This is a genomic window from Streptococcus sp. ALY_211, from assembly GCF_058314555.1.
On the sequence record NZ_JBZFUN010000004.1, the window covers coordinates 56,492 to 171,834 of the forward strand.

Sequence of the window (115,343 nt, forward strand, 5' to 3'; positions counted from 1 at the left end):
TCTTATTCCTGGATATATCTTAGGTAAATTAGGTGGATTTGGATCAGGAATCCTTGTTTTAGGAATTTTATCTTTTGTTGTTATTACAGTACTGATCGGTACTTTAATAAAACCTAAGTCTGAGTAAATAGTTATTGTATCTACTATTAGACTGTTATTCGTGAATTACGGGCTATTGATTATGCTAAGTAAGAAAAAGGTTCCTAATCCAGTGAGGATAGGGGCTTTTTTGTGATTGTCAGTGAAATATTGCAGTGAAAATCATTATAATTTATGCTACAATAGGGACAGTAATGTATGGTTGTTGAGGCTAGTCCTCATGAAGTAGAAAGGTCGTTTTCTTTATGACATTTGATAAGATTGATCAGCTTGCTGTCAATACCGTTCGTGCTCTCTCAGTAGAAGCGATTCAAGCGGCTAATTCTGGTCACCCTGGTTTGCCAATGGGGGCTGCTCCAATGGCTTATGTGCTGTGGAACCATATTATGAATGTGAATCCTAAGACCAGTCGCAACTGGACAAATAGAGACCGCTTCGTCTTGTCTGCAGGTCATGGGAGTGCTTTACTCTATAGCTTACTCCATTTATCAGGTTATGATGTGAGCATGGATGATTTAAAGCAGTTTCGTCAGTGGCAATCTAAGACGCCAGGACATCCAGAGGTTAATCATACTGATGGTGTTGAAGCGACTACAGGGCCGCTGGGGCAAGGGATTGCCAATGCTGTTGGTATGGCAATGGCGGAAGCTCACCTGGCTGCTAAGTATAATAAACCGGGATATGAGATCGTTGATCATTATACTTTTGCTTTGAATGGTGATGGTTGTTTGATGGAAGGTGTCAGTCAAGAGGCTGCTAGTCTAGCAGGGCATTTGAGACTTGGTAAATTGATACTTCTTTATGATTCAAATGATATTTCTCTTGATGGCCCTACTTCTATGGCCTTTACTGAAGATATTAAAGGAAAATTTGAAGCCTATGGTTGGCAGCATATCCTTGTTGAAGATGGTAATGATCTAGAAGCTATTGAAGCAGCTATCAAGGCTGCTAAGGCTGAAAAAGAGAAACCGTCTATCATCGAAGTCAAGACAGTTATTGGTTACGGAGCTGAGAAGCAAGGAACCTCAGCTGTTCATGGTGCTCCGCTAGGTTCTGAGGGTATTGATTATGCTAAGAAAGCTTGGGGTTATGACTATCCTGCTTTTACAGTTCCGGAGGCAGTGGCTAAACGTTTTGAAGTCGGTATTAAGTTTCGTGGTGAGGCGGCGGAAAATGCTTGGAATACGCTCTTTGCAGAATACGAAAAGGAATATCCAGAATTAGCCAATGATTATAAGGAAGCCTTTAGCGTCAAGCCAGATGTCGTTGAGTTGCAAGCCCATGAAGTTGGGACTTCTGTAGCTAGCAGAGTTTCAAGTCAAGCGGCTATCCAACAAATTTCTAAGCAGCTAGGTTATTTCTGGGGAGGTTCAGCGGATCTGTCTGCTTCCAATAATACCATGGTCAAGGATGAAACAAACTTCCAAGCGGATAATTATGCGGGGCGTAATATCTGGTTTGGTGTACGCGAATTTGCTATGGCAGCTGCTATGAATGGGATTGCTCTTCATGGCGGATCACGTGTATATGGCGGTACTTTCTTTGTTTTCTCTAACTATTTATTACCAGCTGTTCGTATGGCAGCCCTTCAAAGTCTTCCAACGATTTATGTCATGACCCATGACTCTGTTGCTGTTGGTGAGGATGGTCCAACGCATGAGCCAGTAGAGCAGTTGGCTAGCGTGCGCTCGATGCCTAATCTAAATGTTATTCGTCCAGCAGATGGAAATGAAACGAATGCTGCATGGCAGCGTGCTTTGGCGGAGACGAATCGTCCAACCATGTTGGTTTTGACCCGGCAAAATTTGCCTGTCCTGTCAGAAACCAAGGAGCTAGCTAAAGATGGCGTCAATAAGGGAGCTTACATCATTTCTGAAGCCAAAGGAGATCTTGATGGTATTCTTATTGCGACAGGATCTGAGGTTAAATTGGCTCTGGACACGCAAGAAATTCTTGAAAAGGAAGGTAAGCATGTGCGTGTCGTTTCGATGCCATCGCAAAATCTTTTTGATGAGCAAGGTGCTAGTTATAAGGAAAGTGTCTTGCCAAGGACAGTTACTAAGCGTTTAGCTATTGAAGCAGCCTCTAGCTTTGGCTGGGGTAAGTATGTTGGTCTTAATGGTAAAGTTCTTTCTATTGATACCTGGGGGGCATCTGCTCCGGGTGCTAAGATCTTTGAGGAGTACGGATTTACAGCTGAGCATGCTGCCGATCTTTATAGATCACTATAAAGAGACGTTAAAGAGGCTGAGACAAAAGTTCTCAGCCTTATTTATTTGGTCCATTTTAGAGTGGTTGGATATCTTTATCTTGGAGTGTGCTCTTATTTTACTTGGTCAGGTAGAATAATGGGACATAAGTCTCTAATTTATGGTAGAATAAAAGTTATGGCAAATGAATTTCATCATGTGACAGTTCTTCTTCATGAGACCGTTGAAATGCTGGCTATTAAGCCAGATGGTGTCTATGTTGATGCTACTTTAGGAGGAGCAGGTCATAGTCGCTATCTGCTGTCTCAGTTGAATGAGCAGGGGCATCTTTATTGTTTCGATCAGGATCAGGCAGCTCTTGATTATGCTCAAATAGCCTTGAGGGATTATGTGGATCGAGGGATGGTGACCTTTATCAAGGATAATTTTCGCCATTTGTCCTATCGACTGGCTCAAGAAGGAGTTCAAGTCATTGATGGCATTGTGTACGACTTAGGTGTATCTAGCCCTCAGTTGGATGAGCGTGAGCGTGGCTTTTCTTATAAAAAGGATGCCCCTCTCGATATGAGGATGAACCGTGACGCTAGTCTGACGGCATATGATGTTGTTAACACTTATGATTATCATGATCTTGTGAAAATCTTCTTTAGATATGGGGAGGATAAGTTTTCCAAGCAAGTGGCTCGAAGGATTGAGCAGGCTAGACTTGCTAAGCCGATTGAGACAACGACAGAGTTGGCAGACATTATTAAATCTGCTAAGCCGGCTAAGGAACTAAAAAAGAAGGGGCATCCGGCCAAGCAGATTTTTCAAGCTATTCGTATTGAGGTCAATGATGAGCTAGGAGCAGCAGCGGAGTCTATCCAGCAGGCCTTGGAACTTCTGGCGGTGGATGGTCGTATCTCTGTTATTACTTTTCATTCGTTAGAGGATCGTTTGGTTAAGCAATTGTTTAAGGAAGCTTCAACAGTAGAGGTTCCCAAGGGCTTGCCCTTTATTCCAGATGAGCTGCAACCAAAGGTAAAAATTGTTAATCGTAAACCAATTTTGCCATCAGATATAGAGTTAGGTGAAAACAATAGAGCCCATTCTGCTAAATTGCGGGTGGCTGAAAAAATTCGAAGGTAGGGGAGTGTATGGCTAGAGATAAGCGAGAAGAGCGTGCGATACGAGAAGCGTTTCAGCGGCGTTTTCGCCAGTTTTCTAGATTAGAGATTGCTTTTTATGGCTCCATTATTTTGGCTGCTATTTTGATGGCTGTGAGTACTATTTATTTGCAGAGTCGCAATCTGCAAGTCAAGCAGGAAATTACAGAAATCAATAGCCAAATCAATGAAGAAGAAACGTCTCTCAATAATGCTAATCAGGAAGTCAATGAATTGAGTCGTTCGGACCGGATTACTAAGATAGCTGAAAAAGCAGGCTTGACGATTGATAATGAACATATTGAAAATATTGGGAGTGAAGACTAGGGCATGAGACGATTACTCAATAGATTTTTAAGCTTTGCAACGACAGATCGTCGAACGCCTCAGGTCAATCGTGAGCGTGTTGGACAGAATCTGATGATTACAGCTGTTTTTATCTTTTTTGTCTTTATTATTAACTTTGCCATTATCATTGGGACAGATAGTAAATTTGGGGTGGATCTCTCCAAAAATGCTAAAGATGTCTATCAAATGACCTTGACTAAGGCTGCTAGACGTGGTTCTATCTATGACCGAAATGGCCGGGCTATTGCTGAAAATTCAACGACCTATACGGTGTATGCCATCGTTGATAAAAATTATGTTTCTGCCTCTCAAGAAAAGCTTTATGTTCAACCTAGTCAGTATCAGGCTCTGGCGGGTATTCTAAAAGATGAGTTGGGAGTCAAAACAGATTATAGTATCAAGCAGTTGGGTCAGGACAAGTTGACTCAAGTCTACTTTGGCTCTAAGGGAGCTAAATTGTCTTACAGTAAGATGCGCTCTATTCAAAAAAAGGCTAAGAAGGCTGGAATCAAAGGGATAAGCTTTGATGAGACTGCTAGCCGTATCTATCCTAATGGGGCTTTCGCATCTGAATTTATCGGGATTGCACAGGCTCAAAACGACAATAAGGGCGACGTCACACTTGTTGGATCGACTGGTCTTGAATATTCTATGAATGATACATTGTCTGGAACAGACGGTCAGATTACTTATGAAAAAGATGAGAATGGTAATCTCCTCTTTGGAACTGGGAAAACTGTCAAGGATACTATTGATGGTCGGGATGTTTATACGACTCTGGATTTGACCTTGCAAAACTTCCTTGAGAAGAAGATGGATAAGTTCATGGAAGACGCCGGTGGTGCTACAGAAGCTAGTGCGACTCTGGTCAATTCTAAGACTGGTGAAATTTTAGCAACAACTCAGCGCCCAACCTACAATGCCGATACTCTTGAGGGTATGAGCGAGGATGGCTACAACTGGCTCAATATGCTCTATGAGAATAATTTTGAGCCTGGTTCAACTATGAAGGTGATGCTTTTGGCATCAGCCATCAATGAGGGTGCTTTTAATCCTAATAAGACCTATTTTAACGGAAATGGTATCAAGATAGCTGATGCTGAGATCAATGACTGGGCTATCAATAGCGGTAGTTCTGCTGGTCAGACAATGACCTTGGCTCAGGGCTTTGCTTATTCTTCAAATGTGGGTATGACTATGATTGAGCAAGATCTCGGTGATGAGACTTGGGGAAATTATCTGTCTAAATTCCGCTTTGGCCTTCCGACGCGTTTTGGTATGTTGGGCGAGGCCTCTGGTCTAGTATCGCTTGATAATAAAGTGACAGCAGCCATGTCTTCCTTTGGTCAAGGGGTGTCTGTTACAGAAGCACAGATGCTAAGAGCTTTCTCAGCTATTTCCAATGACGGTAAGATGTTAGAACCACGTTTTATTAGCCAGGTTTATGATCCTTCTGATAATACGAGCCGTATTAGCAAGACAGAGGTGGTAGGAAATCCTGTCTCAGCCTCTGCTGCTAAAGAAACACGTGATTATATGGTTACAGTTGGTACGGATCCTGAGTATGGAACGCTCTATGCTAAAGGTGAAGGGCCGATTATCAAGGTTGGTGATCAGTCTGTTGCGGTAAAATCTGGTACTGCCCAGTATGCGACTAAGGATGGCGGTTATGCTCAAGGTGAGCATGACTATATCTATTCAGTGGTTGCTATGGTACCTTCTGAGGACCCTCAGTTTACTATGTATGTGACGCTGAAAAAGCCTAAGAAATGGAGCGGTATGTACTGGCAAGACGTGGTCAATCCGGTTATGGAACAGGCTATGTTGATGCAAGATGAGCTGGTCTCTACTTCAGCGGTTAACTCAGCTTCTGCTGAGACTAAGTATAAGATGCCAGACTTTAAAGGGGGAAATGCTGGTGATGCAGCAGTGACCCTGCGTCAAAATCTTGTGCATGTTGTACCGGTTGGTACTGGCAGTAAGGTCAAGGAAAGCTCAGTTAGTCCGGGTACTAATTTGAAGTCTGGTGATCAAGTGCTCTTGTTGACTGATAAGCTGGATAAGTTACCTGATATGTATGGCTGGACTAAGGCTAATGTTGATGCTTTTGCCAAGTGGCAGGGTATAGAGATTAGTTACAAGGGATCTTCATCGGGTAGTGTTGTCAAGCAAAATATCGACTCAGAAACAAAGATTAATAAAGTTAAAAAATTAACGATTACACTAGGAGATTAATATGTTAGTCACATTGATTGGAGCGGGCTTGCTGGCCTTTATACTGACGGTTGTAGGCATGCCTTTCTTCATTAAATTTTATCAGGCCAAAAAGATTGCTGGTCAGCAGATGCATGAAGATGTTAAGCAGCACATGGCTAAAGCCGGTACACCAACCATGGGGGGGACTGTTTTTCTTCTAGTCGCTACCTTGGTGAGTCTGTTGTTGATGGGCTATCAGTCCTTACTAGGCCATCAGACTGGTCCCTTGGGGGCGACGGCTGGTATTTTGTCTGTTATTGTGATTTATGGGATCATTGGCTTTTTGGACGATTTTTTGAAGATTTTTAAAAAAATCAATGAAGGATTGACTCCTTGGCAAAAGATGATTTTACAGATTGCAGCCGGCTTGATTTTTTACTTTTCACACTTACGGCCGAGTGGCACTGACAGTGTCAATGTCTTCGGTTATCATCTTCATTTAGGGCTTTTCTATCTCTTCTTTGTGCTTTTTTGGGTTGTTGGATTTTCCAATGCGGTCAACTTAACAGATGGGATCGATGGCTTGGCTTCTATATCGGTCGTGATTAGCTTGATGGCTTATGGTATCATTGCCTTCGTTCAAAAGCAATTTGATATTTTGGCCTTGATTGTTATCATGATTTTTTCCCTGCTAGGTTTCTTTGTCTTTAACCATAAGCCTGCTAAGGTTTTTATGGGAGATGTTGGTAGTTTGGCTCTGGGGGCTATGCTGGCTTCTTTGTCTATTGTTCTTCGGCAAGAATGGACCTTGTTGGTTATTGGTTTTGTATATGTTTTAGAAACTGCTTCGGTCATGATTCAAGTGACCTATTTCAAATATACTAAGCGTAAATATGGAGAAGGTCGTCGAATTTTTCGTATGACACCATTTCATCATCACCTAGAATTGGGTGGTTTGAGCGGAAAAGGTGGGACTTGGAGTGAGTGGAAGGTTGATGCCTTCCTCTGGTCTTTAGGTGGTCTAACTAGTCTGATTGCCCTAGGTATCTGGTGGCTGGTTAAATAAAGAGTGAAAAGTGTCCAGGAAGGATGCTTTTTCTTCTGTTCTTCCCTATTAGCCTGATATTTTTGATATAATGAGAAGGCTTTTGTACAGTAATGAAAGGGGATTCCCCCTAGTAAATGAGGTTATCATGAGTTTTAAAGACTATAATTTTAAATCATATATCAATGCTGCCCTTCAAAAGATGGGCTTTCAAGAGCCAACCGAGGTTCAGGCGCAGTTAATTCCTGTGATTCGATCAGGGCGAAACCTAGTTGGTGAGTCAAAGACTGGTTCTGGGAAAACGCATACTTTCTTGTTGCCGATTTTTGAAAAGTTGGATGAGGCTAGAGGTGAGGTTCAAGCTGTTATTACCGCACCTAGTCGTGAGTTAGCTAGGCAAATTTATGAAGCTGCTAAAGTGATAGCTGCTGAGTCTAGTCAGGAGATCCGTCTGGTAAATTATGTGGGTGGAACGGATAAACTTCGCCAAATTGATAAATTGCAGGTTAGTCAGCCTCAGATCGTGATTGGGACACCTGGACGAATCTATGACTTGATTAAATCAGGCTATCTAGATGTGCATAAGGCTGAGACCTTTGTCGTAGATGAAGCTGATATGACATTGGATATGGGCTTTTTGGATCATGTTGATAGGATTGCAGCTAGTTTACCCAGTCAGATCCAATTTTTAGTTTTTTCAGCAACCATTCCGCAAAAGTTGCAACCTTTTTTGAAAAAATATCTGACCAATCCTGTTATGGAGAAGATCAAGACACAGACAGTTATTGCAGATACTATAGACAACTGGTTGCTTTCGACCAAGGGGCGTGATAGAAATAGCCAAATTTTGGAAATTTTAAAACAGTTAAATCCTTACATGGCGATGATCTTTGTTAACACTAAGGAACGTGCGGATGATTTGCACCATTATTTGGTCTCTAATGGGCTTAAGGTTGCTAAAATTCATGGGGATATTCCTCCAAGAGAGCGTAAGCGGACGATGAATCAGATCAAGCGACTAGAGTTTGAATATATTGTTGCAACAGACCTAGCTGCGCGTGGTATTAATATTGAAGGGATTAGTCATGTCATTAATGACGCTATTCCCCAAGACCTATCCTTCTTTATTCATCGTGTCGGTCGTACAGGGCGTAATGGTTTGCCTGGTACTGCTATTACGCTCTATCAGCCGAGTGATGATAGTTATATCCGTGATCTTGAAAAGATGGGGATTCGCTTTGTTCCTAAAGTGTTAAAGAATGGTGAATTTCAGGATACTTATGATCGTGATCGCCGAGTTAATCGTGAAAAAGCTTATCAAAAATTAGATACTGAGATGATTGGTCTGGTTAAGAAGAAAAAGAAAAAAATCAAACCGGGCTATAAGAAAAAAATACAATGGAAGGTAGATGAAAAGCGTAAGCGCAACCGTAGAGCTGAGGCTAGGGCTAAGGGACGTGCCCAGCGTAAGGCGAAAAAACAGACCTTTTAAGTCAGTGGCAAAGTTGGACTGAGCAATCTCATCCCTCGTTTGAGGTATGTCTTGGTCAATGAAGCCTATGGTGTGTCGGTGATTGTTTCTAAAAGGGTGGAACATTTGTTCCACCCTTTTATTGGGGAATAGTTCTTAACTATCAGCTGATAAAAAAATGTTACTATTCAAATAGTGTCTGGCGTGTTAGACTTAAAATTAGAAGAATGAAGGAGACAGCATATGCGATTAAAAAAATTACTAGTGTTTACAGTCTTAGTGGGGATAGCTGCAGTGACGCTGGTAGCTTGCTCTTCAAAGGGGTCTAATGCCAGTAAGAAGGAAACTGTGGTCATTGCGACAGATTCGGATACAGCGCCATTTACCTTTCGAGATAAAAATAACAATCCTACAGGATTTGACATAGAGGTTATGAAGGCTGTTTTTAAGGATTCAGATAAGTATGAAGTCAGTTTTGAAACGACTAAATTTGACTCTATTTTATCTGGTATTGATACAGGGCGGTATCAAATTGCAGCTAATGACTTTAATTACAATGAGGAACGTGCTAAAAAATATCTCTTTTCCGACGCTGTTTCTCTCTCTAACTATGCGATTGTAACCAAGTCTGGAACCAAGTATGACAGCTTTGAAGATCTCTCTGGTAAGTCCACAGAAGCTCTGTCTGGTTCTAATTATGCTCAGGCTCTGGAAAAATGGAATGAAGATCATCCTGACAAGGATCTTATTACAGTTAATTATGTGGATGGGAGTACTGGTTTGACATCACGCCTGCAAGATCTGTCTAGTGGTAAAATTGATTTTATTTTTTACGATCAAATCTCATCTACCTATGCTTCAGAAAGCCAAAACTTTAACTTTCAGGTTACCCCGCTTAAGGACAAAATCGGTAGCGATAAGGATGGTAAGGAATACTTCTTATTTGCTAAAACAGAAAAAGGTAAAGAAATACAAAGTTTTGTCAATAAACGTCTGAAGGAATTACGCAAAGATGGAACTCTTAAGAAGCTAAGTGAAAAGTACTTTAAGGGAGATTATGTGTCTTCTTTAAAATGAGATAGAAAGAAGCTATCAGGTCATAGCTTCTTTTTATCTCTTATTTAGGATTAACTATTTTACAGGTCTTATTAGGGGTGGTAAAATGAGAGAATAGCTAAACAGGTAATAGGAGAAAGTATGGCAAACAAGCAGAAAACGTCAGAAAAAGTAACTCGTGTTGATTCTGGTGAGCAAATATTTTGGAAATCAGAACTTGGTAAAACACTGATCTTTTTATTTTTATTTGTGATTAGTATCTTTGTAGGGACTCTGCTATGGAGATTTTTAATTGATTCAGGTATCTACGATGGCTTTGTTAATCTCTTTCCAGAGACTAGGAGTGATAATTTTACAGCTTACTTTAGTATTCGTGAAGTTTTTGCTGCTATTCCTAGTATCATACATTACCTACCGACAACTTTGTGGTTAACTGTGGTTGGGGCTTTGATCGCCTTGGTGCTAGGATTAGTCTTTGCCTTGGTAAAGATTAACCGTGTTCCAGTTCTTTATCAGATTCAAGCGGTCTTTGTTAGCTTTTTGAGGGGGACACCGGTTTTAGTTCAACTGATGATTTCCTTCTTTGGTATTCCCTTGTTTTTACGTTACATGCATGATATGCATGGATGGACAGTTAATGTCAATAAGATTCCTAATTTTATCTATGTTGTCATTGCCTTTGGGTTTAATGAGGCAGCTTATGTGAGTGAAACTCTCCGAGCGGCTATTCAAGCTGTTAGCTCAGGTGAAATCGAAGCGGCTAAGAGTCTGGGGATGACTAATATTCAAATTTATCGTCGAGTGATTATTCCTAATGCAGCTGTTATTGCAACGCCAACGCTTATCAATACGCTGATTGGGATGACTAAGGGAACTTCATTGGCTTTTAGTGCTAGTATTGTAGAAATGTATGCCCAAGCGCAAGTCATTGCCGGTCGTGATTTTCGTTATTTTGAGCGCTATATTGCTGTAGGACTTATTTACTGGTTCTTAAGCATTATTACTGAGAATGTTGGTCGGTATATTGAGAAACGCTTGTCTATTCCAGATCCTGAAGATAAGCTTGTTGAGGAAGGAGATTTGCGCTAATGATTAAGATTACCAACTTAACAAAAGCTTTTTCTGGTCAAAAGGTTTTAGATGGTCTTGATTTAGAAATTAAAAAAGGAGAAGTTATTGCCCTTGTCGGTGCATCTGGTGCAGGTAAGTCTACTTTCTTACGAAGTTTGAATTATTTGGAAGAGCCAGATTCTGGAAAGATTGAAATCGATGATTTCAAAGTTAATTTTGAAACGATTACTAAGGATGAGATTCTGACCTTGCGTCGGAAATTGGCAATGGTTTTTCAGCAATTCAATCTTTTTGAGCGTCGCACAGCCCTAGATAATGTTAAGGAAGGTTTAAAAGTTGTTAAGAAGCTTTCTAATGCTGAAGCGACAGATATTGCCAAGGAGGAATTGCGTAAGGTTGGTCTATCAGATCGGGAAAATCACTATCCCCGTCATTTATCTGGTGGACAAAAGCAGCGGGTGTCTTTGGCACGTGCTCTGGCGATGAAGCCAGATGTTCTTCTTTTAGATGAGCCAACATCAGCGCTTGATCCAGAGTTGGTTGGAGAGGTTGAAAAATCAATTCTCGATGCTGCTAAATCAGGACAAACTATGGTATTGGTTAGTCACGATATGAATTTTGTGGCACAGGTTGCGGACAAGGTTCTGTTTCTTGATAAGGGGCATGTACTTGAGCAAGGAAGTCCCGAAGAACTCTTTAATCATCCTAAGGAAGAGCGGACTAAGGAATTTTTTGCTAGTTACAAAAAATCTTACGTTTGATATAATAAGGAGACTTATTATTTGACTAACCATCAAAAGAGAGGCTAGGCGGTTCTCTCTTATTTTGGTGGTATAAAGGACTGTGGGATGTTAAAAGATATTTTTAGTTTCTATATTCAGGGGTTGATTTCAGCAGTGATTTTTACGGTTTTAGCCCTGATTTTTTGGTTGGTTTATCGCGCACTCAAGCAAAAAGATAAGACAGTGAAGGCCCGTCAAAATGCTCTATATGATGGCATTATGATGGTGATGGTTTCGATTCCGATCTTGTCTTTTGCTTTTTTGGCAATTATCATTATGGTTAAATCGAGTTAGTGACTATTGTTGAATATTTGACAGATGCGATGTAGTGGTTGATGTTAGCCTAACATTGTATAAAAGGAGTATGATTTATGTTGTATGATACATTAATTATTGGATCGGGACCTGCCGGTATGACAGCGGCTCTTTATGCTGGTCGTAGCAATCTTAAAGTTGGGATTGTTGAGCAAGGGGCACCGGGAGGACAGATGAATAATACATCTGATATTGAAAATTACCCTGGTTATGAGGCTATCTCAGGGCCTGAGCTATCCATGAAAATGTATGAGCCCTTAGAAAAATTTGGGGTAGAAAATATTTATGGCATCGTTGAAAGAATTGAAGATCATGGGGACTTTAAGCGCGTGGTAACGGCTGAGGAGCACTATGATGCTAAGACAATTATTCTGGCAACGGGTGCTAAGCACCGTCTCCTTGAGGTACCTGGTGAAGATACTTATAATAGTCGTGGTGTATCCTATTGTGCGGTTTGTGATGGTGCTTTTTTCCGTGACCAAGAGCTTTTGGTCGTTGGTGGCGGCGACTCAGCTGTTGAGGAGGGACTTTATCTGACTCAATTTGCTAAAAAAGTAACGATCGTTCATCGCCGTGATGAACTCCGTGCTCAAAAGATTCTTCAGGACCGTGCCTTTGCTAATGAAAAGGTCGATTTTATCTGGGATTCAGTAGTTGAAGCAATCAAGGGTGATGATGTCAAGGTTCGCTCGGTAGCTATCAAAAATGTTAAGACTGGACAAGTGACTAATCATGATTTTGGTGGTGTTTTCATCTATGTTGGTTTAGATCCTGTTTCAGGTATGGTAGCTGACTTAGGTATTACTGATCAAGCAGGGTGGGTCATTACTGATGAGAAAATGAGGACCAGTCGCCCAGGTATTTATGCGATCGGAGACCTTCGTCAAAAAGATTTGCGGCAAATTACAACAGCTGTTGGTGATGGTGCCATCGCTGGCCAAGAGGTTTATAATTATATTGCCGAATTGGGCTAAGTTTGCAGGATTGTCTGGCAAAGCCTTTGTTTAACGGGTATCTTTGAGCATCCCATCTGGGGGTGCTTTTTTCTTATTGTTGGAATTGTGCTATAATATGACCTATACTTTAGAAGGAGAAAAGGATTTGAACCTTTAGCCTGTCTGGGCTAGTAGGGACAGATTGAGAGTTGAAATGTCAGAACAACATACAAACGAGGCAGATGCTGAGACAGAGAAAAATGGTATGGATCGGGGATTGACCAACCGTCATGTCCAGATTATTGCCATTGCTGGAACTATTGGGACAGGACTCTTTCTGGGAGCTGGGAAGTCCATTCACCTGACGGGGCCTTCCATTGTCTTGGTTTATATCATCACAGGAATTTTTATGTACCTGATGATGCGAGGAATTGGGGAGATGCTTTTTCAAGATCCCGACCAACATACCTTTATTAACTTTATTACCAAGTACTTGGGACAGGGCTGGGGCTATTTCGCTGGCTGGTCCTACTGGATATCCTTGGTACTCTTAGGGATGGCAGAGTTGACTGCCATTGCTAAATATGTTCAATACTTCATTCCCAGCGCTCCCAGTTGGCTGATTCAGTTGGTCTTTCTCTTGATCCTCTGCGGAGTCAATGTTGTCGCCGTAGCTGTCTTTGGTGAAGTAGAGTTCTGGTTTGGGATGATTAAGATCATTGCTATTCTAGCCTTGATTGCAACAGCTATTTTTATGGTGCTGACTGGCTTTCAGACTCCGGTTGGCCACGCTAGTCTCACCAATATTTTCCATGGTTTTAAGTTTTTCCCTTTAGGAATTGATCATTTTTTTATGGTCTTCCAAATGGTCTTCTTCGCCTATCAGGCTATTGAGTTTGTCGGGATTACAACATCTGAAACTAAGAACCCTAGAGAGGTTCTGCCTAAGGCCATTCATGCTATTCCAAGTCGAATTATGTTCTTCTATGTAGGAGCCTTGATTGCTATTATGTCAATCTTCCCTTGGAGGCAGCTGCCTGATGACCAGTCTCCTTTTGTTATGGTATTTAAGTTAGCCGGTGTCAACTGGGCAGCTGCTCTTATAAACTTTGTAGTTTTGACAGCAGCAGCTTCCTCCCTCAATTCTATGCTCTATTCCAGCGGCCGCCACCTCTACCAATTGGCTAGAGAAACGCCTGCCTTAGATCGCTACCAACTTAATCGTTTGTCTCGAACTAATGTCCCGCAAAATGCTATCTTTACCTCAGCTGGATTTATGGTTATTGCGGCCATTCTCAGCGTAGTTCCCTGGATTTCTGATAGTTTTACTGTTATCACCTCATCTTCTTCAGGGGTTTATATTGCTATCTATGCCCTTACTATGCTGGCCCATCTACGTTATCGCAAATCGCAAGACTTTATGGCGAATGGCTTTCTCATGCCAGCCTATAAGGTGCTTAACCCCTTGACTATTGCCTTCTTTGGCTTTATCTATTTGTCACTCTTTCTGCAACAGTCAACCTTTATTGGAGCAGTCGGCTCGACCCTTTGGATTTTGGTCATGGGAACCATTTGTCAAGTGGTTATGCGTAAAAGCAGCACAGTCTCGGATATAAGATGAACAACGTTTATAAGATTAGATCATCTTTAGTCGTTTGAGAAATGTCTATCACTTGCCTAGTGGCTAAACAGTCCAGTATAAAGATAGGAATATGTCCTAAGTTAAGGACACCCGCTACTAGGTAAATCTGTTAAATATAGATGTGCGAATGAGTCTTGGCTTTCATCCAAGGCTTTTTTATTTAGTATAAAAGTTTAAGAAGAGTGCAGTGATATTACTTTGTAGACTAGTCTTTTTTGAATGTTTAAATAGGCAGATATGGACAAATCCTGTGGGCAGAATATTTAGTGAATTTGCTTATAGGTTGGTGGAGAAAGATAACTTGAGGTTTGAAAATCTTTGCCTTAGCGCTAGTTTTCCTATTTATGTTATAATAGTCACAAATTTTAAAGGAGTTTTCCGATGTATAAGGACGACAGTTTGACCTTGCATACAGACCTTTATCAGATCAATATGATGCAGGTCTATTTCAACCAAGGGATTCATAATAAAAAGGCTGTGTTTGAGGTTTATTTTCGAAAAGAGCCTTTTGCTAATGGCTATGCGATTTTTGCTGGTTTGGAGCGAATTATTGATTATCTCAATCATTTGACCTTTTCAGAAACCGATTTAGCTTATTTGAAAGATTTGGGCTATCCTAAGGATTTCTTAGACTATTTGGAAAATCTTGAGATAACCTTGTCCGTCAGAGCGGCTAAGGAAGGGGACTTGGTCTTTGCCAATGAGCCTATTGTTCAGGTAGAGGGACCGTTAGCCCAGTGCCAGCTGGTCGAAACAGCCATTTTAAATATTGTTAACTATCAGACCTTGATTGCAACCAAGGCTGCACGGATTCGATCAGTTATTGATGATGAACCGCTCCTAGAGTTTGGAACACGTCGTGCCCAAGAAATGGATGCAGCTATTTGGGGCACACGGGCAGCGATTATTGGTGGGGCAGATGCGACTTCCAATGTTCGGGCGGGTAAACTTTTTGATATTCCTGTGTCAGGGACTCATGCCCATGCCTTGGTTCAGACCTTTGGCAATGATTATGATGCTTTTAAGGCTTATGCTGAGACTCATAAGGATTGTGTCTTCTTAGTTGATACTTATGATACACTTCGTTTGGGTGTTCCTGCTGCTATTCGTGTCGCTAAAGAGTTTGGAGATCGTATTAATTTTAAGGGTGTTCGCTTGGACTCGGGCGACCTGGCTTATCTCTCCAAAAAAGTACGCAAGCAGCTAGATGAAGCAGGCTTCCCAGACGCTCAGATCTATGCTTCTAATGATCTGGATGAAAATACTATTCTCAATCTCAAGATGCAAAAAGCCAAGATTAATGTTTGGGGAGTTGGAACTAAGCTAATCACAGCTTATGATCAGCCAGCGCTAGGAGCGGTTTATAAGATCGTTGCTTTGGAGGATGATCAGGGAGTGATGCAAAATACGATCAAACTGTCTAATAATGCTGAGAAGGTCTCGACTCCGGGTAAGAAGCAGGTTTGGCGGATCACTAGTCGTGAAAAGGGGAAATCAGAAGGGGATTATATCACTTACCATGATGTTGATCTTAACCAAGTTGAGGAACTCAAGATGTTCCATCCAACTTATACTTATATCAGTAAGATGGTGACAAACTTTGATGCTGAGCCCCTCCTGGTAGATATCTTTGATCGGGGACGTCTAGTTTATGAGTTGCCAAGCTTGGCAGCTATTAAAGCTTATTCTAAGGAGAAACTAGATGATCTTTGGGATGAGTATAAGCGGGTGCTCAATCCTCAGGATTATCCTGTCGATCTGGCTCCAGATATTTGGCAGGATAAGATGGACTTGATTGATACCCTGCGTAATAAAGCGAATCAGATGCACTTGGATTAAGAATGGGAAAATCTAGAAGGAGTTGTCATGACTTTACAAGAAACTATTATTAAAAGGTTAGGGGTCAAGCCAGAGATTGATCCCAAGGAAGAAATTCGTCGATCTGTAGATTTTCTTAAGGATTACATGAAAAAGCATCCTTTTTTGAAAACTTATGTACTAGGTATTTCTGGTGGGCAGGATTCTAGCCTGGCCGGTCGCTTGGCTCAGCTAGCTATGCAGGAGTTGCGCCAAGAGACGGGTGATGATAGTTACCAATTTATTGCTATTCGCTTGCCTTATGGCGTCCAGTCAGATGAAGCGGATGCTCAGCGTGCACTAGACTTTATCCAGCCGGATCTGTCTCTTGTTATTAATATCAAGGAAGCTGTCGATGGGCAAGTGAGTGAATTAGCCAAGGCTGGTATAACGGTTTCTGATTTTAATAAGGGTAATATCAAAGCGCGTCAGCGGATGATTACTCAGTATTCTGTAGCGGGAGAAAAGCAAGGGGCAGTCATTGGGACAGACCATGCGGCTGAAAATATTACGGGCTTTTTCACTAAATTTGGTGATGGTGGTGCGGATATTTTACCTCTTTATCGTCTCAATAAGCGCCAGGGAAAGGCGCTTTTGGCAGAGTTGGGTGCTGACAAGGCTCTGTATGAAAAGATTCCAACGGCTGACCTTGAAGAAGATAAACCGGGTATTGCAGATGAAGTTGCCCTTGGGGTGACTTATCAAGCTATTGATGATTATTTGGAAGGAAAATCGGTTAGTCAAGAGGCTAGGGAAAGGATTGAAAGCTGGTGGTATAAGGGGGAGCATAAGCGTCATCTTCCTATTACTATCTTTGATAATTTTTGGAAGTCCTAATATTGGAAATACCAAAAATGGTTTATAAGAGAGTAGGAGAACAAAACCATGATTTTGTTATCCTACTCTCTTTTTTCTTCTTGCTCATGAAAGAGTTGCATGTTATACTAACAGTAAGTTACTAGACTAATCATTTATTGGGGAGGGTACATGTTTTCAGCAGAAAAATTGAAGCGCCGTCGTCAGGAGCTGGGGTTATCCCAGGCTGATGTGGCTAGAGAGCTAGGAATTTCCAGACCGTCTTACTTTAACTGGGAAAATGGTAATACTAAGCCTAATCAGAAAAATTGGCAAAAGCTGAGTCAAATTTTAAAGGTCAGTCCGTCTTTCTTTTTATCTGAACATGAGATTGTGGAAACGTATGTTCAGCTCAGCAAGAGCAATCAAAAGAAAACACTCGACTATGCTAATGCGCTCTTGGCCAATCAAAATCAGATGATTGGGACATCCTCCAAGCAGCTCTATGCGTATAAGGTCTATGAGCGTCTATCAGCTGGTACAGGATTTAGTTATTTTAATGATGGAAACTATGATGAGGTCTTCTATGATGAGGAGTTGGATCATGACTTTGCCTCATGGGTCTTTGGCGATTCTATGGAGCCTACTTATCTCAATGGCGAAGTGGTCTTGATTAAGCAATCAGGCTTTGACTATGACGGGGCTGTCTATGCTGTTGAGTGGGACGGGCAAACCTATATCAAGCGTGTCTATCGTGAAGAGTCTGGTCTCCGCCTGGTTTCTATCAATAAAAAATATGCGGATAAGCTAGCTCCCTATGATGAAAATCCCCGTATTGTCGGCAAAATCGTGGGAAATTTTCTACCGATTCAGCAATCATGAGAAAAGAGTTTGGGACAAAAGTTCAAATATGTTGGTATTATTCTAAATTTACTAGATTAACTCAGTGGTTGGGAGACTTGCTAATTTAGTCAGTTTATTAGGTTCTTTAGCACGAATAACTACTGTTGGTTGGTCTATCTTATTTTGGGGTATCTTACTATTTTTAGAATGCGTCAACAATCCACTGTGCATAGGAGAGATGACAAAATCACCTGCACAATTAATTGTGCAGGTGATTTATTTTTACATGCTGATTTACAAGGATTAGCATGTAGAGACCACAATTCAGATGTATCATAATAATAATTTAGACTATGCTAATAAATAATGTACGATGACTTGTTTTATTTATTATCGGAATCGTGCAAAATCATGATTCCGCTCTCACATTACAGTGGACAAGGAGTCTAAGAATTAAATGCTGATGACTAGTTGATACTTTTATCTGGAAACAAAGTATGAATTTTCTGAAGGTACTTTTTACTTATATCAAAGCTAATTGCTATAAAAAAGATTTAATAATAACCATATCTTATATAAGATAACTTTCTTATAGAGTCTAATTGCTCTTCCACCTTATCGGTTAAAATAATGTTATTATCCCTAATTACTCCAGATAACTCTATGTTAAAATGGCTAAGAATTGTTGGGATTGGTGATTTCTGTTTCTCAAGTTCTTGTTTATAACTTAATAACAATTTTTGTAAAGGCTCACTACCGTCTATTTCTGTTATTTCTATCATTATAGATTCAAGTAAGTCTAATGCATTGTCCCGTTTCTCTTTGCTACCAGAAAACCATTTTAACTTCAGCATAAAATGTCCTCCTATTCAAAAATACTCTTTCATTTTATCAAAAATATATTGGGATTAGACAACAAAATATAAAGGGCTGAGCATAAAGAAACGCTCGGCCCGATTTTCTGAGGAACTTACTCCTGCATTGTTTTTCTTGCTTGAATTTCAATATTTGATTAGCAGCTAAACCATAAAGAACTAGATGAACTATTGATAAAATACAATACATATCTCCACTCTCTAGCTATTAACGTTTCCTCAAAGAATAGTAAATTTCTAAAATCATAAATATTAGAAAAATAACTTCAGGGTTGACTAAATTGGTATGAAATTTGGTATAGGAATAATAATTAAATAAAACAGTGACTATAAAACCAATAATAACTGTTATCAACTCCAGTTGCAAATAAAACTTACTATTCTTATTTTCTAATACCATTTTCCAATTAATAATAGCATCAACTAATAGTATTAATATTGCAATCATAGAAACGTCCACTAATCTATTTGTTTCATTATAATTTAGTAATAGACGAATAAGCAGTAGGCCTATTAAAGCAAATATTAATAAAAGATGGCTTCTTCTTTTTTTCAATACTTTCTCCTTTTGTATAATACATTTTCTCAGATAAAAATAACCCCTATTCGCCTTTTTTATTTTTTCTCCTTGATCAGACAACAGCACACCTAAATTTTTAAAACAAACGCACACGTCTATTCCCTGAACGGTCGAAATAAGAATTATGATAACAACAGAATATTTAGGACAAGCATTAAGCTTTGGCTTTACTTATTCTTGTTTCTTCTCTTCAGCTCTTTATAAAGTTCGACAGCATTCCAAAAAAAGATGAGTAAGGTGGCAACAAAAAGTAGCCAATAGACCTCATTACCATCATCAATTTTAGTATCTAATGCTTTATATGCTAGTGCAAGAAGTCCTACAGTTAAGGCAATTAATGCACCAATAATTTGCTGAAGTGTACTAAAAATTAATAAGGGCTCAAGTCTTGCTTCCAATTTTGCCCTAAATGGTCAATTTTAGCAACTTTTTTCAAATTCAACTAGCCATGGCATAAAATTGTGGGTGACCCAACTCAAAAATAAAGCAGCAGCTTTTAAACAGCTACTGCCTTACTACAAAGGTTAATGATTCGATGAAGGATGTTGGAAATACCTCAATTCACTGATATTCCTTATATTCTACAAGATAAAGGAAAGGACTAGACAAGCCAAAACTAAGCTTACAGAAATATCATCACTACGAAATATGCCAATTACCCCAATATCATTAAAAAGGATAAATCTATTTTTCTTCTCACTTACCTTTAACCAACTGAAATAATAAAATCAATAGACCTAGTAGACCTAATAAGTTAAGAACATAAGGCACTGGGGGGAGCTCCCTAAAAAGGTTTCTTAATGCTATAACCAGCAAAAATAATAAAACCAACTTTCCAGTGAATAAAGTCATTTTATGATTTTTCATATCAACAAAAGGTAGCATAACCTACAGCTGCTCCAGACCAGCCTCCTAGGGCTGATCCAGTTACTGTGCCAACAATAGGTAATGTAACTGTACCAACTCCCATGCCACTTACATATCCTAAGCCTGCTGATCCTGCTGTCCCAACTACACACTTAACAATACCTTTTTTCTTTCCACCTTCAACGGCAGCAAGCTCTTGGTTATCCATCATGTCAAATTTATCAATAGTCATTGTAGTCATAATAATCTCCTTTTTAAATTTAAAGATTTTGTCTGCTTGGCCAAGCGGCACCTATAGTATAACCCAAATATCATTCCGTGCACGCCTATGTCCTAAATAGCTTTAATTTCACCCTAAATGGTTAAAGTCGCAATTTATTTTGACCATTCAGGGTGAAAAATCGACCGTTCAGGGAGTCGCGTTATATAATTAACATATGATAGGGCTATAAAAGCGAAAGAAGATAAATTTTAATTAAAAATGATGTCACGAAAAACTCAACTGGCAACACCCAGTTGAGTTTTTCGATCTAGAATGATCTCTCACTCTCTTTAGTTGTTTTAGTCTATGGGTAATTGAAGTTGGGAATGAGCAAGGTCTATAGTTATCTGATAATTACTATTATCTCTTATGGTATGCTCAAAGTCTGTTGTATAAAGGACTAGGCGCAGCTGGTCTCCTTCTTCTAACTGATAGATACTAGGTTGGAGCTCAAAAGTGAGATCTAGACATTGATCTGCTGGGACCTCTTGGATATTAAGAAGGGAGGTGCGGTTTTGCAAGTTGAGGGAGGCTTTTGAAATCACTCGCCAGTCGTCTTGTTTAAAGGGGAGCTCCATACAATGTTCGATCATATAGTACTGCCCATTATCGATCCCTTTTGCTTCTTTGATTTGGGGAGTGTCTTGGTAGCGTTTCTTAGCCCCAAAATCTAGAAGTTGAGCTGAAATCAGTCCTTTTGGGCTTGATGACTTGAGTCTGAGATTTAGGATAGGACGACCATTGAGACGTATCGCTTCTTTAACATTAATATCAATGGTTAGCTGGTTGCACTTGCCTTTAAACAGGGCCGATTTGAAGGTGTGGTAGTCTTTGGAGAAAGTCTCGAATAGATCTTGTGCGTAGTGGTTGCCAATGCTATCCTCCCGATCGCCTAGAGGATAGTTGATGGCAGTGTTACTGCCGAATCCTTCTAAGACCTTCCAGGTTTGTTCCTTTTGATTGTCCTGCCAAATCACTTCTGGGAGCTGATAATGATTATCTAGGTCAAGGAGTTTTTTGGATAGGAGAGCATTCATGCTTTCACGAAAGTCTATGGACTGCCAATTATTCATGTAGACATGCATGCCATTATGGAGAAAGAGATGTTTTGGGAGGTTGCTTGGTAAAGCACGGAAGAATTGATAAGCGTGCAGAGGTTTCACATTCCAGTCCTGACTACCATGAACCATGACTACCTCGGCTTGGACTTTATCAGCGTGAGCGACATAGTTACGTTCCTGCCAAAATTGACTGTAGTCTCCGGTTTGTCGATTTAGTTCTTGGGTCATCTTGCTCAGGTAGCCTTGGTAGTGGTCATTGTGACGTAAGTAATCGCCTGCCAGGAGATTACGAGAATAGGTGTATTCAGTCAGGACATCTAAGTCCTCACCAGGGTAGCCTCCTGGGCTGGAGACCAGTCCATTTTCTCTATAGTAGTCGTACCAAGATGAGATACCTGCTTCTGCAATGATAACTTCTAATCCCTCGACAGCTGTAGTGGCTAGGGCAATAGACATGGTACCTAGATAGGAGATACCAGTAGTGGCCACTTTAGCATTGGTCCAGTCGGCGATGACCTGATAATTTTTCTTTAGACTGGTATAGGCATTGGCTTTACCATTGAGCCAGTCGATAACAGCTCGATAGGCTGTGACTTGTTGGTAGTCACCGCTGGTCATCAGGCCTTGAGAGGCCTTGGTACCAATGCCAGAGACGTAGATATTAGCAAAACCACGTGCTAGTAGGTAGTCATTGAGTGTATAGTTAGCGATATGAGTAAAGGTCTCTAGGTGATCGTCGATGGGAACGTGACTCTTGGTATAGGTCGGTTCTGGGATAGAAATCGGTTCGATCGGGATAGTACCACTTGGTTTGATAGTAAGCTCACCAGTCATTTGGTGCATTTTTTTGTCGTTAGCAACGGGATTGGTCCCTTGATGATAAGGGCTTGCAGTCAGGATGACGGGAACCTTGTGGCTAGTCTTGGGGCGGATGATATGGACACGTATTAGGTCTGGTTGGCCGTCCTGATCACTGTCGATACCAGTCTCGACGTAGACGACTTCACGGATGACTTGACTGATATCAAAGCTGGCTAAGCTCTTACCATTAAAGTAATGGTAGTGGTTATCAAGAGGTATTAACCCTTGACTGACTAATCGATCCAGCAGGGTCATACCTGTTTTTTGCCTGGTTGCTAAGAGTTGATGGAGATTTAGAAGCAGGCTATCTTTGTGATAATGGATGGGGAAGTTAATTTCTTGAATGAACTCCATGCTGTCTTCAAAGTCAACATGAGGGACAAATTCCAGAAGTTGCAGTGCCACGGTGTAGAAAATCTCTGGGCTTAGTTCTAAGTCTGATCGCAGAAAACTCAACAGATCCATAGTGGGGTGGGCAATTAACTGGCTAATAGGGATTTCTGGATCGGGATAATTAAAGAAAAAACGATTGAGGAAGGCTTCGAGGTTGCTTTTGGGATCTTGATCTAATTGATAAGGAAAGCCAAGCTCCTCTAGCTCTTTGAGAGCTGTGTCGGCTTGGGTTGGTAGATAGGAAAATTGATTATAACGCATAATGTCCTCCCTGTGTATCAGGTTTTTCTTACTGTAATAGCTTTACTTTATCAATTATACTTGATAAAATGGTAACTGTCTAAAACTTGAAAAGAAGAAGGGAATGACTAGACATATGAATGAATTTTTTAAAGAGGCCTTGACACATCAAGCGCTGTTGAATTATGTAACGGAAGTTATCGCTACGGCCTTGATGGTGATGCTAGGAAATGGAGCCGTTGCGAATGCAGAACTGAAAGGAACTAAGGGTAGTGGAGCCGGTTGGTTAATGATTGGCTTTGGTTATGGTTTTGCTGTTATGATGCCAGCGCTTATGTTTGGTACAGTATCAGGTAACCACATTAATCCAGCCTTTACGATCGGATTGGCAACAGCTGGTTTGTTTGATTGGACCTTTGTTCCTGGCTATCTCCTTGCTCAGTTTATCGGAGCCATCCTTGGTCAAACTATTTTGGTTTATGCTCTGTCAGCTTATTTCCAAAAAACAGAAAATCCAAATAGTATTCTAGGCTCATTCTCAACAATCTCTGCATTAGATGATGGCAGTGTTGAAAGTCGTCGTCAGTCCAAGATCAATGGCTTTATTAATGAATTTGTTGGTTCATTTGTCTTGTTCTTTGGGGCTTTGGCATTGACTAAGAATTATCATGGAACCGAAATGATTCGTGATCTAGCTATTAAGCAAGGAACTACTTATACGGAAGCTATGAATAGTGTTAATGCTCAGGCTGGTCCTATCTTCTCAGGGTCTATTGAAGGTGCTCATATTGGTCTTGGATTCTTGGTCGCAGCTCTTGTTATTTCACTTGGTGGTGCGACAGGTCCTGCCCTTAATCCGGCGCGTGACCTTGGTCCACGTTTGGTTCACCATTTTATGCCGGTGACAGTCCTTGGTAAGCACAAGGGTGACTCTAAATGGTGGTATGCTTGGGTGCCTGTTGTAGCGCCTATCCTTGCCGGTATTATTGCGGCAGCAGCCTTTAAGGCACTTTACCTATCTTAATGATATAAATAAAAAGAGTGGGATAAAAATCATCTCTGAATGATTGATTTCTATCCCACTCTTTTTGTGCTGTATAAAAGGTCTGGTTTAATATTGGAGATAAGATTTTATAAGGTTGGATAAGATACGTTTCGGTGGGTATTTAGGCTTGCTAAAGCTATTACTTGTTTGACTAAACTGTGCTTTTCCTATACATTAATTAAATAGATAGGGCTGAGAACTTTTGTCTCAGCCTTATCTATTTATTAGTTGCTTTTTACTAGTGTTTTGATAGAGGTTGGCGCTTGATGAGGGAAGAGCGGATCAGCATAACTCCTGTGAAGATAACGATACCAATAATAAGAGTTTTTAGGGCATTGATGTCAATACTGGTCAGGAATTTAACCGCTAAGAGAACTCCGGCCACTCCTCCGATGACGATGCCAGCAAAACCAGTCCAATTAACCCGATCTTCCTTGATAAATTGGCTACTAGAAGCAACCATGATCATAGCAGCGTCCAGCATCATTACTGGCATGGCGATGACTGGGCTGAGTCCCATGAGAGAAAAGAAGATTAATTCTGGTGCGTAGTTTCCTAGCCCCATGGTCATGAGAATACCGATAATAAAGTTGTATACAACCCCTATGATCAACCAGACGCCATGGAGACCATGAACAGCATCTGATAAGTTTCCTCCTGGATTTGATACCATACGATAGATCATGATGATGGCTGCTATGATTAGTAGGCTTCCTAGAATAGCTTGGACTAGGCGCTCGTTCCAGTTCTTGGTTAAGCGGGTTCCAAAAAGGGCACCAATAAAAGAAGCAGCAGCCATTGAAATCAAGGTCAGGGGCTCAACTCTGACAGCAGTGATAAAGCAGAGGGCTTGTACAATAACAGGGATGACATGGACAGTATTCATGGTACCTGGGAGCTTGCTATCATCGTCATTGATTTTGGTGATTTTTAGCAAGGTCGTCGTGGTTGCAAAAGAGCCAATACCTAGTGTATCTAGCATATCGGTTAAAAAACCTATCCATAGACCTGTAAAGAATCGGCTAAAGACATTGATTTTTTTGTGCTTAATATGGAAGTAAAAGCGCAGGATGATAGCCAGCATGGAGATAACCAAAAGGGCTTGGATGAGGTGTAAAATGATATCTTTATTCATAGTATAAGTTTACAGAAAAAACAGCTAATAGTAAACTCTTTTTTTAGCTGCACAATATTTCTTGTCAAATAAGATCATTTTGACTACAATGGAACTAATAGTTGGGGGGCATAGGCTAGTGCTCTTTATGCCTGCTAGAAATTTAATAAAGGATAGAATAATTATGACACTATTTGATGGTATCCGTTTATCAGCTCCTTTCTTGCGTGTGAACAATCGTGAGATCAATACTCGCTTTTACCGTGACCAACTTGGCTTTAAAGTCATCAAGGAAGAAAGTGCTATGGTCTTTTTTGGTGGTCATGTTGAGAAGGAAGTACGACTGGTTACAGAAGAGTCTCCATCGTTTACTGTTCGAGAGGTAGAGGGAACAAAAAAGTTACAGACGATTTTTGTTAGAGTGTCCGATCCCAAGGAGATTGAGGCTCTCTTAGCGAGAGGAATTGCTTATACTCAACTCTATAAAGGTGAGCATGGCTACGCTTTTGAAATCTTTTCTCCAGAAAACGATCGTTTTGTTCTTCATGCTGAGGATGATGTAACTAATTTGAAAACTGTAGATGGTGAGGAGCTTAGTTTTGCTGCTGGAGATGATACTTTTGAAGGCTTGTCGGCCTTTAGTATAGACCGTCTGGTTCTCAATGTTGCTCAATTAGACAAAGAAACTGCTTTCTACGATTTATTTGATGGTGTAGATGTTTTACCAGAATTGGTGGAAGCTCAGGGTGAGGATCTTGCCGCTGCTCCCAGTGAGGTTTGGGATCTCGAATTGATCGAATATCAAGTGGAAAAGGATTATGATTTATCGGCCCTGAGAGATTATCTGCTTGATCATGGTCAAGAAGTTTACTTAGATCGTGCCCAACGTGTCCTTGTTGTAAGCGCTCCTAATCAGATAGAGGTATGGTTTAATAAATGAAAGCTATTTTAGATAAAATTGAATCACAAATTCAGGCTGGTATCTATCGAGGTGCCAGCCTGGCGCTTTATGATGGTGAGTGGCAGGAATACTATTTAGGAACTCAAGATGGCCATCGAGCGGTAATACCTGACTTAAATTATGATTTGGCTAGTGTTTCCAAAGTGGTTGGTGTTGGGACGGTTGTGATTGAGATGATTGATAAAGGGATGCTGGCATTAGATCAACCCTTGCATTTCTATTATCCCGATTTTAAGCAGGAAACAGTAACGATTCGCCAGCTGCTAACCCATACCTCAGGTATTGATCCTTTTATTCCCAATCGTGATCAGCTAGATTCTGACGAGTTAAAAGCTGCTATAGGTGAGATTAGGGTGACTGATGATTATAGCTTTCGCTATACGGATATTAATTTTATACTGCTGGGCTTTATGCTAGAACATATGACAGGCATGGATCTGGATCAGCTCTTTTATGAACGTGTTTTTGCACCCTTTCACATGACCCGTACCCAATTTGGTCCGGTTGATCAGGCCGTTCCCACTCTCAAAGGGGGTCCTGAGGGTTTTGTGCATGATCCTAAGGCAAAGATTTTGGGAAACCATATTGGCTCTGCTGGTCTCTTTTCTACGATCAAGGATCTGGAATACTTTTTAGACCATTATCTCTCTGGAGATTTTGCCCGTTTTCTCAATCATAACTTTGCGCCATCTGGGGATAAGGAGCGTAGTTTGGCTTGGGATAAGCAAGGGGATTGGTTATTACATACTGGTTATACGGGAACCTTTATCATGTACCACCGTCAGGCACAAAGGGCTGTTATTTTTCTTTCCAATCGTACCTATGATAAGGATGAACGTGCCCAGTGGATTATGGATCGCGATGAGTTGATTGCTGTTATTAAAGAAGAACTTAGTAGACAGTAAGGGATATTTAATTTTTGTAGTCAATAAAATGATTAAAGAGATTATGAAATTTTTTATTTTCTTTCATAATCTCTATTTTAATAATTATTATTCTTTGAATTTTCTAAATAGTTTTCTTTTCTGGGAAAAAGAAAGGCTAGTACTAGTAAGAACAGCAATGGCAATAACCACAGTTTATATATTGAAATATATGCATTTGACATATTTGGTAAGTTGTAAACCGAAAGATTATTTAATCGGGAAGTTACCATAGACATAAATACAGAAACTCCAAAAACAGAACCAATTTGTCTAACAACACTAATAACGCTTTGAGAAGCAGTTAATATTTCTCCTGAAAAATCTGAAGCCGCCAAAACATTTATTGGTCCAGCAATAATACCGAAGCCAATCCCTAAGATAAATGTTGCCAGGGTAATGGATGAAATTTTAGTAGCATCACAATGTGTTAGTAAATAATAGGATAACAAAATCGAGAACAAACCAACAAAAACTAACAATCTTGGACCAAGTTTATTAATCAGTAAACTTCCCACACCCCCGAATAAAAAGACTGTAATTGACATTGGTAGTAAAATCAAAGCAGCATCCAGCTCAGTTTTATTTAAAACAAGAGTAAGATAGGTTGGTAAAACGACAATAACTCCAATATAAAAAAATTGAGCAACGAAAGCGATTGACGAAGATACTGTGAAGACTTTCTTTTTAAAAAGTCCTAAATCAATCATAGGATAATCCACATGATTTTCCACACCAATAAATAGTACAATGGAAACAAGGGCAATAACTAAACAAGTTAAAGTTTTCGAATCACTGATCCCCCACTCTCTATATTTAATCAAGCCTAAAGTTGTTGCGAAAAGTCCCAACATAGAAATAAAACTGCCAAACCAATCTGTTTTTATATCTAAAACTTTCTCTACAGCTTTATATGAAATAGCCAATAGAATAATAGCAACGATAGCAATTGGGATGTTAATAAAGAAAATCCAATTCCAAGATAAGTTATCAGTAATAACTCCCCCCAGAGTAGGACCAATCGCAGCAGCACCCCCTTGAGTCAGCCCTAATGCCGCCACCACCTTAAACCTATCTTCAACACTCCAGGTTGAAATTCCTAAAGAATTACCAACTGGTAATAAAATAGAGGCTCCAAAACTAGCAATTATTCTGCCACTAATCAACTGATAAAAACCATTAGATAACCCTGAAAGCAAGCTACCTATTCCAAATAATAGAAATGCAATAATTAATAATTTCTTTTTACCATAAATATCTGCCAATCTGCTTAAGGGAATTGTAAAAGTTGCAAATACAATCGTATAAGCATTCAAAGCCCAAGATAACTTATCTGTACTGACATTTATCCCTACTTTAATTGCAGGTAAAGCAATATTCATAATCGTTGTATCCAACATGACCAAAAAGATACCGAGACACATTGCAGTTGTCAACATTACTTTTTTTAACATAGAACCCTCCTTAAAAATGAGTTATCACTCATGTTTTTAATGATATATCTTCTAGGGGTGATTGTCAATAAAAACATGAAAAAACACTCATATTTTTGAGTGGGTGATAACTTGGTTTTTTTTGAAAATATGATAGTATAACAGTTAATATAGTTAAATAATATTATTGATAAAGTGGGTGTAGAAATGGTAAACGAAGTGAGAATTCCCTCTCAGAAAAGGAGTATTGATAAGTTAAATAGAATATTAGAGACATCGAAACAACTCTTCTCTGAAAAAAATTACTTTAATGTCACAACAAATGAAATTGCAAAAGAGGCGGGTGTATCTATAGGTACTTTATATTCTTATTTTTCTGATAAAGAAGCAATTTTAATATCATTGCTAGATGATTATAATAGTACATTTATCCGTTTATTTGATGATATTAATAATCAAGACTTTCTAAATTTATTTAAAAAAGATCCTAGACAATGTTTAGAGATCTTGGTCGATAAATTGGTAGAAAATGAAAATGAAGATTTTCATACTCAAATTGAAATGCTAGCATTGACGATACCTAAAGTTAAACTAATATTAAAAGAGCACAATTCCAAAGTGAAAGATTTAACATATCAATGCTTTTTATATTATACTGGTTGTAGAGAAAGTCAAAGGTTAAAGGTTCTTTCTGGGGTAATTTTTGATTTTATTTCATCTATTGTAGATGAATTGTTGTATTTTGAGCGCTCAAAAGAGGAGCAAGAACTATTGAGATCAACTGGTATAGATTGTATAATGCTTATTATTAATAATACGATTGAACTAGGTATAAGAAAATAATTTATAGAGATTTGTAATTCTCAGTATGATATTATCTCAATTTTATAAATTGCTAACAGACGGTTTGTTTTAACTTTTAATTTTATAAATAAGAGTTATGATCTAGAGAGTTTGCTACATTCATGATCCTCATAAGTTGGTTTGTGGATATTTATCACTCATTCGACTATATAGTACGATTTATAAACATAGCAAAAAGACTTTGCCATTAAGTTAGGCAAAGTCTTTTTGCTGATAGCTTCTATTTTGCTTGTCCTGAGAGAGCTTCAGCAGCGTCATCCATTGAGAGGACTTCATGGAAGACACGTTGTGTCAATTCAGTCTTTTGTTCCTTAGTCAGGTACTTAGTGTTGACACAGTATCCAGAGATACGAACGATGACATCTTCCCCGCTCATGATCTTGTCGTAGACATCTTTGAGGTCCATGACATTGAGGTTGACGTGTTGGCCACCGTTTTCAAAGTAACCATCAAGGATAGTGACCAGGTTATCAACTTGTTCTTCACGAGTCTTACCAAGAGCACGTGGTGAAACTTGGGTCGTCAATGAGATACCATCGGCTGCGTAAGCAAAGTCGAGGCTGGCAAGAGAGTTGAGATTTTGCAACCAGCCACCTTTAGCCTTGTTAGATGGGTTGGCACCTGGTGAGAAGAATTCCAACTTAGATAGGTTGACAGTGCCATCTTCATTGAGGTAGACACCTTTGTGGACTGGTGAGTTACCAGTTTGTTTAGAGTAAGCCACGTTAGATGTGATAGTCAAAAGTGATACGGTTGCTTCTGCATTCTTGTAAAGCTTGTGACTGCGAAGACGAGTTGTGTAGGCTTCAATCAACCATTCTGCTAGTTCATTAGAACGAGGGTCATCTTCACCCCAACGTGGATAGTCACCGGTTGTTTCGTAATCGTAGATGTAGCCGTCTTCATCACGGATTGGTTTAACAGTAGCGTATTTAATGGCTGAAAGGGTATCAACGGTATTGGCAAAACCACAGATACCAAATCCCATGTTGGCTCGTTGATGAGTTGGCAGGAAGGCCATCTGAACAGCTTCGTAGTTATACTTATCAGTCATGTAGTGAATGATATTGAGGGCATCTACGTAGGTATCTGTTAACCAATCGAGAGATTTTTCAAAATTAGCTTTAACGGTGTCGAAGTCCAGTACTTCGTCACGAATAGGCTCGATATCGAAGACTTTGTAGTCTTTATGAACGTCATCGTAACCACCATTGAGGCCAGTGAGAAGAGCTTTCAGGACATTTACACGAGCACCGAAGTATTGAATGTTGTGACGTTGCTCTTCATTTTCTGGGTCGAGCGGTGAGACACAGCAGGAGATACATGACATTTCACCATAACCGTCTTTAGCCATTGTGGTTACACCTTCATATTGGATAGAAGAGTGCTTGTGGCTCATGTGCATGCAGTAGTGACGGAAAGCGTATGGCAATTTGTCAGTCCAAAGAACAGTCAAGTTTGGCTCTGGTGAATTACCGATGTTGTCCAATGTATTTAGGAAACGGTAGTCCATCTTGGTGACACGGTGACGGCCATCGGCTCCCATACCAGCCATTGAAGTGGTGATAAAGGTAGGATCACCAGAATACAATTCATCGTAGGCTTTGGTACGGGCAAATTTGACCGTACGTAGTTTCATGACGAAATCGTCGATAAATTCTTGAATTTCGCTTTCAGTATAGGTACCACGTGCTAGGTCACGCTCAGCGTAGACATCGAGGACGATTGGGACACGACCAAGTGATGTAGCAGCCCCGTTGATCACGCGAGCAACAGCCATGAAGGCAATGTTTGTCCATTGAACAGCTTCCTTAGTATCGTAGGCTGGACGACGAACATCTACACCGTAGAGATCTCCTAATTTAACAACATCTTGCAGGGCTTGATATTGTAAGTTGACTTCTTCACGCAGACGAATAGTTTCTTCGTCAATTTCAGTCAAAGCATTCCAGTCGTTGACTTTTTCTTGCATGAGGTAGTCAGCGCCGTAGAGAGCTAGTCGTGCATAAACTCCGATGATACGACCGCGTGAGTAAGCGTCTGGTAGGCCTGTGACAGTGTGGGCATGGCGGGCACGACGAATGTTTGAAGTATAGGCACGGAAAATACCGTCGTTAACAGTTGTGACATGTTTTGTGAAAATTTCATGGACAGCTGGATCAGGTTCATAACCATGTTCGGTCAAGGCAGTTTCTGCCATACGGATACCGCCCTTAGGCATGAAGTTGAGCTTGAAAAGTTCATCATTTTGGATACCGTAGATCACTTCTTGATCTTTATCTATATATCCAGCTCCAATTCCTGCGATTGAAGTGGGTTGAGTATCCATAGGAAAGCGGCCTTGAGCTTCGTAGCTAGCCTTGGTATCATCGACGATTTTCTTGATGTGGAGGGTGCGCTCCGTAGGACCAGCTAGGAAGCTTTCATCACCGTCATAAGGGGTGTAGTTTGCCTGAACGAAGCGTGCTACACTAGCCTTTTCTTTCCAATCTGTACCTTTGAAGCCTTCCCAGGCTTTTTCAAAGACATCTGTGTTTGTTTTTACAGTAGCCATAATCCATCTCCTAAAATTTCTAGTAGCTATTTGCTACGTCATTATATCTTCAGTATACCATATGGTAACCGCTTTCACAACGAAAAAGTGGAAATTACCTGCATTTGTCACTATAAATTTTTGGATTTAAAGCTGGTCAATCAGTCAGCGATGTTGTATAATAAACTAACGAAGTAAGAAAGGTTAATTATGCTTATTTTTCCCCTGCTCAATGATACTAACCGTAAAATTATTCATATTGATATGGATGCCTTTTTTGCTGCTGTGGAAGAGAGGGATAATCCAGACCTTAGAGGGAAACCATTGATCATTGGTGCCGACCCTCGTCAGACGGGTGGGCGGGGTGTCGTATCCACCTGTAATTATGAAGCTAGAAAATATGGCATTCACTCCGCTATGAATTCTAAAGAGGCCTTGGAACGATGTCCTCAGGCCGTCTTTGTTTCTGGTAATTACAAAAAGTATCGTCAGATCGGTCAGCAGATTCGGGAAATTTTTAGCCGTTATACTGATCTTGTTGAGCCCATGTCGATTGATGAGGCTTATTTGGATGTGACTGATAATAAATTGGGCATTAAATCCGCAGTCAAGCTGGCAAAGATGATTCAGTATGATATCTGGCGGGAGCTTCATCTGACTTGCTCTGCTGGTGTCTCTTATAATAAATTTTTAGCTAAGTTAGCGAGTGACTTTAAAAAGCCTAGAGGTTTGACACTGATATTACCAGAGGAGGCTGAGCACTTTTTGAGTCAGTTGCCTATTGAAAAATTTCATGGTGTTGGTAAGCAATCCGTCAAGCGTTTGAATGAGCTGGGTGTCTTTACAGGTGAAGATCTTTTGAATTTATCAGAGATGACCTTGATTGATCATTTTGGACGGTTTGGGTATGATCTCTATCGTAAGGCGAGAGGTATTTCTAATAGTCCAGTACGTCCTAATCGAGAGCGCAAGTCCGTTGGGAGTGAACGTACTTACGCCAAACTTTTACTGTCTGATGAGGATGTTAAGGCAGAGATTTCCAAAAATGTTAGGCGGGTGGCGGCTACTTTGGAAAACTATCATAAAAGAGGGCGGGTGATTGTGCTAAAGGTGCGTTATGCCGATTTTTCTACAGTGACCAAGCGACATAGTTTGGAGCAGGCTACTCAGGATGCTGATGTGATTGAGCAGGAGGCTCATGCTATTTATGATGAGATTGAAGGCAAAGAGGCTACGGGGATTCGTTTGTTGGGGGTAACAGTGACGGCTTTGGAAGGGCGTCAAGAACCTATTAAACTGGATATTTAATAGGTTGTTGCTAAATTTTACTAAAAACGAGACTGAATCATGTTTCAGTCTCGTTTTTAGTAAGTAATGTGAAGCACATAACTTCTAAACATAGAAAGATTAGCTAGATTAGGAAGGAGTATTATTGTCTTAGTTTTTTGTCAGGGTTTTTAGTAAGGTATTGAGGAGTTTTCCAGAGCTGTGAGCTGATATGTAATAGGCTAGATAGATCAACTGGGTCATAATAAAGAGCAGACCGCTGTCTGAGATAAGAGCGAAGATGATATTGATGGCGCAGAGGGTATAGCCTAAGAGATAGGGCCAATCTGATACTAGCTTGTGGTTTTTAATTTTGGCTTGGTTGATAAAGGCTAGAATCATGATGATGGTATTGATGACAATATTGACCATTAAGTTAAAGATATAGTTACCAGGAAGTTGTCCTAATACGTCATAGATAGATTTTTCTAGTTCTTTATCAAGTGTTATATCTTGGGAAATGAGAAATAGGCTAAGTGCTAAGGTGAAGAAGAGGATCAGATTGAGGATCAGGTTGATTAGATGGGCGATAGCGATCGTCCGATTTGATTTTTTGAAGATAGTGATCAAGTCACTGATGGGGATCATCATGGCTGATGCTCCTTTCTAGATCGTTTACGGGTTTATCTTAAAAAAGAGAGCGATATCCTCAGGGCTCAGTCCGATCATGGGATCAATACTGTTGAGATTTTCTGCTGTGAGGATATGAGCCTGCTTGCTATCAGCCTCGTTTGGTAAGTCTGTCTGAGGAGAGCTAGCTTCATGATTGGAGCCAGCCAGTTCTAGGCTATCAGACTGAGAAGAGGTCGGGTGGCTAGCTTGAGGGGTGCCAAAGCGTTCAACCAGATAAGTCTTGCGCTTGGTACTTTGGTGTTCAATCGCATAAGTGAAGGCACTGAGTTCTCCTAGCAAGATTAACTTACTCTTTGAGCGGGTGATGGCTGTATAGATGAGATTGCGCTGGAGCATGCGGCCGCTCTGGCGTGTTAATGGGAGGATGACAACTTGAAATTCACTACCTTGCGACTTGTGGATAGACATGGCATAGGCTAGAGTAATTTTGTGCCATTCATTGCGGGGGTAAACGACTTGGCTACCATCAAAATCTAAGTAAATCTCATCCTGCTTGCTTTCGGTGTACTTGCCGGGGATTAGGTCTGTAATGGTCCCAATATCACCGTTAAAGACATTGAGTTCAGCATCATTGATCAAATGAAGAACCTTATCACCGGTACGAAAGACAAGATCGTTAAAAGAGAATTCCTCTTTATTGACCTTAGGATTGAGGAGATTTTGCATCAAGGTATTGAGTGAGTTGATACCTGCCTGTCCCCGGTACATAGGCGCTAGGATTTGAATTTCTTGGGCTTCGATGCCACTCTTGAGAGCAGATGTCACGATCTTTTCTATCATGGCTGGAATCTGCTGGGCTTGTGCTTCAAAGTAAGAACGATCAGCTTTTTTCTGGGTGAAATCAGGGGGGAGCTGGCCTTGGCGAATCTGACTGGCTAAGGTCACAATGGTGGAATCTTCAGATTGTCGGAAGATCTTAGTCAAGGCGATTTGTGGTAGATTTGGGACCTTGAGGAGATCTGCTAGCACTTGGCCGGGACCTACTGATGGGAGTTGGTCACTATCTCCAACGATAATAACTTGCGTATTGGATGAGATACTAGATAGGAGCTGGTTGGCTAACCAAGTATCAACCATAGAAAATTCATCGATAATAATCAAGTCACAGTCAAGGAAGTCTTCAAGCGTTTGAAAGTCGCTACCATCGCTTGTCAGCCCTAGGTGGCGGTGAATTGTGGCAGCTGGAAGTCCTGTCAATTCATTCATCCGGCGACTAGCACGGCCTGTTGGGGCCGTTAAGATAATGGGAAGTTCCTTAGCCTCAAGGTCAATCTTGTGTAACTGAGCATAGGCATGGATGATTCCGTTGATGACGGTTGTTTTTCCAGTACCAGGTCCTCCTGTCAGGAGAAATACCTTGCTGGTCAGAGCTTTTGTGATGGCCTCTTTTTGGATTTTATCGTAGCTGAGATCAAAGTCCTCTTCTATGTCAGTGATCGCTTGGTGTATTTGTTGGATAGATAAATCCTTGAGCACGGGCATGTCTAGGATACGCTGAAGATTGGTTTTGATCCCTTCTTCAGCGTGGTAGAGACTGTTTTCAAAGATACGAGTGTCTATATGTTGAACCTTGTCTTCGGCGATAAGCTGGGTCAGCTCTTGGGCTAGGAGGGTGGGGTTGAGTTCGATTTGTCTAGCATCTTCCAATAGATCGACGGCGTACTCCAGTAGATCCCGAGCTTCAACATAAGTGTCTCCTCGTTCAATAGAGAGCTCGCTTAGGCTGTGGATGAGACCTGCTCGAAAGCGCTTGGGAGAGTCGCTTTCGATCCCTAGCTGTCCAGCTAGATTATCTGCAATTTTAAATCCAATGCCTTTGATATCTTCGACTAATTGGTAAGGGTTTTCCTGAAGAATATCCAAGGTCCTGTCTTTATAGTGTTCAAAAATATCGATGGCCTGACGATTAGAGAGACCATACTCTGCCAACTTAGACAGGACTTGTTCTGTACCATAGTTGCTCTTCAGTTTAGCGATAAAATTAGCTCGGCTAGCTTTAGATAGACCGGAAATGCTAGTGAGTTTTTCTGGCTGGGACAGGATTTTGTCGATAGTGTTGTCATCCCCATAGGCGTCAAGGATACGTTGGGCTGTTTTTTTGCCGATCCCTTTAAAGTTATCGCTTGAAAAATAGTTGATCAAACCTGCTGATGTCAGCTGGGCACGCTCATAGCGTTGGGCTTGGAGCTGGATGCCATATTTGGGATGTTGGACGACTTGGCCCCAAAAGGTGTAGTCCTCGCCTTCCATAATATCAGCCATGGTACCTGTGATGATAATTTCTAGCTCATCATAGTCCTCATGGTTGGTTTCTTCAATTTCTAAAAGGAGGATCTTGAAAAAATTACTGGTATTTTCAAAGATCACTCGCTCAACGGTTCCTGAAAAATAGACTTGATTCATAGATTCCTCACTTAAAAGGGGTTACGTTAGAATATGAAAAAAAGAGGAGAGAAGATGGATCATTCCTCTTTTTATGTAGTCTTTTTCTGATGGCAGTCTACTCGACTGTTCCAATAGCAGTGAATGGCCAGAGGCGGAATTTAACCTCACCTATAATGCTGTCTTTTTTAAAACTACCGACGGCACGGCTATCCTTAGAAGCGATCCGATCATCTCCAACGAGGAAGTACTCGCCTTTTTTGACTTTAACTGTAAAGTTAGAGTTACCGTTGGTATCAGTTGTGAAAGCCTTGGCACTTCGAGCTTGCTGTTGGAAATAGCTATTATAGGAATAGGTCGATTGCAGGCGATCTTTTTTTAATTCTTTTTGATAATCACTTAGGTAGTCTTCATCAGTTTTTTTGCCATTAACATAGAGAGTATCATTTTTGTAGGTGATGGTATCACCGGGCATACCGATGACACGCTTGACAATTTTTTTGTTTTCTCCTTTTTCTTTCTCAGAGGCGACAACAATGTCAAAGCGGTCTATCTTGGCTGTTTTGATGATGAGGAGACGGTCTTTTTCCGCTAGGGTTGGATCCATGGAGTGGCCACTGACCGTTACGATATTCCAAATATAGAACCAACTGAGGAAAAGTACTAAGGCAAGAGCAATCGTACTTCCCCATTCTTTGAGAAAAAGGAGGTAGGGGGATGGTAGTTTAATAGATTTTTCTTGGGTCATGAATTTTTATCCTTCTTAGTGTCGTAGTGTTTGTGCTTTTTTTGTGTTAGCAAAATGGAGCTTGGCCACTTGGGCGAGTCCTTGCATGCCATAAGCGGTCAATATCTGACTGGCTACTCGATCTGACTGGCTACCTGCTCCGCTGGGGAGATGATAACCAAGACTATCTCCTAAGGATTTGAGATTGTCAAGGAAGAGATCACGTGCGATAATTGAGCTGACGGCTACTGCTAGATATTTGCTTTCAGCTTTTTCCTCTAAGGTGATGGGCTCAGAAAAGTGGTTATGCTCATTTTTGAGATACTTCTGGTAATTTTTGGTGCTAGTAAAGGCATCGATGATGATACCGTCAGGTTCTTGCACATCCTTTAGAAGTAAATAGATTGCTTGATTATGAAGGGCTACCTTAACAGATACGGCATTGTGCCTTTTGCCAGGGCCGACCACCTCGTTATATTTAGGAGGCGCCAATAAGAGTGCCTTGTGGGGAATTTTCTCCTTTAATAGAGGGGCTAGTTGCTGGATTTTGGAATCGTTTAGGATCTTGGAATCAGCCACTCCGAGTTGTTTGAGAAAATCATGGTCAGCAGGTGTGACTAGGCTAGCGACAACAGCTAGCCCACCAAAATAAGAGCCGTTGCCTACCTCGTCAGAGCCAATGAGGGTTTCCTTGGTTTGATCTCGCTTGACTGTGATAGCGGGATCGTCTTCCTGGTAGCCGAAGGTCTGAGCTAGCTGCTTGGCCCCAGGTCCTTGAAAGACGATTTTCCCGCTGGAGTAGACCAGGACAGTTGTCCCTTCCAGCTTGGCTGCAAAGCTGACGTAAGGATTTTTATTGCTTACCTGATAAGGGGCGAGCCTTTTAGGGAGCTCCTTGGTTGAGCCTTCTCCAATCTTCATAACCAGCGTATTCATGTTTTCTATTTTATCATAAATAAGGCGCCAGTGGCCTCGATAATCTCTCATTTTCTGGTAAAATTTTCAAGGGATTTAGCCTGTTTTTAGGCTTAGAAGATGGCGGCGGTTTTGGTCGAGCTATGGTTTGATGAGCAGAGCTGGGATTTTATGAGGTGTTAAATTGTAGAAAGATCAAAATTAAGATATAATAGCTAGTACGAGGTATGTTATGACAAAATCAAAGAATCGTTATAAATTTACATTTGGGCAGAAGCCTTTGACTTTGACAACAGATAAAGATAATCTCTTTATGGAAGAGGTGGAGCGGGTTGCTCGTGAAAAATACGATGCCATCCGTGAAGCGCTGCCTGGTGCTGATGATGAAACCGTGGCGATCCTGATGGCTATCAACGCCTTGTCGACACAGCTCAGTCGAGAGATTGAGTTTGATAAAAAAGAGATGGAACTGGAGGAGTTGCGCAAGAAGGAGCTGACTTCTCTGACCAAGAATCGTAAGTTATCTGAGTTGATCGGTGAGGGAGATCTATGATTTCACTTTTCTTCTTGCTAGTATTAGCTTGGAATTTTTATGTGGGCTATCAGCGCAGTTTGAACCTGCAGATTTTTTATAGTTTGGGAGCTGTGGTAGCGACAATTTTAGCCTATATCTGGAAGGATGGCTTGGCACGGGCTATTACACTTTGGATACCTTATACGAATGCTACTGAGGATGTTCGTATGCGTTTTTTTACAGATCAAAATGTTTTTGACCTCAGTAGGATTTATTATACAGGTGTTGCCTTTTTGAGTATTTACGTAGCAGTTTATCTGATTGTACGTTTGCTCGGCATCTTTGTTCATGGCCTTAGGCGTATGATGCTCAATAAAGATTCCAGTTATAAATTGATCTCAGGGGCTTTGGCTGTTATGGTAACTTTTTACAGTTTAGGTGCTTTTTTCACCATCTTAGCTACCGTTCCAGATACTGGTGTTCAGGATTTTTTGGCTGATCATTGGTTGCTGCGCTTGATGATTTCAGTCTTTCCTAATGCTCTATTTCAGTGAGATCGGCTAGGAAATCTGATTCTTTATTCCCTAGGTATTAGATACCTAGGGAATTTTTTGTAGCGCTTGGGTGCAAAAGCTAGCCTTAGATGTGATTGACTAGTGATGTGAAAGGGTGCTTTTGTATAGCAGGTCTGACTCACAATCTCTTCAATTCTGATATAATAAACCATATGAATGAAAAAATTTTAGAAGCTTTAGAATTTACAAAAGTCAAAGATCAGTTTAAGCCTTATTTGCAGACAGAGGTTGGTCAGGAGGAGTTGGCTGAGCTCTTGCCAGAAACGAAGGCTGAGAAAATCCAGCTAGCCTTTAGAGAAATTGCTGATATGGCACAATTATTTACTGAGCACCATGGTTTTGCTATTGGCTCTCTTGCTTCTATCGTTGAGCCTATCAAGCGTCTGGAATTAGAGGCTGATCTCAATGTTGATGAATTATTGGCGATCAAGCGTATCTTAGAGGTGTCTGCGGAGATTGGACGCTTTTATGAAGGACTTGAAAATGTTGAATTGACAGCTTTAGATCGGCTCTTTGACCATATAGAGGCTCTTCCCAAATTGCAGGGCAGTTTGCAATCTGTCAATGATGGTGGGTTTATTGAGAGTTTTGCAAGTCCTCATCTTGAGAAGATCCGCCGCCGAATTCATGAGGGTGAGACTCAGGTTCGACAGGTTCTTCAGGAAATGCTCAAGACGAAGTCTGACAGCTTGGCTGAAAACCTGATTGCCAGTCGTAATGGTCGCAGTGTTTTGCCTGTACGTCACTCTCATCGCAATAAGATAGCAGGTGTTGTTCATGATATTTCTGCATCTGGAAATACGGTTTATATAGAGCCACGGGCAGTTGTCCAGCTCAATGAGGACATTACTCAGGCGAGGGCTGATGAGCGCCATGAGCTCCGTCGCATTTTGAGAGAGTTATCGGATTTGATTCGACCTCAAACTCAAGTCATCCGAAACAATGCTTGGTTGATTGGACACCTTGACTTTGTCCGTGCCAAGTATCTCTATATGCAGGATAGGAATGCTAGTCTCCCTGAGCTGAGTGATGATGGCACTCTCAATCTTATCAATGTTCGTCATCCTCTTTTGACTCATCCAGTGGCTAATGATTTGCATTTTTCAAGAAATGTGACTGTGATTGTTATCACAGGTCCTAATACTGGTGGGAAGACCATTATGCTTAAGACCTTGGGGTTGACACAGGTCATGGCTCAATCTGGTCTGCCTATCTTGGCTGATAAGGGAAGTCGAGTTAGCCTTTTTAAGGAAATTTTTGCGGATATTGGTGATGAACAGTCCATTGAGCAGAGCTTGTCTACTTTTTCTAGCCATATGAGCCATATCGTTGAGATTTTGTCAGAAGCTGACCAGGATAGTCTGATTCTCTTAGATGAGCTGGGGGCTGGAACGGATCCTCAAGAGGGTGCTGGCCTTGCTATGGCTATCCTTGAGCATTTGCGTTTGAGTGATATCAAGACTATGGCAACGACTCACTATCCTGAGCTCAAGGCTTATGGCTTAGAGACTGCTCATGTGCAAAATGCCAGTATGGCTTTTGATGTGGATAGCTTGAGTCCTACTTATCATTTTATGCAGGGAGTTCCAGGCCGTTCTAATGCCTTTGAGATCGCACGTCGACTAGGTTTAGAAACTGCCATTGTCAATGATGCAGAAGCTATGGTTGATCGAGATCATGATGCTAATGCTATTATTGAGCAGCTGGAGGTTCAAACTGCTGAAAGTCGCAAGCGATTGGATCATATTCGAGAGGTTGAACAGGAAAATCTCAAGTTCAATCGTGCTGTTAAAAAACTGTACAATGAGTTTTCTCATGCTTATGATAGGGAGCTGGCCAAGGCTAATGCTCGGATCCAAGATAGGGTGGATCAGGCTCTTGCTGAAAGTGATCAGATTCTTAAAAATCTCAATGAACATGCTCAGCTAAAGCCGCATGAAGTGATTGAGGCAAAGGGAAAGCTAAATAAATTGGCTCCAGGTGAAGATCTTTCTAAGAATAAGGTCTTGCGTAAGGCTAAAAAGCAAAAGGCTAAGCGTGCTCCTAAGGTGGGGGATGATATCATCGTTATTACTTATGGGCAACGTGGGACTCTTATCCATCAGCTAAAAGATGGTCGCTGGGAAGCTCAGGTGGGCTTGATTAAGATGACGCTGAAGGAATCTGAGTTTAATCTGGTAAAAAATCAAGAACAGGCAAGGACTGGTAAGAAAAAACAAGTTCATGTTGTTAAAAAATCTGCTGGTTCAGGTCCACGTGCCCGCTTAGATCTCAGGGGTAAGCGCTATGAGGAGGCCATGCAGGAACTGGATGAGTTTATCGATCAAGCCTTGCTTAATAATATGGCTCAAGTCGATATTATTCATGGTATCGGTACCGGTGTCATTCGTGAGGGAGTTACCAAATATTTACGAAGTCACCGTCACGTCAAGAGTTTTGGCTATGCACCGCAAAATGCAGGTGGATCAGGTTGTACGATTGCTAATTTGAGCTAATGAAGTGTGCACTTGAGTGTCGGGCTAGCAGTGGTTTGCTTTATGAGGGAGGCAGTGTATGAAAGGATTCACCCACAAGGTTCAATATTATGAAACCGACCGGATGGGAATTACTCATCATTCTAATTACGTGCGTTGGATGGAGGAAGCTAGGGTTTATTTTCTAGAGGCTGTGGGTCTGCCTTACGAGCAGCTGGAGGCAGATGGTATTATTTCCCCAGTGACCCATATTAACTGTGATTATAAGGCAACCTCAACTTTTGCTGATGAGATTGCTATTGACATTAGCGTCAGCACGCTTAAGGGAGCTAAACTGGGGTTTGACTATATTATGACTAATCAGAATGGACAGCTTGTTTGCCAGGCTCATTCTGAGCATTCATTCTTAGATGGTGATGGTCGTTTTGTGGCCATAAAGCGCATCTATCCAGAGTTCTATAAAAAGGTTCAGAGGCATGCTGGCATCAGTTAGACTATAAGATAAAATAAAAAAACAGGGATAGGTCACAAAAGACCTATCCTTGTTTTTTAGATAAAAGATTATGATTAATTATATCCTAAGCTTTCATTGACCCAATTGATAAAGTTTTCAGTAGAATCTCCCGAAGTTTCTGCGTTGGTGTGACCTTGGCCCCATACAGTTGCAAAGTCTACATTTTTAACTCCTGCGTTCTCAAGAGCTAGAGCCAGGTTAACTTCGGTTGATAAGGCGGTATCTCCTTGATTAATACCTGAACGAATGCGCCAATATTTTGCAAGATTTGAGCTATTGGTACCATCATAGTAGTCTGAGAGATAATAAAGTGGTGTGTACATATTGATACGGGTAGTCAAGTCGGTTCCTAGGCTATCAGTTGTATCCATATCTTCACTGTATGAAGTTTCATATTTAGTGCCTTTCAGTAGTTTTGTCATGGTGCTATCCCAGTGAGTAGCTGATCCATCAGTACCAAATAGGGTGTTTTCAGCTTGCGATTCATCTAGGGCATCAAATGCTCCGACGGATTTAGATGGATTTTTTAGGTATTTGACGAAATCCTCAACGCTAGTGATGCTCGCCGTCTTTGTTTTTTCATCATAAGTAACCCACTTAGACTCAGCATTTAAGGCCGCAATGTAGTCCTTTGCTGAATCATAGGTTCCTGATAAATTTAATCCACTGTTGGACGTATTTCTAGAAACTCCGTCTGTAGCTTGGAGTTGCTCCTCGGTATTATCACTAGAATCTGTTGGTGCTTGGTTATTAGCTGAGTTAGAAGAATCAGGAGCAGAGGTTGATGAGTTATCAGGTGCTTGACCAGATGGTGCCTCACCTGACGGTGGTGTTCCGCCTCCCATATTTGAAGATGAACTTGAAGCATCATAAGGGAATTTAGTGTTTTTCAAAAAAGTATTGAGTGACTTCTCAATAGTTGATTTGATATAATCATAGTAGCTACCTGCTTGATAAATCCCGTTATTGGATTTTTTTAGTGTTAGCGTATTGCCGTCAGCATCTTTTAGGCCTAATTTATTAATATATTGAGCATATTTTTCTGCTAGACCGTCAGACAGTGCCTGTTCAGTATCGGAGAGTCCTGATCGTGCAGATCCGAGATTCCATTCGTAGGCTTCGTTAGCGGTATCTAAGTTGGTGATAGGAACCCAGGCCATAACTCCAGCGACGCTATCTGACACGCCTGTGACAGCACCAATTTTCTTGAGATAATCGTCGTAGAGGCTGCTATCACCAGACGATCCTAAAATAGAAGCCTGTGCACCGCCACCAGATGTACCAAAGGCAAAGATATTTTCAGTGTTTCCGGCAATTTCACTTGCACTATAGCGTAGATAGCGAATGGCTGCTTTGGCATCGGTTACACCAGCTGGTGCACCGCTATCGCGACCTCTCAGTCCAGCAGAAACATAAATCATTCCTTGGTCAGTGTAATCTTTTGCTTGGCTAGTGTAGTCAGTTAGAGCACTCATTGCTGAGTAACCAGGGGTATTGATCGGTATGAGAATGGGTGCTGTTTTAGCCGTATAGTTGCCGACTTTCTTTTTGGTATTCAGCTTGGCGGTATAGGTATCATCTCCATTGTCTTTAGCTGTCATGTAATCACCGGGGACAAAGATGGAGAGCGTTTGCTCCTTGCTATCTGTTGGATTGGCAGCGTAGGAAATACCAGTTTGATAATAAACATTGTCGTCAGAATTGTAGTGCCATTTACTATTATCTATTTTTGAAAGTGTGGTACTAACTTTTCCAGTTGATAGACTGGATGTAGCAGATTTTGTTGCCTTGGTCGCTGGTTTTTGGTTGAGATAAGCGACTAGAAGTAGGATAGGTAACAGCAAAACTGTCCCAGCAATGATGACTTTTCGTGATAATTTCATAGGCATAGTATCCTTTCATTTATTGATGACTATTATCATAGCAATCTTTGAAAAATCAGACCATAACATAGGCTAAGATAGGGGTGAACATGTTGGAAAAGAGTGAAGTAAGCTATTTTTATCAATTAGGTCAAAAAAGGGTTATAAAAAAGCAAATGACTATTGACTCTTTAAGATCTGAAAATGGCATGAAAACAATCTATCTACTGGACGATGGTGTTGCAGGGCTCACCTCAAGCAGTGCAGAAGGAAAGCGGTTAACCTACAAATATTTTACAGCTGGAGATTTTATTAATATTGTTCCTTTTTTAAATCATCATTACCTTGCCTATTCACCAAGACATACAGTTGACATTTTGGCCTTGACAGACTGTGTTGTATATGAAGTTTCTACTGATGAAATTCTTGAGAGACTGACTCAGACAGACTTTTTGGAAACCATGCTAAAGGTTGTACTACGTGATTATATTTTAGCTATGGATAAATCACGTCATATGAGTGAAAATGAAGCTTTGGTACGGTTATCCTATTTTTTGGTAGAGTATAGTAGAGAAGGTACAGATGGTCAAAGACGATTGGATTCTTTTTTTACTTATTCCGAAATCAGTACCTATTTAGATATTCACGAAGCCAGTGTAGCACGTTTGTTTCAAGAGCTGAAATCAAGCAACATTATAGATAGGCAAGGAAAAAGTCTAGTGATCAAAGACTTTCAAACTCTTCGATCAATGATAGGTGAAGAGGATTAAATACTTTTGCCAGACTAAGGATGGTTCAAACATATGGTGTAGCTGCTGTAACATCGATAGCGACACCGTATGTTAAAATGATGCTGTCGTTTGATTCAAAATTCTAGAGTGTCATCTATTTTATCTTTAAAAAGTGACCAGAGTGTGTGGGAAACTTGGAATTCTTGGCAGTATTCGCTATAATGTGGGAAACTGCTTACGTATAGGTGAGAATTAGACTGCTAGAATGCACTTTGTTAAGTGTCATAGTAAGTTGATGTATAGGATTAGAAATGGAAAGAATACATGATTAAATTAATCGCAATAGACCTTGATGGGACTTTGCTTGATAGTCAAAAAGAAATCCCTCAAGCCAATATTGAGGCTATTCGTAAGGCCACACAAGCAGGGGTTAAAATCGTCCTTTGCACAGGCCGGCCCCGCTCTGGTGTTTTGCCCTATCTTAAGGAATTAGATTTGGCTGATGATGAATATGTCATCTTAAATAATGGCACTGCCATTTACAATACAAAAAATTGGGATCTGGTGGATTATGCTAGCTTGGATTTTGAGGAGATGGCCTATCTGCAAGAACTTTGCCAAGATGAACCGGGTATTGATTTAACCTTGACGGCAGAGAAGACCTTCTATGTGGTGGGAAGTCATGTCCCTGATATTGTAGTCTATGATGCTGGTTTGGTCTTTGATCAGGCGAAGGCAGCTAGTCTTGATGCTATTGCTACAGGTGATCAAATGATTTTTCAGGCAATGTACATGGGCGATGAACAAGCTATAGATGCCTTTCAGGCAAAATATGAAGAGAAGCTCAGTCAGCAATTCTCAACGGTGCGTAGTCAATCTTATATTTTTGAAGCTATGCCAAAGGGAAGAACAAAGGCTACCGGTCTTCAATCTCTAGCCAAGAAACTTGGACTTAGCGCAGATCATATTATGGCTATCGGTGATGCCGCTAATGATCTTGAAATGCTGGCCTTTGTAAGGCATAGTGTGGCCATGGGCAATGCCAGTGATGAGGTCAAGAAGCTCTGTCGCTATGTGACCACGACCAATGATGATGCCGGAGTCGCGCGTGCGATTGAAACGTATGTGTTAGGATAAAGTTAACTATAAAATATTAGGGAGAAAGGGTTGTGTTATGATATTATTAATCCTGTTTTTGCTATTGGCTATGGTTGCTATTGTTATTGTCGCTGTAGTCTTAGCGCTAACTTTGGGAAATTCCCGCAGAAATCAGGTAAGTGCTCCTTCCCAGGCAAGAGTCGGTCAGGCGGTTCCTGTACCACCTGTAAACCCTGAGCAAATCCTACTGACAGAAGAGCAAAAGACAGAAATTACTGAATTGGTCAGATCTGGCAAACAGATTGAAGCGATTAAGCGAACCAGAGAAATGACTGGGGCAGGCTTGAGCGCAGCGAAAAGTTTTGTTGATAGCTTGCAGTAAAATGAGTTGATGGATCAGCGTTTGGGCTGTATGATCAGCTCTTTTTTGATGCAAAAGTTTTTGCTGTGAATTAAGTAAAAAGCTCTTCAATCCCACTAAATTTCGTTTGTAATCTATTGACAACATTCGTTAACTTTTATATAATATTTCTGTTAATTTTAATATAACTACCTAGTGCTCGTTTTAAATTTGTAAATGCTTAGAGAAGGAATCAATTATGAGATCAGGAGTTCGAAGATTGCGTGAACAACAACATTTCACCATCAAGAAATACAGTCTTGGTGCGGTGTCAGTCCTCATCGGAGTTAGTCTGTTGATGGGAGGGCAAGCCCAAGCTGAGGAACAAACTGTAGCTCAGAGCCAAGATGTCAGTATTGTTGCTCCATCAAATGAAGCGACAGTTCCGACTATACCTTCTGCGTCAGGGAATACGACTCAATCCAGTACTTCAGAAATAACTTCAGAAACACCTGCATCTACAGAAGCTCCTCGATCCAGCTCAGAAAGGCATGTGGTGGCTCTTTTAACTGCAGCTGAGAGTCCAACTGCTCAATCAGAAGCAGCACAACAAGTAGTAGTCAGCACTCCTGACGATACCCGTGAAAAAGCTAGAACATCATTGACTGTCAAAGTCAATAGTGTCAATGCTATCAAAGAGGGTATAAATAAGAATCAAAAAACAACTAAGAAAAATCAAATAATAGTTAAGATGACTTCAAAAGGCTTGGCTGTTTCCCTCAAATCAGAGTCTGTTTCAGACTACCGTAAGGTACGTTTTGCTGTTTGGTCGACTACTAAGGGTAAAGATGATCTTAAGTGGTATAATGCGAATGCATTAGGTAAGATTGTGGCTCCGTTCAAGAAACACAAGGGCTATGGTAAGTATAACATCCATGCCTATCTTAAAAAAGGCAAGGGGTTGGTTGGACTCAAGGCTATTTCTTATAATGTGGCGTCACCAAGTGCTAAGGTCAACGTTACTAAGGTTGATGATCTACATTACAAGACAACAGTGACAGGAATACCTGCTTATATCACTTCAGTATCTATATCGGTCTGGTCTCAAGTAAAGGGACGAGATGACATCGAATGGATTAAGGCGAGTAAGAAATCAAACGGTAGTTATGTAGCACGGATTAATCTTGAAAAGCACAAAAAGAATACTGGTAAGTACAATGTCACTGTTTATGGTAATAGTCTGATTGGTAATAACAAGCGGGTCAGTCTATCGTCTACAAATTTTGTTGTCCCAAAGAAATCCTATAGTTACATGGCAGGTACATGGACAAATGATTTGGGTAAGTCATTTACAGTTGCTGCAGATGGAACTTTGACTCATCAAAATGGTTACCTAGATCAAGTGTCTGAAACCAAGCGTGAACGCAATGGTATTATTATGGGGAACTTTGGTAGAGGTGCAGGATACTATTACATACCTGCAGGAGTTAAAAATCCAGTATCTGGACAGATATACACTGAGGCTTCTATTTCAGTTGGTCAGGGTATAGGTGGTGAAGATGATAAATATCCATATTTTAAGGATTACACTCCACGTCAATTGCATTTGACTATGGAACAAGCATCAGATTGGGCGCGAAGCTATACGGCAGATTTTTATAATAGAGAGTATGGAAAAAACTTCAGTAAAGTTGATTTTTTAGCTAGCCTAAGTCGCTCTAATGGCTTAATATATATTGAGGTTCGTGAAAATCACCAGTCATCTGCTATGATAGCAGCTGGAGTTGATCCAAGTTATGATCCTATTGCAGGTCGCTATCGCATCAATACAAAGAACGAATTAGAAAAAGATGACATAGTTTCAGGTGTTTACACAGTATGCGATAGGAAGTACACTGGGTAAATAAGTTTTAGTCTAAAAGGTATTTAGTAGACTCTAGACCAATAGGTTTAGGGCTTTTCTAGCTTTTCCATCTCAAAAATCCTATAATAGGACTAAGTATAACAAGAAAGAAGACCACTATGACAACTTACATCAAAGCTGATAAGTTCTACTACGCCTATGAGACTAAGCGGGCGGGGTATCTAGAGATTCATGAAGGGAAGTTTGGTGACTGGGTAGCGTCGGTAGGTGAAGGAGCGGATGTTCTTGATTATACGGGGTATCAGATTGCGCCTGGTTTGGTTGATACGCATATTCATGGCTATGCGGGTTATGATGTGATGGATAATTCTGAAGCAGGGCTTCTGGAGATCAGTCGAGCTTTACCTGAGGCAGGGGTAACCTCCTTTCTTCCTACGACCTTGACAGCTAGCCATCAGCAGTTGGAAGCTATCTGTAGGACGATTGCAGCCCTTGCTGGTAGGGAAAGAGGAGCTAGGATTCAGGGAATTTATTTTGAAGGGCCTTACTTTACGGAGAAGCATAAGGGAGCTCAGAATCCAGCCTATATGAGAAATCCGAGCTTTGAGGAGCTTCAGGCTTGGCAGACAGCCAGCAAGGGGCTTTTATGCAAGATCGGCTTGGCTCCAGAGCGTGAAGGAGTAGAATCTTTTATCAAACAGGCTAGGCAGGCAGGTGTCACGGTGGCACTGGGACATTCTGATGCTAGCTATGAGGAGACTAAGAAGGCTGTGGCAGCTGGTGCCAGTGTCTTTGTCCATGTTTATAATGGCATGAGTGGTCTCAATCATCGCCAACCTGGTATGGTCGGTGCCGCTTTTAATTTGGAGTCGACCTATGCAGAGCTTATCTGTGATGGCCACCATGTGTCACCAGTGGCTTGTCAGATTCTCCTTAAGCAAAAGGGTTTTGAGCGAGTTGCTCTGATTACTGATTGTATGCGAGCTGGTGGCTGTCCTGATGGGGAGTACCAACTAGGTGAGCTTCCTGTCCTTGTCAAGGATCATACTGCCCGTCTAAAGGACGGTGGCAATTTAGCAGGGTCTATACTCAAGCTTAAGGATGGTCTTAAAAATGTGGTAGACTGGGGAATCGCCCCTGCTGAGCAGGCCATTCATATGGCGACCTATGTTCCAGCTAAATCTGTTGGTCTAGAGGAGAAGTGTGGTCAGATTAAAAAGGGATTACCAGCTGACTTTGTCATTTTAAAGGGGGATATGAGTTTAGTGGCGACCTATATCAATGGAGAAAAAAGCTGGCAGGAATGAGAAAAGATCATTTTTCCTTCAAGCTGGTAGCAGATAGTTGCGCCAGCATTTTTCTTTTGCTAAAATGTGTAGCGATTTAGGACAAATTGGCTAACATGGCTTGTGAGAGGTTAATCGTTTTGAACCAGAAGCAAGGGTGTTGGCTTTATTAGTCTCTAAATTCTTCTTAATTGATGATTAAAGTTTTGGGAGGATATATATCTATGGAATTTATGAAAACACGCGCAGCTGTGGCTTGGGCGCCTAATGAGCCTTTGAAGATCGAAGAGGTTGATCTGATGATGCCAAAGGCGCATGAGGTCTTGGTTCGCATGACAGCGACTGGTGTCTGTCATACAGATGCCTACACCCTTTCAGGTAAAGATAGTGAAGGTGTTTTTCCTTGTATCCTAGGCCACGAAGGAGCTGGTATTGTCGAGGCAGTTGGTGAAGGCGTAACAGAGTTTCAGGTCGGTGACCATGTCATTCCGCTCTACACAGCTGAGTGCGGTAAGTGTGAATTTTGCTTATCTGGCAAGACTAATCTTTGTTCATCTGTCCGTGAGACCCAAGGCCGTGGTCTCATGCCAGATGAGACTGTTCGTTTCTACAAAGACGGTCAGCCTATCTACCACTATATGGGAACGTCTACTTTTGCAGAGCACACGGTGGTTGCGGATGTGTCCTTGGTTAAGGTCCGTGACGATGCTCCTCTTGAGGAAGTCTGCCTGCTTGGTTGTGGGGTGACGACTGGTATGGGAGCTGTGCTTAATACAGCCAAGGTCGAAGAGGGCTCAACGGTTGCTATCTTTGGTCTGGGCGGTATTGGCTTAGCAGCAATCATTGGAGCTCGTATGGCTAGGGCCAATCGTATCATTGCTATCGATACTAACCCTGGTAAGTTTGAAAAAGCTAAGGAGCTTGGAGCGACTGATTTTGTTAATCCTAATGACTATGACCGTCCAATCCAAGAGGTTATTATCGAGATGACTAATGGTGGGGTGGATTATTCCTTTGAATGTATTGGAAATGTCGAAGTCATGCGTTCTGCTCTGGAAGCTTGTCATAAAGGTTGGGGAGAAAGCATCATCATCGGAGTTGCTCCAGCAGGTGCTGAAATTCATACCCGTCCTTTCCAACTGGTTACAGGCCGTGTTTGGCGTGGTTCAGCCTTTGGTGGTGTCAAGGGGAAAACAGACCTACCAGGTATCGTTGATCAATACATGGATGGAGAGTTTGCGCTGGATGACTTCATCACTCATACCATGCCACTTGAAGACATCAACAAAGCCTTCGACCTCATGCATGAAGGTAAATCTATTCGTACAGTTGTTCATTATTAAGATATCACTGACTAATCCTAAACGTTCAGTTGAATCCAAGATATGACAGAGTTTTGTTATCTGAGCGTTTTGCTACTGATAATAACATTTAATTATTATAGAGGATTGTCCTCTATCCAAGATAAGGAAACAGTTATCATTAAATTATGAAACAGTTAGAATTAATCTCAAGCAACCGTTCATTTGGCGGTCAACATCAACGCTATAGGCATTTGTCAACCAGTACCAAGACGCAGATGACCTTTGCCATCTACCTGCCACCTCAAGTAGAAGAAGGAAAAAAGGTCCCTGTTCTTTATTTCTTATCAGGTTTGACTTGTACAGATGAAAATTTCTCGACCAAGGCAGGCGCTCAGCGATGGGCCGCTAAGTATGGCCTAGTACTCGTTATGCCAGATACTTCACCGCGCGGTGAAGGTGTAGCAGATGCAGAGAGTTATGATCTGGGGCAAGGAGCAGGCTTTTATGCCAATGCCACTCAGGAACCTTGGGCTAAGCATTATCGCATGTATGATTATGTGGTAGAGGAGTTGCCTGATTTGATCGAGGCCAATTTCCCAGTGACTGATCAGCGTTCGATTTTTGGACACAGTATGGGTGGTCATGGGGCTCTTCAGATTGGTCTCAAAAATCCTGAGCGTTATGCGGCTATATCAGCCTTTGCTCCTATCGTTAATCCTATGGAGGTCCCTTGGGGGCAGAAGGCTTTCACCGCCTATCTCGGTGAGGATGAGAAAGCTTGGGAAGTCTATGACAGCACCCGGCTGCTGGCTCAGGTGGATCCTGATAAGTGCTTGCCGATCTTGATCGATCAGGGACTGGCAGATGGCTTTTATCCTGAGCAGCTCCAGCCTGAGCGTTTTGAAACAGTGGCTAAGGAGCGTCAGCTTCCTGTCACTCTGAATCTGCATGCCGGTTACGACCATAGCTATTACTTTATTGCCAGCTTTGTGGAGCAGCATATCGCTTTTCATGCCCAGCATTTGGGGTTGCCCACAGTCTGAAAAGAGAAATAGACAGGTGTATCAAATTCTGTTAAACTTGGTTTAATTTGAATTTGATGCATCTTTTTTTAATGCTAGCAGGTTCAATATTTGGAATAGAGAATAGTTAAAGGAGATATTATTTTGAAATCAAAGATCCATCTGCCCTTGGCAGGGCTTATGCTGTTTTACTTATTGACTTCTATTTTGTTGAGAATCATCTCTCATCAGTTGCCTATACAACTTTTTGATCCTTTGTTTCCCCCATTAGTAGTAGTGGATTGGTTGGTAAGTCTAGTTGTTATTGCTTTTGTTTTCTTAGGAAAAGGAAAGTTTGCAGTTCTTGCTCAGTTGATTTGGGGTCTGCTTCATCTATTGCTTAGCTCGGTGATCTTTGGTCTCCCTATGGCTTTATCACTGATCTTTTCTATTGCTTGGTTGATCGCCTTAGGTCTCCTTTTGACCAAGCAAAAGTGGGCTTTTATTCTAGCCTTGACTATCAGTTTTCTGAATTTTATAGTAACAATTGGACTTAATCTATTTTCTTTAGTAGCTCCCCTCCTAGTAGGTAATGAGGTGGCAATCCTTTTTGCTTATTTACAGATGGTGATAGCTATTATGACCGTGTTAATGATGCCTTTGCTGGTCATTGCTTTTCATGAAACGGAAAATTCATCCTTCTCTATGGTCGACTACCTCTATCATGATACTTGGGGCATGAATCTGCTGTATACAGTTTTGAGTTTGGGGATGTTTGGCTTTGTTTGGGTAGGGCATCTTCTCCATAATGTCCGTCAGCTAACTGGGCAAAGGACTGCTGTGATTGGCCATATGCTAGGTTATATCTTTGTTCCCTTTTATTCGATTTATGTCATTTATTTGATCCAAAGTCGTTTAAGCCAGTATCATCAGTATTTGATGAGGAGCCATCACCTACCGATTTCTAAATTGCCGATAGAGATGTTTGTGCTTATTCTTTCACAGATATTTATCGGGTCTTATCTTTCCCTTCCCTTGCTTCAAGTTAACAGCCAACAGCTAACAGGTTTTTATCAGCAAATGTTTACCAATCAATGGAACCGGCGATAGAAGGCAGAGAAGGGGAGTAATCCCTAGGAAAATTAGACAAGCTCTTTATTTTCTGTTATACTGTTGACCAAGGAAGAGGGTTATCCTTTAGAGCTATCGTTAGCGAGTCTGGGGTGGTGGAAGCCGGATGATAGGAAGGACTGACTGGCACTTTCATTACAATCAAACACAAATGAAGTAATAAATTAGGGTGGAACCGCGTTTTGACGCCCCTATGTCAGCTGGCATGGGAGTGGAGAGCGTGGTTCTTTTTGTAGCCTAGCTTTGCTATTTATAGAGGAAAAAGGAGGACAATAATGTCAAAAAAACTAACCTTCCGCCTCGTCAAAGGTGCTAGTGCTCCTAAAGGAGCAAGCACCTAACGGCAATCCCTATGAGGATTGCCTAGACGCTGCACTAGATTTTTCAAGTAAAAATATGGTTTACTTGAAAAGTCGTCGCAAAACATACTTTATTTAAGAAAGAGAGAAACAATGAGTAAAAAATTAACCTTCCAAGAGATTATTTTGACCCTACAACAATACTGGAATGATCAGGGTTGTATGCTGATGCAGGCTTATGATAATGAGAAGGGGGCGGGTACCATGAGTCCTTACACCTTCCTGCGTGCTATTGGTCCTGAGCCATGGAATGCGGCTTATGTGGAGCCAAGTCGTCGTCCGGCTGACGGCCGTTACGGTGAAAATCCCAACCGTCTCTACCAGCACCATCAATTCCAAGTGGTCATGAAACCTTCACCAAGCAATATCCAAGAGCTTTACCTTGAATCTTTGGAAAAGTTAGGTATCGATCCCTTAGAACACGATATTCGTTTTGTCGAAGATAACTGGGAAAATCCGTCCACGGGTTCTGCTGGACTTGGCTGGGAAGTTTGGCTGGACGGTATGGAAATCACTCAGTTTACGTATTTCCAACAAGTTGGTGGCTTGGCGACAAGCCCAGTAACGGCTGAAGTCACCTACGGTTTGGAACGCTTGGCTTCTTATATTCAAGAGGTTGATTCTGTTTACGATATTGAGTGGGCACCGGGTGTTAAGTACGGTGAAATCTTCAAACAGCCTGAGTACGAGCATTCTAAATATAGCTTTGAAATCTCAGATCAAGATATGCTCCTTGAAAACTTTGACAAGTTTGAAAAGGAAGCCGGTCGAGCTTTGGAAGAAGGTTTGGTTCACCCAGCCTACGATTACGTTCTCAAATGCTCTCATACCTTCAACTTGCTGGATGCGCGTGGTGCTGTCTCTGTTACCGAGCGTGCTGGCTATATCGCCCGTATCCGTAATCTTGCCCGCCTTGTCGCTAAGACTTTTGTCGCTGAGCGTAAAAAATTGGGTTACCCACTTTTGGACCAAGAAACACGAGTTAAGTTATTAGCAGAAGACGCAGAGTAGTTCAAGTTAGGCATTTAAAAAGCGAACGTAGTGACCTCCAAAGGATATCTTTCTCCGTGGTGGCAGTGCGATTTATCGTACAAGGGAATCGGCGAGACCTTAGGCTCTACGATTAGCAATGCTCAAGTAGTCTATTAGACTATTTGAGGTTGGAAATAGAACAAGCGATAGCTTGTATCTATCGTTCGAAGGTGGTCGCTTGCGACCTCACCACTAAGAAAGATGTCAAAGAAAGGAACATTCGGAGAAAAAATATGACAAAAAATTTATTAGTAGAACTCGGTCTGGAAGAACTTCCAGCCTATGTGGTAACCCCAAGTGAAAAACAATTAGGTGAAAAAATGGCGGCTTTTTTGGCAGAAAATCGTCTGTCATACGAAGCTATCCAGACTTTTTCAACCCCTCGTCGTTTGGCTGTGCGTGTCATGGGACTAGCTGATGCTCAAACGGATCTTTCAGAAGATTTCAAAGGTCCTGCTAAAAAAATTGCCCTAGATAGCGATGGCAACTTTACCAAGGCGGCTCAGGGATTTGTGCGTGGTAAAGGCTTGACCACTGATGATATCCGCTTTGAGGAAGTTAAAGGTGTTGAGTATGTCTATGTGACTAAAAACGAAGCTGGCAAACCTGCTGAAGACGTTTTAGCAGGTATCCCGGAAGTGCTTAACAGTCTTGCCTTTCCAGTTAGTATGCACTGGGCTAAGAATACCTTTGAGTACATTCGTCCTGTGCACACCTTGACCGTACTTTTAGATGACAAGGCTCTTGATATGAATTTCCTCGATATTACATCAGGTCGTATCAGTCGTGGGCATCGTTTCTTGGGTCAAGAAACTGAGATTACAACAGCGGATTCTTATGAGGAAGATCTCCGCAAACAGTTTGTCATTGCAGACAGCCTTGAGCGTGAGCGCATGATTGTGGAACAGATCAAGGCTATTGAAGCTAAGGAAAATGTCCAAGTTGATATCGATCCAGACCTTCTCAATGAAGTCCTTAACTTGGTTGAATATCCGACTGCCTTCATGGGGAGTTTTGATGAGAAATATTTGGAGATTCCAGAAGAAGTCCTTGTAACTTCCATGAAGAGTCATCAACGCTACTTCGTTGTCCGTGATCAAGAAGGCAAGCTCAGACCTAACTTTATCTCGGTGCGTAATGGTAATGATGTCGCTCTAGAAAACGTCATCAAAGGGAATGAAAAAGTGTTGGTGGCACGCCTTGAAGATGGGGAATTCTTCTGGCATGAGGATCAAAAACTTCGGATTGAAGATCTTGTGGCTAAGCTATCTCAGGTGACCTTCCACGAAAAGATCGGTTCTCTGGCTGAACACATGGCCCGTGCAGGTGTTATTGCGGACTACCTCAGCGTGATGGCAGATTTATCATCGGATGAGGCGGCAGCGGTTTCGCGTGCAGCTGCTATCTATAAGTTTGATCTCTTGACTGGTATGGTCGGTGAGTTCGATGAGCTGCAAGGCATTATGGGTGAAAAGTACGCTCTTCTTGCAGGCGAAGAAGCGGCTGTTGCGACAGCTATCCGTGAGCATTATCTGCCTGATTCGGCTGATGGTGAGCTTCCAGAGACCAAGGTCGGTGCTGTTTTGGCTCTGGCTGATAAATTGGATACCCTGCTTAGCTTCTTCTCGGTCGGTCTTATCCCAAGCGGTTCTAATGACCCTTACGCTCTGCGTCGTGCGACACAAGGGATTGTTCGCATCTTAGATGCTTTTGGTTGGACCATTGCGATGGATGAGTTGGTGGACAACCTCTATGGCCTTACCTTTGATAGCTTGACTTACGATAATAAAGCTGAAGTCCTTGATTTCATCCGTGCCCGTGTAGATAAGATGATGGGCAAGATACCAAAAGACATCAAGGAAGCGGTCCTCGCTGGCTCTACTTTTGTTGTATCAGACATGTTAGCTGCAGCGGATGCCCTTGTAGAAGCATCACAAAAAGACAGCTACAAACCAGCGGTTGAAAGTTTGTCTCGTGTCTTTAACTTGGCTGAAAAAGCTGATAGGAGTGTTGCTATAGATGCTAAGCTCTTTGAAAATGACCAGGAAAAAGCCTTGGCTCAAGCTGTTGCTGAGCTTGAGTTGGGTAAGGATGCAAGTGCAAATATTGAACAACTCTTTGCCCTCAGTCCAGTCATCGATGCCTTTTTTGACAATACCATGGTCATGGCAGACGACCAAGCAGTAAAAAATAATCGTTTGGCTATTCTCTCAGCCTTGGCTGATAAAGCCAGTCAAGTCGCAGCTTTTAACCGGTTGATAACGAAATAGGTGTTAGCAAAATTCTCCTAATACGAAATAAAATAAGGAGGTGATGATATTGGATCCTAAGAAAATTGCTCGAATCAATGAGCTTGCCTTGAAGAAAAAAACGCAAGGCCTAACTGGCCAAGAAAAGGTGGAGCAGGCTGAATTGCGTAAGGAATACATCGAAGGTTATCGTCGCAATCTGCGTCACCATATTGAAGGGATTAAATTGGTGGATGAAGAAGGCAATGACGTGACTCCGGAAAAACTTCGCCAAATTCAACGCCAAAAAGGCCTGCATGGCCGCAGTTTGGATGATCCCAATAGCTGATTAATGCAAGATGTTCTAATACTCAAAGGGTTTAGAATTTTTGTATTGATTCTAAAAAGTTGGATAAGAAATTGTTGAAAGGATTTAGTTCTGTATTGGACAGGACTAAGTCCTTTTCGTTTGGCTTTGATTCTGTTTGTTGTTATACAAGTGACAAGGCTCCTCTTTTAATGAGTACGAAGTATGATGAATAGCGTTTATTCTATTTCTAATATAGTTTTGTGCTTTGTGAAGTTTAAGCATAACAGTTTTAAATCAATTTTTTCTTGATCATTGAAGCTTTTTAGGTTTGTTTAGCTTTTTTTAGGCAACGGTTTTAATGATTTTTGTTAGAATGATAATGATTTTTCTTGAGCATCTGATGTTCATTATGAGAGGGGGGCAGAATGAGCTTTATGAAGTGGCGACGATCTGGTGTACTAGCTGTTGGTCTTATCTTGCTGCTTGTATTAGGAGCCTTATTGTTATCTTTTTCGTCTGTGACTAAGAGCAGTGAGCAACCTATCTACGGTGTTACGATTGATGATACTTGGGAAGGTGAGGTCACTACTGATGCTATTGTTCAGGCGTTGAAAGATATGCCGGTGAGGCCGACTGTGCGTATTGTGATGTCTAAGGAAAAAAGTCCAAGGTCCTATGTCTCTTTTTTTAAAAAGATCGCACCGGTAGCGGATATTATGGCACAGCCTGTGGATTCTTATGATATGAATGCTTATCCTGATCCTGCTTCCTACCGCCAGCGCTTTCGGGAGTCCTTAAAATATCTGAAAGACTATACAAAGATTTGGGAAGTTGGTAATGAGATTAATGGAACTGATTGGATCAAGCAAGATCCAGAGTTGATTGTTGATAAAGTCCAAGCCGCTTATGATCTTGTTGAAGAGGCTGATCAAGAGACTGCAGTGACCTTTTATTATGAGAATCCTAAGGATCATGATATGTTGGTCTGGATAGATCGCTATGTCCCACAGAAAATGAGACAAGGGCTAGATTTTAGCTTCATCTCTTACTATGAGGATGATAATGGTGGTTACCAGCCAGATTGGGCGCATGTTTTCAAACGATTTCAAGCACAGTTTGCCCAGTCCAAGGTCGGCATGGGGGAATGTGGCAATACTGCTCCATCAGCAACTAGAGCTAGTAAGATAGCTATGATGCGTCACTATTATCAGCAGCCAGTTTATACAGAGCATTATGTCGGGGGTTATTTTTGGTGGAATTGGGTTCAAGACTGTGTTCCCCATCAGCATAATAACGTCTATCAGGCACTCAATCGTATCTTGAATGATCAGAAGTAGCGGTGGGATCAGGTAATTTTCTTGCATAAGTAAGGTGATAATGGGTGTTTGTACCCAGTCTTTTTTGATATTAGGTGTCAGTTTATACTCATAGTTATCTGAGGTAGGCTAGGAGATTTTTTAAGTGCTAGTTGATTTGACAAATCGAGAAGAAAGCGTAAAATACTGATGTAAGCCGAATTAGCTCAGTTGGTAGAGCAACGCACTCGTAACGCGTAGGTCACAGGTTCGAGCCCTGCATTCGGCATGAAAATACAAGATAAAAAAGAGTCTGGGACAAACCGCGATGATGGCTTCGCTCTCACCCACAAAACATTGTAATCTTTGAAGGTTATGTATAAAAAGTCCAGACTTGTTAGCATTATTGGATTTATTAGATTTGCGCAGTGGTTGATTGGCGGTCCTTATTCCTTGCTGTGCAAGTGATAGTCTCTAAACATCCACTGGATGTTTAGAGCTTAATCAACTGTGCGGAGGTGGGATTGAAATGCTCCAGTGGAGGATTTCTATCTGAGCATTAAAATGGGAGAGCGAAGAAAATCAAAACCGTGTTTTTCTCAGGGTTAACTGATGTCAGTCTTGAAAGCGTTGGTCATCAGCGCTTTTTTGGTAGTCAAATAGCTAGCGAAAGGCCAGAATCTGCTATAATAGAGGTGTTGTAGACCTTCTAAGGTTTAGACGGATGAACACAGGGGGCATCACAATGTAGAGATTAGCCAGAAGTGTAAGAGCTTTAGCACTTAAATTGAGTAAGTTAGCAGTAAAATTACTGCGATACTAATCATTAGTTGTTACTGGTTTGTACAGCTCTCCAGTTACGATGTTTCGAAAAGCCAGTCGATAATACTGGCGAATCGAAACTAGTAAGTGGCATAGCAAGTCTCCATAGAGACTTGTGTAGGAAATCAAGTACTTTAGTACTTAGATTGAGTTTGCCAGTTAGAAAGGAAATGAACCCGCCTACGACTCTGTGGAATTAGATAAAATCTCCTAGGTGTCTTTTCACCTGAGTTTCTATCACAGTAGTTGATTGGTAACTCTTGTCGCAATAGCGACAGCGACCCACCTAATCAACCTTGTGGCGGTGCTACGACGCTATCATAGATAGCTGTAGCACTCGCTAAATTCCTTTGAGTCGTTTAACGGCTTGGTATCTTAGTTATGCAAGATAAGTTAGTGATTCATGGGGCACGTGCCCATAATTTGAAAGATGTAGATGTAGAAATTCCACGGGATAAGCTGGTGGTAGTGACTGGTTTGTCTGGATCTGGTAAATCCAGTCTGGCTTTTGATACTATTTACGCAGAAGGTCAGCGGCGCTATGTGGAGAGTTTGTCTGCTTATGCCCGTCAGTTTTTGGGTAATATGGAAAAGCCTGATGTAGATAGCATAGACGGTCTCAGTCCAGCTATTTCCATCGACCAAAAGACGACCAGCAAAAATCCTCGCTCGACAGTTGGTACGGCAACGGAAATCAATGATTACCTGCGTCTGCTCTATGCGCGTGTAGGAGTACCTTACTGTCCAAATGGTCATGGAGAAATTTCTGCCAGCTCGGTTGAGCAGATCGTTGATCAGGTACTGGATCTGCCGGAGCGCACCCGTATGCAGATCCTAGCACCGGTTATCCGTCGTAAGAAAGGCCAGCACAAGACCCTTTTTGAAAAAATCCAAAAAGAAGGTTATGTGCGTGTGCGTGTGGATGGTGAGGTCTATGATGTGACTGAGGTGCCTGAGCTGTCCAAGTCCAAGATGCATAATATCGAGGTAGTTATTGACCGTCTGGTCAATAAGGAGGGCATTCGCAGCCGTCTCTTTGATTCTGTCGAAGCAGCCCTTCGGATTGCGGATGGCTATGTCATCATCGACACCATGGACGGCAATGATTTGCTCTTTTCGGAGCATTATTCCTGTCCAGTTTGTGGCTTTACAGTCCCTGAGCTGGAGCCTCGTCTCTTTTCATTCAATGCCCCCTTTGGCTCCTGCCCGACTTGTGATGGTTTGGGGATGAAGCTGGTGGTGGATATGGATCTCCTCATTCCAGATCCTAGTTTGACTCTGCGGGAAGGTGCCTTAGCTCCTTGGAATCCCATTTCTTCTAACTATTACCCAGCCATGCTGGAGCAGGCCATGGAAGCTTTCGGGGTTGATATGGATACGCCCTTTGAAGAGCTCTCGAAAGAGGATCAGGATCTGATTCTCTATGGTTCTGATGATAAAGAATTCCACTTCCACTATGTCAATGATTTCGGTGGGGTGCGTGATATTGATATTCCTTTTGAAGGCGTGGTTAATAATGTCAACCGTCGTTATCATGAAACTAACAGTGACTTTACCCGCAATGTCATGCGGGGCTATATGAACGAGCTGACCTGTACGACCTGTCAGGGCTACCGTCTCAACGATGCTGCACTATCGGTCAAGCTAGGTGGTGAGGCTGGTCTTCATATTGGTCAGATTTCTGATCTCTCTATCCAGGATCATCTAGCTCACTTAGAAGACTTGGTTCTGACGGATAATCAAAAGACGATTGCGGCTCCTATCTTGAAGGAAATCAAGGATCGCTTGAGCTTTTTAAATAATGTGGGACTAAATTATCTGAATCTGTCCCGGGCAGCTGGGACCTTGTCTGGTGGTGAAAGTCAACGCATTCGCTTAGCCACTCAAATTGGTTCTAATCTGAGCGGTGTCCTCTACGTCTTGGATGAGCCCTCTATTGGCCTTCACCAGCGTGATAATGACCGCTTGATTGCCAGTCTCAAGAAGATGCGTGATTTAGGCAATACCCTAATTGTCGTCGAACATGATGAGGACACTATGCGTGAGGCGGATTGGCTGATCGATGTCGGACCAGGTGCCGGTCAATTCGGTGGAGAAATCGTTGCTTCTGGTCGCCCAGACCAAGTTGCCAAAAATAAAAAGTCCATTACTGGACAGTACCTATCTGGGAAGAAAGATATTCCTGTTCCCGTTGAAAGGCGAAAGGGGAACGGTCGTTTTATTGAGGTTAAGGGGGCAGCTGAGAATAATCTTCAAAATATCGATGTTAAGTTTCCACTTGGGAAATTTATTGCGGTGACAGGTGTATCCGGTTCTGGGAAGTCTACCTTGATCAATAGTATTCTCAAGAAATCTATAGCGCAAAAATTGAATCGCAATTCGGAAAAACCCGGCAAGCACAAGGGCATTGAAGGGATTGAGCATATTGAGCGTTTGATTGATATTGACCAGAGTCCAATCGGTCGGACACCCCGTTCCAATCCAGCGACCTATACAGGGGTTTTTGATGATATTCGTGATCTCTTTGCCAAGACTAATGAAGCCAAGATCCGTGGTTACAAGAAGGGCCGCTTTAGCTTCAATGTCAAGGGTGGACGCTGTGAGGCCTGCTCAGGTGATGGCATTATCAAGATCGAGATGCACTTTCTGCCAGATGTCTATGTTCCATGTGAAGTCTGTCACGGTACACGCTACAACAGTGAGACTTTAGAAGTCCACTACAAGGAAAAAAACATTGCAGAAATCCTTGATATGACTGTTAATGATGCCGTGGATTTCTTTGCGCCAATTCCAAAGATTGCCCGCAAACTTCAAACCATCAAGGATGTCGGACTGGGTTATGTGACATTGGGTCAGCCAGCTACTACCCTGTCAGGTGGGGAAGCTCAGCGTATGAAGCTGGCTAGTGAGCTCCACAAACGCTCAACTGGTAAGTCCTTCTACATTTTGGATGAGCCAACGACAGGTCTGCATACCGATGATATTGCCCGTTTGCTCAAGGTCTTGGAACGTTTTGTCGACGAAGGAAATACGGTGCTCGTTATCGAGCATAATCTGGATGTCATCAAAACGGCGGATCACTTGATCGATCTAGGACCAGAGGGTGGTGTTGGAGGTGGTCGTATTGTTGCGACTGGAACTCCAGAAGAGGTAGCAGCTAATTCAGATAGCTATACAGGACACTATTTGAAATCAAAACTAGGCTAAACAAAAGAGGGTGGAAGAAAAATCATGATTTTTCTTCCACCCTCTTTTGTATTAGCTACAGTTTTTCTGACTTCTGTTGAACCTAGGGTTAGGCTGCACTTGCAGCTGCGATAATTCCTACTATGATTACAATAATTATCCAAATAAATGGCATAGCCAGTCCGATGGAGTTAATAATAATCTCGTTCTTGTAGCTGTAAGGCTTGTTATGATTTGTGATAGATATGATAAGACCAATCAGCGCTAAAATAAACCCGAAAATTCCCAAATAAAAAGTGAGACTGAGTATAATAGAGATAATTCCGAGTACTAATGGTGCCGTAGATTTAGGCTGAGGGTAATAGCCGGGATAAGGGGCTTGAGTAAAGTTAGGCTGTTGGTATTCTGGATAAGGAGTCGCCTGTGATGGATTTTGGAGAGGAGCTTGTTGATAAGGAGCTTCTTGAGGCTGGTTAGGCATAGTTTGTTGTTGCTGGTTTGGAAAAACTTGTGTTTGATAGGGTTGATTGCCGGCATAAGGATTTTGGGTAGGGGTTTCCTGATATTGTGGCTGTTGGTAGGCCTGTTGAGGTAGTGGTTGCTCTTGTCCCTGTTGGTTATCTTGTGGGAATGTTTCTTGTGTCATTTTGAACTCCTTTATAAAAACTGAAGGTTTGAAACCTAATCATATAAAGAAATAGGAATTTTGTCAATAGTATATGGGACTAGCTGTGGACGCCAAGGAGTCATGGATGGTATACTAATCTAAAGTCAGTCAGATAAAGGAGGATAGATATGGTAGAGCGGTTATCTTGGCAGGATTATTTTATGGCCAATGCAGAATTGATTTCTAAGCGATCAACTTGTGATCGTGCCTTTGTAGGTGCCGTCTTGGTTAAGGATAAGCGCATTATAGCGACTGGTTATAATGGTGGGGTTTCAGATGCAGATAACTGCAATGAAGTGGGCCACTATATGGAGGGTGGTCATTGTATACGGACTGTTCATGCTGAGATGAATGCTTTGATCCAGTGCGCTAAGGAAGGGATCTCGACCAAGGAAACGGAGATTTATGTGACGCATTTTCCTTGTATCAACTGCACAAAGGCCCTCCTTCAAGCAGGTGTCACTAAGATCACCTATAAATCCAATTATCGCCCCAATCAACTGGCGATTCAGCTGATGGAGCAAAAGCGTGTCACCTTGGTTCAACATCAGGTTCCTAAAGTTAGTTTGGGGCAGGATGGAGAAGATAATGACGGGACAAAGTAAATCCTATGGGTACCAGATTTTTTGTTTGATCATACAACGAGGTTTGAGACTTAGGTCTCAAACCTCGTTTATTTCTTAATGGCAGTGTGACCTATTTGCAGATGGGTTTTGAAATCTGTCTCACTCACCTAAATCTTATTTATGGGCTCTTCTTGTCAGGGGGCTAATCCTTGCATCCTTGGATAAGCTGTCAAGGGAAACAGGTCGGCTGGTATTTCTTCTTGACTGATACTTGGTGGTAGGATCAGGAGCGATGGAGTAGAAAGAGAAAGGTTCTTTCTCTTGATTCCTTCGGTAGTTAGGTAGAAGAGATAAGGGACTTGTCTTTGTGCTTACGCTTTGACTCATGGTGTTTTGAGGGGAGAAGCTGGTAGGTCTCATAGACATAAGAATGACCGTCGTATTTAGAGAGCTATCAGCTTTTTGAGCGTTAGTAGCGGTACTTGTTGGTTTTGTACTCTGGTTGGAAAATCCTTCTGGCGTTTTTAGACTAGTTAGAAGGCTTGTTGATGTTTGGTCAGTTCCAGCTGTGATAGAGGTGTCTGTTGTTTGTCCTTCTGGCAGGCTCGGCATTGTCTGACCGTTTAGTCCGCCTGGTGGCTGATTAGAGGGACTAGTTTCAGTTGTTGCAGTTGCACTAGCTGTATTCCCACCACTAGTAGAAATAGTATAGGTGCTACCTGACAGGATCGTTTCAGTTGAGAGAACAATGTTACTAAAAGCGACATCAGCTGTTGTGCTTGCTATGATATTGCCACTGTCATCGCTCACCGTAATCGTTTCGCCAGCTGTACCTGAGATATTAGTCATAATATAGGCTTGACTGGATCCTGCTGAGAAAGCTTGGGCCATACCGGCTTGGCCGATTGCCCAGGTTGTTCCGCCATTAGTTATACCTGTACCATCGTAGTCCATGGCAGCATTGTCAGCTGATGTAGATTGAGCTTTAAGACTACCGCCGGTAATGGTTAAGTTACCATTTGAATCTACTCCATCTCCATCAGCAATGATACTGGTTTCCCCACCGTTAATCGTCATGGAGACTGTTTCTGCAGCATTTTCAGTCCCGGAAAAGGGATCCTTAGCTACCATACCATCATCAGAGGCAGATAAGTTGTTTTTTCCGCCATTGATGATAATATCAGAGCCTACTAGAGCTTCGTAAGATTGAGAGACTGTGATTGATCCATCGTTGATGGTCAAGGTGTTTCCAGACTTGATACCAGCCGTGTCTTCATTGGTAGAAGAAGTGATGGTAATGTTGCCATCATTGATGGTTACATTAGCAGCTTCAGGATCTGTTTCTGAAAGAGCCCAGATACCTGCCCCATCAGATGTTATTGTTAGATTACCTGAATTGATGATGACATCATCCTCTGTTTGAATACCATCGCCATTAGAAGTCATATCAAGTGTGGCAGAATCTAAGGTGAAAGTGTTGGCTTGAATGGCATCGTCACTACTATTTAGCGTCAGTTTTCCTTTCCCTGTCACATATAAGGCTTCTTGAGCTGATAAAGCTACAGATGAACTTAGGATACTACTATCGCTGGCAACTGTCACTGTCAGGTCTCCTAGACCTGAGAGACCATTAGTGAGTTGAGCATTCTCTAGCGTTAGTTCGACACCATCTGCTGCGACTACTTGATAGTCCGTGCTACCTGTTAGGGTATAGTGGGAGGTGTTGTCTGTTAGAGTGATAGTATTGCTAGTGTCATCGACCGTATAACTATCCTGACTGCTAGCTTGTGACAGGTCAATAATGATAGCTGTCTTGTCTAAGCTCTCAGTGGTTTCTGACGCTTGTGTGTCTTGTGTCTCTGTAGTTTGAGTGGCAGCCTCGTCTAGACTTGTTTGGCTGTTTTGAGTGTTTTGACTAGTAGATTGACCACTCTCTGAGGAAGTCTCTTGATTAGTCGTTTGTTCTTGACTACTAGCTGTGTCAGTCAGATTAGATTGGCTTTCTGCTGAGCTAGTCGTTGCTTGAGTGACTTCTGAGCTAGCTGCTGCGCTATCTGCTGTTTGTGTACTTGGAGCGGTGGTCTCGTCTGCTTGAACAGTTGATATTGATGTGAGGAAGAGACCGGATAGTAGCAGTCCTCCGACTAAGCCATAAGCCTTGTGTTTGCGATAAATGCCACGATTATGATTGGTATGTTTTGTCATTGTAGGTACCTCTTTTCCTTTATATTAGGGAGCCATTTGACTCATAGATAAGTTTGCTTAAGCTGCTTATCTATGGTGGCTAGTATAGGTGAGAAAAATGAAGCTTAAATGAATAAGGTTATTTGAATTTTTTTTTGGAAAAAATTAATTGTGTTAGCCTTGCCGAGAGAGTCATACCAAGGGATGTTGGTGGTACTTAATTGGTTAATATTTGAGAAAAAAAGGTGAATATGATAGAATGAAGAGAATTTAATTATTAACTAAAGAGGTAGAGACACATGATTGAAGCAAGTAAGCTCCGAGCTGGTATGACGTTTGAAACAGCTGATGGCAAATTGATCAAGGTTTTGGAAGCTAGTCACCACAAACCTGGTAAAGGAAACACAGTTATGCGCATGAAATTGCGTGATGTTCGTTCTGGCTCTACATTTGATACGACTTATCGTCCAGAAGAAAAATTTGAGCAGGCTATTATTGAAACGCGTCCGGCTCAATACTTGTATCAGATGGATGATACTGCTTATTTTATGGATACTGAAAATTATGAGCAATACGAAATTCCAACAGCCAATGTTGAAAATGAATTGCTCTATATGCTTGAAAATTCCGAAGTGAAGATCCAATTTTACGGAAGCGAAGTGATCGGGGTTACTGTTCCGACGACGGTTGAGTTGACTGTTGCTGAAACACAGCCATCCATCAAGGGTGCTACGGTGACTGGTTCAGGGAAACCAGCTACCATGGAAACAGGTCTTGTGGTAAACGTTCCTGATTTTATCGAAGCTGGACAAAAATTGGTCATTAACACAGCAGAAGGTACTTACGTTTCACGTGCCTAAGCTAGTATTTATATATTCCTAGTGAATTTTAGAAAGGATAGACTTATGGCAGAAGCAATTGGAGAGATTGTTATTGCGCCTCGTGTACTTGAGGTTATTACAGGTATTGCAGCAACTAAGGTCGATGGTGTCTACTCACTGGTCAATAAGGCTGTGACTGATAATATTAGCAAGTCAACCTTGCGTCGTGGTGTCTATTTGACAACGGATGAGGACGATAAGGTGACAGCTGATATTTATTTGCAGCTCCAATATGGTGTCAATGTTCCTGCCGTATCTATCGAGGTGCAGCGTGCTGTTAAATCAGCAGTTAAGGACATGGCTGAAGTGGAGATTACGGATGTCAATGTTCATGTTGTAGGGATTGTTCCAGAAAAGACGCCAAAACCAGATTTAGGCGCACTCTTTGATGAGGACTTTTTAGATGACTGATTCTAGGAGACAGTTGCGTGAGCGTGCCCTTCAGGCGATTTTTAGTCTGGAGTTTGGTCAAGCAGATGTGCAGGATGCTGCTAGTTTCGCTTACAGTTATGATAAAGAGTTGGCAGAGGAAGAAGCTATAGACATTCCGGCTTTTTTGCTCAATCTTGTTAAAGGGATGACAGATGAGCAAGCAGAGATTGATCGTCTGATTATTGAGCATTTGAAGTCAGGTTGGACGTTAGATCGCTTGACCTTGATCGATCGCAGTCTTCTTCGCTTAGGACTTTATGAGATCAAGTATTATGATGAAACACCGGATCGTGTGGCCCTCAATGAGATCATCGAGTTGGCTAAATCTTATTCAGATAGTCAATCCTCAAAATTTATCAATGGGATTTTGACTAAATTTGTTCGTGAAGACTAAGTATCTGCTAGTGTATTGATGTATTGATATGAAATGGTGTAAAAAAGAGGCTGAGACAAACGTTCTCAGCCTCTTTTTTTATGGTGAAAAGACACTATAGTGATTTTCCTGTTGTTAAACTGATGGGGAGGGTGTAATTCTTTTGAACGGGACGGTTATTGATCTTGGATAGGAGAACCTCTACGAGGAGCTCAGCAATTTCTCGCATGGGTTGCTTGATGGTTGAAAGCTGAGGAAAATAGTTTTCGACAAATTGGGTACCATCATAGCCGATGAGCTTCATATCTTGGGGAATGCGAATGCCAAGATCGTTAGCGATTTTTATGGTCAGTATGGCTGTCATATCATCAGAGGTAAAGAGACCATCTGGTTTCTCTCGACTGAGAATATCCTTGATTTCCATTTCCTTGCGGATAGCAGAGTAATCACTAGAGATATTGAAAACTTTGGCATGGGGGAGGACAGCATTGAAGCCCTGACGACGCAAGCCTGTGGTGGAGTTAGAGTTATCGTTACCTGTGAACATGACAATGGTCTGACAGCCGATTCGCTCTAGAGTTCTTGCTGCCATTCGACCTCCTTCAAAATTATCAGAGGAGATGACAGGGATATTGGGGGCGAGATTGCGGTCAAAAGCGACAATGGGTGCTTCGACACGCTGATAATCCACAATATCTAGATTGTGGCTGGAGGAGATGATACCGTCGACCTGATTGGCCGCCAGCATTTCTAGATACTCCCTTTCCTTTTCGGATTCATTTTGGCTGTTGCAGATAATAACCTTATAGCCATGATGAAAGAGCAGGGATTCCAGGTGTTCGATCATCTCTGCATAAAATACATTACTAATGGTTGGAAAAATCAGGCCGATCAATTTGGAAGACTTGCCTTGCAATCCTCTAGCTAGGCTGTTTGGCTTATAGCCGAGTTCTCTCATAGCCTTGTGAACTTTCGCCTTAGTCTTTTCAGATAGATAGCCCTTGTTATTGATAACGCGTGATACGGTTGTTGGGCTTACACCAGCTAGTGCAGCCACATCAGTTAATTTAGCTACCATAGTTTATGCCTTTAATTCGTAGTAAGTACCTGTAGGGTTGCCTTGTAGGATTTGGATGCCAGTTTGTCCTTCCTCAGGAAAAACACGACTGGTAAAGACTTTTTCTCCCTTATTGAAAAAGATCTCAATGATCGAATTATCGACGAAGATGGTCACAGTTTCAGCCTTATCAATAGTACACTCACGACTTGTTCCAAAGGCTTGAGCATACTGGACACCAGCTTTGGAGCGGTCAAGGACTATCTTACCAGCTGTGTTATCAATATTGAGTCTGAGACCATTGCCCTTATTATCTGCAAAGAGGAGAAGTTCGGTTGTTTGGCTACTTTCGAGATTGAGTTCGAGCTCGTAGGTGTTAGAGGTCTCTTTCATAGGGGTAAAGGCCTGTTCGGACGCACGCAGGCTAGTGATGGCTGAAACAGGGTATTGATAGAGCTTACCATTTTTGATAGTCAGCTCCTTAACTAGACTCATAGCCCCTTGGTAGTCATATTGATCTGTCGGATAATCTACATCAGGTAAGCCAATCCAGCTAACGCTTAAAGCACGGCCATCTGGTGTATTAAAGGCTTGAGTTGCATAGGCTTCAAAGCCGAAGTCGAGATTAAAAATTTCAGAAGCACCGACTAGAGCAGGGCTTTTTGTGTCAAACGATTGACAGATCTTATAAGTGTTGGGATAGATATTATCATAAGCTAGCTCATCCTTAGCTAATCCCTGAGGGCTATAGAGCAGGACAGGATTGTCACCGACAAAGACTAGGTTGGGGCATTCGATCATGTATTCAGAACCGGTACCTCCAAAATCTAAATTTCCGACCTCTTGCCAGTCAGTAACATCGTTGTTGATAGCTTTGTAGAGCTTGATAAAGCCTTTTTTATCAAGGCTTTGAGCTCCTACAATGGCATAGTATTGTCCCTTATAGTTGAAAATCTGTGGGTCACGGAAGTGTTCAGTAACGTCAGCTGGCTGTTGGATCAGGACATTTTTAAATTTTTCAATATGCCCTTTTTTATCCATCCAAGCTCCGACTTGTAGGGGATCGCGAACCCAATTTTCATCGCGGACGTTTCCAGTATAGAAGATAAATAGCTTATCATCGATAGGGTAGGCAGAGCCAGAATAAGCGCCGTGGCTATCATTTTTGCTGTCAGGTTGAAGTGTTGCTCCTGTTTTTGTAAAATGCACCAGGTCTTCTGATTCGGTGTGAACCCATTGTTTTAAGCCGTGAGCGGCACCAAATGGCCAGTTTTGATAGAAGAGTTGAAACTTATGATTGAAATAAGAAAAGCCATTAGGATCATTGAGCAGACCTGTGTCGGGCTCGATATGATAACTTGCTCTCCAAGGGGATTTAGCAACATTGGCTGCAATAGTATCACGCTCCTGATCAGTCCAGTCTGCATATGGCTTATAGCGAATTTCAGTTGGTAAATTCATAGGATGTCCTCCAAATATATAAGAAGTGAAAGGGGCTGTTTATAGTAGTGGCTTGGCTAGGTGTCAGCAGGTTTAGCAGATTCCTGTCAAGCGGTGTCACTTTCTTAACATAGTAAAGGTTTTCATAGAAAAAATCAAGGTGGAGCAGTCATTTCAAAATAAAAATATGTAAAGCGGTTGACATATTCTGGGGGCTGTGATAAATTAGTGATATAAAAAAGCGTTTTCATAATTGAGATGCTAAAAATAAAGGAGTAGTGACTATGGATTATGCTAAAGTTGCTGCCGACGTTGTCAAAGCTGTCGGCAAAGATAATCTAGTAGCAGGTGCCCACTGTGCGACTCGTCTTCGTCTCGTTTTAAAAGATGATACTAAAGTCGATCAAGAAGCACTCGACAACAATCCCGATGTAAAAGGGACTTTTAAGATGGATGGCCAGTATCAAGTTATCATTGGTGCTGGTGATGTTAATCATGTGTATGCGGAGCTGATCAAGCAAACAGGTTTGAAAGAAGTTTCGACGGAAGAGGTTAAGCAGATAGCTGCTAAGGGACAGAAGACAAATCCTGTCATGGCCTTTATCAAAATGCTGTCTGAAATCTTTGTTCCAATCATTCCAGCCCTTGTTGCTGGTGGTTTGTTGATGGCTTTAAATAACATCTTCAAGTCCCCAGACTTGTTTGGTCCTAAGTCACTTGTTGAGCAATTTCCACAGATCTCTGGTATTACACAATTATTGACGGTATTATCAGATGCCCCCTTCATCTACATGCCTGTTCTTCTAGGTATCTCTACGGCCAAGCGTTTTGGTGGTAATCAATACTTAGGGGCTGCTCTAGGATTGATGATGAGCTCACAAGAGTTGAATGAGGTTGTTGCTAAAGCGGCTGGTTTCTCTCTTGACTGGAACTTCTTTGGTTGGAACCTAGAAGCTCATCAATACACTTCGCAAGTCATCCCAGCTATTATTGCTGTATGGCTCATGTGTGTTATTGAAAAATGGTTCCATAAGCACCTTCATTCTGCAGTTGACTTTACTTTTACACCGCTTTTGACCATGATTATCACAGGTTTCTTGACCTTTGCAGTTATTGGTCCAGTCTTTGGTGAAGTTTCTGGCTGGGTGGCTAATGGTTTGGTATGGCTGTATGATACGCTTGGATTTATCGGTATGGGGATCTTTGGTGCCTTCTACACTCCAATCGTTGTGACGGGTCTTCACCAATCTTTCCCCGCTTTCGAGACTATTCTTTTGAATTCTTGGAAAGACGGTCAGGGCTCGGGTGACTTTATCTTCGTTGTAGCTTCCATGGCTAATATGGCTCAAGCTGCTGCAGCCTTTGCGGTCTTTGCTTTGACAAAAAATTCTAAGACAAAGGGACTCTCAAGTTCGGCTGGTATTTCTGCCCTTCTTGGTATCACTGAGCCTGCCGTCTTCGGGGTAAACCTTAAATATCGTTTCCCATTCTTCTGTGCCCTTGTTGGTTCGGCTCTTGCTGCCGCTGTAGCTGGTCTCTTCCACGTCATTGCAGTATCTCTTGGGTCAGCAGGTGTGCTTGGTCTGATTTCTATCCAAGCCAAATCTATTCCTTCCTATCTAGTGGCTGAAGTTATTTCATTTGTTATCGCCTTTGCGATTACTTACTACTATGGTAAGACAAAAGCAGCTGACGTATTTGCAGCCGAGGCTGCGGCGCAAGCAGCTGAAGATGAGGCTGCAGCTTTAGCTGTAGCTCCTGTGGCAGAAACTCCTTCAGAACCAGAAGCATCTGCTGCAAAAGAAGTGACTGCTGAAACGATTGCAGCTCCTCTTGCAGGGGAAACAGTTGATCTGGCTAAAGTTAATGATCCTGTTTTCTCATCTGGCGCTATGGGTAATGGTGTCGCAGTTAAACCTAGTGGTAATGAAGTAGTTGCACCATTTGATGGTGTCGTTCAAATTGCTTTTCCGACAGGTCATGCTTTTGGTTTGAAATCAACTGATGGTGCCGAAATCTTGATCCATATCGGTATTGATACTGTTTCTATGGATGGTAAGGGCTTTGAACCAAAGGTTGAGGCTGAGCAAACTGTTAAAAAAGGTGATGTTCTTGGAACCTTTGATTCGGCAGCTATTGCAGAAGCTGGATTGGATGATACCACTATGGTGATTGTCACTAATACAGCAGATTATGCTGGAGTTGATGTGCTGGCTTCAGGTACTGTAGCAGCAGGAGATGACCTGCTCTCAGTGAAATAATAGCCTTATCTTGATCATATTTATTAAACAGATCGGATTTCCTTGGAGACGGTCTGTTTTTTGTTGTAAATGTCTAAGATCTAGTGATTTTCCATTGCGTTATAGGTGTTAATTCCTTATAATTAAAAAGAATGTCTAAGATAAAATAAAAACGAGGAGAAGCCTAATGAAACTTTACGGAAGTGTGGAAGCTGGTGGTACGAAGTTTGTCTGTGCGGTAGGAGATGAGAATTTTGAAATCGTTGAGAAAGTCCAGTTTCCTACGACAACCCCTTATGAAACGATTGATAAGACAGTTGAGTTTTTCAAACGTTTTGAAGATGACTTAGCAGGTATCGCTATTGGATCTTTTGGGCCGGTCGATATTGATGAAAATTCACCAACCTATGGCTACATTACCAAAACCCCAAAACCACATTGGTCAAATGTTGATTTGGTTGGTTTGATTTCTAAAGAATTCACTATTCCCTTTTACTTTACTACCGATGTGAACTCATCAGCCTATGGTGAGGTTATGGTGCGTCAGGGTGTTGAAAACCTTGCCTACTATACCATTGGTACTGGGATTGGTGCGGGGACTATTCAGCGTGGTGAGTTTGTTGGTGGTATGGGGCATACCGAGGCAGGTCATGTTTATGTGGCGATGCACCCTAGCGATGTTGCTAATGAATTTCATGGCACTTGTCCTTTTCATAATGGTTGCTTGGAAGGCTTAGCAGCGGGACCATCTTTGGAAGCTCGTACAGGGATTCGTGGAGAAAAGATTGATCTCCACTCGGAAGTATGGGATATTCAGGCTTATTATATTGCACAAGCTGCGGTGCAGGCTACTCTTCTTTACCGTCCAGATGTGATTGTCTTTGGCGGTGGCGTTATGGCCCAGGAACATATGCTCAAGCGGGTGCGTGATAAGTTTAGAGCTTTGTTGAATGACTATATTCCAGTACCAGATGTTGAGGAATACATTGTCACACCAGCGGTTGCGGGGAATGGCTCCGCTACCCTAGGAAACTTTGCATTAGCTAAAAAGGTAGCTGAAAAATAAGGGTTAAGGCTGTTAAACTAAGCCATGTGAATTACGTTTAAACGAGGCTTTAATCTTTTGTATCACGTGAAACATGTTTATTAACAGCCAGCATTTGATGCTGGCTGTTGTTTTATTTTAGTGTTACAATGGCAACACGAAGAGAGGAGAGATGATAGATGGCAAGACCTTTATTTTTAGCTTCTGTTATGCAGGAAAAAATCTGGGGTGGTACTGGTTTAAGAGATGAGTTTGGCTACAGTATTCCCAGTCAGACGACGGGAGAGTATTGGGCCATTTCTGGGCACCCCAATGGTGTCTCAAAAATTGCTAATGGTCCTTATAAAGGGGCAGGATTAGATCAGCTCTATAGGGAGGAGCCGGCTTTGTTTGGCTATCCAGAGTCAGCCGTCTTTCCCTTGCTGACTAAGATTTTAGATGCCAATGATTGGCTCAGTGTTCAAGTGCATCCTGATGATCGTTACGCTCTGGCTCATGAAGGGGAGCTTGGTAAGACTGAGTGTTGGTACATTTTAAAAGCTGATCCGGGTGCTGAGATTATCTATGGTCACAAGGCGAAAAGTCGTGAAGAACTGGCTGAGTTGATTGCTAAGGGAGACTGGGAAAACCTGCTGACTCGGGTGCCCGTTAAAGCAGGTGATTTTTTCTATGTGCCTAGCGGAACCATGCATGCTATTGGTAAGGGAATTATGGTTCTTGAAACTCAGCAGTCCAGCGATACGACCTATCGTGTTTATGATTTTGATCGGCCAGATGCCAATGGGCAGCTGCGTCCCTTGCATATTCAAGAATCCATTGATGTCTTGAAACTTGGAGAGCCTGATAATTCAGTGCCAGTAAGTCTTGAATTCGATCAGTTGGTCGTGACGCTTTTGGTGTCTACTGCTTTTTTTGCCGTTCATAAATGGGAGATTTCTGGTCACGTTGAGATGAAGAGAAGGGCTGCTTATTATCTGGTCAGCGTGATCGATGGATCAGGGCAGCTTCAGGTAGACCAAGAAATCTATACCTTAACCAAGGGGGATCACTTTATCCTTCCCAATGATGTCTCTAGCTGGCGATTGGATGGTCAGATGACACTGATTGCTAGCCATGTTACTAAGAACTAATCGACCCCTTGAAATTAGGGCTTTAGAAGCTCTCTTTTTGCGTTTACTTTTGGGCGGGAAAGTCGGTAGATTTCTTGTCTCAAGAGGTCGTTTATGATAGAATTAATTGTTAGTGACTATCGAAAGGAATGAAGATGGCAAATATCATACGCAAGATCATTGAAAATGATAGAGGCGAACTTAGAAAACTAGAAAAAATTGCAAAGAAGGTTGAATCGTATGCTGATGAGATGGAGGCATTATCGGATTCAGATCTTCAAAGCAAGACAGATGAATTCAAACAACGTTATGAAGATGGTGAAAGTTTAGATAAGATGCTCCCAGAGGCGTTTGCGGTTGTCCGTGAGGCGGCTAAGCGTGTTTTGGGATTGTATCCTTACCGTGTACAGATCATGGGGGGAATCGTTCTTCACAATGGTGATGTGCCAGAGATGCGTACCGGTGAAGGTAAGACCTTGACTGCGACCATGCCTGTGTATCTCAATGCGATTTCTGGTAAGGGTGTCCATGTTATTACGGTCAATGAATATCTGACGGCACGGGATGCGACTGAGATGGGTGAGCTATACAGCTGGCTTGGCTTGTCTGTAGGGATCAACCTTTCTTCGAAATCACCAGCTGAAAAGCGGGAAGCATACAATTCAGATATTACCTACTCAACCAATGCCGAGGTTGGTTTTGACTACCTGCGTGATAATATGGTTGTCCGCAAGGAAGATATGGTTCAGCGTCCGCTCAACTATGCCTTGGTCGATGAGGTTGACTCCGTTTTAATCGATGAGGCTCGTACGCCCTTGATCGTATCTGGTCCGGTCAGCTCAGAAACGAGTGCCCTCTATACCAGAGCTGATAAATTTGTGAAGACCTTGGACTCAGTGGATTATGCGATTGATGTCCCTTCTAAAACGATTGGCTTGATGGATTCAGGGATCGATAAAGCTGAGGAATTCTTCAATCTCAATAACTTATATGATATTGAAAATGTTGCTCTGACTCACTATATCGATAATGCTCTGCGTGCTAACTACATTATGTCTCTTAATATGGACTATGTGGTCAGCAATGGTGAGGTTCTGATTGTCGATCAGTTTACGGGTCGTACTATGGAAGGTCGTCGTTTCTCAGATGGTCTTCACCAGGCTATCGAGGCCAAGGAAGGGGTTCCGATTCAGGACGAATCCAAGACGTCAGCGTCGATCACCTACCAAAATATGTTCCGTATGTATCGTAAGCTCTCAGGTATGACTGGTACGGGTAAGACTGAGGAAGAGGAATTTCGTGAAATCTATAATATGCGGGTGATTCCGATTCCGACTAATCGTCCTATTCAGCGTATTGATCATCATGATGTTCTCTTTGCAACTGCAGATGCTAAGTTTAATGCTGTTATTAAGGATATCAAGGAGCGTCATGAAAAAGGACAGCCGATCCTTGTTGGTACCGTGGCCGTTGAGACTTCTGATTTGATTTCCAAGAAACTTCAAGCTGTGGGAATTCCTCATGAAGTCTTGAATGCTAAGAACCACGAAAAAGAAGCGCAGATCATCATGAATGCTGGTCAGCGTGGTGCTGTTACTATTGCGACCAATATGGCTGGTCGTGGTACTGACATCAAGCTTGGTAAGGGTGTGCTCGAGCTGGGTGGCCTCTGTGTTATCGGTACGGAGCGTCATGAAAGCCGCCGTATTGATAATCAGCTGCGTGGACGTGCTGGTCGTCAAGGGGATAAGGGTGAGTCTAAGTTTTATCTCTCTTTTGAAGATGATCTCTTGCGTCGCTATGCTTCTGAGCGTGCTAAGCTCCTTATTGAAAAAATGCTTCAAGGGGAAGATGAAGAAAAATCAATTACGTCTCCTCTATTGACTCGTCAGGTTGAGTCAGCACAAAAACGTATCGAAGGGAATAACTACGATATCCGTAAGCAAGTCCTTCAATATGATGATGTCATGCGTGAGCAGCGTGAAATCATCTATGCGGAGCGTTATGATGTGATCACTTCAGATCGTGATTTGGGTCCTGAGATCAAGGCTATGATTAAGCGGACCATCAATCGTGCTATCGATGGTCACAGTCGCAGCGATGAGGATGAAGCGCTTGAGGCAATCCTTAACTTTGCTCATTCTAATCTTCTACCTGAAGATGGGATTACGATGGATGAGCTCGACGCTATGACTTATGAAGAAATGAAAGATGAACTCTATGAACGTGCACTTGAGGTCTATGACTCACAAGTGGCTAAACTACCAGATGAGGAATCTGTTCGTGAGTTCCAAAAGGTCTTGATTCTTCGTGTTGTCGACAGCAAGTGGACTGATCATATCGATGCGCTCGATCAGCTTCGTAACTCAGTTGGTCTTCGTGGTTATGCACAAAATAATCCTATCGTTGAGTACCAGTCTGAGGGCTTTCGCATGTTTAATGACATGATTGGAGCTATCGAGTTTGATGTGACACGCTTGATGATGAAGGCGCAGATCCATCAGCAAGAGCGTGATAAGACAACGAGTCAAGCACGTACGACTGCTGCTGCTAATATTGCGGCTCAGCGTCCAAGTCAGCATTCTGAGGATGATAGTCATCTTGACTTTACCAATGTTCACCGCAATGATCCTTGTCCATGTGGTTCTGGTAAGAAATTTAAGAACTGTCATGGTCGTCCTGGAGCGGCTTAAATAAGCTGAAAGATTCTGAACACAGATTGAAATAAAGCTAGAAAGTGATATAATTTATTCTATATCACTTTTTTATATCTTCGGACATGGTAGAGGTGACATTTTAGAGGATTGGTAATGGAGGATGGTTGATGGCATTTGTACCTGTTAGTGACAAGATTGATATTGAGGACGTTCGGCAGCATTCTAAGTTGACTGGCTCTGCCCTTAAGGTTAAGCAGGCTAGGGATAAGGAATTAGAGGCTATTATCAAGGGGGAGGATGAGCGCTTGCTCTTAGTCATTGGCCCTTGTTCTTCGGATAATGAAGAGGCCGTATTGGACTATGCCCATCGTCTGGCCAAGCTACAAGAGGAAGTCAAGGAGCGTGTCTTTATGGTCATGCGGGTCTACACGGCTAAGCCTCGTACTAATGGTGATGGCTATAAGGGCTTGGTCCACCAGCCGGATGCCAAGGGTGAGCCAAACTTAATCAATGGTATCAAGGCTGTACGTAATCTGCATTATCGTGTGATCACGGAGACAGGTATGACAACAGCAGATGAGATGCTCTATCCTGAGAACTTGTCTCTAGTCGATGATTTGGTTTCTTATATTGCTATTGGTGCTCGCTCTGTTGAGGATCAGCAGCACCGATTTGTTGCTTCTGGGATCGATGTGCCAACAGGTATGAAAAATCCGACCTCTGGCAATCTAGCGGTTATGTTTAATGCCATGTATGCTGCTCAAGCTCAGCAAAACTTCCTCTATAATGGTCAGGAAGTAACCACTTCTGGAAATCCATTGGCTCATGCTATTTTGCGGGGATCTTCAGATGAAACTGGAAAGAATCATCCTAATTATTTTTACGACGACCTCTTGGATACTATCGCCATCTATGAAAAAATGGCCTTGGAAAATCCCTTTATTCTGATTGATACTAATCACGATAATTCTGGGAAAAACTTTATGGAGCAGATCCGCATTGTTCGCCAAACCTTGATCAATCGTGATTGGAATGAGACGATCAGTCAATACGTCCGTGGCTTTATGATTGAGTCTTATCTAGAAGATGGCCGTCAGGATTCGCCTGAGGTCTACGGAAAATCTATTACGGATCCTTGTCTTGGTTGGAATAAGACTGAAGATTTGGTTCGAGAAATTTATCAAACATTGGGGAAATAAAATTATTATGGGAATTCATCAAAAAAGTAAGACAATCGATATCGCTGAGGTAAAGCAGCTCTCTAAGCTGGAAGGTCAAGCCTTGGCTAAGAAAAATGCTCGCGACAAGGAGCTGGCTGCTATTATCAGAGGGGAAGATGATCGAACTCTTTTAGTGATCGGACCATGTTCGTCTGATAATGAGGAAGCGGTGCTAGAGTATGCACGTCGTTTATCTGCTCTGCAAGAAGAGGTCAGGGATCGTATCTTTATTGTCATGCGTGTTTACACAGCTAAACCACGGACAAATGGTGATGGCTACAAGGGCTTGGTTCACCAGCCGGATGCTAAGGGTGAGCCGGACTTGATCAACGGTATTGCCGCTGTTCGTAATCTGCACTATCGTGTGATCACTGAGACTGGCTTAACGACAGCCGATGAGATGCTGTATCCGTCCAATCTGCCGCTCGTTGATGATTTGGTGTCCTATCATGCTATCGGTGCTCGCTCTGTTGAGGATCAGGAACATCGTTTTGTCGCTTCAGGTATCGATGTGCCAACAGGTATGAAAAATCCAACATCTGGCAATCTCAATATTATGTTTAATGCCATCTACGCTGCACAAAATAAGCAAAACTTCATCTATCAAAATGCTGAGGTGGATACAGATGGTAATCCACTGGCCCATGCTATTTTGCGTGGTGCGACTAATGTCCACGGAGAAAATGAGCCAAATTATTACTATGATGATCTGGTTAAGACGATTGCCCAGTATGAAAAGATGGGGCTTGAAAATCCATTTATCTTGATTGATACGAATCATGATAACTCTGGGAAAAACTTTATGGAGCAAATCCGTATTGTCCGCCAGACCTTGATCAATCGGGACTGGAATGATAAGATTGACCGCTATGCGCGTGGATTCATGATTGAATCTTATCTGGAAGATGGTCGCCAGGATACACCAGAGGTGTTTGGGAAATCGATTACTGACCCCTGTCTCGGATGGGATAAAACAGAAAATCTCATTCGTGAAATTCATCAAAGCCTAGAAATGATTGCCACAAAACATGAAAAATCAGGTAGTCTTTAATAGTGCCAGATTAAAAGAAGGGTTGGAATCACCATTCCAGCCCTTTATTTTTGGGGATTAGGTTTGGTTGCTCACTTTTGCAATAGGCTGCTTGGTCTAGCTATTATTATGGATGAGTTGTATAGAGAGGTTGGTCGAAATTATGATTATTGGGCATGGGATTGATCTTCAGGAAATTTCCAAGATTAAAGCAGCTTATGACAAAAATCCGTCATTTGCCAGTAAGGTCTTGACTGATCTCGAGTTGGAGCGCTTTGAGACTTTGAGTGGTCACAGGCGCATGGAATATTTAGCGGGGCGCTGGTCTGCTAAAGAGGCCTTTGCCAAGGCTTGGGGGACTGGTATTGGTAAGCTGCGTTTTCATGATATTGAGATTAGTTCCAATGATAAGGGAGCGCCGATTATTAAGAGCCCTGTTTTTGATGGTCTTGCCCATGTCTCTATATCGCACAGCGGCAACTTTGTTCAGGCGAGTGTCATCTTAGAGGTCTTGGTGGACTAAGAACTTTTGGTGATAAGAAGGGGAAGAAGATAGAAAGGTGACTATATGATATCGAGTTTGCATCGGCCAACGGTTGCTAAGGTTGATTTATCAGCGATCTCGTCCAATATTGAAAGTGTACAGGCTCATCTGGAGCATGAGGTTAAGACCTATGCTGTGGTTAAGGCCAATGCTTATGGTCACGGTGCTGTTGCTGTGGCTAACCACATCCAGCACTTGGTCGATGGCTTTTGTGTGTCTAATATAGATGAGGGGATTGAGCTACGTCAGGCTGGTATTCGCAAATCTATCTTGATTTTAGGAGTTGTTTTGCCAGATGATGTTTCTCTGGCTCGAGATTATCGCTTGACGCTGACTGTTGCTAGTCTCGATTGGCTGGAACTGGCACATGAGCGAGGTGTCGGTTTATCAGATATTTCGCTTCATATCAAGGTGGATTCTGGTATGGGGCGTATTGGCTTTACGAGGGCAGCTGATGTTAATCAGGCTATTGCTGAGCTTAAACGTGCTGGGGCCTATGTAGAAGGTGTTTTTACCCACTTTGCAACAGCTGATGAGGCAGGGAATGAATATTTTGAGCATCAGCTGGCTGTTTTCAAGACTATCCTAGCTGAGCTGGATGATTGTCCAGCGCTTGTGCACGCTAGCAATTCAGCGACCAGTCTTTGGCATGCGGAAGGGATTTTTACGGCAGTGCGTTTGGGGGTTGTCATTTATGGCTTGAACCCTAGCGGCCAAGTCTTGGAGTTGCCTTACGCTGTCAAACCGGCTTTGAGCTTAGAGTCAGCTTTAGTTCATGTTAAAAAAGTTGAGGCTGGTACGCCTATCGGCTATGGGGCTACCTATCAAGCTCAGGAGACCCAGTGGATTGGGACTCTACCGCTTGGTTATGCGGATGGCTGGACCAGGGACATGCAGGGCTTTGAAGTCTTGATCGATGGTCAGCCTTGTCCGATTGTTGGTCGTGTCTCTATGGATCAGATCACTGTCCGCCTTCCTCGAGCCTATGCACTAGGTTCTAAGGTGACCTTGATCGGTCGAGATCAGGATTGTGAAATTACAGCTACAGAGGTAGCCGAGTATCGTGGTACGATTAATTATGAGGTGCTATGCTTACTGAGTGATCGGATCCCACGAGAGTATAATTAAAGGATTAGGGCCTTTTCGCAGCAGCTTATAGTAAGACATGTGGCAATAAGCCACTTTTAATCAATAGGAAATAAGATATGACCGTTTATAATATTAATTTGGGGATAGGCTGGGCAAGCAGTGGTGTGGAATACGCTCAAGCTTATCGCTCAGCCATGTTTAAGAATCGTAATATTCCAGCTAAGTTTATCTTCACGGATATGTTTGCCTATGATAATCTTTCTGATCTGACCCGCAATTTGGGATTTGCTGATGAGGATATTATCTGGCTTTATACTTTTTTCAGTGATATTGAGGTAGGGCCATCGACTCTGGCCTTGGATGATTTTGAAAATCAGATTCCTTATGTGATTACTAGGCGTGAAGATTTTGGCAATGGGATTCGTCTCTACTGTCAGGAACAAGAGATCTTATATAATGTCTATTTTGCTCATGGCAGTCAGAATTTGGTTCATCGTGTAGAGCTGGTCTCTGGAGGACACTTGATCCGCAAGGATTACTATATGGACTGCAAGGTTTTTTCTGAGTACTATGCTCCAGTAGATAAGACGGCTAGACTTTATCAGCGCCGTTTCTTCAATCGAGATGGGTCGGTCGCTTATGAGGAGATGATTGATCAAGGTGAGAGTCTCTTTATCTTTGAAGATAGGTTTTGCTACTCTAAGCAGGAACTACTGGCTTATATGATGGAGCGTTTGCCATTGACTGATAAAGATCTGGTTATTTTGGATCGCTCGACTGGGACAGCTCAGGCTGTTTTTAGTCATGTTCAGCCAGCTAAGCTGGCTGTGGTTGTTCATGCTGAGCACTATAGTAAGAACCAAGTGACTCCTAAGACTATCTTGTGGAACAATTACTATGAGTATGAGTTTACGCATGCAGATAAGGTCGATTACTTTATCACAGCAACCGATCAGCAAAGGGAAAGTTTGGAGGCACATTTTGCCAAGTATACTTCTATGCGTCCGAGAATTCTGACGATCCCAGTTGGCAGTATCGATCAGCTGCAAGTCCCTGGTCAGGAGCGCAAGTCCTTTAGCCTGATGACAGCTTCACGCTTGGCGACGGAAAAGCATATCGACTGGCTGGTTAAGGCTGTGGTGGTCCTGCGTCAAGCCCTGCCGGAAGTCACCTTTGATATCTATGGTAAGGGCAGTGAGGAGGATAAGCTCCGTCAAATCATTGCAGATAATCAAGCAGATTCCTATATTCATCTGATGGGACACAGAGATCTCAGTCAGGTTTATAAAGATTATGAAGCCTATGTTACGGCATCTAAGAGTGAGGGCTTTGGACTCAGTTTGCTGGAGGCTGTTGGTTCTGGTTTAGCAGTGATTGGATTTGATGCCCCCTATGGGAATCAAACCTTTATCCATGAAGGAGAAAATGGCTATTTGATCCCATTACCGGAGACTGATGATGAGGCTAAGATCGTTCAGGCTTTTGTTGATAAGTTGACCTTGTATTTTACCCAAGGGGATAAGAAGGCCTTTCATGATCATTCCTACGGCCTTGCTGAAGATTATCTAACTACTAAGGTTGATGCACAATGGCAAGCCTTGGTGAAGGAGGTAGAGAGTGATTAATTTATTTGATAGATACGACCAAATTAGTTGGGATTTACATTATTCTCTCTTGATGGCCGGCTATACTCATCCTACGATTGTACTGGAGGATGATGGCTTCTTGCCGGAGGATGTCTTCTCTCCCTATCAGTTTTTTGGTGGTTTTGGTAAGGAGCAGGGGCAACCCCTCTATTTTAATCAGTTGAGCCTTCCAGATTTTTGGGAGATCCGTGGGACCAATCATCATGCTGAAATCTACAATATGCATCGGCAGATGGGCTATATCCACTATGCCAAACCCAGTCATCAGCGCTTGATTCAGGCTGTTGATTGGTATGATGAGTCTGGTAAGCTGCGCGTGACTGATCGCTATAATCGCTGGGGAAAGCGCTATGCTCAAACTAGCTATGATGCAGATGGTAAGCCTAGGTTGACTAGCTACTTCAATGCTGCAGGAGCAGAGTATCTGAGCGAGCATCATGAGACAGGGGATCTGCTTTTAGACTGGAACGGTAAGACTCGTGTCTTCCATCAAAAGACCGACTGGATTATCTTCTATCTTAAGACTAGTGGCTTTGATCTAGACCGGATTTTCTTTAACAGCCTGGGGCTTCCCTTTCTTGTGGCTCATAGGATTGGTGTTGAAGGGCGGGATATTCTGTTTTGGCATGAACCTATTAAAGAAGAGCTGCCGGGGAATATGCGCTTGCTCTTGGATCGGATTGATAAGCGTCCAACTAAGATTATCGTCCAAGATCATAAGGCCTACCAAGCTATCTTGGAGCTAACGGATGCAGATGATCATAAAAAGATTGATTTCCTAGGGTTTAATTATTATTTCCGTAAGGAAAATCTTTCTCGGAAGTCAGCGCTTACTCTGACAAATTCTGATCAGATCCCTGGATTAGAGGAGTTGGTGCAGTCCTGTCCGGATTGGTCTTTCCATATTGGAGCCATTACGGAGATGTCCTCTCGACTACTAGATCTCAGTAAATATGCCAATGTCAAACTCTATCCTAATATCTCTGATCATCAGGTTCGTCAGCTCTATTTGGATTGTGATTTGTATTTGGACATTAATGAGGGCAATGAGATTCTCAATGCTGTGCGGACAGCCTTTGACTTTAATCATGTGATCCTTGGCTACAGTGATCTTTTGCATCAGCCTAATTATGTGCCGGAAGCCCACCGCTTTGATCCAAGTGAGGTCAAGGCGCTCAGCTATCAGTTGGCGACCTTTGCTCGGGTGCAGGATCAGTATAGGCAGGCACTAGAAGCTCAGCATCACTGGGCTGCCTTTGCCACTGAGCTGGATTATCAAGATAAGATTGGTTGATGATCTGGAGTTAAAAAAGTGGGTTAGCAGGAGTATAAGTTATCAATCGCAGAGTCTGAATTGTTCCAATCGAGTTCAGGCTCTTTATTTTGTCTAGAAAAAATGGTATGGGACTCATTTTTTAAGTGAGGTTTGATGATAATATGTTATGTTTAAGGTATACTATTACACGTGCTATTATTGTGACAAAGCTATTATCAGAAATAGGTATCATCCCTATTTCTTTTATATAGAATGGGGCTCATTAGCTCAGATCTTTTTACGTCATAGTGGTAGGAAACTAAGTTAAGGACGCATCATGTATCAAACTGTTTTTAAACGTCTAGCGGATATAGCAGTCGGGCTGATTGGCATAGTTGTTTTTGTCATCCCTTTGACGATTTTTGTGGCGATCTGTTACGCTTTTGGACGTGACAAGGGGCCAGTCTTTTTTAGGCAAGAGCGTATAGGCCATAAGGGTAAGACTTTTAAGATTATTAAGTTTCGCTCTATGGTAACAAATGCTGAAGCCATGCTAAAAGAGGATCCAGCCCTCTATCAGACTTATGTAGCCAATGGCTATAAATTTCCAGAAGGTCAGGATCCACGCTTGACCAAGATTGGAGATTTTATCCGTAAGACCAGTCTGGATGAATTTCCGCAATTTATTAATATCCTTAAGGGTGAGATGAGCTTTGTTGGTCCTCGTCCGATCTTAGCAGTAGAGCTAGAAGAGTATACAGATCAGGAGCAAGTGGAGCTTTTATCTGTTAAGCCTGGTGCGACAGGATGGTGGCAAGTTTCCGGACGCAGCGATGTTCGCTATCCAGAGCGCTGTGAGTTAGAATTATACTATCCGCGCAATTTTTCAATTGGATTAGATATTAAGATTTTATTTCTGACGATCAAATACGTCCTGACCAGGACAGGTGCTCATTAAACCATTAGAAAATTGAGGGATTACTGTGAAAAAAACTTCCGTTAAAATAAATATTGTCATGAATTTTATTTTGACGATGTCGAATTTAATTTTCCCATTGGTGACCTTTCCTTATGTATCTCGTATTCTTTTGCCAGTGGGGACTGGTAAGGTTGCTTTTGCGACATCTATGGTGTCCTACTTTGCTATGATCGGGATGCTTGGGATTCCGACTTACGGGATCCGGGCTACCGCTAAGGTTAGAGAGGATAAGGAAGAACTATCAAAGACGGTTCAGGAGATCATGGTCATCAATACAGTTGCTATGGGTCTCTCTTTGCTTTTCTATCTGCTAGCGATTGCTCTAGTGCCACGTATGGCAGCGGATCGGACCCTCTTTATGATTAATACAGCTATCCTGGTCTTTAATCTGATGGGCTGTGAGTGGCTCTATAAGGGGTTGGAGCAGTATACTTATATCACCGTGCGCTCTATTATTTTTAAATTGCTAGCCTTGCTCCTTATGTTTTTGCTGGTTCACCAGCAGGGTGACTATGTTATTTACGGTGCGATTACGATTTTAGCTAGTGTTGGCTCTAATTTTTTAAATCTCCTTAACCTTAGACGCTATGTCAGCTTGAAATGGTATTCTGGTAAGGATTATAAACGGCATCTTAAGCCTATTATGAGCTTTTTTATGATGACGATTGCAACGACGGTTTATACCAACCTCGATAGTGTTATGCTTGGCTTTATGAAGGGGGATGAGGCCGTTGGTTATTATAATGCTGCTGTTAAAATCAAGGGGATTTTGGTCAGCTTGGTCACTTCTATGGGGAGTGTCCTTCTGCCTCGTTTATCCTTTTATATCAAGGAAGGGCGCTCAGGTGAATTTCGCAGTCTGACGGTGCGTTCCTTACAGTTTGTCCTCTTTATTGGCATTCCTTTGAGTACTTATTTTATTTTATTTGCAAGAGAAGGGATCTATTTTTTGTCGGGGAGCGCTTATGCGGGCTCTGTCATTCCGATGCAGATCATCATGCCTACTCTCTTTTTGATCGGCGTATCCAACCTCCTAGGTATTCAGATCTTGGTACCGATGGATCGAGAGCACAAGGTCTTAGAGTCTGTGGTTTTGGGGGCTGTGATCGACATTGCATTTAACCTGCTTTTCATCCCCAGCTATGGTGCAGCTGGTGCAGCTTTAGGCACCTTGGTGGCTGAAGCAGGGGTGACCTTGTATCAGATTTATGTCCTGCGAGACTTTCTCTGGGAGATTCGATCCGAGATCAAGGTTTATAAGGTGGTCCTAGCAGTGGTCTTTGCTAGCTTTGTGACCTATTTTATGAGTCAGTACTTTTTAGGGCAAGCATCGACTTTTCTGACTTTGCTGATCAGTGCCATGCTGTTTGGATCTAGTTACCTTTTGATGACAAGCCTGGTCAAGGAAGAATTTACTAGCTATCTTTATCGTTATTACAAGAAGTAAGGAGACTGCGTGAAAAACGTTACATTATTGGTTGCAGCCCACAAACCCTTTGCTGTGCCTAAGGATAAGCATCTCTACATGCCTATTCAGGTTGGCGCTCAAGGGAAGGACCCTATCGGCTTTAGACCGGATAATACTGGGGATCATATCTCAGAGAAAAATCCCTACTACAGTGAACTGACCGGTCTTTACTGGGCTTGGAAAAACTTAGACTGTGATTATCTGGGGCTTGTTCATTATCGGCGTTATTTTGCTAAAAAGCGCGTGAGCTATAAGGAAGGTCTGGCTATGGATGAGCTGATCCTTGACCAAGAGGATCTTGATAAGCTCTTAGGTCAAGCTGAGGTTATCGTGCCGAGTCGTCGTAGGTATTACATCGAAACTTTGTACTCCCACTATGCTCATACCTTTGATGGGAGGCATCTGGATGAGACTCGCAAGATTATTGAGCGCATCTGTCCTGACTATCTCTCAGCCTATGATAAGGTCATGAAGCAGCGTTCAGGCTATATGTTTAACATGTTTATCATGTCTAAGGAAAATGCCGATGCTTACTGCACTTGGCTCTTTCCTATTATTGATGCTCTTTTTGAGACGATTGAGACGGATAAGCTGACGCCTTTTGAGGCTAGATTATTTGGCCGGGTCAGTGAAATCCTCTTTAATGTCTGGTTAGAACAGCAAGGTCTGAGCGTCAAGGAAGTCCCCTTTATCTATATGGAGAAGGTCAATCTCTGGAAGAAAGGCATGGGCTTTCTTATGGCTAAGTTCTTTGATAAAAAATATGAAGCAAGTTTTTAAAAAGTAAAGGAAACGGTATCATGACACACTATGATTATTTAGTTGTTGGGGCAGGTCTATTTGGGGCTGTCTTTGCCCATGAAGCGGCTCTCAAGGGCAAGAGAGTCAAGGTTATTGAAAAGCGTGACCATATCGCAGGGAATATCTACACTAAAGAGGTAGAAGGCATTCAAGTACACGAGTATGGTGCGCATATCTTTCATACATCAGACAAAGAAATCTGGGATTATGTCAATCAGTTTGCGGAATTTAACCGCTACACCAACAGTCCCATTGCGAATTACAAGGGTGAGATCTATAATCTCCCCTTCAATATGAATACCTTCAACAAGCTCTGGGGAGTGGTGACACCAGCTCAAGCTCAGGCTAAGATTGAGGAGCAGCGGGCAGTTCTAGGTGGTAAGAAACCTGAAAATCTGGAAGAACAGGCTATTTCTCTGGTGGGTACTGATATTTATGAAAAGCTGATCAAGGACTATACGCAGAAGCAATGGGGCAAGCCAACCACTGAGCTACCAGCCTTTATTATCCGCCGTTTGCCGGTGCGCTTAACCTATGATAATAATTATTTCAATGATACCTACCAAGGAATTCCGATCGGGGGTTACACTCAGATCGTTGAGAAGATGCTGGATCATATCAATATTGATGTAGAGACGGGGGTTGATTTCTTTGCTGAGAAGGATCACTACTTGGCAGACTTTCCTAAGATTGTCTTTACTGGTATGATCGATCAGTTCTTTGATTATGAGCTGGGTGAGCTGGAATACCGCAGTCTGCATTTTGAAACCGAAAACCTTGACATGGAAAATTACCAAGGGAATGCCGTGGTCAACTACACAGATGCAGATACACCTTATACCCGTATTATTGAACACAAGCACTTTGAGTTTGGGAACCAACCGAAAACCATTATTACCAAGGAATACTCTAAGACCTGGCATCGTGGGGATGAGCCCTATTATCCTGTCAATAATGACCGCAACAATCACCTCTATAAGGCCTATAAGGACCTGGCTGAAAAGCAAGATAAGGTTATTTTTGGTGGACGTCTCGGTCACTACCGCTACTACGATATGCACCAAGTTATCGCCGCTGCCCTACAGTGTGTGAGGAAAGAAGTGGGGTAAGAAATGCCCTATAATTATTTATTTAGGAGTTTTTGATGCTTTTCTTGATACTAGCTGTCGCATTATTTTTTGTTATTTTTAATTTTAGATTGTTCAATAATGACTTCTTGAGTCCTGCAATTATTTTTTCGGGAACGTTTTTTGTGCAGGCACTTGTATGTTTGTTCGCATTGTTTTATCTAGATTTACAGTTTCATGCTGAAGTTTTATTAATTCTTGTAGCATCCTTCATGATATTTACAGGACTTACCTTGCTATTTTCTAAAATTGAAAATTCTCGCTATAGTTTGGATGTCAAGCTGGAACAGCAGAAACCATTAAAAGCACTAAAAATTTCAAATATATTGGTTCTCATTTTTATTGTAGTCTTTATTTATGCTATTTACTTGAAGTATAATCATTTAGATAGAGTCGCAAGTGCAGCTGGATTGGGCAATGGTAGCTTAAGTGAAAAAATTGCCCTATTTGATAATTTAGTTAAGTTTGATATGCAACGCTATCGTAGTTTGGGAATATTTCAATCTAGGATTTATAATATTGTTAATACGTTTGCACAAGCTTTTGGATATATTACAGTATATGTATTTGCTAATAATTTAGTGATAAAAAAACGGGCAAATCTTCTTTATTTCTTAGTCATTGTTTTGATGATTATTTTGTCCTATCTCTCTGGTAGTCGTTCAGGGATTTTCCGAGTTATAACGTTTTTTGGAGTAGTTTATTATTACTTCTATCAGAAAAATAATCATTTTCAAATTGATAAAAAATTACTTAGGAGATTATTGCTTGCTGGTATCGTTATAGTATTCTTGTTCTTATCGACCTTGAGTTTATTTGGAAGAACTAATTCTTATAGTGAGATTAATAGCTTTCACTATTTATTTATCTATTTAGGAGCGCCACTGTATAATTTAGATGTTTTTATACAAACGCATAATCTTCCAATACCTCAACAGAATTTTGGTCAACAGACATTTATTAGCCTTTATCATTATTTATGGGATATGCAAAAGGTTCCTCATATACCTTTAGACATCCCTTTTGTCAGATATAATGCGACATATGGTCTGGGCAATGTTTATACAACCTTTTATCAGTTTATATATGATTTTGGCTTATTCGGATTTATTCCGTTCATTTCGATAATTGCTGGTTATTATGCTTATGCCTATAATAAGCTCAAATATGGCATTATTAGTCTATCAAGAATAGATTTTAGGCTGTTTCTATACGCATTTTTATTTAACGATTTAATCATGTTGATTTTTTCTAATCGCTTTTTTGAAACGCTATTGGATTTCAATACGATACGGCTGTTAGTTATCACCTATCTGCTTTCAGCATTGATTTTTGAAAAATCAATTAGGCTGGGTAGAATCAAGATTAAATTGTATCGATAGAATATGAAGGAGATTTGTATCAGTGACTGAAAATATATCTAAAGCACCTAAAACTAGAATTGATTGGATTGATTTTGGTAAAGGCTTTACAATCTTTTTAGTGGTTGTGGGGCATGTTCTCTTGGGATTGTACCAATCTGAATGTTTTCCAGATTTTGCAGACAGTCTCTGGCTGGGTGTTCAAACTATTTATATTTTTCACATGCCCGTCTTTTTTGCTCTATCTGGTTATTTTTTTAAAGTACAGGAGACCTTTAAAGGTTATCTAAAGTTTGTTTTGCAGAAGACCTTGCAACTCGGTATTCCCTATATTTTTTATAATATTATCCAATTTGTTCTTCAGACAATGGGAGGATCCAGCGTTCGAGATGCTGCCAGTTTGTCAGATTTGGTTCACATCTACAAAGCTCCGCTAGGTGTTTCCTGGTTCCTTTATGTACTATGGGGGATTTTCCTTGTTTTAGGATTATTATCTATTTTGATTAAGGATAAAAAGATTTTATTTAGTATTACTCTTGCCATGCTTTTAGCGGTTAGCCTTTTTCCAAGTGACTTGATGATAGTCCAGCGTGTTGGACTTTGGGCATCAGTCTTTATGTTGGGCAGCTTATTACGAGGCGTTGAGTTTAAGCAGATCAAAATTTGGTTGCCTGTTTTAGGACTTGCTATCCTTGCTTATCTTGTTCTTTGGTCTCAGGTGGATTTTACTAATCGTGTTTCCTATTATTTACCACGATTCTGGGGGATCATCTTTTTTATCGTCGTACCTTTTGCTTTTATAGCTTTTGAAAGAGTCCCGTCTAGTGCGTTTAAAAATTACTTTATGAAATATGGGATCGATAGCCTTGTGATTTATATTCTACATGCACCGATTGTCAGTGTGACACGTATCTTTTTGTTAAAACTTGGAATAAGTAATCTATTTTTGCACTTGCCATTAGGACTACTGGCAGGTTGGTTTGGTAGCATCTTTGCCATTTATTTAATGACAAAACTACCCTATATTGATTTTATCTTTTATCCAACGCACTATATCAAGATCAAAAAATAATATTAGAAATTCTATGGAGTTCATACCTTATGTTTAAGCGCTTATTAGAAAAGCATCATCAAAAAATTCAATCCCGTGTACAGGTTGATCTGTTCTGGGAGAAAAAAGAGGAGATCAACGGTATTCACTACCGTATGTTGGCTGATTTTGATCAGTTTTGTGTAGAGCACGGTATTGAGTACTGGCTTGAAGGCGGTTCACTGATCGGTGCTTATTTCCATCAAGCTATTATTCCGTGGGATGATGATCTTGATTTGGCTATGACTCGTGAAAATTGGAATAAGTTAGAAGCCCTCAATCCTCAATGGGAGGATATGGTACTTCAAACCTATGGGAATGATAAGGGATTTAATAGCGTCAAATTTCATAAACTAAGAGATAAGCATTCTTATCTCAATGATGGTCGTTACTGGTCTTCAGAGTCTAATGACTATCAAGGGATGTTTGTGGATATTTTTGTCTATGACGACACCGATATTCCTAGCTATAATCAAACAGGTTTCAAGCACAAATGGCGTTTACAGGCAGAACTCTACTGTCGAATGTTTTACAATAGTTTTCATTTCCTGCCATTTGACAGACTTAATCGCCGTCATTTAGAAAAGCATTACCGTATAGATCCTCAGGCTAAGTATATGCGTCTGGATTATCGCTGCAGCACCCGTGAAAATAAGCACTATTTCCTTGAAAAGAAACGTGTATTTCCTCTTCAAAAGGTCAAGTTTGGAGAGGCTGAGTATCCAGCTCCAAAAGATATGGAATATTATCTTCATACCCAATATGGAGATATTGTTAAATATCCTCCAAAAGAAAAGCAGGTGCCGTCGCATTTGATTGCGTATAAAAAATTGACTAGGAGTAATTGACATGATTAGTGTGATCATTCCTTGCTATAATGCAGAGGAGACGATTGAGTCTTGTTTTAATAGTCTTATTCAGCAGACTTATGCTGATTGGGAATTGATTTTTATCGATGATGGTTCTTCGGATCAAACCTTGGATAAGTTGTATGCTTTAAAAGCTAGTCATGAAGAGCTGACTATCAAAGTGCTTCATCAAGCTAATCAAGGAGTCTCTTCGGCTAGGAATTTAGGCTTAAGCCATGTCAGTGGTGATTTTATAGCTTTTGTCGATGCGGATGATAGTGTTGAACCAGACTATTTAGCCAAACTTTATGGAGCATTTGAAGACCCGAGTGTTGCCTTGGCAGTGTGCTCCTATACTGCAGTAGATAGGGAGCAGCAAAGGAAGACAGTCTATTCTATCAAAGCAGGTATGTTCAGCAAGGATCAGGCATTGGAATATCTCATAGCAGAAAAAGGTCCTCAGGGTTATCTGTGGAATAAGCTGTTTTTAGCGAGTGTTATCAAAGGAAGCTCATTAGTCTTTAACAGAGAAATCTTCATGGCTGAGGATCTTCTCTTTGTGGCAGAGTATCTGATAGCGATGACAGGAAGAGTCAAGCTAATGAATGAGCCTCTCTACCGTTATATGATATTTAGTAATAGCAGTAATAAGACTCGCTTGGCTAGTCTGCAAGCAGGTTATGATAAGTATTTTGACAATTTTTTAGACTGTATGGATCGCATTGAACAATTAATACCGTCTGACTTACCCAGGGCTAGGAAGGCTGTTCTTGCTAGGAAGGGGCGCATTGCCATTCAATATTTGAGAGCTAATTTGCTCATGCATAAGCATGATAAGGCTAAAACTCGTCGTTTACGTCAGATCGCAGCGACCAATAAAAGGAATTTCTTTACTAGTTTAGATAGCAGTCCCAAGACAAACATGATTTATAATCTTGTCCTTTATCTCCCAAGATTAGCTTATTTACGAGATAAACGTCACTTTAAATAAATGATAGGATAATCCAATATGACAAAAATTTTAACCATTACTGTTCCCTCTTACCATACTGAAAGCTATATGGATACTTGTTTGCCGACGCTTCTCGACGAGCGTATCAACGACAAGCTGGAAATCCTGCTAGTTAATGATGGTTCCACGGATGGCACTCTTGCTAAAGCGAAGTCATATGAGGAAAAATGCCCAGCAACCATCAAGGTTATTGATAAAGAAAATGGCGGTCATGGGTCAACGATTAACAGTGGTATGGCTGTAGCCAGAGGTAAATATTTTAAGGTAGTCGATGGAGACGACTGGGTCAATACAGAGGAACTTGTGTCCTTAGTCGAGCACCTTGAAAAAATTGATGCGGATATCGTCATCTCTCCTTATGAAGATCATAATATGGATACAGATGAAATCGTAGAGCAATCTTATCCGATTACTGCTGAGAAACTTCAAAGCTATGATGAGCTGCTTGAGGAAGCGGGCCGTCTTCCTATGATGCATGCGACAACTTTTAAAACTAGTATTTTAAAAGAGCATAGCATTCATATTGATGAAAAGATGTTCTATGTCGATATGGAGTATATTAGCTTTCCTATGCCCTATCTTGAAACTGCTATTTATCTTCCTTATAAGGTCTATTGTTACCGCATGGGGACAGCGGAGCAAAGCGTTAATCCTGCTAATTTTGTCAAGAACCGTGAGATGCACCGCAAGGTAACGTATCAGCTGATTCGTTTGTATAATAGATTGGCCTCAAGCCACCCTAATTCTGTTCGCTTAAAAATACTGGAAAATCAATTAAGCAAGACAGAGGTAGCCTTGGATACCAATATCAGTCTTTTCATGGACGATACCAAGCAAGCTAAGCAGGAATATCTAAGCTATCAGTCAATGGTTAAAGAGCTGAATCCTGAGATTTGGCGTTTAGCAAAGGCTAATAGTAAAAAAATTGGTCTTTTGTCTATTGGGCATGCTTTTTGTTTTGGCTTACTGGCTAAGTATGCTAGGACAAAAGGCATTCGCTAATGATAGCATGACTAAAACGAGGTAAGAGATGGCAAAGCCGCTAATATCAGTGATCATTCCAATTTATAATGTTGAGGAATACCTTGAAAAAAGTGTTGATTCTGTTAGGAATCAGACATTAAAAAATATAGAAATTATTTTGGTTGATGATGGCTCTACCGATCAGTCTGGAACGATTTGCGATCGTATTGCTGCACAAGATGAGCGTGTCAAGGTAATCCATAAGCCAAATGGGGGCGTTAGTGATTCTCGAAATGTCGGAATAGAACATGCAAGAGCTGATTATATTGGCTTTGTTGATTCGGATGACTATATTGACCAAACCATGTATGAGCGTCTTTATCATGAAATCATGAAGGAAAATGCTGACGTGGCTTATTGTGGTTTCTATCATGTCCATGGTGCGCTTAAAAAGTTAGACTATGATACTAATAAGGGGAAAGTTGTTTTAAGCCGTGATGAGTTGGTTGAGAATGTCCTATATTCTAACAATGTCACCATGCATTTGTGGAACAAGCTATATAAAAGAGCACTTGCTTTAAAATATCCTTTTCCAGTTGGAAAGACCTACGAAGATGCCTTCTTTATCATTCCTTACTTTTTAGATTGTCAAAAGGCGGTCGGTATTATGGAACCCTTGTATTATTATATAAAGCGAGAAGGCAGTATCGTCAATACAACTTATCTTCCAAAAGATATGAATGTCATCTACGCTCATGAAGCCAACTATCAACGCCTAAAGGATAATCCTAAGTTTAGAGATGGAGCCAAGTACCGTTTGTATTGGAGTCGTTTCTATGTCTTAGACAAGATGCTTCAGGCGAGAGACTTTGGTGATTATGACCAAAAAAAAGGCATTATCAAGTACCTCAGACGTCATTACCTGGATATTCTAAAAAATCCCTATGTTAAAAGAGGGCGTAAGCTAGCTATGACAGCACTCATGCTTCATGAAAAACTGTATCAATTAGCTTTGACTAGGAAGGAAAATCAATGAATAGTCTTGAGATCATCCAGAAAAAGGAAATCGGGATTCTTACTGAGTTCATCAGAGTTTGCCAAAAACACCGTCTTCACTATTTTGCCTTGGGTGGTACGCTTTTGGGAGCTGTGCGCCATCAAGGATTTATCCCATGGGATGATGATATTGACTTGGGCATGCCTAGGGCAGACTACGATAAGCTGATGGCTTTACCTGAGACTGAATTTCAAGCACCTTATAAGTGTATCAATGAAAAAAATACGCCTTCATTTACTAAGGCTTTTATGAATATCCAAGATACCAGCACCAAAATCCGCATGACTTATAGTAATGTTGCACAGGATCAGAGTATTTGGATTGATATTTTTCCAATAGATGGTATGCCGGGAGGGAAGTTTTCTCGTTTTATTCATGAGAAACGCTACCTGTTTTCACGCATGATGGTACAGCTCTCTCAGTTCAATACCATTGTCAATCAAAATAAGGACAATCGACCATTTCTTGAAAAGGCTTTGATTAAGTTTGCTAGTGTGACCAAGATAGAAAAAATCTTACCTTATAAGCGGTGGCAAGGATACTATATCAAAACCTTATCCAAATATGATATGACACAAGCCTTCTCGGGCAACCTATCAGGGGCTTATAAGTTAAAGGAAGTTGTTCCGACAGATTATTTTGGGCAAGGTGCCTATCTAGACTTTGCGGGTGTTCAACTGAGGGTACCTACAAAGTATAAGGAGTACTTGGCAGCTATTTACGGGCCCAACTATATGGATCTGCCCCCCGTTGAAAAGAGGGTTCAGCATCAATATGATATTATCGACCTAGGTGGAGCACCAGAAGAATAAGGAGAAGAATATGAATATAGCCGTTATTATTGCTGGAGGGACAGGTTCGCGTATGGGACAGGATATTCCCAAGCAATTCATCAATGTCTATGATAAGCCGATCTTACTTTATACTTTAGAGTCCTTTCAAAATCATCCCCTCATCGATGCTATTGAAGTAGTCTGTATTGATGGCTGGCATGACATTTTGAAAGCCTATGCTAGGCAATTTAATATCACTAAGCTTAAATGGGTAGCCTCTGGTGGAGATACGGGTCAAGAGTCTATTCGTAATGGAATCTACAATCTTCGAGGGGAAGTAGATGATGAGGCTGTTATCATCATTCATGACGGTATTCGTCCTTTGGTAGATGATAGCGTTTTGACTGACGTCATCCAAAAAGCAGAAAAATATGGGAATGCTGTCACTTCATTGCCTTATAATGAACAAATTTTTGTGATTGATGACGATAATGAGATGACAACGACCAAGTATATTCCACGTGAAACGCTACGCCGTGTATCAACACCGCAAGCCTATCATTTTGGTTTGTTGAATGCGAAATATCAGGAAGCTTTTGAAAAGGGCATTGGTATCTATGGGTCATCTTATACCAATACGATGATGGTTGAGCTGGGAGAAAAACTTTATTTCGCAGCTGGTTCTGACAAGAATATTAAGTTGACGACCAAGGATGACTTAGAAATGTTTAAGGCTTATCTCAAAGCGGATAAGGATAAGTGGTTAAAGTAGGGTTGAAAGATGGTATTTTATAAGCATGACCTGTATTTAGATGATGTCGCTTACACCTCACAGCTGGCGATTGATTGGAAGCAATTTCAGGATTCTTCTATCCTTATTTCGGGAGCCACAGGACTACTGGGCTCTTTCTTAGTGGATGTGCTTGCCCAAAAGAATTTTCAGGATAATCTTAACTGCAAAATCTATGCTTTGGGTCGAAATCAAGAAAAAGCTCAAGAGCGATTCGCTTATTTTGATGAGGATTTTTTTGAATTTATTTCTTATGATATCAATGAGCCCTTGCAGTTTAGTCGTCAGGTAGACTTTGTTGTCCATCTGGCTAGCCATACCCATCCTCTGGCCTATGCGACAGATCCTATAGGAACTATTACAACTAATATCATCGGCTTAAAAAATATGTTAGATCTTTGTGTTTCTAAGCAGGTCAAACGTTTTGCCTTTGCTTCAACAAATGAGATATACGGCGAAAATCGAGGCGATGTAGAGCTTTTTGATGAAAGGTATTGTGGCTACATTGATTCAAATACCTTACGTGCTGGTTACCCTGAGAGTAAGCGTGCCGGGGAGGCACTCTGTCAAGCCTATAAGGAACAGTATGGTGTGGATGTCGTGATTCCACGCTTCACCCGCTCTTATGGTCCTTCAATTTTAACAACAGATACAAAAGCTATCAGTCAGTTTATTTTTAAAGCGATTCATCGAGAAAATATCGTCCTCAAAAGTGAAGGAAATCAATATTATTCCTATACTTATATGGCTGATGCTATTTCTGGCTTGTTGGTGATTTTGACAGAAGGTCAGTCAGGAGAAGCCTACAACATTGCGGATGTGACATCAGATATCAGGTTGAAAGATCTAGCTGGTCTTATTGCTGAGCAGGTTGGTACTAAGGTTGTTTTTGAGTTACCGGAGCTTAGGGAAGCAAAAGGTTACAGCAAGGCAACGAAGGCACGTCTAGACGGCAGTAAATTACGAGCCTTAGGCTGGCAGCCTCGATTTGCTATTCAAGAAGGTATTGAGCGAACTTTGGAGATCCTTAAGAATTAATAGCAGGGCTCCCCATCAAAGCCTGACCCTTGTCTAAGTTTTATGGATTTTTGCCAAGTTTGTTATTTTAAGGGTGACGACTAAAATTATCATGAAAAAAAGATTCTTTATCTGTTTCTTGCTTTTGGGCTTAATGATGTTATGGATCATGAGTCCCAAAACTAAATCAAAAGAAAATCACATGACTGTTCATATTAAAACCCAGGCAGACCTTGACAACTATTTAGAGAAGACAGGTAGCAACTGGAGTCAGGACAGCGTTTATTTTGAGAACACTAGGCCGCTATCTTTTCCTGAGGATAAGGTCTACCGTATATTAGCCCCTACTTTCTGGTATATTTCCGAAAAATCGAAGGGATCGATTGACTTTGGTTATTCTAGGATACTAATCGGAGAGAGAGGTTTTTTTACTTGGGATATCGCTGGAAGTCATAAGACAAGACTGGGCAGGGCGAGTCAATTATCTAATCTTATTGTTACGGGAAGTATGGATGAGCAGACAGATCAGCAGACAGGTGAAATTTTTCAACCGTATAGCTGGCGCGGCCACTTCCATACTCGTCTTTTCCATGCTAGTGATTTGGTCTTTAAAAACATGACCTTTAAGAATGCTCATAAGTCTGATGATCATATTTTTGATCTAGCAGGGAGCCGTCATATTAGCTTTGAAGGTCTCACATTTAAAGGCTATGGTGGAGAGGATTTGACCTCAGCTGATATTCAGGCTCGTTACAAGAGGTCACCGCATTCTCTTTATTCTGAGGCCATACAGGTCGATAGTGCTATTGAGACTTCTTTTGGGGGCTTGGATCTTTCAAAGACTGTGCTCTGGAAGACTGACCGTTATGATCAGGAACCATCCTCTTATATTACAGTGAGGCAGTCCAGATTTCTTCCTTACCATGGTCCATCGGGGCAACAACTCATCGAGGGGAATATCACTGGACGAGTGCAGCGTCCCTATGGTCCGACCTTGGGATCTCATACGCATGGCAATGCTGATTATCATCATATTAGATTTGTCCATAATACTTTTGATCATACGGTTTATGCTGAAGGGATGGATAGGCGGATTCTTTACCCTATCCATATGAATAAATTTTCTAAGAGCCCGACTTACTTACGTGATCATCACATCACTATTGAAAGCAATACGTTTAGACATCAGGGCTCTTACACTGCATCAGATAGTGGTGTGATTGATGAGGACGATTGGTATGGCTGGTATCGCTGAGATTTTTAGCTAGGGAGTGATTGCATTAGAAAAATAAGTTTGCTTTTTGAGATATGGAGGTACTATCTGGGAGGTTTTTGGTATAATGGAAAGCAGATATGATTTAAGTTTTGATTAACCAAAACCACCTAAAGAAAAGTAAGGAGAAAGTGACGTGAGCAACTCAGCTGTCATTACACGCATGCAGGAGCATCTGCTATCTATGTTAGTAGATGTGACTAATCTGTGCTTTAGAGAAGGGATTAGTCTCTATGCTGTGGGAGATACCCTGCTTGGGGCTAGTGAGGCTTATGGCTTTCTACCGGGTCAGGCCAGCTTAGAGATGGCCCTTTATCGGTCTGACGTTGCTAGATTGGCAAAAGCTTTGTCAAGATCCGATCGCTATGAGCTCATGATACCTGAGATAGGACAAGCAGGCCAGGAGGTCAGCCATCCTCGTCTCTATTTAAAGGATTCGCTCTATAGACAGACCCATGCTCCCGTGACCTATGCGGAAAAACTCTATATGGATCTTTATACCATTGAAGCTGTTCCTGATAATCCCCTCAAGCGTTTTTACTATGGATTTGAGAGTCGGCTTTTGGATATCGTCGCTTCTAGTGTCTTTTTGACGCATGATGGCCACCACCAGCTGGCTGGTCATTCCTTCGGCGCTAAGCTAGGTATCCAAGTGTTGGGGACTCTCTTTAGTGTTAAGTCTTACAGCTACTGGAATGCCCGTGCTTATCAGTGGCATGGCAGCTATAGTGATACCTCTAGTCAACAGGTCAGTCTTCCTGGTGCTGCCAAGGGCTATTTTGGTGAGATGTTGGATCGTCACATTTTTGACGAAGTCTATCCCTTACCTTTTTCTGGCTATGAGGTTTTTGCGCCAATAGACTATAGAGCCTATCTGACCAACAATTATGGTGAAGATCTAAAAGAAGCAGCAGCTCAAGGCTACCAAGAGACACCTTTACCTGTTGAGTTTGAGGTAGATGGGCAACGTATTCACTCAGCTACAAATCTTTAATGGCTGGCTGATTTTTGAAAGCTGACTAAACCTATTCTCAAGGACTGATTTTTCTGTTTTGGACAGGATTCGGTCCTTTTTGCTTGGTTTAAATACACCTGACCTCACAGTTAAGGGATGGAAGGGATTTTATCTTTATCATCCTTCAATAGAACTATTTTTTTCAAAAGTGGGCTGCTTATTGATGTTTAAGCAATGACCTATCAGCAAATTGAGAAATGTAATATTTCTTAAATGTAACTAAAAGATTACATTTTGAAGTCAAATAAATTGACGATACTGACATGTGGTGATACAATAAAATCGCAATTTCCATTAAGGACATAAATAACTCAGATTGAATAGGGAAGGTGAGAGTTCCCTGTTCAAAGGATTAAGAGGGAGGCAGAGTTAATTCCTAAGCCTGAGATGAGAGACAAGTTTAGGAATTTGGCTCTGTTGATGAGAGAGCTATTCATTGAATTAATAAGAAGTTGCGAATTATAATTATGACGCTCAAAAGAGCGTGAAAGGGAGAGAATTTTATATGAAACAACAAGTTAATGCTAAAGGCTATGGTACCTTAAAGAAATTTAAAGGTATTGGTCTTGCAGGTGTCTTGATGCTTTTTGCGACTGCTGCCATAGCAGGTTCACAAACAGTTTATGGGGATGAGGTGGCTCCCGCTGCTTCTGAAAACTCAGCAACCTTCTCATTGACAGCATCTGTTGACAGTCAAACAGGTTCAACTTCTGAAGCTGCCTTGGCGGAGATTGCAGCTGATACTGCAGCAGTAGAAACGCCTGCAGAAGCATCAGCTCCTGTTTCGACAACTGCTGCACCCGAGACTCAAGAAGAGGCTGCATCAGTAGCCAACACAACGACAGCTACCGTAACCCACGAGCAAACAACTGTTTCTGAATCACGTGCATCCATTGAGGTATCTACAAAAGTGGATACAAAGGTTAAAGAAGGTGATACTATTGACTATACTTTCACTAACCTGCCCTTAGGTGGTCTAAATGGTAAAGATGTGACCATTGCTGATGGAACAGTTGTTGGTAAGTTAGAATTGGTTGGTAAAGAATCAGAGCCGTTCAATAATCAACAAAATAACACTCGTGATAATAACTCTGTGGAAGATCAACAGCTATCAGCAGAGACTATGGCTAATAGCTTTAAACTACGTGTTGTTTTCAATAAAGCAGCTGAGGATGTGATTGATCTTTCCTATAAATTTGGTTATACCAATCAATACTATACTCACTTACTGTCATCAGTCGAATATGCTTATGTTACTAAGATCGCTGCCGGTGGTAAGGAAGTAGCTACTGATGAGGTTAAAGTTGGTGCCTACGGAAAAGAAAGCATTCCTCAGACTGTTGTTGAAGTAGCTAGCCCATTAAACTCTGTAGAATCAGCTGAAAATGGTTTGAAATTGACCAATGGTAAGTTTGCGGTTGTTTTAAAAAATAGTGCTAACAATCCAATCGTAGAAGGTTCAATAATTACGGTTAAAGTTGATGGTACTGCTCTTGTGACCTTGACCAATAAAGTTGGTGATATTCTCAAACAAGATTCACAGCGTGGTTATTATGATGATACTGTTGTAAATGCTCACAATATCATTTTAAATGATCGTGAACAAGCTATCTTTGAAGTGATTTCAAATGATGGTGAGTCTATTGTTCTTAAATCGCTGAAGGGTCTCGAAAAGACTAATAAATTTGCCTTGGAGCTAAAAGCAAGCTATACACCAAGTTCTGATGAAATCAGTGAAGATGGTAAAAAAATTACAGGAATCAATAATACTGAGTTGACAATTACTGATCCATCAGGAAATCTTGTTTATACAACTGAGCACGATAATGACACAGCTAATATCTATGGAAACAGCATCACTGCAGAAGCTGCTTTTACAGGAAAAGTTGTGGTTCGTCATGTTACTACTGATGGTGTTGTGCTTGAGGAAGAGCCAGCGCGTGCCGGTAAAGAAGGTGAGTCTTACGAGACTTCTCGTTCAAACTTTGATGGTTATTCTTATGTAAGTTCAAGTGATAATACATCAGGTCAATTTACTCGTGGTACAATTGTTGTTACCTATACTTATGAAAAAAATGCTCCAACAACGATTCCTGGCGGTAATTCTCCGCATACCCCAACTCCAGAAAATCCGACTCCAGAGCAACCAACTCCAGAAGAGCCAACTAAGGATGTTCCACAAAAGCCAAATGGTTACAGATGCTACATCCCAGTTAAGTATACTTATGTTGCCTATGTACCAGTAACATATGTTGTATCTTATTGCCCACCAACCTACTATTATGTAGCAGCTGGTTGCTATCCTTATGGCTCACGTCTGTCGTACAGCAGCTATTCATATTCAAGATATAGCCTACGTACCAGCTATAGCCGTAGTTATAACTATGCCTCATGCTTCGGTTACTCAGGAGCTCATTACCCATCTCATTCCTACCGAGTAAACTGCTGGTAATGGGATGATATAACAGAGTTAGAGTATCTGATAATGATCGAAAGTTATCTAAGCATCTTCTTTTAGGAGGTGCTTTTTGTTTGCTCTAATAAAATCCTTTGGTTGCCTGGGGCTCACGTGCTATAATGGTTCTATGTTATTAGGTCAACCAATTGCTGCACTTAAGGGGTTTGGCCCTAAGTCGGCAGAAAAATTTACTAAATTGGGACTCTTTACTATTGAGGATCTGCTATTGTATTTTCCTTTTCGTTATGAGGATTTTAAGAGGAGATCGGTCTTTGAGCTTGTCGATGGGGAGAAGGCTGTTATTACAGGGACTGTCGTGACACCTGCTAATGTCCAGTATTATGGCTTTAAGCGCAATCGTCTTTCTTTCAAGATTAAGCAGGGCGAAGCGGTCATTGCCGTTAGCTTTTTTAATCAGCCTTATCTGGCGGACAAGATTGAGCTAGGAGCAGAGGTGGCGATCTTTGGGAAATGGGATGCAGCTAAGTCTGCTGTGACTGGGATCAAGGTCTTAGCCCAGATAGAAGATGATATGCAACCGGTTTACCATGTGGCTCAGGGCATTTCACAAACTGCCTTGATCAAGGCTATTCGCTCTGCCTTTGACAGCGGTGCTCTGAATGAGTTAAGAGAAAGTCTACCCCAGATCCTGTTGGATAAGTATCGTCTTATGGGACGCCAGGAAGCTGTTAGGGCTATGCATTTTCCTCGGGATCTAGCTGACTACCACCAGGCTCTGCGACGTATTAAGTTTGAGGAACTCTTTTATTTTCAACTCAACCTTCACGTTCTCAAATCGGCTAATAGGTCTGAGACCAGCGGTCTTGCGATAGCCTATGATCACGATCAGTTAGCACAAAGAGTAGCTCAGTTGCCTTTTGAGCTGACTGCTGCTCAAAAGCGCAGTCTCGATGAGATCTTGGCTGATATGCGATCAGGTGCCCATATGAATCGATTGCTTCAAGGAGATGTCGGCTCTGGAAAGACAATAGTAGCTAGTCTAGCCATGTATGCGGCCTATACTGCGGGATTTCAGTCAGCGCTTATGGTGCCGACTGAAATTTTGGCTCAGCAACATTTTGAGAGCTTGATAGCTCTCTTTCCTCAACTCAATATTGCCCTTTTGACCTCAGGGATGAAAGCTGCGGTTAAAAAGGCGGCCCTGTCAGGGATTGCGGATGGATCAGTTGATATGGTTATAGGGACGCATGCCCTGATCCAAGATGGAGTGGATTATCACAAGCTGGGTTTGGTCATCACTGATGAACAGCATCGCTTTGGGGTTAATCAACGTCGGGTCTTTCGTGAAAAAGGTGATAATCCTGATGTTTTGATGATGACGGCAACACCGATCCCAAGGACTTTAGCTATTACGGCTTTTGGTGAGATGGATGTGTCTATTATTGATCAGCTGCCAGCGGGGCGTAAGCCTATTATCACACGCTGGGTCAAGCATGAACAGCTCGAGACAGTCTTGGACTGGTTAGGTAGTGAGTTGGATAAAAAGGCTCAAGCCTATATTATTTCACCCTTGATAGAGGAGTCAGAGGCTTTAGATCTAAAAAATGCTGTGGCACTTCACCAAGATTTGGTTGATTACTTTGGTGATCGTGCCAGCGTTGCCTTAATGCACGGGCGGATGAAAACGCAAGAAAAAGATGCTATCATGCAGGCCTTTAAAGATCAGCAAGCACAAGTCCTTGTATCTACAACGGTTATTGAGGTTGGGGTCAATGTTCCCAATGCTACGGTTATGATTATCATGGATGCTGATCGCTTTGGCCTCAGCCAGCTCCACCAGCTTAGGGGGCGAGTTGGTCGTGGAGATAAGCAGTCTTACTGTATCTTGGTGGCCAATCCTAAAAATGAGGTCGGAAAACGTCGGATGACAGCTATGTGTGAGACGACGGACGGCTTTGCCCTAGCTGAGGAAGACCTCAAAATGCGGGGGTCTGGGGAAATCTTTGGGACGCGCCAGTCAGGGATTCCAGAATTTCAAGTGGCTGATATTGTGGAAGATTATAATATCTTAGAAGAAGCCAGACGCATGGCTGCTCAGATCGTTCAAGATCCTAACTGGCAGACGGATCCTAATTGGCAACTATTGCTCCCCCACCTAAAAGAGAGCGGAAATTTTGATTAAATATTATAGAGCTGGAGGTTTTAGACTTCAGCTTTTTTGTTCAAAAAATTATCGTTTTTTAATAATTTTTTATTGACAAAAGGTTTTTTCTCAGGTAACATGTAATTATCGAAAGACGATAATTACATATCGATAAAAAGATAAAGTGAGGAAATCTTATGTCAAAAGACTTGTTGTTAAGGATTCAAGGCGTGACTAAAACCTATGGGAAACATAGCGTTTTAGCAGATGTTTCTTTTCCTATTCACAGAGGTGAGATATTAGGTCTAGTGGGACAAAATGGTGCTGGTAAGACGACCTTGATCCGTATTTTATCAGGCTTGATTGCCAAGAATGGCGGAGAGATCACTCGAACGTCTAATTATAGAATCGGCGCTCTTATCGAGTCGCCTGTCCTCTATCCTAATATGTCAGCCTTTGCTAATCTTAAATACTCCGCCTTACAAATCGGGATTAAACAGGCAGATCAAAGGATTAAGGAAGTTTTGAATCTGGTGGGGCTAGCCAATGTCGACCGTAAGAAGAAGGTCAAGGACTTTTCACTTGGTATGCGCCAGCGCATGGCTATTGCTTTGTCTATTCTAGATTTTCCAGATTTTCTGATTTTAGATGAGCCGATCAATGGTTTAGATCCTGCAGGTATCAAGGAGATGCGGGATATTATCCATCAGCTGAGAGATCAGTATGGTATTACAATCTTGATTTCCAGCCATATTTTATCAGAGTTAGAGCTGGTGGTGGATCGCTTTGTGATCCTGCATAAGGGTAGGATTATCAAGGATATTGAAAAATCAGCACTCAAGAGTGTTGTCTCTGAAAAAGTTTACCTAGCTACGACCAATAATAGCTTAGCTTTTTCCGTATTGGAAAAGCTGAGACTAAATCCTAGTCTTCAAGATGATAAGATTGTGCTGGATCCTAATCGCTCTGTGCATCAGATCATTCTTGATTTGCTGGACAAGGAGATTGAAATTACGGATATTTACCATGCTGGTAGTAGCTTTGAAGATTACTATCTGAACTTACTTGATTAGAAAGGAAGGATTTCTCATGAATTATATAAAAGCAGATCTCTATCGTATTGTTAAGGAGAAGTTGGCTTTAGTATCTCTGGTGTTGCTTTTGGTGTTTGCTATGATCTTTGCTTATGTCTATCGCAAGGATGTTTCAGATAGTGCCATGGTCAATGCGATCTCTGTATGGTCTAGTTTGATGCCCTTGTTTTTAGTGACGCCGGCTAAGATATTCTTCGGAGAGGATTTTGCTAATCGGACTGTCAATAATTTTTTGATTAAGAGTCAAGATCGCTTGAAGGTATTTAGTTACAAATGGGTTGCCCACTTAGGCATGAGTATCTTATTTGTTCTCCTTGCCTATGTCCTGACGAGCTTTCTATTTCTTATTTGGTCTGGGCATGCTCATCTTGGAGTAGCCATGAAGTATTTCCTTTACCAACTGCCTATCTATCTGGTTATCTCTAGCTTGATTGGCTTGATTTTCAACTTTTTCAAGCGCAGTTACCAATCTTATACGGTCTATCTGCTCTTGGCCCTGCTCTTTGATAATCTTTTTACCTTATTGATGGCTCTTACCTTTAAGACCTCTGTATTTATGCCTTATTTGATGTTTAATCAATTGGGGCAGGTAGATCCGACTGGTGTCTATTTGACTAAGACCGTTATCTGTGCTCTCTTTGCTAGTCTGATTTATGCAGTATTAGGCTTTGGCTTATTTTATAAGCGTGAATTTAAATAGAAGGTGGTAGACCTATGAGAAAAGCAGTTGTGATTGGTTTCTTAGCCTTTCTTATTCTAGGTATTGGTGCTTTTATCTACTCAGCTATCGCTAGTGATCAGTCAAATGTGACTTATGATAAGACATTTGAGTTGCCTTCCAAACCGATTAAAGGTATTACTATAGGGACGCTTGAGCAGCCTGCGAGCATTATCGTCAAAGAGAGCGACCAGGAAAAGACGAGTGTTCAAGTCCAAGGAAAAATAGCTCAGAGCAATATTGATGCCTTAGAGAAGAAGATGGGTTATGATGATGGGGATTTAACCATTTCAACCTCAGAAGGAGATTTTTCCATGACGGTTGTGGGGAAAAAGCCTAAACTCAGTATCACCATTACCTTGGGTAAGCATGCTAAATTCTCAGATTTTTATCTCTTTTCCAGTAATGGAGATGCGGCTGTTACCCTGCCAAAGAGCTTTGATGGTCAGTTTAATCTGACGAGTAGGGCAGGTGATATAACTCACCGTCCAAAATCTGGACCCAATACTAAGCGCCAAGCCAAGATAGAGGTGGATGGTAATTTGCAGGTCTATCTGAAATAAAAATGAATAAAGGAGTTCTCTGATGTCTAGACAAAACAAACTTATAAAAGCGATCTACTATGTTATAAACCTTGTATTAGGATTTAACTATTTACTTTTGGGAATTTTGGTTCTGATCGGTGTGATATCTAGCGGTGTTGCTGTGTTTATGCCAGAATTTAGGGATGAGATTAGTAGGGGATTAGATTTTGATAAAGTCTCTTGGTGGGGTATTGGTTTATTATTATTTAGTATCCTCTATTATTTTGTAACAACTGTATTAATTCTTAGAAATATCAAGCAATTCTTGAGGAATCTGCTTGATGATCATATTTTTACAGATCAAAATGTCACATTAGCTCGTCGGACTAGTCTATACTTATTGTTAGCGTCGTTTTTGACAGGTGGATCAGGTATCATTAATTTTAGTGTCGGTATGGAGAATGATGATATTTCATTATTTAACTTGGCTTATATCTTAATTGCACTTTTGGTTTGGGTGATTTCTGTAGTGCTAGAAAGAGCGGTTGCCATCGCTAAAGAAAATGAATTTACGATATAGGAAGTGGCTTTATGATCATTATCAATTTAGATGTTGAGCTGGCTAAGAAAAAGATGAAGTCTAGTGAGCTGGCTGAGCGTATCGGCATTACACCTGCCAATCTTTCCATTCTCAAGACCGGTAAGGCTAAAGCCATTCGTTTCACGACTCTTGAAGCCATCTGTCGGGAACTGGATTGCCAGCCAGGAGATATTTTGGAGTATCGGGAAGATGAAGAGTGATGAAAAGGAGAGTGGGCTCAATCAGTAAACCGTGAGAAAATCACGGTTTTGATTTTGTTGTCCAGCTCTTGACAGCAGATATTTGAAATCGCTTACATATTTTTGTATAATTTAGCTAGTCATCTTACTAGTGAGGAAGAAACTGATGAAGCAAATAATTGGACAAACAGGTCTTGAAGGTTCTCGTATTGCACTGGGCTGTATGCGTATGGCGGATTTGGAGCGTGCTCAGGCAGAACGTGTGATTGGGACAGCTTTGGAAACTGGTATTAATTTTTTTGATCATGCCGATATTTATGGTGGCGGTCAGTCAGAGATCCGCTTTGGTGAAGTCCTGAAAACCTTGGAAGTTGCACGTGATTCTATTATTTTACAGTCTAAGTGTGGCATTAGGCAGGGCTACTTTGACTTTTCCAAAGAGCATATCTTGGAATCGGTAGATGGTATTTTGGAGCGCTTGGGGACCGATTATTTGGATATTTTGGTGCTTCATCGTCCAGATGCCTTGGTTGAGCCAGAAGAAGTGGCAGAAGCTTTTGATCGTTTGAGGGAGTCTGGCAAGGTTAGGCACTTTGGTGTCAGCAATCACAATCGCTATCAGATGGAGCTTTTGCAGGCTTATCTCAAGGAACCTTTAGTCGTCAATCAAATGCAGCTTTCTCCGGCTCATACCCCCATGCTTGATGCTGGTCTCAATGTTAATATGACTAATGCTGCTAGTGTCGACCGTGATAATGGTACTATTGAGTATTGTCGACTCAATAAGGTAACCCTGCAGGCTTGGTCCCCTTTTCAGATTGATCTTGGTAGAGGCTTGTTTATGGGAAGTGCTGATTATCAGGAGCTGACGCAAAAGATTGAAACCTATGCCAAGCAGTATCAAGTCTCTACAGAAGCAGTTATCGTGGCTTGGATCCTGCGTCATCCTGCTCAGATACAGACGATTGTTGGCTCGATGAATCCAGAGCGCCTGCAGCGTATTGCTCAGGCTGAAGATTTTGAGCTCACTCGTCCTGAGTGGTATGATATTTATAGAAGTGCTGGTAATCGTTTACCGTAAAAAGAGAGTGGGACAGAAATCAATAATTCGAAGAATTTGATTTCTCTCCGCTTTTTTATTTCTAGGCGTTCGACCTGAAACGGTCTCTCCCCAGACCGTTTCACTCCCACCTCCGCACAGTTGATTAAGCTCTAAACATCCAGTGGATGTTTAGAGACTATCACTTGCATGGCAAGGGATAAGGACTACCAATCAGCAGTGGTTCATTGGTACTAAAGCACCTAATGAACTGTGCAGGGGTAAGACTAAAGTTGGCATAGCCAACAAGTCTTACTCCCAACCACTGCGCCTAGCAAATAAAATTGACCAAATAAATAAGGCTGAGAACTTTTGTCTCAGTCTCTTTTTATATGTTTTAGATTGGCTGGATTAGCAACGGTTAGTGATTCTTTGGTGGATATTTTATTTTGTTTTCTTGACCCAACAGATCAGTGCTGTGGTGGCTACTATGGTTCCAAAGAAGGCATAGAGATGGGCCTTTGATAATTCTAATCGGTATTCAACAGAAGAACCTTTTGATCTGTCATATGCTGAGACTTGCATTTTCATGGTTGTTTAACCTCCTATGTATTTCTTGTCTATTAATTAGTTGGGCTTGTCTGTCTTATCTGATTATTAACCTTCAATATAATGTTTGAGAGCTTCTCCCTGTAGCCCTGCACTGAGGGCAATGAGGAGTTTGAGACGGGCCTTGGGGGCATTGAGTTCTTTGACAAACATGACACCTGCTTGGTGGAGCTTGACCCCGCCGCCATCGTAGGCATAGACTGGCTCTGCAATACCGTTGAAGCAACGAGAGACAAGGACGACGGGAATTCCTTGCGCCATGAGTTTATTGATTTCTTCGGCAGCCTGGGGTGGAAGATTACCAGCGCCGAGCGCTTCGATGACGAGCCCATCGATTTTGTCAGGGTCTAATAGACTGATGATGCCATCTCCAAGTCCCATGCCGGCATAGGCCTTGATGATGGGGACTGTACCAGAAATACTGTCAAGGTCAAAGCGTACACGGGGCTCAGCTGTTTTGAAAAAGAGGAGATCGTTTTTCATGATGACCCCCAAAGGGCCGTGTGTTGGTGTGTTGAAGGTAGCTACATTGGTAGTATGGGTCTTGGTGACATACTTGGCTGCGTGGATCTCATCATTCATGACGACCAAGACCCCCTTATCTGCTGCCTTGTCATGACTGGCTACCCGGATAGCGCTGAGGTAGTTGTAGACGCCGTCGCTGCCTAGCTCATTGGATGAGCGCATGGCTCCGGTCAGCACAATGGGGATCTGGGGCACCTCCATAGTATCGAGGAAGTAGGCTGTTTCCTCCAAGGTATCCGTCCCGTGGGTGATGACGACCCCATCGTACTGACCAGCTGTTTCACGGATTTTATGATAGAGGGCTAGCATATGGTAGGGAGTGATATGGGGACTGGGGAGGTTGATAAAGTCTACAACGTCTAGCTGAATATCAGAGAAATCAGAGCTGATATGATTCATAGGATTATCGTGACTAGGGCTGACATGCCCCGACTGATCAGCCTGCATGGAAATGGTACCACCTGTGTGGAGAACCAGGATTTTTTTCATCTTTGGCAAGTATCCTTCTTTGATTGTGTTATAATTAATTTTAACACAATCAGTGAGAAAGGGAGTCTTGGAATTGGCGATTAAATCGGTATTTTTTGATATTGATGGGACACTGTTGACGGATCGAAAGAATGTGTCACGCTCAACGCAGCAGGCGATCGAGAAGCTCAAGCAGCAAGGCATTCTGGTTGGTGTTGCGACTGGACGTGGTCCGGCTTTTGTCAGTCCTTTTATGGAGAATCTGGGACTGGACTTTGCAGTGACTTACAATGGTCAGTATATTTTCACCAGAGATAAGGTTATCTATCAGAATCAATTACCTAAGTCAACGGTCTATCGCCTGATCAAGTATGCTCAAGAGCGCCGAAGAGAGGTCTCTCTAGGGACTGCTTTTGGTCTGCAAGGCTCTAATATTATCAATATGGGGACCAGTACTTTCGGTCAGCTAGTCAGCCGTTTAGTTCCTAAAAAGTTCACGAAATTGGTCGAACGCAGCTTTAAAAATGTTATTCGTCGGATCAAGCCCCAGAATCTAGAGACTCTCAAGACGATTATGCGTGAGCCGGTCTTTCAGGTGGTCATGGTGGCTACCAAGCAGGACACCACTTCGCTTGAGGATAAATTTCCTCATATCAAAATGACACGCTCCAGCCCCTATTCGCTTGATCTCATCTCTGAGGGTCAATCCAAGATCAGAGGGATCGAGCGCTTGGGTGAGCTTCTTGATTTTACCATGGATGAGGTTATGGCCTTTGGGGACTCGGAAAATGATCTCGAAATGCTCCAAGAATCTGGTGTCGGTGTTGCCATGGGAAATGCGACTGATGGAGCCAGAGCTGTCGCTACCTATGTCACTGACAGCAACAATCAAGATGGGATTGCTAAGGCTTTGGGTCATTATGGACTCATTCATTTTGAGAGTGAGAATGACTTCTTATCAGCTGATGAAAACTTCAATAAAGTTCGTGATTTCCATCGTCTTATGGATGGTGAGGTTACCAATACCCCTCGTACCTATACCATTAGTGAAGCTAGTCACCGTGCCGATTTCAAGCTTGAGGAAATTGTCGAATATCTACATGCAGCTAGTCATAATCAAGACGAATTTGACTTGGCTGTATCGGAACTTCATACGGCTTTAGATAAGGCAGTAGCTAAGGTCAATAGTAAGGATCATCCAGAAAGTCCCCTGGTTGGTCAAGTCGATGCTCTGACCGATCTGCTCTATCTGACTTATGGGTCTTTTGTCTTGATGGGGGTGGATCCCAGTCATATCTTTGAGACTGTCCATGCGGCTAATATGGGCAAGATCTTTCCAGATGGCAAGGCCCATTTCGATCCTGTTACCCACAAGGTTCTCAAGCCAGATGACTGGCAGGAGCGCTTTGCGCCAGAGCCTGCTATTAAGCGTGAGGTGGACCGCCAGCTGCGAAAAGCCATGGTGCGTGATCAAAATGCTAAGAAGAAGTCCCGCTGACATCGATAGGGGGTAAAAAGCCTTCTGCTTTCAATTCAGTAAGCAGAAGGCTTTTTGAGTGTCGTAAACTTGGGGATCTCGTCTTAGATTGTCTTTTCTTCATCTCTGACGATGAGGATATCAACCTTGGCATGGCGCATGATATATTCAGAAGATGAGCCGATGAGGAGACGTTCAAAGCTGTTGAGACCTGTTGCACCAAGTAGGATCAAGTCAACGGATTCTCTTTCAGGAATGTCAACCGCTAAGAGCCGTTTAGGATTACCAAATTCGATGATCTTGTGAACATTGGTGAGGCCAGCGTCTTGAGCAGTTTTGATGTAACCGTCCAAAAGCAGATTCGCTTCTTTTTCCAAGCTATCGTAGGTAAAAGTGTCTACGGCTGCTACATTTTGAATGGCACGTGTGTCAATGACGTGAGCTAGGAGTAGCTCTGCCTGATTACGCCGAGCAACAGCTATTCCTTTTTTGAGGGCTAACTCAGCTTGATCAGAGCCATCGACAGCGACAAGGATATGTTTGTAAGATTGAGTCATAGGGGTGCTTTCCGCCTTTCATTTTTACTTCGCTTACATTATACTCCAATTCTTATAATCTTGAAAGCGATTACTTGAATTTTCCGAAAATTTTATGATTTATATTTGGAAATCGCCGAATCGGAGAGGAAATCTTTTGTGGTTTTTGAAAAAATATTCTGAATTTTAATCCTTATCTGTCCTCAACTGGTAAAAATTAAGCTATAATAGGGCAATAGAGGTAAACAGAATATGAAAGAATTTGATAAATCGACTAAGTTAGAACATGTGGCTTATGATATACGGGGGCCTGTTTTGGATGAGGCCAATCGCATGCTGGCTAATGGTGAAAAGATCCTGCGCTTAAATACCGGTAACCCAGCTGCCTTTGGTTTTACAGCTCCAGATGAGGTCATTCGGGATCTGATGGTGCACGTTCGTGATAGTGAGGGCTATGCTGATTCTAAAGGGATATTTTCAGCTCGCAAGGCGATTATGCAGTACTGCCAGACCAAGGGATTTCCACCTGTAGATGTTGAAGATATCTATATTGGCAATGGGGTCTCTGAGCTGATTTCTATGTCTATGCAAGCTCTTTTGGATGATGGGGATGAGGTCTTAGTGCCTATGCCAGACTATCCTTTGTGGACAGCTTGTGTCAGTCTGTCTGGTGGGAAAGCCGTTCACTATATCTGTGATGAGCAGGCAGAGTGGTATCCGGATATGGATGATATTCGCTCCAAGATCACTTCAAATACTAAGGCTATCGTCGTTATCAATCCCAATAATCCAACGGGAGCGCTCTATCCTAGGGATGTTTTGGAGGAGATTGTAGAGATCGCTCGTCAGAATGATCTTATCATTTTTGCAGATGAGATTTATGATCGCTTGGTCATGGATGGTGCCCACCATACAGCTATTGCCAGTCTGGCTCCGGATGTCTTTTGTGTCTCTATGAATGGTCTTTCTAAGAGCCACCGGATCTGTGGTTTTCGTGTGGGTTGGATGGTTCTCTCTGGTCCTAAGCATCATGTCAAAGGCTATATCGAAGGACTCAACATGTTGTCTAATATGCGTCTGTGTTCCAATGTTTTGGCACAGCATGTGGTTCAGACTTCTTTGGGTGGCTATCAGTCAGGTGATGAACTGTTGATTCCTGGCGGCCGGATCTATGAACAGCGTGAGTTTATTACCAAGGCTATCAATGATATCCCTGGCCTCTCAGCTGTTAAACCCAAGGCCGGTCTTTATATCTTTCCAAAGATCGACCAAAATATGTATCGCATTGAAGATGATGAAGCCTTTGTTCTGGATCTACTTAAGCAAGAGAAGGTTATGCTGGTTCCTGGTAAGGGATTTAACTGGCATAAGCCAGACCATTTTCGTATTGTTTACCTTCCTAGAGTTGAAGAACTGGCAGAGGTGCAAGAAAAGATCACTCGTGTCCTGGCTCAATATCGTCGGTAAGCTGATTGCATGAAGGACTAATATGAAGAGTTTGGAACAAAGATCCAGACTCTTTTTCATTTCTGTCTTACTCTTAGATATTATAATTTTGGCGCAATAGGAAATATTCTGATAATTGTTTGCAATTTAAAAAGTGCTTTGCTATAATGAGGTGAAAAATCAAACAAAAGGACAAAAGGCAATGGCAAATCTATTAGAAAAAACGCGTAAAATTACATCTATCTTGCAACGCTCAGTCGATAGCCTCCAAGACGAACTTCCTTATAATATTATGGCCATGCAGCTGGCTGATATTATTGATTGTAACGCCTGTATCGTAGACGGTGGAGGTGTTTTGCTAGGTTATGCCATGAAGTATAAAACCAATACTGACCGTGTTGAGGAGATTTTTGATGCCAAGCAGTTTCCAAAGGATTACCTCAGGGGGATCAGCAGAGTTTACGATACCGAGGCAAACATTCCAGTGGATAGCGAGCTGACCATCTTTCCGGTTGAGTCCCGAGATGTCTATCCAAATGGATTGACGACGCTGGCACCGATCTATGGTGGTGGGATGCGCTTGGGGTCTTTGATCATCTGGCGTAATGATCACAAATTTGAGGAAGAAGACTTGGTCTTGGTTGAGATTGCTGCGACAGTTGTGGGCTTGCAGCTACTCAATCTGCAGACAGAAAATCTAGAAGAAACAATTCGCCGACAAACAGCTGTCAATATGGCGATCAACACCTTGTCCTATTCAGAAATGAAGGCTGTATCAGCTATTCTTGGTGAGCTTGATGGCACCGAAGGTCGCTTGACTGCCTCTGTCATTGCTGATCGTATCGGTATCACCCGTTCAGTTATTGTCAACGCCTTGCGTAAGCTGGAGAGTGCTGGTATCATTGAGAGCCGGTCTCTCGGTATGAAAGGAACTTATCTAAAGGTTATCAATGAAGGTATCTTTGATAAGTTAAAAGAGTTTGAATGAGTTATAAATCCTGTTGCCGGACAGGATTTTTTATATTATGATATTGATAGGAGTTACTGGTGGCAATGGTCTGTTTACAGATTATCCCTATAGAAACGAAAGGACAGGATTATGACAAGAGCTTTAATTTCTATTGATTATACTTATGATTTTGTAGCCGATGATGGCAAACTAACAGCAGGCAAGCCAGCTCAAGCAATCTCTCAGGCGATTGCTGAGCGTACTCAAGCTGCTTATGATGCTGGTGATTATATCTTCTTTGCGATTGATCGTCATGATGAGGGAGATGAGTTTCACCCTGAGACCAAGCTCTATCCACCACATAATATTGCTGGTACTAAGGGCCGGGATCTTTATGGAGAGCTGGCTGATGTCTATGAGGCTATCAAAGATGACAGTCGTGTCTTTTGGATGGATAAGCGCCATTATTCAGCTTTTGCTGGGACGGATTTGGATATTCGTCTGAGAGAACGCCGTGTGACAACTCTTGTGTTGACGGGTGTTCTCACTGATATTTGTGTGCTCCATACGGCTGTCGATGCCTATAATTTAGGTTACGAGATCGTCATACCTGCTTCCTGTGCAGCTAGTTTGACTCAGGCCAATCACGATTGGGCTATGAATCATTTTAAAAATGTCTTGGGAGCTAGGATTGAGGATTAGAGGGCAAGAGGAGAAAGAGTAAGGTGAAAGACAGGAAATGGCGGCTACCTATAGTCAGTATGGGGCCGCTTTTATTATTACTGATCAGTATTGGTTTTTATTGGGGAATGGATCTCTTTTGGAAAGGGGACACCGACAATAGCCTAGGGTCTTGGTTTCTCTTTTTTGCTTTTGCTGGGATCTTTGTCTTTGTGGCTGAGATTGGGCTTCTTAGTAATCTAATTCGCTGGCCTGTCCAGAGAAAATCCTCATTATCGCAATGGTTTTATAAATGCTATTTTGTTGCGATTGTGGTTTTTCATATAGCCATCGGATTCATTTTTCATTCTTCGGGAGACTCGATTCATTTTTATCCCTCCTGGTTCAATTCCTTCACGCCCTTGGCCATTATGGTCTGTTTGACTATCTTATTGCCGATCCTTGCTTTTTTTGTTTTAAATGATTTTGATCGTCAGTTATCTCAGAAAGGTATTCATTGGCTGAAAGGGGCTATTATCGGGATATTTATAGCTATTATAGCTATTCCTATAGTGCTGACTTACTTGTATACGCTTAATCTTGAAGGGAGAGTCAGGGAGGATCTATTAGCTTTCTATCGGCGTCGAGGTTATGATTATCAGTTAGAAGCTGTCAAAGTAAGACGGGATCGTGTGACTTTTCAGGTTCTAGATCATGGTGTGAGGTTACCCGTTCAAGGGGAAATGCGAGACTCAAGGATTTACAGTGTCAACTTTGTGAGTCCGAATCAAGGTATTGAAACACTTTTAGTTAAGCTGACAGACACTGCTAAAGATAGACAAAGGCTTGAAAAATTTTACACTCAGGCGCAAGCTGCTGGCTATACCCAATCAGATAATGCAGGTTATGCTAAGGATACCCATGGTAAGGCTGTATATGCTGTTCGGTTAAAAATCTCTGAAGATGCTAACGACGATTCTGGAGAGATAGAAAAGATGCCTCAAGCGATTCAAAGATTGGCTGAGAAAAACCGCAAGTCCAAGGATCCTAGGAAACAAGCTTTCGGTGGCTATTTTGCGATTTCTGTGGAAGATTATCTGGATGCAGGAATGCTGGTTCAGAAAATAGACAGTTATCCTATAGAGGAGCAGGAAAAGGTATTACCCAAGATAGCTTACAGTCGGCTAGAGGATGGCTACTATGCTATCGGTGAGGC

At 41.8% G+C, this 115,343-nt stretch carries 99 protein-coding genes, 1 tRNA gene and 2 pseudogenes (2 of these 102 running past the window's edge); 81 read left to right on the top strand and 21 right to left on the bottom strand.

The annotated features are described in order from the left end of the window. From ulaA to AC4HAJ_RS04865, 16 genes are all read left to right on the top strand, one after another. On the top strand, positions 1–127 hold the 3' end of the coding sequence (gene ulaA, locus AC4HAJ_RS04790) for a PTS ascorbate transporter subunit IIC (RefSeq protein WP_491079021.1). Its footprint begins 1,223 nt before the window's first position; the window shows 127 of its 1,350 coding nt (coding positions 1,224–1,350); its start codon lies beyond the left edge, outside the window; it ends in the stop codon at positions 125–127. A 217-nt stretch (positions 128–344) separates the two neighbouring features. Then, positions 345–2,330, top strand: a complete 1,986-nt coding sequence (tkt, locus tag AC4HAJ_RS04795) for a transketolase (RefSeq protein ID WP_491079022.1) — start codon at positions 345–347, stop codon at positions 2,328–2,330. A gap of 156 nt (positions 2,331–2,486) precedes the next feature. Next, positions 2,487–3,437, top strand: coding sequence for a 16S rRNA (cytosine(1402)-N(4))-methyltransferase RsmH (rsmH, locus tag AC4HAJ_RS04800; RefSeq protein ID WP_491079023.1), 951 nt, complete (start codon positions 2,487–2,489; stop codon positions 3,435–3,437). Between the two features lie 8 nt (positions 3,438–3,445). Beyond that, positions 3,446–3,781, top strand: coding sequence for a cell division protein FtsL (gene ftsL, locus AC4HAJ_RS04805; RefSeq protein ID WP_491079024.1), 336 nt, complete (start codon positions 3,446–3,448; stop codon positions 3,779–3,781). Between the two features lie 3 nt (positions 3,782–3,784). Beyond that, positions 3,785–6,037 (top strand): penicillin-binding protein PBP2X, encoded by a 2,253-nt coding sequence (gene pbp2x / locus AC4HAJ_RS04810; RefSeq protein ID WP_491079025.1) that lies wholly within the window; start codon positions 3,785–3,787, stop codon positions 6,035–6,037. Between the two features lies 1 nt (position 6,038). Further along, positions 6,039–7,064: a phospho-N-acetylmuramoyl-pentapeptide-transferase gene (mraY, locus tag AC4HAJ_RS04815; RefSeq protein ID WP_491079026.1), complete on the top strand. Its 1,026-nt coding sequence runs from the start codon at positions 6,039–6,041 to the stop codon at positions 7,062–7,064. A 127-nt stretch (positions 7,065–7,191) separates the two neighbouring features. Continuing rightward, positions 7,192–8,535, top strand: coding sequence for a DEAD/DEAH box helicase (locus tag AC4HAJ_RS04820; RefSeq protein ID WP_491079027.1), 1,344 nt, complete (start codon positions 7,192–7,194; stop codon positions 8,533–8,535). Positions 8,536–8,757: 222 nt separating this feature from the next. Further along, complete coding sequence (locus AC4HAJ_RS04825) at positions 8,758–9,591, top strand: transporter substrate-binding domain-containing protein (RefSeq protein WP_491079028.1); 834 nt, start codon at positions 8,758–8,760, stop codon at positions 9,589–9,591. 120 nt (positions 9,592–9,711) lie between these two features. Continuing rightward, positions 9,712–10,659, top strand: coding sequence for an amino acid ABC transporter permease (locus AC4HAJ_RS04830; protein ID WP_491079029.1), 948 nt, complete (start codon positions 9,712–9,714; stop codon positions 10,657–10,659). Next, positions 10,659–11,402, top strand: coding sequence for an amino acid ABC transporter ATP-binding protein (locus tag AC4HAJ_RS04835; RefSeq protein WP_491079030.1), 744 nt, complete (start codon positions 10,659–10,661; stop codon positions 11,400–11,402). Before AC4HAJ_RS04830 ends, AC4HAJ_RS04835 begins: the two co-directional genes overlap by 1 nt. Before the next feature lie 87 nt (positions 11,403–11,489). Further along, positions 11,490–11,717: a DUF4059 family protein gene (locus tag AC4HAJ_RS04840; RefSeq protein WP_491079031.1), complete on the top strand. Its 228-nt coding sequence runs from the start codon at positions 11,490–11,492 to the stop codon at positions 11,715–11,717. Between the two features lie 77 nt (positions 11,718–11,794). Further along, a complete protein-coding gene (gene trxB, locus AC4HAJ_RS04845) occupies positions 11,795–12,712 on the top strand; it encodes a thioredoxin-disulfide reductase (protein ID WP_491079032.1) in 918 nt (305 codons plus the stop codon). 175 nt (positions 12,713–12,887) lie between these two features. Next, the gene (locus AC4HAJ_RS04850) at positions 12,888–14,294 is read left to right on the top strand and encodes an amino acid permease (protein ID WP_491079033.1); all 1,407 of its coding nucleotides are present in this window, start codon (positions 12,888–12,890) and stop codon (positions 14,292–14,294) included. A gap of 402 nt (positions 14,295–14,696) precedes the next feature. Continuing rightward, a complete protein-coding gene (locus AC4HAJ_RS04855; RefSeq protein ID WP_491079034.1) occupies positions 14,697–16,154 on the top strand; it encodes a nicotinate phosphoribosyltransferase in 1,458 nt (485 codons plus the stop codon). Between the two features lie 27 nt (positions 16,155–16,181). After that, positions 16,182–17,009, top strand: a complete 828-nt coding sequence (gene nadE / locus AC4HAJ_RS04860) for an NAD(+) synthase (protein WP_491079035.1) — start codon at positions 16,182–16,184, stop codon at positions 17,007–17,009. A 150-nt stretch (positions 17,010–17,159) separates the two neighbouring features. Beyond that, positions 17,160–17,849: a LexA family transcriptional regulator gene (locus AC4HAJ_RS04865; RefSeq protein ID WP_491079036.1), complete on the top strand. Its 690-nt coding sequence runs from the start codon at positions 17,160–17,162 to the stop codon at positions 17,847–17,849. A 515-nt stretch (positions 17,850–18,364) separates the two neighbouring features. Here AC4HAJ_RS04865 and AC4HAJ_RS04870 read toward each other — a convergent pair. The 5 genes and pseudogenes from AC4HAJ_RS04870 to AC4HAJ_RS04890 all read right to left on the bottom strand — a co-directional run bounded on the left by AC4HAJ_RS04870 (position 18,365) and on the right by AC4HAJ_RS04890 (position 22,970). Further along, a complete protein-coding gene (locus AC4HAJ_RS04870; protein WP_491079037.1) occupies positions 18,365–18,664 on the bottom strand; it encodes a bacteriocin immunity family protein in 300 nt (99 codons plus the stop codon). 229 nt (positions 18,665–18,893) lie between these two features. After that, the gene (locus AC4HAJ_RS04875) at positions 18,894–19,325 is read right to left on the bottom strand and encodes a hypothetical protein (protein ID WP_491079038.1); all 432 of its coding nucleotides are present in this window, start codon (positions 19,323–19,325) and stop codon (positions 18,894–18,896) included. A gap of 107 nt (positions 19,326–19,432) precedes the next feature. Continuing rightward, positions 19,433–19,672 (bottom strand): annotated as a pseudogene (locus AC4HAJ_RS04880) (hypothetical protein); the annotation flags it as partial. Between the two features lie 461 nt (positions 19,673–20,133). Beyond that, positions 20,134–20,373: a bacteriocin class II family protein gene (locus AC4HAJ_RS04885; RefSeq protein ID WP_491079039.1), complete on the bottom strand. Its 240-nt coding sequence runs from the start codon at positions 20,371–20,373 to the stop codon at positions 20,134–20,136. 320 nt (positions 20,374–20,693) lie between these two features. Then, complete coding sequence (locus tag AC4HAJ_RS04890; protein ID WP_491079040.1) at positions 20,694–22,970, bottom strand: Xaa-Pro dipeptidyl-peptidase; 2,277 nt, start codon at positions 22,968–22,970, stop codon at positions 20,694–20,696. A 115-nt stretch (positions 22,971–23,085) separates the two neighbouring features. Between AC4HAJ_RS04890 and gla the strand changes: the two genes are divergently transcribed. Next, positions 23,086–23,973, top strand: a complete 888-nt coding sequence (gla, locus tag AC4HAJ_RS04895) for an aquaglyceroporin Gla (RefSeq protein ID WP_491079041.1) — start codon at positions 23,086–23,088, stop codon at positions 23,971–23,973. Between the two features lie 259 nt (positions 23,974–24,232). On the opposite strand, the gene AC4HAJ_RS04900 is transcribed toward gla, so the two are convergent. After that, positions 24,233–25,129: a TSUP family transporter gene (locus tag AC4HAJ_RS04900; RefSeq protein WP_491079042.1), complete on the bottom strand. Its 897-nt coding sequence runs from the start codon at positions 25,127–25,129 to the stop codon at positions 24,233–24,235. 163 nt (positions 25,130–25,292) lie between these two features. On the opposite strand from AC4HAJ_RS04900, the gene AC4HAJ_RS04905 reads away from it, so the two are divergent. Both AC4HAJ_RS04905 and AC4HAJ_RS04910 read left to right on the top strand, forming a co-directional pair. Next, on the top strand, positions 25,293–26,048 hold the full coding sequence (locus AC4HAJ_RS04905; protein WP_491079043.1) for a CppA N-terminal domain-containing protein: 756 nt from the start codon (positions 25,293–25,295) through the stop codon (positions 26,046–26,048). Beyond that, a complete protein-coding gene (locus tag AC4HAJ_RS04910) occupies positions 26,045–26,974 on the top strand; it encodes a serine hydrolase domain-containing protein (RefSeq protein WP_491079044.1) in 930 nt (309 codons plus the stop codon). The genes AC4HAJ_RS04905 and AC4HAJ_RS04910 overlap by 4 nt, the downstream gene beginning before the upstream one ends. 77 nt (positions 26,975–27,051) lie before the next feature. Here AC4HAJ_RS04910 and AC4HAJ_RS04915 read toward each other — a convergent pair whose 3' ends face one another. Further along, on the bottom strand, positions 27,052–28,446 hold the full coding sequence (locus AC4HAJ_RS04915) for an MFS transporter (protein WP_491079045.1): 1,395 nt from the start codon (positions 28,444–28,446) through the stop codon (positions 27,052–27,054). A 186-nt stretch (positions 28,447–28,632) separates the two neighbouring features. Here AC4HAJ_RS04915 and AC4HAJ_RS04920 point away from each other — a divergent pair, with 186 nt between their 5' ends. Next, positions 28,633–29,268 (top strand): TetR/AcrR family transcriptional regulator, encoded by a 636-nt coding sequence (locus tag AC4HAJ_RS04920; RefSeq protein ID WP_491079149.1) that lies wholly within the window; start codon positions 28,633–28,635, stop codon positions 29,266–29,268. A 241-nt stretch (positions 29,269–29,509) separates the two neighbouring features. Here the strand turns inward: AC4HAJ_RS04920 and pflB are convergent, their stop codons facing one another. Beyond that, a complete protein-coding gene (gene pflB, locus AC4HAJ_RS04925) occupies positions 29,510–31,843 on the bottom strand; it encodes a formate C-acetyltransferase (protein ID WP_491079046.1) in 2,334 nt (777 codons plus the stop codon). 189 nt (positions 31,844–32,032) lie between these two features. Here pflB and dinB point away from each other — a divergent pair, with 189 nt between their 5' ends. Further along, the gene (gene dinB / locus AC4HAJ_RS04930; RefSeq protein WP_491079047.1) at positions 32,033–33,130 is read left to right on the top strand and encodes a DNA polymerase IV; all 1,098 of its coding nucleotides are present in this window, start codon (positions 32,033–32,035) and stop codon (positions 33,128–33,130) included. A 129-nt stretch (positions 33,131–33,259) separates the two neighbouring features. Here dinB and AC4HAJ_RS04935 read toward each other — a convergent pair whose 3' ends face one another. The 4 genes from AC4HAJ_RS04935 to rnhC form a co-directional block, all read right to left on the bottom strand. Beyond that, positions 33,260–33,739 carry a hypothetical protein gene (locus AC4HAJ_RS04935; RefSeq protein ID WP_491079048.1) on the bottom strand — a complete coding sequence of 160 codons (480 nt, stop codon included), beginning with the start codon at positions 33,737–33,739 and terminating at the stop codon, positions 33,260–33,262. Between the two features lie 24 nt (positions 33,740–33,763). Beyond that, the gene (gene recD2 / locus AC4HAJ_RS04940) at positions 33,764–36,184 is read right to left on the bottom strand and encodes an SF1B family DNA helicase RecD2 (protein WP_491079049.1); all 2,421 of its coding nucleotides are present in this window, start codon (positions 36,182–36,184) and stop codon (positions 33,764–33,766) included. Between the two features lie 97 nt (positions 36,185–36,281). Then, on the bottom strand, positions 36,282–36,911 hold the full coding sequence (lepB, locus tag AC4HAJ_RS04945; RefSeq protein ID WP_491079050.1) for a signal peptidase I: 630 nt from the start codon (positions 36,909–36,911) through the stop codon (positions 36,282–36,284). 15 nt (positions 36,912–36,926) lie between these two features. Continuing rightward, a complete protein-coding gene (gene rnhC / locus AC4HAJ_RS04950) occupies positions 36,927–37,826 on the bottom strand; it encodes a ribonuclease HIII (RefSeq protein WP_491079051.1) in 900 nt (299 codons plus the stop codon). Between the two features lie 211 nt (positions 37,827–38,037). On the opposite strand from rnhC, the gene AC4HAJ_RS04955 reads away from it, so the two are divergent. The 4 genes from AC4HAJ_RS04955 (at position 38,038) to AC4HAJ_RS04970 (ending at position 41,861) form a co-directional block, all read left to right on the top strand. Beyond that, complete coding sequence (locus AC4HAJ_RS04955) at positions 38,038–38,358, top strand: hypothetical protein (protein ID WP_491079052.1); 321 nt, start codon at positions 38,038–38,040, stop codon at positions 38,356–38,358. Continuing rightward, the gene (locus AC4HAJ_RS04960; protein WP_491079053.1) at positions 38,355–38,873 is read left to right on the top strand and encodes a CvpA family protein; all 519 of its coding nucleotides are present in this window, start codon (positions 38,355–38,357) and stop codon (positions 38,871–38,873) included. The genes AC4HAJ_RS04955 and AC4HAJ_RS04960 overlap by 4 nt, the downstream gene beginning before the upstream one ends. A gap of 173 nt (positions 38,874–39,046) precedes the next feature. Continuing rightward, a complete protein-coding gene (locus tag AC4HAJ_RS04965) occupies positions 39,047–41,389 on the top strand; it encodes an endonuclease MutS2 (protein WP_491079054.1) in 2,343 nt (780 codons plus the stop codon). A 58-nt stretch (positions 41,390–41,447) separates the two neighbouring features. Then, the gene (locus tag AC4HAJ_RS04970) at positions 41,448–41,861 is read left to right on the top strand and encodes an acyl-CoA thioesterase (protein WP_491079055.1); all 414 of its coding nucleotides are present in this window, start codon (positions 41,448–41,450) and stop codon (positions 41,859–41,861) included. Between the two features lie 74 nt (positions 41,862–41,935). Here AC4HAJ_RS04970 and AC4HAJ_RS04975 read toward each other — a convergent pair whose 3' ends face one another. Continuing rightward, positions 41,936–43,765, bottom strand: a complete 1,830-nt coding sequence (locus AC4HAJ_RS04975; RefSeq protein WP_491079056.1) for a subtype A tannase — start codon at positions 43,763–43,765, stop codon at positions 41,936–41,938. Positions 43,766–43,920: 155 nt separating this feature from the next. Here AC4HAJ_RS04975 and AC4HAJ_RS04980 point away from each other — a divergent pair, with 155 nt between their 5' ends. The 11 genes from AC4HAJ_RS04980 to AC4HAJ_RS05030 all read left to right on the top strand — a co-directional run bounded on the left by AC4HAJ_RS04980 (position 43,921) and on the right by AC4HAJ_RS05030 (position 56,467). Beyond that, positions 43,921–44,514 (top strand): Crp/Fnr family transcriptional regulator, encoded by a 594-nt coding sequence (locus AC4HAJ_RS04980; RefSeq protein WP_491079057.1) that lies wholly within the window; start codon positions 43,921–43,923, stop codon positions 44,512–44,514. 285 nt (positions 44,515–44,799) lie between these two features. Beyond that, complete coding sequence (locus AC4HAJ_RS04985; protein WP_491079058.1) at positions 44,800–45,612, top strand: Cof-type HAD-IIB family hydrolase; 813 nt, start codon at positions 44,800–44,802, stop codon at positions 45,610–45,612. A gap of 37 nt (positions 45,613–45,649) precedes the next feature. Beyond that, a complete protein-coding gene (locus tag AC4HAJ_RS04990) occupies positions 45,650–45,955 on the top strand; it encodes a hypothetical protein (RefSeq protein ID WP_491079059.1) in 306 nt (101 codons plus the stop codon). A 217-nt stretch (positions 45,956–46,172) separates the two neighbouring features. After that, a complete protein-coding gene (locus AC4HAJ_RS04995) occupies positions 46,173–47,816 on the top strand; it encodes a GBS Bsp-like repeat-containing protein (protein ID WP_491079060.1) in 1,644 nt (547 codons plus the stop codon). A gap of 119 nt (positions 47,817–47,935) precedes the next feature. Then, positions 47,936–49,084: an N-acetylglucosamine-6-phosphate deacetylase gene (gene nagA, locus AC4HAJ_RS05000; RefSeq protein WP_491079061.1), complete on the top strand. Its 1,149-nt coding sequence runs from the start codon at positions 47,936–47,938 to the stop codon at positions 49,082–49,084. Positions 49,085–49,287: 203 nt separating this feature from the next. Beyond that, entirely contained in the window at positions 49,288–50,406 is a 1,119-nt protein-coding gene (locus AC4HAJ_RS05005) for an S-(hydroxymethyl)glutathione dehydrogenase/class III alcohol dehydrogenase (RefSeq protein ID WP_491079062.1), read from the top strand. Positions 50,407–50,552: 146 nt separating this feature from the next. After that, positions 50,553–51,410 carry an S-formylglutathione hydrolase gene (fghA, locus tag AC4HAJ_RS05010; protein ID WP_491079063.1) on the top strand — a complete coding sequence of 286 codons (858 nt, stop codon included), beginning with the start codon at positions 50,553–50,555 and terminating at the stop codon, positions 51,408–51,410. 123 nt (positions 51,411–51,533) lie between these two features. Then, a complete protein-coding gene (locus AC4HAJ_RS05015; protein ID WP_491079064.1) occupies positions 51,534–52,478 on the top strand; it encodes a hypothetical protein in 945 nt (314 codons plus the stop codon). Positions 52,479–52,951: 473 nt separating this feature from the next. Continuing rightward, on the top strand, positions 52,952–53,869 hold the full coding sequence (gene glyQ / locus AC4HAJ_RS05020; RefSeq protein ID WP_491079065.1) for a glycine--tRNA ligase subunit alpha: 918 nt from the start codon (positions 52,952–52,954) through the stop codon (positions 53,867–53,869). Between the two features lie 254 nt (positions 53,870–54,123). Continuing rightward, complete coding sequence (glyS, locus tag AC4HAJ_RS05025) at positions 54,124–56,160, top strand: glycine--tRNA ligase subunit beta (protein ID WP_491079066.1); 2,037 nt, start codon at positions 54,124–54,126, stop codon at positions 56,158–56,160. A gap of 49 nt (positions 56,161–56,209) precedes the next feature. After that, positions 56,210–56,467 (top strand): DUF896 family protein, encoded by a 258-nt coding sequence (locus AC4HAJ_RS05030; RefSeq protein WP_447451884.1) that lies wholly within the window; start codon positions 56,210–56,212, stop codon positions 56,465–56,467. A 77-nt stretch (positions 56,468–56,544) separates the two neighbouring features. On the opposite strand, the pseudogene AC4HAJ_RS05035 reads toward AC4HAJ_RS05030, so the two are convergent. Further along, a pseudogene (locus AC4HAJ_RS05035) lies at positions 56,545–56,614 on the bottom strand (IS3 family transposase); the annotation flags it as partial. A 248-nt stretch (positions 56,615–56,862) separates the two neighbouring features. Between AC4HAJ_RS05035 and AC4HAJ_RS05040 the strand changes: the two are divergent. The 3 genes from AC4HAJ_RS05040 (at position 56,863) to uvrA (ending at position 61,752) form a co-directional block, all read left to right on the top strand. Beyond that, positions 56,863–57,765 (top strand): hypothetical protein, encoded by a 903-nt coding sequence (locus AC4HAJ_RS05040; protein ID WP_491079067.1) that lies wholly within the window; start codon positions 56,863–56,865, stop codon positions 57,763–57,765. A gap of 174 nt (positions 57,766–57,939) precedes the next feature. Beyond that, a tRNA-Thr gene (locus AC4HAJ_RS05045) sits at positions 57,940–58,012 on the top strand. A gap of 914 nt (positions 58,013–58,926) precedes the next feature. Beyond that, positions 58,927–61,752: an excinuclease ABC subunit UvrA gene (gene uvrA / locus AC4HAJ_RS05050; protein WP_491079068.1), complete on the top strand. Its 2,826-nt coding sequence runs from the start codon at positions 58,927–58,929 to the stop codon at positions 61,750–61,752. Between the two features lie 88 nt (positions 61,753–61,840). On the opposite strand, the gene AC4HAJ_RS05055 is transcribed toward uvrA, so the two are convergent. Continuing rightward, positions 61,841–62,377, bottom strand: a complete 537-nt coding sequence (locus AC4HAJ_RS05055) for a hypothetical protein (protein WP_491079069.1) — start codon at positions 62,375–62,377, stop codon at positions 61,841–61,843. A 149-nt stretch (positions 62,378–62,526) separates the two neighbouring features. Here AC4HAJ_RS05055 and AC4HAJ_RS05060 point away from each other — a divergent pair, with 149 nt between their 5' ends. After that, entirely contained in the window at positions 62,527–63,003 is a 477-nt protein-coding gene (locus AC4HAJ_RS05060) for a deoxycytidylate deaminase (protein ID WP_491079070.1), read from the top strand. Positions 63,004–63,138: 135 nt separating this feature from the next. On the opposite strand, the gene AC4HAJ_RS05065 is transcribed toward AC4HAJ_RS05060, so the two are convergent. Beyond that, complete coding sequence (locus tag AC4HAJ_RS05065; RefSeq protein ID WP_491079071.1) at positions 63,139–65,169, bottom strand: carbohydrate-binding domain-containing protein; 2,031 nt, start codon at positions 65,167–65,169, stop codon at positions 63,139–63,141. Between the two features lie 278 nt (positions 65,170–65,447). On the opposite strand from AC4HAJ_RS05065, the gene efp reads away from it, so the two are divergent. The 3 genes from efp to nusB are packed head-to-tail and all read left to right on the top strand — an operon-like array spanning position 65,448 to position 66,855. Beyond that, a complete protein-coding gene (gene efp, locus AC4HAJ_RS05070; RefSeq protein WP_491079072.1) occupies positions 65,448–66,008 on the top strand; it encodes an elongation factor P in 561 nt (186 codons plus the stop codon). A gap of 45 nt (positions 66,009–66,053) precedes the next feature. Further along, positions 66,054–66,440, top strand: coding sequence for an Asp23/Gls24 family envelope stress response protein (locus tag AC4HAJ_RS05075; RefSeq protein ID WP_491079073.1), 387 nt, complete (start codon positions 66,054–66,056; stop codon positions 66,438–66,440). Then, positions 66,433–66,855 (top strand): transcription antitermination factor NusB, encoded by a 423-nt coding sequence (gene nusB / locus AC4HAJ_RS05080; RefSeq protein WP_491079074.1) that lies wholly within the window; start codon positions 66,433–66,435, stop codon positions 66,853–66,855. Before AC4HAJ_RS05075 ends, nusB begins: the two co-directional genes overlap by 8 nt. 94 nt (positions 66,856–66,949) lie before the next feature. Here nusB and AC4HAJ_RS05085 read toward each other — a convergent pair whose 3' ends face one another. Then, a complete protein-coding gene (locus tag AC4HAJ_RS05085; protein WP_491079075.1) occupies positions 66,950–67,912 on the bottom strand; it encodes a LacI family DNA-binding transcriptional regulator in 963 nt (320 codons plus the stop codon). Between the two features lie 3 nt (positions 67,913–67,915). Beyond that, on the bottom strand, positions 67,916–69,352 hold the full coding sequence (locus tag AC4HAJ_RS05090) for a sucrose-6-phosphate hydrolase (RefSeq protein WP_491079076.1): 1,437 nt from the start codon (positions 69,350–69,352) through the stop codon (positions 67,916–67,918). A 263-nt stretch (positions 69,353–69,615) separates the two neighbouring features. Here AC4HAJ_RS05090 and AC4HAJ_RS05095 point away from each other — a divergent pair, with 263 nt between their 5' ends. From AC4HAJ_RS05095 to AC4HAJ_RS05255, 33 genes are all read left to right on the top strand, one after another. Beyond that, positions 69,616–71,592 (top strand): sucrose-specific PTS transporter subunit IIBC, encoded by a 1,977-nt coding sequence (locus tag AC4HAJ_RS05095; protein WP_491079077.1) that lies wholly within the window; start codon positions 69,616–69,618, stop codon positions 71,590–71,592. Between the two features lie 166 nt (positions 71,593–71,758). Then, complete coding sequence (scrK, locus tag AC4HAJ_RS05100) at positions 71,759–72,637, top strand: fructokinase ScrK (protein WP_491079078.1); 879 nt, start codon at positions 71,759–71,761, stop codon at positions 72,635–72,637. Positions 72,638–72,795: 158 nt separating this feature from the next. After that, positions 72,796–73,746 carry a mannose-6-phosphate isomerase, class I gene (gene manA, locus AC4HAJ_RS05105; RefSeq protein WP_491079079.1) on the top strand — a complete coding sequence of 317 codons (951 nt, stop codon included), beginning with the start codon at positions 72,796–72,798 and terminating at the stop codon, positions 73,744–73,746. A gap of 134 nt (positions 73,747–73,880) precedes the next feature. After that, a complete protein-coding gene (secA, locus tag AC4HAJ_RS05110) occupies positions 73,881–76,418 on the top strand; it encodes a preprotein translocase subunit SecA (protein WP_491079080.1) in 2,538 nt (845 codons plus the stop codon). Between the two features lie 131 nt (positions 76,419–76,549). Continuing rightward, positions 76,550–77,581 (top strand): 3-deoxy-7-phosphoheptulonate synthase, encoded by a 1,032-nt coding sequence (locus tag AC4HAJ_RS05115; RefSeq protein WP_491079081.1) that lies wholly within the window; start codon positions 76,550–76,552, stop codon positions 77,579–77,581. A 7-nt stretch (positions 77,582–77,588) separates the two neighbouring features. Continuing rightward, complete coding sequence (locus tag AC4HAJ_RS05120; protein WP_491079082.1) at positions 77,589–78,653, top strand: 3-deoxy-7-phosphoheptulonate synthase; 1,065 nt, start codon at positions 77,589–77,591, stop codon at positions 78,651–78,653. A 142-nt stretch (positions 78,654–78,795) separates the two neighbouring features. Further along, complete coding sequence (gene acpS / locus AC4HAJ_RS05125; RefSeq protein WP_491079083.1) at positions 78,796–79,155, top strand: holo-ACP synthase; 360 nt, start codon at positions 78,796–78,798, stop codon at positions 79,153–79,155. Positions 79,156–79,200: 45 nt separating this feature from the next. After that, entirely contained in the window at positions 79,201–80,304 is a 1,104-nt protein-coding gene (gene alr / locus AC4HAJ_RS05130; RefSeq protein ID WP_491079084.1) for an alanine racemase, read from the top strand. 77 nt (positions 80,305–80,381) lie between these two features. Then, on the top strand, positions 80,382–81,890 hold the full coding sequence (gene gtfA, locus AC4HAJ_RS05135) for an accessory Sec system glycosyltransferase GtfA (RefSeq protein WP_491079085.1): 1,509 nt from the start codon (positions 80,382–80,384) through the stop codon (positions 81,888–81,890). Further along, positions 81,883–83,205 (top strand): accessory Sec system glycosylation chaperone GtfB, encoded by a 1,323-nt coding sequence (gene gtfB, locus AC4HAJ_RS05140; RefSeq protein WP_491079086.1) that lies wholly within the window; start codon positions 81,883–81,885, stop codon positions 83,203–83,205. Before gtfA ends, gtfB begins: the two co-directional genes overlap by 8 nt. A 298-nt stretch (positions 83,206–83,503) precedes the next feature. Then, on the top strand, positions 83,504–84,124 hold the full coding sequence (locus tag AC4HAJ_RS05145) for a sugar transferase (RefSeq protein WP_491079087.1): 621 nt from the start codon (positions 83,504–83,506) through the stop codon (positions 84,122–84,124). Between the two features lie 19 nt (positions 84,125–84,143). Then, positions 84,144–85,592, top strand: coding sequence for a flippase (locus AC4HAJ_RS05150; RefSeq protein ID WP_491079150.1), 1,449 nt, complete (start codon positions 84,144–84,146; stop codon positions 85,590–85,592). Positions 85,593–85,601: 9 nt separating this feature from the next. Further along, positions 85,602–86,393 (top strand): DUF4422 domain-containing protein, encoded by a 792-nt coding sequence (locus AC4HAJ_RS05155; RefSeq protein ID WP_491079088.1) that lies wholly within the window; start codon positions 85,602–85,604, stop codon positions 86,391–86,393. A 20-nt stretch (positions 86,394–86,413) separates the two neighbouring features. Continuing rightward, a complete protein-coding gene (gene glf, locus AC4HAJ_RS05160; RefSeq protein ID WP_491079089.1) occupies positions 86,414–87,523 on the top strand; it encodes a UDP-galactopyranose mutase in 1,110 nt (369 codons plus the stop codon). Between the two features lie 35 nt (positions 87,524–87,558). Then, entirely contained in the window at positions 87,559–88,923 is a 1,365-nt protein-coding gene (locus AC4HAJ_RS05165; protein ID WP_491079090.1) for an O-antigen polymerase, read from the top strand. A gap of 22 nt (positions 88,924–88,945) precedes the next feature. Next, positions 88,946–89,974: an acyltransferase family protein gene (locus tag AC4HAJ_RS05170; protein WP_491079091.1), complete on the top strand. Its 1,029-nt coding sequence runs from the start codon at positions 88,946–88,948 to the stop codon at positions 89,972–89,974. 29 nt (positions 89,975–90,003) lie between these two features. Continuing rightward, a complete protein-coding gene (locus AC4HAJ_RS05175; RefSeq protein ID WP_491079092.1) occupies positions 90,004–90,840 on the top strand; it encodes a LicD family protein in 837 nt (278 codons plus the stop codon). A 1-nt stretch (position 90,841) separates the two neighbouring features. Next, the gene (locus AC4HAJ_RS05180; RefSeq protein WP_491079093.1) at positions 90,842–91,831 is read left to right on the top strand and encodes a glycosyltransferase; all 990 of its coding nucleotides are present in this window, start codon (positions 90,842–90,844) and stop codon (positions 91,829–91,831) included. An 18-nt stretch (positions 91,832–91,849) separates the two neighbouring features. Beyond that, positions 91,850–92,854, top strand: coding sequence for a glycosyltransferase family 2 protein (locus AC4HAJ_RS05185; protein WP_491079094.1), 1,005 nt, complete (start codon positions 91,850–91,852; stop codon positions 92,852–92,854). A 28-nt stretch (positions 92,855–92,882) separates the two neighbouring features. Further along, on the top strand, positions 92,883–93,851 hold the full coding sequence (locus tag AC4HAJ_RS05190) for a glycosyltransferase family 2 protein (RefSeq protein WP_491079095.1): 969 nt from the start codon (positions 92,883–92,885) through the stop codon (positions 93,849–93,851). After that, positions 93,848–94,684 carry a LicD family protein gene (locus AC4HAJ_RS05195; protein WP_491079096.1) on the top strand — a complete coding sequence of 279 codons (837 nt, stop codon included), beginning with the start codon at positions 93,848–93,850 and terminating at the stop codon, positions 94,682–94,684. Before AC4HAJ_RS05190 ends, AC4HAJ_RS05195 begins: the two co-directional genes overlap by 4 nt. A 10-nt stretch (positions 94,685–94,694) precedes the next feature. Beyond that, complete coding sequence (locus tag AC4HAJ_RS05200; protein ID WP_491079097.1) at positions 94,695–95,417, top strand: IspD/TarI family cytidylyltransferase; 723 nt, start codon at positions 94,695–94,697, stop codon at positions 95,415–95,417. 9 nt (positions 95,418–95,426) lie between these two features. Then, positions 95,427–96,473 carry an NAD-dependent epimerase/dehydratase family protein gene (locus AC4HAJ_RS05205; RefSeq protein WP_491079098.1) on the top strand — a complete coding sequence of 349 codons (1,047 nt, stop codon included), beginning with the start codon at positions 95,427–95,429 and terminating at the stop codon, positions 96,471–96,473. A 181-nt stretch (positions 96,474–96,654) separates the two neighbouring features. Next, a complete protein-coding gene (locus AC4HAJ_RS05210; protein ID WP_491079099.1) occupies positions 96,655–97,707 on the top strand; it encodes a hypothetical protein in 1,053 nt (350 codons plus the stop codon). 154 nt (positions 97,708–97,861) lie between these two features. Next, on the top strand, positions 97,862–98,719 hold the full coding sequence (locus AC4HAJ_RS05215) for a hypothetical protein (RefSeq protein WP_491079100.1): 858 nt from the start codon (positions 97,862–97,864) through the stop codon (positions 98,717–98,719). A 526-nt stretch (positions 98,720–99,245) separates the two neighbouring features. Then, complete coding sequence (locus AC4HAJ_RS05220) at positions 99,246–101,192, top strand: MucBP domain-containing protein (RefSeq protein ID WP_491079101.1); 1,947 nt, start codon at positions 99,246–99,248, stop codon at positions 101,190–101,192. A gap of 133 nt (positions 101,193–101,325) precedes the next feature. Beyond that, positions 101,326–103,341 carry an ATP-dependent DNA helicase RecG gene (gene recG / locus AC4HAJ_RS05225; protein WP_491079102.1) on the top strand — a complete coding sequence of 672 codons (2,016 nt, stop codon included), beginning with the start codon at positions 101,326–101,328 and terminating at the stop codon, positions 103,339–103,341. A 158-nt stretch (positions 103,342–103,499) separates the two neighbouring features. Further along, positions 103,500–104,375, top strand: a complete 876-nt coding sequence (locus AC4HAJ_RS05230; protein WP_491079103.1) for an ABC transporter ATP-binding protein — start codon at positions 103,500–103,502, stop codon at positions 104,373–104,375. A gap of 16 nt (positions 104,376–104,391) precedes the next feature. Beyond that, positions 104,392–105,096: a hypothetical protein gene (locus AC4HAJ_RS05235; RefSeq protein ID WP_491079104.1), complete on the top strand. Its 705-nt coding sequence runs from the start codon at positions 104,392–104,394 to the stop codon at positions 105,094–105,096. Positions 105,097–105,110: 14 nt separating this feature from the next. Next, complete coding sequence (locus AC4HAJ_RS05240) at positions 105,111–105,677, top strand: DUF4097 family beta strand repeat-containing protein (RefSeq protein ID WP_491079105.1); 567 nt, start codon at positions 105,111–105,113, stop codon at positions 105,675–105,677. Positions 105,678–105,699: 22 nt separating this feature from the next. After that, positions 105,700–106,218 (top strand): DUF2975 domain-containing protein, encoded by a 519-nt coding sequence (locus tag AC4HAJ_RS05245; RefSeq protein WP_491079106.1) that lies wholly within the window; start codon positions 105,700–105,702, stop codon positions 106,216–106,218. An 11-nt stretch (positions 106,219–106,229) separates the two neighbouring features. After that, positions 106,230–106,439, top strand: a complete 210-nt coding sequence (locus tag AC4HAJ_RS05250) for a helix-turn-helix domain-containing protein (protein WP_491079107.1) — start codon at positions 106,230–106,232, stop codon at positions 106,437–106,439. A gap of 145 nt (positions 106,440–106,584) precedes the next feature. Next, entirely contained in the window at positions 106,585–107,499 is a 915-nt protein-coding gene (locus tag AC4HAJ_RS05255; RefSeq protein ID WP_491079108.1) for an aldo/keto reductase, read from the top strand. Positions 107,500–107,901: 402 nt separating this feature from the next. Here the strand turns inward: AC4HAJ_RS05255 and AC4HAJ_RS05260 are convergent, their stop codons facing one another. Then, a complete protein-coding gene (locus tag AC4HAJ_RS05260; RefSeq protein ID WP_491079109.1) occupies positions 107,902–108,048 on the bottom strand; it encodes a hypothetical protein in 147 nt (48 codons plus the stop codon). Positions 108,049–108,114: 66 nt separating this feature from the next. After that, on the bottom strand, positions 108,115–109,080 hold the full coding sequence (locus AC4HAJ_RS05265; protein WP_491079110.1) for an asparaginase: 966 nt from the start codon (positions 109,078–109,080) through the stop codon (positions 108,115–108,117). A gap of 73 nt (positions 109,081–109,153) precedes the next feature. On the opposite strand from AC4HAJ_RS05265, the gene AC4HAJ_RS05270 reads away from it, so the two are divergent. Next, positions 109,154–110,557 carry a Cof-type HAD-IIB family hydrolase gene (locus AC4HAJ_RS05270; protein ID WP_491079111.1) on the top strand — a complete coding sequence of 468 codons (1,404 nt, stop codon included), beginning with the start codon at positions 109,154–109,156 and terminating at the stop codon, positions 110,555–110,557. 83 nt (positions 110,558–110,640) lie between these two features. Here the strand turns inward: AC4HAJ_RS05270 and AC4HAJ_RS05275 are convergent, their stop codons facing one another. Beyond that, positions 110,641–111,093 carry a universal stress protein gene (locus AC4HAJ_RS05275; RefSeq protein ID WP_491079112.1) on the bottom strand — a complete coding sequence of 151 codons (453 nt, stop codon included), beginning with the start codon at positions 111,091–111,093 and terminating at the stop codon, positions 110,641–110,643. A gap of 231 nt (positions 111,094–111,324) precedes the next feature. Between AC4HAJ_RS05275 and AC4HAJ_RS05280 the strand changes: the two genes are divergently transcribed. The 4 genes from AC4HAJ_RS05280 to AC4HAJ_RS05295 all read left to right on the top strand — a co-directional run. After that, the gene (locus tag AC4HAJ_RS05280) at positions 111,325–112,539 is read left to right on the top strand and encodes a pyridoxal phosphate-dependent aminotransferase (RefSeq protein WP_491079113.1); all 1,215 of its coding nucleotides are present in this window, start codon (positions 111,325–111,327) and stop codon (positions 112,537–112,539) included. Positions 112,540–112,720: 181 nt separating this feature from the next. Beyond that, positions 112,721–113,506 carry a GTP-sensing pleiotropic transcriptional regulator CodY gene (gene codY / locus AC4HAJ_RS05285; protein ID WP_491079114.1) on the top strand — a complete coding sequence of 262 codons (786 nt, stop codon included), beginning with the start codon at positions 112,721–112,723 and terminating at the stop codon, positions 113,504–113,506. A gap of 111 nt (positions 113,507–113,617) precedes the next feature. After that, on the top strand, positions 113,618–114,169 hold the full coding sequence (locus AC4HAJ_RS05290; protein ID WP_491079115.1) for a cysteine hydrolase family protein: 552 nt from the start codon (positions 113,618–113,620) through the stop codon (positions 114,167–114,169). A 23-nt stretch (positions 114,170–114,192) separates the two neighbouring features. After that, on the top strand, positions 114,193–115,343 hold the 5' portion of the coding sequence (locus AC4HAJ_RS05295; protein ID WP_491079116.1) for a hypothetical protein. 139 nt of this gene lie beyond the right edge of the window; the window shows 1,151 of its 1,290 coding nt (coding positions 1–1,151); its start codon is at positions 114,193–114,195; its stop codon lies beyond the right edge, outside the window.

Coding starts and splice junctions, on each gene's coding strand:
- AC4HAJ_RS05060 (WP_491079070.1), top strand. CDS start 62,527: ATGGTAGAGCGGTTATCTTGGCAGGATTATTTTATGGCCAATGCAGAA.
- AC4HAJ_RS04935 (WP_491079048.1), bottom strand. CDS start 33,739: ATGATGATCCCCATCAGTGACTTGATCACTATCTTCAAAAAATCAAAT.
- uvrA (WP_491079068.1), top strand. CDS start 58,927: ATGCAAGATAAGTTAGTGATTCATGGGGCACGTGCCCATAATTTGAAA.
- alr (WP_491079084.1), top strand. CDS start 79,201: ATGATATCGAGTTTGCATCGGCCAACGGTTGCTAAGGTTGATTTATCA.
- AC4HAJ_RS04890 (WP_491079040.1), bottom strand. CDS start 22,970: ATGCGTTATAATCAATTTTCCTATCTACCAACCCAAGCCGACACAGCT.
- AC4HAJ_RS05175 (WP_491079092.1), top strand. CDS start 90,004: ATGTTTAAGCGCTTATTAGAAAAGCATCATCAAAAAATTCAATCCCGT.
- glf (WP_491079089.1), top strand. CDS start 86,414: ATGACACACTATGATTATTTAGTTGTTGGGGCAGGTCTATTTGGGGCT.
- AC4HAJ_RS05205 (WP_491079098.1), top strand. CDS start 95,427: ATGGTATTTTATAAGCATGACCTGTATTTAGATGATGTCGCTTACACC.
- gla (WP_491079041.1), top strand. CDS start 23,086: ATGAATGAATTTTTTAAAGAGGCCTTGACACATCAAGCGCTGTTGAAT.
- AC4HAJ_RS05275 (WP_491079112.1), bottom strand. CDS start 111,093: ATGACTCAATCTTACAAACATATCCTTGTCGCTGTCGATGGCTCTGAT.
- glyS (WP_491079066.1), top strand. CDS start 54,124: ATGACAAAAAATTTATTAGTAGAACTCGGTCTGGAAGAACTTCCAGCC.
- AC4HAJ_RS05230 (WP_491079103.1), top strand. CDS start 103,500: ATGTCAAAAGACTTGTTGTTAAGGATTCAAGGCGTGACTAAAACCTAT.
- AC4HAJ_RS04970 (WP_491079055.1), top strand. CDS start 41,448: ATGAAAGGATTCACCCACAAGGTTCAATATTATGAAACCGACCGGATG.
- AC4HAJ_RS04975 (WP_491079056.1), bottom strand. CDS start 43,765: ATGAAATTATCACGAAAAGTCATCATTGCTGGGACAGTTTTGCTGTTA.
- AC4HAJ_RS05005 (WP_491079062.1), top strand. CDS start 49,288: ATGGAATTTATGAAAACACGCGCAGCTGTGGCTTGGGCGCCTAATGAG.
- secA (WP_491079080.1), top strand. CDS start 73,881: ATGGCAAATATCATACGCAAGATCATTGAAAATGATAGAGGCGAACTT.
- nagA (WP_491079061.1), top strand. CDS start 47,936: ATGACAACTTACATCAAAGCTGATAAGTTCTACTACGCCTATGAGACT.
- AC4HAJ_RS04900 (WP_491079042.1), bottom strand. CDS start 25,129: ATGAATAAAGATATCATTTTACACCTCATCCAAGCCCTTTTGGTTATC.
- AC4HAJ_RS05145 (WP_491079087.1), top strand. CDS start 83,504: ATGTATCAAACTGTTTTTAAACGTCTAGCGGATATAGCAGTCGGGCTG.
- AC4HAJ_RS05180 (WP_491079093.1), top strand. CDS start 90,842: ATGATTAGTGTGATCATTCCTTGCTATAATGCAGAGGAGACGATTGAG.
- AC4HAJ_RS04965 (WP_491079054.1), top strand. CDS start 39,047: ATGAATGAAAAAATTTTAGAAGCTTTAGAATTTACAAAAGTCAAAGAT.
- dinB (WP_491079047.1), top strand. CDS start 32,033: ATGCTTATTTTTCCCCTGCTCAATGATACTAACCGTAAAATTATTCAT.
- AC4HAJ_RS04905 (WP_491079043.1), top strand. CDS start 25,293: ATGACACTATTTGATGGTATCCGTTTATCAGCTCCTTTCTTGCGTGTG.
- AC4HAJ_RS05200 (WP_491079097.1), top strand. CDS start 94,695: ATGAATATAGCCGTTATTATTGCTGGAGGGACAGGTTCGCGTATGGGA.
- recG (WP_491079102.1), top strand. CDS start 101,326: ATGTTATTAGGTCAACCAATTGCTGCACTTAAGGGGTTTGGCCCTAAG.
- AC4HAJ_RS04855 (WP_491079034.1), top strand. CDS start 14,697: ATGTATAAGGACGACAGTTTGACCTTGCATACAGACCTTTATCAGATC.
- AC4HAJ_RS05280 (WP_491079113.1), top strand. CDS start 111,325: ATGAAAGAATTTGATAAATCGACTAAGTTAGAACATGTGGCTTATGAT.
- AC4HAJ_RS05245 (WP_491079106.1), top strand. CDS start 105,700: ATGTCTAGACAAAACAAACTTATAAAAGCGATCTACTATGTTATAAAC.
- recD2 (WP_491079049.1), bottom strand. CDS start 36,184: ATGAATCAAGTCTATTTTTCAGGAACCGTTGAGCGAGTGATCTTTGAA.
- gtfA (WP_491079085.1), top strand. CDS start 80,382: ATGACCGTTTATAATATTAATTTGGGGATAGGCTGGGCAAGCAGTGGT.
- AC4HAJ_RS05120 (WP_491079082.1), top strand. CDS start 77,589: ATGGGAATTCATCAAAAAAGTAAGACAATCGATATCGCTGAGGTAAAG.
- AC4HAJ_RS05210 (WP_491079099.1), top strand. CDS start 96,655: ATGACTGTTCATATTAAAACCCAGGCAGACCTTGACAACTATTTAGAG.
- AC4HAJ_RS04985 (WP_491079058.1), top strand. CDS start 44,800: ATGATTAAATTAATCGCAATAGACCTTGATGGGACTTTGCTTGATAGT.
- AC4HAJ_RS04915 (WP_491079045.1), bottom strand. CDS start 28,446: ATGTTAAAAAAAGTAATGTTGACAACTGCAATGTGTCTCGGTATCTTT.
- AC4HAJ_RS05265 (WP_491079110.1), bottom strand. CDS start 109,080: ATGAAAAAAATCCTGGTTCTCCACACAGGTGGTACCATTTCCATGCAG.
- AC4HAJ_RS04960 (WP_491079053.1), top strand. CDS start 38,355: ATGATTTCACTTTTCTTCTTGCTAGTATTAGCTTGGAATTTTTATGTG.
- AC4HAJ_RS04820 (WP_491079027.1), top strand. CDS start 7,192: ATGAGTTTTAAAGACTATAATTTTAAATCATATATCAATGCTGCCCTT.
- lepB (WP_491079050.1), bottom strand. CDS start 36,911: ATGACCCAAGAAAAATCTATTAAACTACCATCCCCCTACCTCCTTTTT.
- glyQ (WP_491079065.1), top strand. CDS start 52,952: ATGAGTAAAAAATTAACCTTCCAAGAGATTATTTTGACCCTACAACAA.
- AC4HAJ_RS05075 (WP_491079073.1), top strand. CDS start 66,054: ATGGCAGAAGCAATTGGAGAGATTGTTATTGCGCCTCGTGTACTTGAG.
- pbp2x (WP_491079025.1), top strand. CDS start 3,785: ATGAGACGATTACTCAATAGATTTTTAAGCTTTGCAACGACAGATCGT.
- AC4HAJ_RS05055 (WP_491079069.1), bottom strand. CDS start 62,377: ATGACACAAGAAACATTCCCACAAGATAACCAACAGGGACAAGAGCAA.
- AC4HAJ_RS04870 (WP_491079037.1), bottom strand. CDS start 18,664: ATGCTGAAGTTAAAATGGTTTTCTGGTAGCAAAGAGAAACGGGACAAT.
- mraY (WP_491079026.1), top strand. CDS start 6,039: ATGTTAGTCACATTGATTGGAGCGGGCTTGCTGGCCTTTATACTGACG.
- AC4HAJ_RS05115 (WP_491079081.1), top strand. CDS start 76,550: ATGGCATTTGTACCTGTTAGTGACAAGATTGATATTGAGGACGTTCGG.
- AC4HAJ_RS05065 (WP_491079071.1), bottom strand. CDS start 65,169: ATGACAAAACATACCAATCATAATCGTGGCATTTATCGCAAACACAAG.
- acpS (WP_491079083.1), top strand. CDS start 78,796: ATGATTATTGGGCATGGGATTGATCTTCAGGAAATTTCCAAGATTAAA.
- AC4HAJ_RS04825 (WP_491079028.1), top strand. CDS start 8,758: ATGCGATTAAAAAAATTACTAGTGTTTACAGTCTTAGTGGGGATAGCT.
- AC4HAJ_RS04865 (WP_491079036.1), top strand. CDS start 17,160: ATGTTTTCAGCAGAAAAATTGAAGCGCCGTCGTCAGGAGCTGGGGTTA.
- manA (WP_491079079.1), top strand. CDS start 72,796: ATGGCAAGACCTTTATTTTTAGCTTCTGTTATGCAGGAAAAAATCTGG.
- AC4HAJ_RS04885 (WP_491079039.1), bottom strand. CDS start 20,373: ATGACTACAATGACTATTGATAAATTTGACATGATGGATAACCAAGAG.
- AC4HAJ_RS05260 (WP_491079109.1), bottom strand. CDS start 108,048: ATGAAAATGCAAGTCTCAGCATATGACAGATCAAAAGGTTCTTCTGTT.
- AC4HAJ_RS05095 (WP_491079077.1), top strand. CDS start 69,616: ATGGATTATGCTAAAGTTGCTGCCGACGTTGTCAAAGCTGTCGGCAAA.
- pflB (WP_491079046.1), bottom strand. CDS start 31,843: ATGGCTACTGTAAAAACAAACACAGATGTCTTTGAAAAAGCCTGGGAA.
- rnhC (WP_491079051.1), bottom strand. CDS start 37,826: ATGAATACGCTGGTTATGAAGATTGGAGAAGGCTCAACCAAGGAGCTC.
- AC4HAJ_RS04830 (WP_491079029.1), top strand. CDS start 9,712: ATGGCAAACAAGCAGAAAACGTCAGAAAAAGTAACTCGTGTTGATTCT.
- AC4HAJ_RS04850 (WP_491079033.1), top strand. CDS start 12,888: ATGTCAGAACAACATACAAACGAGGCAGATGCTGAGACAGAGAAAAAT.
- AC4HAJ_RS05085 (WP_491079075.1), bottom strand. CDS start 67,912: ATGGTAGCTAAATTAACTGATGTGGCTGCACTAGCTGGTGTAAGCCCA.
- AC4HAJ_RS04980 (WP_491079057.1), top strand. CDS start 43,921: ATGACTATTGACTCTTTAAGATCTGAAAATGGCATGAAAACAATCTAT.
- AC4HAJ_RS04955 (WP_491079052.1), top strand. CDS start 38,038: ATGACAAAATCAAAGAATCGTTATAAATTTACATTTGGGCAGAAGCCT.
- AC4HAJ_RS05255 (WP_491079108.1), top strand. CDS start 106,585: ATGAAGCAAATAATTGGACAAACAGGTCTTGAAGGTTCTCGTATTGCA.
- AC4HAJ_RS04995 (WP_491079060.1), top strand. CDS start 46,173: ATGAGATCAGGAGTTCGAAGATTGCGTGAACAACAACATTTCACCATC.
- AC4HAJ_RS05250 (WP_491079107.1), top strand. CDS start 106,230: ATGATCATTATCAATTTAGATGTTGAGCTGGCTAAGAAAAAGATGAAG.
- AC4HAJ_RS05190 (WP_491079095.1), top strand. CDS start 92,883: ATGGCAAAGCCGCTAATATCAGTGATCATTCCAATTTATAATGTTGAG.
- AC4HAJ_RS04990 (WP_491079059.1), top strand. CDS start 45,650: ATGATATTATTAATCCTGTTTTTGCTATTGGCTATGGTTGCTATTGTT.
- AC4HAJ_RS05195 (WP_491079096.1), top strand. CDS start 93,848: ATGAATAGTCTTGAGATCATCCAGAAAAAGGAAATCGGGATTCTTACT.
- efp (WP_491079072.1), top strand. CDS start 65,448: ATGATTGAAGCAAGTAAGCTCCGAGCTGGTATGACGTTTGAAACAGCT.
- AC4HAJ_RS04835 (WP_491079030.1), top strand. CDS start 10,659: ATGATTAAGATTACCAACTTAACAAAAGCTTTTTCTGGTCAAAAGGTT.
- ftsL (WP_491079024.1), top strand. CDS start 3,446: ATGGCTAGAGATAAGCGAGAAGAGCGTGCGATACGAGAAGCGTTTCAG.
- fghA (WP_491079063.1), top strand. CDS start 50,553: ATGAAACAGTTAGAATTAATCTCAAGCAACCGTTCATTTGGCGGTCAA.
- AC4HAJ_RS05240 (WP_491079105.1), top strand. CDS start 105,111: ATGAGAAAAGCAGTTGTGATTGGTTTCTTAGCCTTTCTTATTCTAGGT.
- AC4HAJ_RS04840 (WP_491079031.1), top strand. CDS start 11,490: ATGTTAAAAGATATTTTTAGTTTCTATATTCAGGGGTTGATTTCAGCA.
- trxB (WP_491079032.1), top strand. CDS start 11,795: ATGTTGTATGATACATTAATTATTGGATCGGGACCTGCCGGTATGACA.
- AC4HAJ_RS04920 (WP_491079149.1), top strand. CDS start 28,633: ATGGTAAACGAAGTGAGAATTCCCTCTCAGAAAAGGAGTATTGATAAG.
- AC4HAJ_RS05185 (WP_491079094.1), top strand. CDS start 91,850: ATGACAAAAATTTTAACCATTACTGTTCCCTCTTACCATACTGAAAGC.
- AC4HAJ_RS05290 (WP_491079115.1), top strand. CDS start 113,618: ATGACAAGAGCTTTAATTTCTATTGATTATACTTATGATTTTGTAGCC.
- AC4HAJ_RS05220 (WP_491079101.1), top strand. CDS start 99,246: ATGAAACAACAAGTTAATGCTAAAGGCTATGGTACCTTAAAGAAATTT.
- rsmH (WP_491079023.1), top strand. CDS start 2,487: ATGGCAAATGAATTTCATCATGTGACAGTTCTTCTTCATGAGACCGTT.
- AC4HAJ_RS05165 (WP_491079090.1), top strand. CDS start 87,559: ATGCTTTTCTTGATACTAGCTGTCGCATTATTTTTTGTTATTTTTAAT.
- AC4HAJ_RS05040 (WP_491079067.1), top strand. CDS start 56,863: ATGAAGTGGCGACGATCTGGTGTACTAGCTGTTGGTCTTATCTTGCTG.
- AC4HAJ_RS04910 (WP_491079044.1), top strand. CDS start 26,045: ATGAAAGCTATTTTAGATAAAATTGAATCACAAATTCAGGCTGGTATC.
- AC4HAJ_RS05235 (WP_491079104.1), top strand. CDS start 104,392: ATGAATTATATAAAAGCAGATCTCTATCGTATTGTTAAGGAGAAGTTG.
- tkt (WP_491079022.1), top strand. CDS start 345: ATGACATTTGATAAGATTGATCAGCTTGCTGTCAATACCGTTCGTGCT.
- scrK (WP_491079078.1), top strand. CDS start 71,759: ATGAAACTTTACGGAAGTGTGGAAGCTGGTGGTACGAAGTTTGTCTGT.
- nadE (WP_491079035.1), top strand. CDS start 16,182: ATGACTTTACAAGAAACTATTATTAAAAGGTTAGGGGTCAAGCCAGAG.
- AC4HAJ_RS05090 (WP_491079076.1), bottom strand. CDS start 69,352: ATGAATTTACCAACTGAAATTCGCTATAAGCCATATGCAGACTGGACT.
- codY (WP_491079114.1), top strand. CDS start 112,721: ATGGCAAATCTATTAGAAAAAACGCGTAAAATTACATCTATCTTGCAA.
- nusB (WP_491079074.1), top strand. CDS start 66,433: ATGACTGATTCTAGGAGACAGTTGCGTGAGCGTGCCCTTCAGGCGATT.